At 58.9% G+C, this 115,092-nt stretch carries 104 protein-coding genes, 7 tRNA genes and 2 pseudogenes (1 of these 113 only partly in view); 47 read left to right on the forward strand and 66 right to left on the reverse strand.

All coding sequences use genetic code 11. From position 1 onward, the window contains the following. Together MHY24_RS02715 and aspS are read right to left on the reverse strand one after the other, a co-directional pair. Positions 1-199: pseudogene (locus MHY24_RS02715) on the reverse strand (phosphotransferase); the annotation flags it as partial. 123 nt (positions 200-322) lie between these two features. Continuing rightward, the gene (gene aspS / locus MHY24_RS02720; RefSeq protein ID WP_239228291.1) at positions 323-2,155 is read right to left on the reverse strand and encodes an aspartate--tRNA ligase; all 1,833 of its coding nucleotides are present in this window, start codon (positions 2,153-2,155) and stop codon (positions 323-325) included. A gap of 244 nt (positions 2,156-2,399) precedes the next feature. Between aspS and MHY24_RS02725 the strand changes: the two genes are divergently transcribed. The 7 genes from MHY24_RS02725 (at position 2,400) to MHY24_RS02755 (ending at position 9,989) form a co-directional block, all read left to right on the forward strand. Continuing rightward, positions 2,400-3,278, forward strand: coding sequence for a neutral zinc metallopeptidase (locus MHY24_RS02725; RefSeq protein ID WP_239192086.1), 879 nt, complete (start codon positions 2,400-2,402; stop codon positions 3,276-3,278). 240 nt (positions 3,279-3,518) lie between these two features. Further along, a complete protein-coding gene (locus tag MHY24_RS02730; RefSeq protein ID WP_239228377.1) occupies positions 3,519-5,105 on the forward strand; it encodes an inorganic phosphate transporter in 1,587 nt (528 codons plus the stop codon). A 144-nt stretch (positions 5,106-5,249) separates the two neighbouring features. Beyond that, positions 5,250-5,972 carry a CBS domain-containing protein gene (locus tag MHY24_RS02735; protein WP_239228292.1) on the forward strand — a complete coding sequence of 241 codons (723 nt, stop codon included), beginning with the start codon at positions 5,250-5,252 and terminating at the stop codon, positions 5,970-5,972. Between the two features lie 75 nt (positions 5,973-6,047). Beyond that, a complete protein-coding gene (locus tag MHY24_RS02740) occupies positions 6,048-7,160 on the forward strand; it encodes an LLM class flavin-dependent oxidoreductase (protein ID WP_239228293.1) in 1,113 nt (370 codons plus the stop codon). Positions 7,161-7,162: 2 nt separating this feature from the next. Further along, the gene (locus tag MHY24_RS02745; protein ID WP_239192092.1) at positions 7,163-7,822 is read left to right on the forward strand and encodes an FMN reductase; all 660 of its coding nucleotides are present in this window, start codon (positions 7,163-7,165) and stop codon (positions 7,820-7,822) included. A 171-nt stretch (positions 7,823-7,993) separates the two neighbouring features. Further along, positions 7,994-9,403, forward strand: a complete 1,410-nt coding sequence (locus MHY24_RS02750; RefSeq protein ID WP_204608865.1) for an L-serine ammonia-lyase — start codon at positions 7,994-7,996, stop codon at positions 9,401-9,403. 10 nt (positions 9,404-9,413) lie between these two features. Continuing rightward, a complete protein-coding gene (locus tag MHY24_RS02755; protein ID WP_239192095.1) occupies positions 9,414-9,989 on the forward strand; it encodes a TetR/AcrR family transcriptional regulator in 576 nt (191 codons plus the stop codon). Positions 9,990-10,015: 26 nt separating this feature from the next. On the opposite strand, the gene hisS is transcribed toward MHY24_RS02755, so the two are convergent. The 3 genes from hisS to tpx form a co-directional block, all read right to left on the reverse strand. Continuing rightward, on the reverse strand, positions 10,016-11,305 hold the full coding sequence (hisS, locus tag MHY24_RS02760) for a histidine--tRNA ligase (protein WP_204608860.1): 1,290 nt from the start codon (positions 11,303-11,305) through the stop codon (positions 10,016-10,018). Between the two features lie 5 nt (positions 11,306-11,310). Then, positions 11,311-11,946 carry an MBL fold metallo-hydrolase gene (locus MHY24_RS02765; RefSeq protein WP_239228294.1) on the reverse strand — a complete coding sequence of 212 codons (636 nt, stop codon included), beginning with the start codon at positions 11,944-11,946 and terminating at the stop codon, positions 11,311-11,313. An 84-nt stretch (positions 11,947-12,030) separates the two neighbouring features. Continuing rightward, positions 12,031-12,528: a thiol peroxidase gene (gene tpx, locus MHY24_RS02770; RefSeq protein ID WP_204608856.1), complete on the reverse strand. Its 498-nt coding sequence runs from the start codon at positions 12,526-12,528 to the stop codon at positions 12,031-12,033. Between the two features lie 143 nt (positions 12,529-12,671). On the opposite strand from tpx, the gene MHY24_RS02775 reads away from it, so the two are divergent. Beyond that, positions 12,672-13,532, forward strand: coding sequence for a peptidylprolyl isomerase (locus MHY24_RS02775; protein ID WP_239192100.1), 861 nt, complete (start codon positions 12,672-12,674; stop codon positions 13,530-13,532). 354 nt (positions 13,533-13,886) lie between these two features. After that, a complete protein-coding gene (locus MHY24_RS02780) occupies positions 13,887-14,219 on the forward strand; it encodes a hypothetical protein (protein WP_204608852.1) in 333 nt (110 codons plus the stop codon). 129 nt (positions 14,220-14,348) lie between these two features. Here the strand turns inward: MHY24_RS02780 and MHY24_RS02785 are convergent, their stop codons facing one another. From MHY24_RS02785 to MHY24_RS02845, 13 genes and pseudogenes are all read right to left on the reverse strand, one after another. Continuing rightward, complete coding sequence (locus MHY24_RS02785) at positions 14,349-14,921, reverse strand: DUF421 domain-containing protein (protein ID WP_204608850.1); 573 nt, start codon at positions 14,919-14,921, stop codon at positions 14,349-14,351. A 97-nt stretch (positions 14,922-15,018) separates the two neighbouring features. Continuing rightward, on the reverse strand, positions 15,019-17,091 hold the full coding sequence (locus tag MHY24_RS02790) for a bifunctional UDP-sugar hydrolase/5'-nucleotidase (RefSeq protein WP_204608848.1): 2,073 nt from the start codon (positions 17,089-17,091) through the stop codon (positions 15,019-15,021). A gap of 187 nt (positions 17,092-17,278) precedes the next feature. Next, positions 17,279-19,567, reverse strand: coding sequence for a bifunctional (p)ppGpp synthetase/guanosine-3',5'-bis(diphosphate) 3'-pyrophosphohydrolase (locus MHY24_RS02795; protein ID WP_239192109.1), 2,289 nt, complete (start codon positions 19,565-19,567; stop codon positions 17,279-17,281). Between the two features lie 86 nt (positions 19,568-19,653). After that, entirely contained in the window at positions 19,654-20,199 is a 546-nt protein-coding gene (locus tag MHY24_RS02800) for an adenine phosphoribosyltransferase (protein WP_239228295.1), read from the reverse strand. Positions 20,200-20,252: 53 nt separating this feature from the next. Further along, positions 20,253-21,737, reverse strand: coding sequence for an ABC transporter substrate-binding protein (locus tag MHY24_RS02805; RefSeq protein WP_239228296.1), 1,485 nt, complete (start codon positions 21,735-21,737; stop codon positions 20,253-20,255). 236 nt (positions 21,738-21,973) lie between these two features. Continuing rightward, positions 21,974-23,134 carry a protein translocase subunit SecF gene (gene secF, locus MHY24_RS02810; RefSeq protein WP_239228297.1) on the reverse strand — a complete coding sequence of 387 codons (1,161 nt, stop codon included), beginning with the start codon at positions 23,132-23,134 and terminating at the stop codon, positions 21,974-21,976. A gap of 2 nt (positions 23,135-23,136) precedes the next feature. Further along, positions 23,137-25,029: a protein translocase subunit SecD gene (gene secD, locus MHY24_RS02815; protein ID WP_239228298.1), complete on the reverse strand. Its 1,893-nt coding sequence runs from the start codon at positions 25,027-25,029 to the stop codon at positions 23,137-23,139. A 238-nt stretch (positions 25,030-25,267) separates the two neighbouring features. Then, entirely contained in the window at positions 25,268-25,627 is a 360-nt protein-coding gene (gene yajC, locus MHY24_RS02820) for a preprotein translocase subunit YajC (RefSeq protein WP_239228299.1), read from the reverse strand. Positions 25,628-25,701: 74 nt separating this feature from the next. Next, complete coding sequence (gene ruvB, locus MHY24_RS02825) at positions 25,702-26,781, reverse strand: Holliday junction branch migration DNA helicase RuvB (protein ID WP_204608830.1); 1,080 nt, start codon at positions 26,779-26,781, stop codon at positions 25,702-25,704. A gap of 21 nt (positions 26,782-26,802) precedes the next feature. Further along, entirely contained in the window at positions 26,803-27,420 is a 618-nt protein-coding gene (ruvA, locus tag MHY24_RS02830; RefSeq protein WP_204608827.1) for a Holliday junction branch migration protein RuvA, read from the reverse strand. A 34-nt stretch (positions 27,421-27,454) separates the two neighbouring features. Continuing rightward, a complete protein-coding gene (gene ruvC, locus MHY24_RS02835) occupies positions 27,455-28,021 on the reverse strand; it encodes a crossover junction endodeoxyribonuclease RuvC (protein ID WP_040425252.1) in 567 nt (188 codons plus the stop codon). Between the two features lie 180 nt (positions 28,022-28,201). Further along, complete coding sequence (locus tag MHY24_RS02840; RefSeq protein WP_150851185.1) at positions 28,202-28,957, reverse strand: YebC/PmpR family DNA-binding transcriptional regulator; 756 nt, start codon at positions 28,955-28,957, stop codon at positions 28,202-28,204. 93 nt (positions 28,958-29,050) lie between these two features. After that, positions 29,051-29,924: pseudogene (locus MHY24_RS02845) on the reverse strand (acyl-CoA thioesterase). A gap of 182 nt (positions 29,925-30,106) precedes the next feature. Here MHY24_RS02845 and MHY24_RS02850 point away from each other — a divergent pair. Further along, complete coding sequence (locus MHY24_RS02850) at positions 30,107-31,447, forward strand: DUF2029 domain-containing protein (RefSeq protein ID WP_239228300.1); 1,341 nt, start codon at positions 30,107-30,109, stop codon at positions 31,445-31,447. Between the two features lie 21 nt (positions 31,448-31,468). On the opposite strand, the gene MHY24_RS02855 is transcribed toward MHY24_RS02850, so the two are convergent. From MHY24_RS02855 to MHY24_RS02895, 9 genes are all read right to left on the reverse strand, one after another. Then, entirely contained in the window at positions 31,469-31,930 is a 462-nt protein-coding gene (locus MHY24_RS02855; protein WP_179386583.1) for a hypothetical protein, read from the reverse strand. Then, a complete protein-coding gene (locus MHY24_RS02860) occupies positions 31,930-33,033 on the reverse strand; it encodes a glycosyltransferase family 4 protein (RefSeq protein ID WP_239228301.1) in 1,104 nt (367 codons plus the stop codon). The genes MHY24_RS02855 and MHY24_RS02860 overlap by 1 nt, the downstream gene beginning before the upstream one ends. Beyond that, the gene (locus tag MHY24_RS02865; RefSeq protein ID WP_239228302.1) at positions 33,033-33,977 is read right to left on the reverse strand and encodes a phosphatidylinositol mannoside acyltransferase; all 945 of its coding nucleotides are present in this window, start codon (positions 33,975-33,977) and stop codon (positions 33,033-33,035) included. Before MHY24_RS02865 ends, MHY24_RS02860 begins: the two co-directional genes overlap by 1 nt. Positions 33,978-34,016: 39 nt before the next feature. Further along, complete coding sequence (gene pgsA / locus MHY24_RS02870) at positions 34,017-34,622, reverse strand: phosphatidylinositol phosphate synthase (protein ID WP_239192140.1); 606 nt, start codon at positions 34,620-34,622, stop codon at positions 34,017-34,019. Continuing rightward, positions 34,615-35,214: an HIT domain-containing protein gene (locus tag MHY24_RS02875; protein WP_239228303.1), complete on the reverse strand. Its 600-nt coding sequence runs from the start codon at positions 35,212-35,214 to the stop codon at positions 34,615-34,617. The genes pgsA (MHY24_RS02870) and MHY24_RS02875 overlap by 8 nt, the downstream gene beginning before the upstream one ends. Further along, the gene (gene thrS / locus MHY24_RS02880) at positions 35,201-37,264 is read right to left on the reverse strand and encodes a threonine--tRNA ligase (RefSeq protein ID WP_239228304.1); all 2,064 of its coding nucleotides are present in this window, start codon (positions 37,262-37,264) and stop codon (positions 35,201-35,203) included. Before thrS ends, MHY24_RS02875 begins: the two co-directional genes overlap by 14 nt. A 77-nt stretch (positions 37,265-37,341) precedes the next feature. After that, complete coding sequence (locus MHY24_RS02885; protein ID WP_239228305.1) at positions 37,342-38,568, reverse strand: Dyp-type peroxidase; 1,227 nt, start codon at positions 38,566-38,568, stop codon at positions 37,342-37,344. Positions 38,569-38,570: 2 nt separating this feature from the next. After that, positions 38,571-39,173 carry a copper chaperone PCu(A)C gene (locus MHY24_RS02890; RefSeq protein WP_204608812.1) on the reverse strand — a complete coding sequence of 201 codons (603 nt, stop codon included), beginning with the start codon at positions 39,171-39,173 and terminating at the stop codon, positions 38,571-38,573. Continuing rightward, a complete protein-coding gene (locus tag MHY24_RS02895; protein WP_204608809.1) occupies positions 39,173-39,739 on the reverse strand; it encodes a copper resistance protein CopC in 567 nt (188 codons plus the stop codon). The genes MHY24_RS02890 and MHY24_RS02895 overlap by 1 nt, the downstream gene beginning before the upstream one ends. Before the next feature lie 579 nt (positions 39,740-40,318). Between MHY24_RS02895 and MHY24_RS02900 the strand changes: the two genes are divergently transcribed. Next, entirely contained in the window at positions 40,319-41,518 is a 1,200-nt protein-coding gene (locus MHY24_RS02900; protein ID WP_239228306.1) for an IS1249 family transposase, read from the forward strand. A gap of 187 nt (positions 41,519-41,705) precedes the next feature. Here MHY24_RS02900 and MHY24_RS02905 read toward each other — a convergent pair. The 6 genes from MHY24_RS02905 to MHY24_RS02930 all read right to left on the reverse strand — a co-directional run bounded on the left by MHY24_RS02905 (position 41,706) and on the right by MHY24_RS02930 (position 42,334). After that, positions 41,706-41,781 (reverse strand) — tRNA-Gly (locus MHY24_RS02905). A 44-nt stretch (positions 41,782-41,825) separates the two neighbouring features. Next, a tRNA-Val gene (locus MHY24_RS02910) sits at positions 41,826-41,897 on the reverse strand. Between the two features lie 27 nt (positions 41,898-41,924). Next, positions 41,925-41,995, reverse strand: a tRNA-Cys gene (locus MHY24_RS02915). Between the two features lie 30 nt (positions 41,996-42,025). After that, positions 42,026-42,101: transfer RNA gene (locus MHY24_RS02920), tRNA-Gly, on the reverse strand. A gap of 38 nt (positions 42,102-42,139) precedes the next feature. Then, positions 42,140-42,211 (reverse strand) — tRNA-Val (locus MHY24_RS02925). A 47-nt stretch (positions 42,212-42,258) separates the two neighbouring features. Continuing rightward, a tRNA-Gly gene (locus tag MHY24_RS02930) sits at positions 42,259-42,334 on the reverse strand. Positions 42,335-42,579: 245 nt separating this feature from the next. Here MHY24_RS02930 and MHY24_RS02935 point away from each other — a divergent pair. From MHY24_RS02935 to msrB, 5 genes are all read left to right on the forward strand, one after another. Further along, positions 42,580-42,651 (forward strand) — tRNA-Val (locus MHY24_RS02935). Between the two features lie 73 nt (positions 42,652-42,724). Continuing rightward, positions 42,725-43,627 (forward strand): DMT family transporter, encoded by a 903-nt coding sequence (locus MHY24_RS02940; RefSeq protein ID WP_204608803.1) that lies wholly within the window; start codon positions 42,725-42,727, stop codon positions 43,625-43,627. Positions 43,628-43,698: 71 nt separating this feature from the next. Then, on the forward strand, positions 43,699-44,385 hold the full coding sequence (locus MHY24_RS02945) for a pyrimidine reductase family protein (RefSeq protein WP_204608800.1): 687 nt from the start codon (positions 43,699-43,701) through the stop codon (positions 44,383-44,385). A gap of 18 nt (positions 44,386-44,403) precedes the next feature. Continuing rightward, positions 44,404-45,555, forward strand: coding sequence for a glycosyltransferase family 87 protein (locus tag MHY24_RS02950; RefSeq protein WP_204608797.1), 1,152 nt, complete (start codon positions 44,404-44,406; stop codon positions 45,553-45,555). Between the two features lie 9 nt (positions 45,556-45,564). Further along, the gene (gene msrB, locus MHY24_RS02955; RefSeq protein ID WP_005325013.1) at positions 45,565-45,987 is read left to right on the forward strand and encodes a peptide-methionine (R)-S-oxide reductase MsrB; all 423 of its coding nucleotides are present in this window, start codon (positions 45,565-45,567) and stop codon (positions 45,985-45,987) included. A 113-nt stretch (positions 45,988-46,100) separates the two neighbouring features. On the opposite strand, the gene hemQ is transcribed toward msrB, so the two are convergent. Beyond that, on the reverse strand, positions 46,101-46,802 hold the full coding sequence (hemQ, locus tag MHY24_RS02960; protein ID WP_204608795.1) for a hydrogen peroxide-dependent heme synthase: 702 nt from the start codon (positions 46,800-46,802) through the stop codon (positions 46,101-46,103). A 212-nt stretch (positions 46,803-47,014) separates the two neighbouring features. Between hemQ and MHY24_RS02965 the strand changes: the two genes are divergently transcribed. Together MHY24_RS02965 and MHY24_RS02970 are read left to right on the forward strand one after the other, a co-directional pair. Next, positions 47,015-47,608 (forward strand): DUF3000 domain-containing protein, encoded by a 594-nt coding sequence (locus MHY24_RS02965; RefSeq protein ID WP_239228378.1) that lies wholly within the window; start codon positions 47,015-47,017, stop codon positions 47,606-47,608. A gap of 1 nt (position 47,609) precedes the next feature. Beyond that, positions 47,610-48,854, forward strand: a complete 1,245-nt coding sequence (locus tag MHY24_RS02970; RefSeq protein ID WP_239228307.1) for an HRDC domain-containing protein — start codon at positions 47,610-47,612, stop codon at positions 48,852-48,854. Between the two features lie 20 nt (positions 48,855-48,874). Here MHY24_RS02970 and dxs read toward each other — a convergent pair whose 3' ends face one another. The 5 genes from dxs to dut all read right to left on the reverse strand — a co-directional run bounded on the left by dxs (position 48,875) and on the right by dut (position 54,364). Beyond that, entirely contained in the window at positions 48,875-50,800 is a 1,926-nt protein-coding gene (gene dxs / locus MHY24_RS02975) for a 1-deoxy-D-xylulose-5-phosphate synthase (protein ID WP_239228308.1), read from the reverse strand. 138 nt (positions 50,801-50,938) lie between these two features. Next, complete coding sequence (locus MHY24_RS02980; protein ID WP_239228309.1) at positions 50,939-52,162, reverse strand: class I SAM-dependent RNA methyltransferase; 1,224 nt, start codon at positions 52,160-52,162, stop codon at positions 50,939-50,941. Next, entirely contained in the window at positions 52,155-52,832 is a 678-nt protein-coding gene (locus MHY24_RS02985; RefSeq protein WP_239228379.1) for a DUF3159 domain-containing protein, read from the reverse strand. The genes MHY24_RS02980 and MHY24_RS02985 overlap by 8 nt, the downstream gene beginning before the upstream one ends. 62 nt (positions 52,833-52,894) lie before the next feature. Next, a complete protein-coding gene (locus MHY24_RS02990) occupies positions 52,895-53,842 on the reverse strand; it encodes a DUF3710 domain-containing protein (protein WP_239228310.1) in 948 nt (315 codons plus the stop codon). 48 nt (positions 53,843-53,890) lie between these two features. Beyond that, complete coding sequence (gene dut / locus MHY24_RS02995; protein ID WP_239228311.1) at positions 53,891-54,364, reverse strand: dUTP diphosphatase; 474 nt, start codon at positions 54,362-54,364, stop codon at positions 53,891-53,893. 142 nt (positions 54,365-54,506) lie between these two features. On the opposite strand from dut, the gene MHY24_RS03000 reads away from it, so the two are divergent. Further along, complete coding sequence (locus MHY24_RS03000) at positions 54,507-54,965, forward strand: DUF3093 domain-containing protein (protein WP_367398045.1); 459 nt, start codon at positions 54,507-54,509, stop codon at positions 54,963-54,965. Positions 54,966-55,076: 111 nt separating this feature from the next. Here MHY24_RS03000 and MHY24_RS03005 read toward each other — a convergent pair whose 3' ends face one another. Both MHY24_RS03005 and MHY24_RS03010 read right to left on the reverse strand, forming a co-directional pair. Further along, positions 55,077-55,367: a DUF4193 domain-containing protein gene (locus MHY24_RS03005; RefSeq protein WP_005325023.1), complete on the reverse strand. Its 291-nt coding sequence runs from the start codon at positions 55,365-55,367 to the stop codon at positions 55,077-55,079. A gap of 112 nt (positions 55,368-55,479) precedes the next feature. Continuing rightward, positions 55,480-56,367, reverse strand: coding sequence for an inositol monophosphatase family protein (locus tag MHY24_RS03010; protein ID WP_239228312.1), 888 nt, complete (start codon positions 56,365-56,367; stop codon positions 55,480-55,482). Here MHY24_RS03010 and ppgK point away from each other — a divergent pair. Together ppgK and MHY24_RS03020 are read left to right on the forward strand one after the other, a co-directional pair. Then, positions 56,366-57,124 carry a polyphosphate--glucose phosphotransferase gene (gene ppgK, locus MHY24_RS03015; RefSeq protein WP_225746859.1) on the forward strand — a complete coding sequence of 253 codons (759 nt, stop codon included), beginning with the start codon at positions 56,366-56,368 and terminating at the stop codon, positions 57,122-57,124. The genes MHY24_RS03010 and ppgK overlap by 2 nt on opposite strands. Before the next feature lie 200 nt (positions 57,125-57,324). Then, positions 57,325-58,797, forward strand: a complete 1,473-nt coding sequence (locus MHY24_RS03020; RefSeq protein WP_005325028.1) for an RNA polymerase sigma factor — start codon at positions 57,325-57,327, stop codon at positions 58,795-58,797. Positions 58,798-58,882: 85 nt separating this feature from the next. Here MHY24_RS03020 and MHY24_RS03025 read toward each other — a convergent pair whose 3' ends face one another. Continuing rightward, positions 58,883-60,649 (reverse strand): DEAD/DEAH box helicase, encoded by a 1,767-nt coding sequence (locus MHY24_RS03025; protein ID WP_239228313.1) that lies wholly within the window; start codon positions 60,647-60,649, stop codon positions 58,883-58,885. Further along, positions 60,646-60,897 carry a DUF3039 domain-containing protein gene (locus tag MHY24_RS03030; RefSeq protein ID WP_005325062.1) on the reverse strand — a complete coding sequence of 84 codons (252 nt, stop codon included), beginning with the start codon at positions 60,895-60,897 and terminating at the stop codon, positions 60,646-60,648. The genes MHY24_RS03025 and MHY24_RS03030 overlap by 4 nt, the downstream gene beginning before the upstream one ends. Before the next feature lie 137 nt (positions 60,898-61,034). On the opposite strand from MHY24_RS03030, the gene MHY24_RS03035 reads away from it, so the two are divergent. The 9 genes from MHY24_RS03035 (at position 61,035) to galE (ending at position 70,700) form a co-directional block, all read left to right on the forward strand. Beyond that, the gene (locus tag MHY24_RS03035; protein ID WP_239194026.1) at positions 61,035-61,409 is read left to right on the forward strand and encodes a DUF3099 domain-containing protein; all 375 of its coding nucleotides are present in this window, start codon (positions 61,035-61,037) and stop codon (positions 61,407-61,409) included. A 15-nt stretch (positions 61,410-61,424) separates the two neighbouring features. Further along, positions 61,425-62,996, forward strand: coding sequence for a class I SAM-dependent methyltransferase (locus MHY24_RS03040; RefSeq protein ID WP_239228314.1), 1,572 nt, complete (start codon positions 61,425-61,427; stop codon positions 62,994-62,996). 42 nt (positions 62,997-63,038) lie between these two features. Beyond that, complete coding sequence (gene dtd, locus MHY24_RS03045) at positions 63,039-63,482, forward strand: D-aminoacyl-tRNA deacylase (protein WP_239194028.1); 444 nt, start codon at positions 63,039-63,041, stop codon at positions 63,480-63,482. A gap of 358 nt (positions 63,483-63,840) precedes the next feature. After that, positions 63,841-65,256 carry an HAAAP family serine/threonine permease gene (locus MHY24_RS03050; protein ID WP_204608729.1) on the forward strand — a complete coding sequence of 472 codons (1,416 nt, stop codon included), beginning with the start codon at positions 63,841-63,843 and terminating at the stop codon, positions 65,254-65,256. Between the two features lie 46 nt (positions 65,257-65,302). Then, positions 65,303-66,676 (forward strand): L-serine ammonia-lyase, encoded by a 1,374-nt coding sequence (locus MHY24_RS03055; protein WP_204608726.1) that lies wholly within the window; start codon positions 65,303-65,305, stop codon positions 66,674-66,676. Between the two features lie 159 nt (positions 66,677-66,835). Then, positions 66,836-67,615: a transcriptional regulator gene (locus tag MHY24_RS03060; protein WP_239194030.1), complete on the forward strand. Its 780-nt coding sequence runs from the start codon at positions 66,836-66,838 to the stop codon at positions 67,613-67,615. Positions 67,616-67,797: 182 nt separating this feature from the next. Next, entirely contained in the window at positions 67,798-68,811 is a 1,014-nt protein-coding gene (locus tag MHY24_RS03065; RefSeq protein ID WP_005325073.1) for a sigma-70 family RNA polymerase sigma factor, read from the forward strand. A 222-nt stretch (positions 68,812-69,033) separates the two neighbouring features. After that, the gene (locus MHY24_RS03070) at positions 69,034-69,711 is read left to right on the forward strand and encodes a metal-dependent transcriptional regulator (RefSeq protein WP_005328577.1); all 678 of its coding nucleotides are present in this window, start codon (positions 69,034-69,036) and stop codon (positions 69,709-69,711) included. Between the two features lie 2 nt (positions 69,712-69,713). Further along, positions 69,714-70,700: a UDP-glucose 4-epimerase GalE gene (gene galE / locus MHY24_RS03075; RefSeq protein WP_204608719.1), complete on the forward strand. Its 987-nt coding sequence runs from the start codon at positions 69,714-69,716 to the stop codon at positions 70,698-70,700. Positions 70,701-70,712: 12 nt separating this feature from the next. On the opposite strand, the gene MHY24_RS03080 is transcribed toward galE, so the two are convergent. Further along, positions 70,713-71,816, reverse strand: coding sequence for a DUF4192 domain-containing protein (locus MHY24_RS03080; protein WP_239194032.1), 1,104 nt, complete (start codon positions 71,814-71,816; stop codon positions 70,713-70,715). Between the two features lie 225 nt (positions 71,817-72,041). On the opposite strand from MHY24_RS03080, the gene MHY24_RS03085 reads away from it, so the two are divergent. Next, on the forward strand, positions 72,042-73,106 hold the full coding sequence (locus MHY24_RS03085) for a PAC2 family protein (RefSeq protein WP_239228315.1): 1,065 nt from the start codon (positions 72,042-72,044) through the stop codon (positions 73,104-73,106). 34 nt (positions 73,107-73,140) lie between these two features. Continuing rightward, positions 73,141-75,684, forward strand: a complete 2,544-nt coding sequence (locus tag MHY24_RS03090) for a DUF3516 domain-containing protein (protein WP_239194034.1) — start codon at positions 73,141-73,143, stop codon at positions 75,682-75,684. An 87-nt stretch (positions 75,685-75,771) separates the two neighbouring features. Here the strand turns inward: MHY24_RS03090 and MHY24_RS03095 are convergent, their stop codons facing one another. Together MHY24_RS03095 and MHY24_RS03100 are read right to left on the reverse strand one after the other, a co-directional pair. Further along, positions 75,772-76,296, reverse strand: coding sequence for a carboxymuconolactone decarboxylase family protein (locus MHY24_RS03095; protein ID WP_239228316.1), 525 nt, complete (start codon positions 76,294-76,296; stop codon positions 75,772-75,774). Between the two features lie 97 nt (positions 76,297-76,393). After that, a complete protein-coding gene (locus MHY24_RS03100; protein WP_239228317.1) occupies positions 76,394-76,987 on the reverse strand; it encodes a peroxiredoxin in 594 nt (197 codons plus the stop codon). A 160-nt stretch (positions 76,988-77,147) separates the two neighbouring features. Between MHY24_RS03100 and MHY24_RS03105 the strand changes: the two genes are divergently transcribed. Then, complete coding sequence (locus tag MHY24_RS03105) at positions 77,148-78,092, forward strand: hydrogen peroxide-inducible genes activator (protein WP_239194040.1); 945 nt, start codon at positions 77,148-77,150, stop codon at positions 78,090-78,092. Positions 78,093-78,196: 104 nt separating this feature from the next. Here the strand turns inward: MHY24_RS03105 and MHY24_RS03110 are convergent, their stop codons facing one another. Next, positions 78,197-79,117, reverse strand: coding sequence for a hypothetical protein (locus MHY24_RS03110; protein WP_239228318.1), 921 nt, complete (start codon positions 79,115-79,117; stop codon positions 78,197-78,199). Positions 79,118-79,223: 106 nt separating this feature from the next. Here MHY24_RS03110 and hrpA point away from each other — a divergent pair, with 106 nt between their 5' ends. Next, positions 79,224-83,111 carry an ATP-dependent RNA helicase HrpA gene (hrpA, locus tag MHY24_RS03115; RefSeq protein WP_239228319.1) on the forward strand — a complete coding sequence of 1,296 codons (3,888 nt, stop codon included), beginning with the start codon at positions 79,224-79,226 and terminating at the stop codon, positions 83,109-83,111. Here the strand turns inward: hrpA and nrdR are convergent. Beyond that, positions 83,108-83,566 carry a transcriptional regulator NrdR gene (gene nrdR, locus MHY24_RS03120; protein WP_005328590.1) on the reverse strand — a complete coding sequence of 153 codons (459 nt, stop codon included), beginning with the start codon at positions 83,564-83,566 and terminating at the stop codon, positions 83,108-83,110. The genes hrpA and nrdR overlap by 4 nt on opposite strands. Positions 83,567-84,292: 726 nt before the next feature. Here nrdR and lexA point away from each other — a divergent pair. Both lexA and MHY24_RS03130 read left to right on the forward strand, forming a co-directional pair. Next, the gene (gene lexA, locus MHY24_RS03125) at positions 84,293-84,997 is read left to right on the forward strand and encodes a transcriptional repressor LexA (RefSeq protein ID WP_239228320.1); all 705 of its coding nucleotides are present in this window, start codon (positions 84,293-84,295) and stop codon (positions 84,995-84,997) included. A gap of 360 nt (positions 84,998-85,357) precedes the next feature. Continuing rightward, on the forward strand, positions 85,358-86,140 hold the full coding sequence (locus MHY24_RS03130) for a DeoR/GlpR family DNA-binding transcription regulator (protein ID WP_239228321.1): 783 nt from the start codon (positions 85,358-85,360) through the stop codon (positions 86,138-86,140). A 22-nt stretch (positions 86,141-86,162) separates the two neighbouring features. On the opposite strand, the gene ptsP is transcribed toward MHY24_RS03130, so the two are convergent. Further along, positions 86,163-87,851: a phosphoenolpyruvate--protein phosphotransferase gene (gene ptsP / locus MHY24_RS03135; RefSeq protein ID WP_239228322.1), complete on the reverse strand. Its 1,689-nt coding sequence runs from the start codon at positions 87,849-87,851 to the stop codon at positions 86,163-86,165. 197 nt (positions 87,852-88,048) lie between these two features. On the opposite strand from ptsP, the gene MHY24_RS03140 reads away from it, so the two are divergent. The 3 genes from MHY24_RS03140 to MHY24_RS03150 are packed head-to-tail and all read left to right on the forward strand — an operon-like array spanning position 88,049 to position 91,478. Further along, on the forward strand, positions 88,049-89,014 hold the full coding sequence (locus tag MHY24_RS03140) for a 1-phosphofructokinase family hexose kinase (RefSeq protein ID WP_239228323.1): 966 nt from the start codon (positions 88,049-88,051) through the stop codon (positions 89,012-89,014). A gap of 13 nt (positions 89,015-89,027) precedes the next feature. After that, entirely contained in the window at positions 89,028-91,154 is a 2,127-nt protein-coding gene (locus tag MHY24_RS03145; RefSeq protein WP_239228324.1) for a fructose-specific PTS transporter subunit EIIC, read from the forward strand. A 54-nt stretch (positions 91,155-91,208) separates the two neighbouring features. Next, a complete protein-coding gene (locus MHY24_RS03150; protein ID WP_005325102.1) occupies positions 91,209-91,478 on the forward strand; it encodes an HPr family phosphocarrier protein in 270 nt (89 codons plus the stop codon). A gap of 68 nt (positions 91,479-91,546) precedes the next feature. Here MHY24_RS03150 and MHY24_RS03155 read toward each other — a convergent pair whose 3' ends face one another. The 3 genes from MHY24_RS03155 to hflX form a co-directional block, all read right to left on the reverse strand. Further along, positions 91,547-92,536 (reverse strand): HNH endonuclease signature motif containing protein, encoded by a 990-nt coding sequence (locus MHY24_RS03155; protein WP_239228325.1) that lies wholly within the window; start codon positions 92,534-92,536, stop codon positions 91,547-91,549. A 131-nt stretch (positions 92,537-92,667) separates the two neighbouring features. Further along, positions 92,668-93,948: a uracil-xanthine permease family protein gene (locus MHY24_RS03160; RefSeq protein ID WP_204608693.1), complete on the reverse strand. Its 1,281-nt coding sequence runs from the start codon at positions 93,946-93,948 to the stop codon at positions 92,668-92,670. 43 nt (positions 93,949-93,991) lie between these two features. Beyond that, complete coding sequence (gene hflX / locus MHY24_RS03165) at positions 93,992-95,473, reverse strand: GTPase HflX (protein ID WP_239228326.1); 1,482 nt, start codon at positions 95,471-95,473, stop codon at positions 93,992-93,994. 75 nt (positions 95,474-95,548) lie between these two features. Between hflX and MHY24_RS03170 the strand changes: the two genes are divergently transcribed. Both MHY24_RS03170 and MHY24_RS03175 read left to right on the forward strand, forming a co-directional pair. Continuing rightward, a complete protein-coding gene (locus tag MHY24_RS03170; protein ID WP_239228327.1) occupies positions 95,549-96,346 on the forward strand; it encodes a hypothetical protein in 798 nt (265 codons plus the stop codon). Positions 96,347-96,457: 111 nt separating this feature from the next. After that, positions 96,458-96,994, forward strand: a complete 537-nt coding sequence (locus MHY24_RS03175) for a hypothetical protein (RefSeq protein WP_239228328.1) — start codon at positions 96,458-96,460, stop codon at positions 96,992-96,994. Positions 96,995-97,033: 39 nt separating this feature from the next. Here the strand turns inward: MHY24_RS03175 and dapF are convergent, their stop codons facing one another. The 3 genes from dapF to MHY24_RS03190 are packed head-to-tail and all read right to left on the reverse strand — an operon-like array spanning position 97,034 to position 99,395. Next, on the reverse strand, positions 97,034-97,894 hold the full coding sequence (gene dapF, locus MHY24_RS03180) for a diaminopimelate epimerase (protein ID WP_239228329.1): 861 nt from the start codon (positions 97,892-97,894) through the stop codon (positions 97,034-97,036). Positions 97,895-97,899: 5 nt separating this feature from the next. Beyond that, the gene (gene miaA, locus MHY24_RS03185; RefSeq protein ID WP_239228330.1) at positions 97,900-98,808 is read right to left on the reverse strand and encodes a tRNA (adenosine(37)-N6)-dimethylallyltransferase MiaA; all 909 of its coding nucleotides are present in this window, start codon (positions 98,806-98,808) and stop codon (positions 97,900-97,902) included. Further along, positions 98,796-99,395 carry a hypothetical protein gene (locus MHY24_RS03190; RefSeq protein WP_239228331.1) on the reverse strand — a complete coding sequence of 200 codons (600 nt, stop codon included), beginning with the start codon at positions 99,393-99,395 and terminating at the stop codon, positions 98,796-98,798. Before MHY24_RS03190 ends, miaA begins: the two co-directional genes overlap by 13 nt. 136 nt (positions 99,396-99,531) lie before the next feature. On the opposite strand from MHY24_RS03190, the gene MHY24_RS03195 reads away from it, so the two are divergent. Together MHY24_RS03195 and MHY24_RS03200 are read left to right on the forward strand one after the other, a co-directional pair. Then, positions 99,532-100,836, forward strand: a complete 1,305-nt coding sequence (locus MHY24_RS03195) for a DUF349 domain-containing protein (RefSeq protein ID WP_239228332.1) — start codon at positions 99,532-99,534, stop codon at positions 100,834-100,836. Continuing rightward, positions 100,836-101,966, forward strand: coding sequence for a GNAT family N-acetyltransferase (locus MHY24_RS03200; protein WP_239228333.1), 1,131 nt, complete (start codon positions 100,836-100,838; stop codon positions 101,964-101,966). The genes MHY24_RS03195 and MHY24_RS03200 overlap by 1 nt, the downstream gene beginning before the upstream one ends. 14 nt (positions 101,967-101,980) lie before the next feature. Here the strand turns inward: MHY24_RS03200 and MHY24_RS03205 are convergent, their stop codons facing one another. The 5 genes from MHY24_RS03205 to MHY24_RS03225 all read right to left on the reverse strand — a co-directional run bounded on the left by MHY24_RS03205 (position 101,981) and on the right by MHY24_RS03225 (position 106,425). Further along, positions 101,981-102,607, reverse strand: coding sequence for a hypothetical protein (locus tag MHY24_RS03205; RefSeq protein WP_239228334.1), 627 nt, complete (start codon positions 102,605-102,607; stop codon positions 101,981-101,983). Positions 102,608-102,629: 22 nt separating this feature from the next. Next, positions 102,630-104,192 (reverse strand): tRNA (N6-isopentenyl adenosine(37)-C2)-methylthiotransferase MiaB, encoded by a 1,563-nt coding sequence (miaB, locus tag MHY24_RS03210; RefSeq protein WP_255712121.1) that lies wholly within the window; start codon positions 104,190-104,192, stop codon positions 102,630-102,632. Between the two features lie 45 nt (positions 104,193-104,237). Next, entirely contained in the window at positions 104,238-104,840 is a 603-nt protein-coding gene (gene recX, locus MHY24_RS03215; RefSeq protein WP_204608672.1) for a recombination regulator RecX, read from the reverse strand. Positions 104,841-104,890: 50 nt separating this feature from the next. Beyond that, on the reverse strand, positions 104,891-106,027 hold the full coding sequence (gene recA / locus MHY24_RS03220; RefSeq protein ID WP_005328639.1) for a recombinase RecA: 1,137 nt from the start codon (positions 106,025-106,027) through the stop codon (positions 104,891-104,893). A gap of 182 nt (positions 106,028-106,209) precedes the next feature. Beyond that, positions 106,210-106,425 (reverse strand): DUF3046 domain-containing protein, encoded by a 216-nt coding sequence (locus tag MHY24_RS03225; RefSeq protein ID WP_005325117.1) that lies wholly within the window; start codon positions 106,423-106,425, stop codon positions 106,210-106,212. 163 nt (positions 106,426-106,588) lie between these two features. Between MHY24_RS03225 and MHY24_RS03230 the strand changes: the two genes are divergently transcribed. The 3 genes from MHY24_RS03230 to MHY24_RS03240 are packed head-to-tail and all read left to right on the forward strand — an operon-like array spanning position 106,589 to position 108,476. Then, positions 106,589-107,152, forward strand: a complete 564-nt coding sequence (locus tag MHY24_RS03230; protein WP_204608668.1) for a biotin transporter BioY — start codon at positions 106,589-106,591, stop codon at positions 107,150-107,152. Then, positions 107,152-107,844, forward strand: coding sequence for an energy-coupling factor ABC transporter ATP-binding protein (locus MHY24_RS03235; RefSeq protein WP_239228335.1), 693 nt, complete (start codon positions 107,152-107,154; stop codon positions 107,842-107,844). Before MHY24_RS03230 ends, MHY24_RS03235 begins: the two co-directional genes overlap by 1 nt. A gap of 11 nt (positions 107,845-107,855) precedes the next feature. Then, entirely contained in the window at positions 107,856-108,476 is a 621-nt protein-coding gene (locus MHY24_RS03240; protein ID WP_239228336.1) for an energy-coupling factor transporter transmembrane protein EcfT, read from the forward strand. Positions 108,477-108,554: 78 nt separating this feature from the next. On the opposite strand, the gene MHY24_RS03245 is transcribed toward MHY24_RS03240, so the two are convergent. The 4 genes from MHY24_RS03245 to pgsA (MHY24_RS03260) form a co-directional block, all read right to left on the reverse strand. Beyond that, positions 108,555-109,415 carry a PspA/IM30 family protein gene (locus MHY24_RS03245; protein ID WP_005325125.1) on the reverse strand — a complete coding sequence of 287 codons (861 nt, stop codon included), beginning with the start codon at positions 109,413-109,415 and terminating at the stop codon, positions 108,555-108,557. 184 nt (positions 109,416-109,599) lie between these two features. Continuing rightward, complete coding sequence (locus MHY24_RS03250) at positions 109,600-109,962, reverse strand: helix-turn-helix domain-containing protein (protein WP_204611423.1); 363 nt, start codon at positions 109,960-109,962, stop codon at positions 109,600-109,602. A 26-nt stretch (positions 109,963-109,988) separates the two neighbouring features. Further along, complete coding sequence (locus MHY24_RS03255) at positions 109,989-110,486, reverse strand: CinA family protein (protein ID WP_239228337.1); 498 nt, start codon at positions 110,484-110,486, stop codon at positions 109,989-109,991. 7 nt (positions 110,487-110,493) lie between these two features. Next, positions 110,494-111,078 (reverse strand): CDP-diacylglycerol--glycerol-3-phosphate 3-phosphatidyltransferase, encoded by a 585-nt coding sequence (gene pgsA, locus MHY24_RS03260; RefSeq protein WP_204608654.1) that lies wholly within the window; start codon positions 111,076-111,078, stop codon positions 110,494-110,496. A 59-nt stretch (positions 111,079-111,137) separates the two neighbouring features. On the opposite strand from pgsA (MHY24_RS03260), the gene MHY24_RS03265 reads away from it, so the two are divergent. Beyond that, positions 111,138-111,425: a YciI family protein gene (locus MHY24_RS03265; RefSeq protein ID WP_204608652.1), complete on the forward strand. Its 288-nt coding sequence runs from the start codon at positions 111,138-111,140 to the stop codon at positions 111,423-111,425. Here MHY24_RS03265 and MHY24_RS03270 read toward each other — a convergent pair. Both MHY24_RS03270 and MHY24_RS03275 read right to left on the reverse strand, forming a co-directional pair. After that, positions 111,422-112,543, reverse strand: a complete 1,122-nt coding sequence (locus MHY24_RS03270) for a TerC family protein (RefSeq protein ID WP_239228338.1) — start codon at positions 112,541-112,543, stop codon at positions 111,422-111,424. The genes MHY24_RS03265 and MHY24_RS03270 overlap by 4 nt on opposite strands. Before the next feature lie 169 nt (positions 112,544-112,712). After that, positions 112,713-115,092 carry the 3' portion of a DNA translocase FtsK gene (locus MHY24_RS03275; protein WP_239228339.1) on the reverse strand. The gene runs 1,034 nt beyond the window's last position, so only the last 2,380 of its 3,414 coding nucleotides appear in the window; its start codon lies off the right edge, out of view; the stop codon is at positions 112,713-112,715.

The following is a 115,092-nucleotide window of genomic DNA, read 5'->3' on the forward strand; positions in this document are numbered from 1 at the left end:
GGTTGTACTTAATAACTACCGAGCGGTGCGGCAGGAAGGCTCCAGGGGCAATCCTGGCGCGTAGGACCATTGCATTGCCGGAACCGTCCAAGCGCTCCACGCTCGACATCTCCGGGGCCCCACCAAAACGGCGCGACAGCATCTCCGAGGCGGCCTTGATGACGTCCTCGGGTGATAGCACAGCTTCGTTATCAACCATAGTTCTATCCAGTATGCCCCCTCACACCAAAGCGGGGTCACAAGTTCGCCCGCAGCGAAATTGCCGCGGACTACGATGTGCCCCGCACGGTGCGCCTTAAAGGCTGAGGATTAAGCTACCCGCTTACTTCTCCTCAACGGTTTCTGCCGTAGTGGAACCGGCCTTGTCCTGTTCCTTCTTCTTTTCCGGCTTGTAGTCTACGCCGGTCTCCTTGCGCTGTGCAGCAGGGATTGCCGCAGGGGCGTCGGTAAGCGGATCCACGCCGCCGCCGGACTTCGGGAACGCAATGACGTCGCGGATGGAGTCGAAGCCGCCCAACAGGGAGACGATGCGGTCCCAGCCGAAGGCGATGCCGCCGTGTGGTGGGGCGCCGTACTGGAAAGCATCGAGCAGGAAGCCGAACTTCTCCTGAGCCTCCTCGTCACCGATTCCCATGACGTCGAAGACGCGCTTTTGCACGTCCTGCTGGTGGATACGGATGGAGCCGCCGCCAATCTCGTTGCCGTTGCAGACAATGTCATAGGCGTACGCCAGCGCCTCGCCCGGGTTCTGGTCAAAGTTGTCCAGGTACTCCGGCTTCGGGGAGGTAAAGGCGTGGTGAACCGCGGTCCACTTGGAGTGACCCAGTGCGACGTCGCCAGAAGCGGTCGCGTCAGCGGAAGGCTCAAAGAGCGGAGCATCTACAACCCAGGTAAAGGCCCAGTCGCCTTCCTTGATAAGGTCCAGCTTCTTGGCAATCTCGCCACGTGCAGCGCCCAGGAGGGCGCGGGAAGACTTGGTGTCACCAGCGGCAAAGAAGATGGCGTCGCCCGGCTTGGCGCCGACGTGATCTGCAATGCCCTCGCGCTCGGCGTCGGTAATGTTCTTAGCTACCGGACCGCCCAGGGTGCCGTCCTCGCCCACGGTGATGTAGGCCAGGCCCTTGGCTCCACGCTGCTTTGCCCACTCCTGCCAAGCATCGAACTGGCGGCGCGGCTGGGAGGCGCCGCCTTCCATGACCACGGCGCCGACGTATTCGTTCTGAAAGACGCGGAAAGTGGTGTCCTTGAAGAACTCGGTGCACTCTACAATCTTGATGTCAAAGCGCAGGTCCGGCTTATCGGAACCGTAGTACTTCATCGCATCCGCATAGGTCATGCGCGGGATCGGAGTCTTGATCTCGTAGCCGATGAGCTTCCACAGCTCGGTGACGATCTCTTCCGCCAAGGCGATGACATCGTCCTGGTCTACAAAGGACATCTCCACGTCCAGCTGGGTAAACTCCGGCTGGCGGTCAGCGCGGAAGTCTTCATCGCGGTAGCAACGCGCGATCTGGTAGTAGCGCTCCATGCCGGAGACCATGAGCAGCTGCTTGAAAAGCTGCGGGGACTGCGGCAGTGCATACCAGGTGCCTGGTTTCAAGCGTGCTGGAACCAGGAAGTCGCGCGCACCCTCCGGGGTGGACCGGGTCAGGGTTGGAGTCTCGATCTCAGCAAAGTCATGCGAATCCAGCACCTTGCGGGCCGCGCGGTTGGCTGCAGAACGCAGGCGCAGCGCCTGTGCCTGGCGCTCGCGGCGCAGGTCCAGGTAGCGGTATTTCAGGCGAGTCTCCTCGCCTACCTCACCCGAGGTGGAAGGATCATCAATTTGGAACGGCAGCGCTGCGGACTTATTCAAAACCTCAAGATCCGCGACGTTAACCTCAATCTCACCGGACGGCAGGTTGGGGTTTTCCGAGCCTTCTGGGCGAGGCTCCACGGTACCGGTGACCTTAACGCAGTATTCGGAACGCAGGTCATGGGCGCGCTCCGCCACGTCAGATTCGCGGAAGACGACCTGGGCGATGCCGGAGCGATCGCGCAGGTCAATGAAGATCACACCACCGTGATCGCGGCGGCGGGAAACCCAACCGGTTAGGGTGACGGTCTCTCCTGCGAGTTCTTTGCGGAGCTCACCTGCTAAGTGGGTACGCAGCACTGTTGTTCAATCCCTTCTGAAAATTGTGTCACTTGCGGGTCCCGCCACGCGTAAACAGCGCGCGCCAAACCAAGCACAAGACTAGGAACGCGCACAATTCTACATCCCTACCGGTACGCGGAGCGCAGTTAGGTGGACGCAAGCTAACCCCGAAGGCCGCAGAAGAGCCACCGTTTCCCTCCTTCGGCCTCTTTGCAACAATCTCCATCCAGTGTATGAGGGGACCATGTGGCACTATTTAGGCATGACTTTTAGATCAGGTGCCGATTTCGGCGGCAAAGAAGCGCGTTCGGGTGGTGGCGGCGGTGGTATCGCCATTGGTGGTGGCGTCGGCTCGATTGTTCTAGTAGGCCTCTTCCTCCTTCTGGGCGGCAATCCCTCAGACTTGGGTTCAATCCTGGGCAGCGAGCAGACCCAATCCGACGGCGCTGCACAAGGCGAAAGCCCCGAATGCGAAACTGCAGAAGATGGCAACACCAAGGATGAATGCCTCGTAGAGTTCACCGGGCGCAGCGTGGATAACGTCTGGTCCAAGGTCTTGCAGGAACAGGCCGATATCCAATACACCGAGCCAGAGCGCGTGGTCTTCCACGGCGGCGTTAATACCGGTTGCGGCGCGGCCTCTTCTTCTACCGGCCCCTTCTACTGCCCACGCGATGAGTCCGCTTATTTCGACACCGCGTTCTTTGATTCCCTGCGCAACTTCGGCGCGGAAAATGCTCCTTTGGCCCGCATGTACATCGTGGCGCACGAGTTCGGCCACCACATTCAAAACCTTGAGGGCACCCTCGGCCTGTCGGACTATGACGACCCAGGCGCCGATTCCAACGCGGTGAAGATCGAGCTCCAGGCTGACTGCTACGCAGGCCTGTGGGCTTCCTACGCCGACAAGGGCGATAACCCCTTGCTCGAGCCGATTACTAAGGAACAGGTCTCAGACGCTGTCGCGGCAGCCCAGGCGGTGGGCGATGACAATATCCAGCGCCGCTCCGGCGGCCAGGTCCAGCCCGACTCCTGGACGCACGGTTCCTCCGAGCAGCGTGAGAAGGCATTCCTTGCCGGATATAACTCTGGCAAAATGTCCCAGTGCGACACCCTGGAGCGCGGCGCCTACCGCGGCTAATACTCACAACGTGGCCGTCGCGTAAAGCGGCGGCCATTATGTTCGCAAATAGCCACATTGCTTTCACGAACTCCACATCTTGAGTTCACTTTCCCGACACCTAGGACCTTTAGTCTGAGCGTGCATTCTCTACATAAGAATTTCCTTTGAGAATCCCCTTAACCACGCTGACAAGCGCGGCCATACCCCTCGTGCACGCTTTCCTGAAAGGTTCTTCCTGTGTCTACCCCTACCACCCAGATGACGGACATTGAGGCCGTCAATGGCAAGGGCAACGACTGGATTTGGCACGCCATCTTTGGCGGCCTTACCGCCGTTACCCTCATCGGTTTTATGATCTGGGGCCACGACTACGTCGATGGCTCTAAGCCCATTCTCCTTGGCACTGCCATTCTCTTCGCCCTTTTCATGGCCTTCAATATTGGCGGCAATGACGTTGCCAACTCCTTCGGCACCTCCGTGGGTGCCGGAACGCTATCCATGAAGCAGGCCCTCGTTGTCGCCGCCATCTTCGAGGTCTCTGGCGCCATCCTCGCCGGCGGCGAGGTTACCGATACCGTGCGTTCTGGCATCGTCGACCTTGACGCCATTGATGGTCTCGACCCCATGGAGTTCGTCTACATCATGATGTCGTCCCTTTTGGGTGCGGCCATCTGGCTCCTCGTTGCCACCCGTATGGGTTGGCCGGTGTCTACCACCCACTCCATCGTTGGCGGCATCGTCGGCGCCGCGCTCACCGTCGGCTTCGTCACCGGCAAGGGCGGCCTGGACATGGTGCAGTGGGGCGGGATTGGCACTATTGCCATCTCGTGGGTGCTCTCCCCTGTCCTCGGCGGTCTCGCCGCTTTCATCCTGTTTAAGTGGATTAAGACCTCCATCTTGGTCTACAACGAGGAAGCAGACCAGAAGCTGCGCGAAATCAAGACCCGTCGTGCGGAGCTACGCCAAGAGCACAAATCTCGCTTTGCTCGCCTCAATGAAATCCAGCAGATCAGCTACACCAACGCCATGGCCCGGGACGCCGCTTTGGTGGCAGAAGAGGACTTCGATCCGGATCAGCTGGAATCTGAGTATTACCGCGATCTGTATAGCCTCAACAAGGACATGGATGATGTCAAGGCTCACCACGCCCTGGAGAGCTGGGTACCGGTACTAGCCGCCATTGGTGCCATCATCATTTCCGCCATGGTGATGTTCAAGGGTCTGAAGCACACCGGACTAGATTTCAGCGTCCTCCAGAACCTCTTGGTCATGGGCATGGTCGGCGCAGTGGTGTGGATGGCCGTCTTCATTTTCGCTCGCTCCCTGAAGAAGAAGTCGCTGGCTAAGTCCACCTTCCTTCTCTTTTCTTGGATGCAGGTATTTACCGCTTCCGCCTTCGCCTTCTCCCACGGTTCCAACGACATCGCCAATGCCATTGGCCCCTTCGCTGCGGTTATTGACGTCCTCAAGACCGACCAAGTCAGCGATGAGGCTGCCGTGCCGGTTGCCGTCATGATTGCCATGGGCGTTGCCCTGATTTCTGGCTTGTGGTTCATCGGCCGCTTCGTGATTCAGACTGTGGGCTCGGGCCTAACCCAAATGCACCCCTCCTCCGGCTTCGCTGCTGAGCTTGCCGCCGCCGCTGTGGTGATGGGTTCATCGATCTTGGGCCTTCCGGTTTCTTCCACCCACATCCTCATCGGCGCCGTGTTGGGCGTGGGCATTGTCAACAAGGCAGCTAATTGGAACCTGATGAAGCCTATCGCTTTGGCGTGGGTCATCACCCTGCCCGCCGCGGCAGTCATCGCTGCTATTACTGTGTCTGTGCTGCGCGTAGTCTTCTAGGGATAGCTCAGCGCCGCTTATCCTCGGCACCCCATTTCATCCGCTAGCCGCACCGGCCATTGTGCCGGGGCTAGCGGATTTTCCATTGGGTAGCGTGGACTAATGCCCTGCTTGGCGACGCCCCCCTTCTCTACACTGGCCCATATGACCGCGCATCGAGCTACTGCATTCCTGGCCGCATTCAACGACATAGAACAACACTTGCGCTCGGCTCTCAACGCTGAGAACTCAGATTCCTTCTGGTGGATAGTAGACAGGGCACGAGACAAGCACGTGCTTTCCAGTAAACAAGCCGAAGCGCTTAAAGATTTTTCTAACCTTCGCAATGCCATTGCCCACGGGCGCTACTACAAATCAGAGCCCATAGCTGAACCGCACGAAGCAGTGGTCAAGCAGATCTCCGCTCTCCGAGACATTGTGGTATCCCCGCCCGCCACCCTCCAGGTTTTGCAGCCGCAAAAGGTATTTACCTTGACGTCTGCCACATCAATCATGGAAGCATTTGACGTCATAAAGGATAAGGACTTCTCTCAAATCCCCATCTACGATGAGGGCCGCTTCACCGCTTTGCTAACCACCAACAACATTGCGCGATGGGTAGCCGGGGACCTCAGCGATAATCACGTGCTCGATGCTGCGGACATCGCGGACATTGTGGAATATCAAGAACCCAGTGATCGCGCTATCTTTCTTGCCCGCACAGTAAGCGTGCAGGAAACGGTGGACGCCCTTTCAGAAACCGACAACCAAGGACATCGCCCGTGCGCAGCGGTCATCACGGAACACGGCAAGGTCACTGAGAGGCCCCTGCGCCTCGTTGCACCGGCCGATCTACCGGCACTTTTTGATGCTCTAGAATGGGAATAATTCTCCCGCAGTCGGCTTTCCCGCAGTCGACACTGCGTCTATCTTTACTCCTGTGCACCGCATTGAAAGGCAAGCATGCAATTCGGCATCTTCACTATCGGGGATCTAACTACTGACCCCATCTCAGGAAAGACACCCACTGAGGTTGAGCGCATCCGCAACTTGACGGAGATTGCGTTGAAAGCCGAAGAGGTTGGCCTTGATGTCTTTGCTACCGGCGAGCACCACAACCCACCCTTCGTTCCGTCCTCTCCTACAACGCACTTGGCGTATATCGCCGCGCAGACGGAGCGCTTGCAGCTATCTACTGCGACCACGCTCATTACTACCAATGACCCGGTGAAGATCGCAGAGGACTATGCCTTTCTGCAGCACCTTGCTGACGGCCGCGTAGACCTCATGCTCGGCCGCGGAAATACCGGCCCGGTCTATCCCTGGTTTGGCAAAGACATCCAGCAGGGCATTCCTTTGGCTATCGAGAACTACCACTTGCTGCGCAGGCTTTGGCGTGAGCCGGTTGTTAACTGGCAAGGAAAGTTCCGCGCGGGTTTGGAAGGATTTACCGCTACTCCGGCACCACTAGATGGAATTCCGCCCTTTGTCTGGCACGGCTCCATTCGTTCGCCGCAAATCGCTGAGCAAGCGGCATACTACGGCGATGGCTTCTTCCACAACAATATCTTCTGGAATAAGGAGCACACCGCCCAGTTGGTGGACCTCTACCGCCGTCGCTTTGAAAGCTATGGCCATGGTCAAGCGGACCAAGCAATCGTCGGACTTGGCGGCCAAGTCTTCATTGGTGAAACCGAACAGGAAGCTAAAGACTTCTTCCGCCCCTACTTCGACAACGCCCCAGTCTATGGCCACGGGCCAAGCCTCGAGGACTTCACGGCACAGACTCCACTGACCGTCGGCACCGTGGAACAGGTAATTGAAAAGACCCTCAGCTTCGCTGACTGGGCCGGTGACTACCAACGCCAGCTATTCCTCATCGACCACGCCGGACTACCCCAAGAGGTAGTTCTCCAACAGATAGAAATCCTGGGCACACAAGTAGTCCCCGAGCTGCGACGCCGCTTTGAGCAGCGCCGCCCGAGCCACGTGCCTTCTGACCCGCCGACGCACGCAAGCTTGCTCTCTGCGCCTCATCCTTCGCACCTTCAGGTCAGCCCAGGAAAGGAGAACTAGTTATGCGCTCCCTCCTCGTTATCTCAGCTGGTCTTTCCCAGCCGTCTTCCTCTCGCAGGTTGGCGGACATGCTCGCTGAAGCCACCCGGGCCAAAATCGCCGCGCGCGGTGAAGGGGCCGAAATCGACGTCATTGAGGTCCGCGATCTCGCCTTCGAACTAGCTACCGCCATGACCGATCAGACTGCGCAAACACCCCTTTTGGCTAGAGCCAAGCAGCAGGTTGCCGAGGCCGATGGACTCATCGCCGTCACCCCTGTATTCCAAGGCAGCTATTCGGGCCTTTTCAAGATGTTCTTTGACACCTTGGAGCCCCATGCCCTCGACAACCTTCCCACCATCATCGCAGCTACGGCCGGTTCTTCGCGCCACGCCCTCATTTTGGACTACGCACTTCGCCCGCTATTTAACCAACTCCACGCAAACATCGTGCCGACGGGTGTTTTTCAGGCCACAGAAGACTTAGGCACTCCGGAAGGAGAGCGCATTGCCGCCCGAATTGAGCGCTCTGCCATCCAGCTGGCTGACCAAATAGTTGCCCCGCGGGACAGGGTGGCCGGAATTGCCGGTGACCTGACCGGACTGGGAGGCCGCTCCACCGTCCGGCTAGCAAAGGAGAACTTCATCCCCCTTGACAAGCTCCTGAATGGGTACGGCAAATAAACCACAACGCTAGCCGTGCTACGCATAGACGGCGATTGATAGAAGGTGTGACTTTCGCTACCCTGGTCACATAAAATCTGCCTCTACTCTTTGGGTCCAGCTTTGACCGAAATAGCGGCACAGCAAGCACCCGATAGCTATCCCTTCAGAAAGGTTCGGCACAGCTTAACTATGACAATTAGCGTCACGGACATCTTCTCCATCGGCATTGGCCCTTCTTCTTCGCACACCGTCGGGCCCATGCGCGCGGCTAAGCAATTCCTCGATTCCCTAGAGAAGCACCCAGCTAAGGTATATACGGAGTTGCGCGGCTCGCTTTCCGCCACTGGCCGTGGCCACGCTTCCGATCGCGCCGTCATCCTTGGGCTCGCCGGCTGGGATCCGCTAAGCGTGCCTATCGACGCCGAACCTCACGCAGGCGGCTTTATCCCCAGCGAGGGAACTATTTCTGGCCCCCGGGGCACGGTGGACTATGAGATTGTCTTTGATAATGAACCGCTGCCCCAGCACCCGAATGGCATGATTTTTAGCGCCTGGGATGACAGCGGCAACCTCCTCGCAGAAAAGGAAGAGTACTTCTCTGTGGGCGGCGGCTTTATCCTCTCCCGCGCCGAGCTCGATGCGGAAGTAGCCGAAAGCAATGAGGTTCCCGCCGGCGTAGCCGCCGCCCAGGTAGATGATTCCGTTCCCTATAAGTTCACCACGGGCGAAGAATTGCTCAACCTGTGCGAGGCGCATGACAAAGCAATTTGGGAGCTCGTCCTTGCCAACGAGGAGGCCTTGCACCGCGATGAAGGCGGAGCGGAATACGTTTTGCGCCACCTTGATTTGGTCTGGGACATCATGCGTGAGTGCGTAACCGAAGGTATTTCCACCAAGGGCCTTCTTCCAGGTGGCCTGCGTGTGGCACGCCGTGCCCCGAAGATGTACGCCCAGTTGCTAGAAAATCAGGACGACACCAGCTGCGGTTTCTCCGCCATGGAGTGGGTTAACCTGTACGCCCTAGCGGTTAATGAGCAAAACGCTGCCGGTGGCCGCGTCATTACTGCTCCTACCAACGGTGCATGCGGCATCATTCCAGCAGTACTGCATTATGCGCGCGATTTCCGTGCAGACTTCACCCGTTCCACTGCCCGTCGGTACCTATTGACCGCCGGTGCCATCGGCATGATTATCAAGGAAAACGCGTCCATCTCCGGAGCCGAGGTTGGCTGCCAAGGCGAAGTGGGTTCTGCCTCCGCTATGGCCGCCGCAGGAATGGCAGAGCTGCTGGGTGCAGCCCCAGCGCAGGTGGAAAACGCCGCGGAAATCGCTTTGGAGCATAATTTGGGCCTTACCTGCGACCCAGTGGGCGGATTGGTGCAAATTCCGTGCATCGAGCGCAATGCCATTGGCGCGGTAAAGTCCATCAACGCCGCACGTATGGCCAAAATGGGCGAAGGCACTCACCACGTGACCTTGGACAATGCTGTGCAAACCATGGCTGAAACCGGCCGCGATATGCTCTCCAAATACAAGGAGACCTCCCTGGGCGGATTGGCCAAGACCATGGGCTTTAGCGTTTCGCAGGTGGAGTGCTAAAAAGGATTCCATGCGCGCAGATGCCCTTCACCGCCGCACCGCCATTATTGCCGCGGCGTGCCAGCTTTTTCGTACCCACGGCGATGATGTCGCTTTGGAAAAGGTGGCTACGCAGGCAGGGGTGAGCGTGGCCACGGTCTATCGCAATTTCCCCAACCGCGCGAGCCTCATCCGCGCGTGCGCGGAATATATGGGTGATGCCTTTGCCAAGTTTCAACAGCGCCTCATCGCAGACTTTGAGAACTCCACCCACTCTGGGAAAGACTACGTCCGGACCTACGCCACTCATATCCTGACCATGGGACTGAACACCCTCATTCCTGCGTTCGTCCCTCAGGATTTGGACTCTCTGAGCCCCGAGTTAACCGCCCAGCGCGACCTTCTAGAGCGCAACGGGCGACGGTTTATTGAGCTTGGCCAAGAGCAAGGCGAGATTGGCCCCGGCGTCACCCACCTCGAATTCATTGTGGGACTGTTGAGCCTGGCACGACCCCGCGAGGTTGATATCGAGGCCTACCAGCCGGATATTCAGGAAAAGATCATTGATCTCTTTCTAGCGGGCATAAAAAGTGGGCACCGCGCCTAAACGCAATGCCCACCGCCCAAAGAAATCTAGGCCTCGCCGTTGATTTCCCGAGCAAGTACGGACACTAGGTCAGAAACCTTTACGTCGTGCTGCTCATGGGCGGCAAGGTCCTTGAGCGCAACCGTGCCATTTTCTAGCTCCTGCTCGCCCAAGACCAGCGCGAAGCGTGCACCGGCGCGGTCGGCACCCTTCATCGCGCCCTTCAGGCCACGGTCTCCAAAGGACATATCAGCAGAGATTCCAGCCTTGCGGAGATCATTGATCAGGGTGGTCATCGTGCGCTTGGCGGTGCTACCCAGTGCAACGCCAAAGACGTCCACGCGGGACTCCACGCCTTCGAGGGTGATGCCCTCAGCCTCCAGCGCCAGCAGGGCGCGGTCGACACCCAGACCGTAGCCGATACCGGATAGGTCTTGACCGCCTAGCTGGGCCATCAGCCCGTCGTAGCGGCCACCGCCACCGATGCCGGACTGCGCGCCGAGTCCGTCATGGACGAACTCGAAGCAGGTCTTGGTGTAGTAGTCCAAGCCGCGGACCATGCGCGGATTAATCTCGTAGGCTACGCCCATATCATCCAGCATGCCGGTGACAGTTTCGAAGTGCTCGCGGCATTCGTCATTGAGGTGGTCGAGCATCAAGGGGGCGTCGGCAAGCTGCTCCTGGATCTCCGGGCGCTTGTCATCCAGCACGCGCAAAGGGTTGATCTCTGCACGGTGACGGGTCTCTTCATCCAAGTCGAGCTTAAAGAGGAATTCCTGCAGCTTCTCGCGGTAAGCCGGGCGGCAATTGCGATCGCCCAAGCTGGTGAGCTCAAGGCGGAAGCCACTAAGCCCCAGCGCGCGGAAGGAACGATCCGCCAAGGCGATGACCTCGGCGTCTAGCGCAGGGTCGTCCACGCCAATAGCCTCTACACCGACCTGCTGTAGCTGGCGGTAGCGGCCAGCCTGGGGGCGTTCATAGCGGAAGAACGGACCAAAATAGTTGAGCTTCACGGGCAGCTGGCCGCGGTCCAGGTTGTGCTCAATGACCGAGCGCATCACGCCAGCGGTACCCTCTGGGCGCAAAGTAACGGAACGGTCGCCGCGATCAGCAAAGGTGTACATCTCCTTAGACACCACGTCGGTGGACTCGCCCACGCCACGGGCGAAAAGCGCGGTGTCTTCGAAAATGGGCAGCTCAATGTGCTGGAAGCCGGAGAGATGTGCCTGCTCCACCATGGTCTGGCGCACCTTATAGAATGCGGCCGACTGCGGTGGGAAATAGTCTGGGACACCTTTGGGGGCGGACAGGGCTTGGAACTGCTTCTTTTTACTCACGGGTATTACAGTACCTCCCTCAATGTTGCGAAGAAGGGATTGGTCGCCCTCTCCTTACGCATCGTGGTGGTAGGCCCGTGGCCGGGCAGAATGTCGAGGTTATCGGGCAGACTCCACACTGGGCCAGCAAGCGACTTCTGCATGGCATTGGGGTCCGAGTGAGGTAAGTCGGTGCGTCCAATGGCCCCGGCGAAGAGCACGTCACCGGTGAGAGCAAACTCTTCGGAAACAATCATCACGCATCCCGGCGAATGCCCGGGCGCGTGTTTGAGAGCAAAGGTATGACCGATAAGCTCCAGGGTTTCGCCATCTTGGAGCTCGCGGAGGTCGGAGATGGGGGTCATATGGGCGGCGTCGAAAAGCTCTTGGGCCTGGGGCGAGACTCCTTCGCCGCTGTCGAGCATAAACCTGTCAGCAGGGTGGATATAAACAGGGATGTCGAGCTTTTCTGCCAAAGACCCGGCATCCCGAGTGTGGTCAATATGGCCGTGTGTGAGCACGATAGCCTCATAGTCCAAGTCATGCTCGAGGACCTTTTCCATCGCATCTATGCCCGGGTCCACTATGAAGGCGCGGCGGCCTTCCGCAATCACGTAGGTATTGGTCTGAAACGGACCGGCAGTAAAACCGTAGATTTCCATGCCCACTACCCTAGCTGCCCGAAACAAAAAAGAGCCGGCCTCCCCCATTTTCAGGATGAGTAGAGGCCGACAGCGCCGAACGGCTTAACGCAAAATATCCCAGACCTTGTCATAATCAAGCTGGGTGACCACGCCAGGAACCATTTGAGTGTGGATGACCTTGTGGTTTTCATCAGCCACCACCACGGAGCGGGCAAGCAAGCCTTCCAAGACGGAATCGCGCACAGTCACGCCGAACTTCTCACCAAAGTCAGAGCGAAATGCGGAGGCGGCGATGACATCATCAATGCCGTCAGCCGCGCAAAAGCGCTTGAGGGTAAAGGGCAAATCGAGAGAAACGGAGAGAAGCTTAGTGTTATCTAGCTGAGAAACCTGCTCATGAAAACGGCGCAGCTGCTCCTGACAGGCAGGGGTTTCAATAGAGGGCAAGATGGAAATAATAAGGCGCGTGCCCGCAAAGGTCTCATTGGTAATCTGACGCAGGTCGGTACCGATGAGTTCAAACTCGGGCAGCGGGTCTCCCACTGGGGGAAGTTCACCAACGGTGGGCGTTGGCGGATCGGTAAAATCTGGTTCAACCATAGAAACCAGCGTACTTATTATTGGGCTTTAGAGCTATTAACTTGCTCAGTTTTCCATGCCAACGCTTTCTCAGCTGTCGGGAACCGCTAGACTCAGTCAGGTTGAATCATGCCACCGATAATCGCTAGAAAGGTTGACTCCCGGTGCCAAATAATCAAAAGCGCGGCGAAGAGGCGCTGAGCAAGCTCGAGCGCGAGCTGAAATCCCGCGAACGCAAGCAGAAGGCACGCCCGCTAGGCGTTGTTGCCGCCTCCCTCGTAGTAATTCTCGCCCTCGTCGGCGGCATCTACTTCTTGTCCACCCGCGAAGGCGACGATGAAAACGTACAGGCTGAGGAGTCTTCCGCAGCTGAGACCTCGCAAGAAACGCCACAGGCGCAGCCCATCGCTGACAAGCGGGCCAAGGCCCTGCCGGATACCGTGACCTGTAAGTACGAGGACAACGGGCAAGAGTCCAACGGCGCGAAGAAGCCCAACGGCAAGGATATTTCCACCAAGGGCACCGTCACCGTTTCCTTTGAAACCAACCAGGGCACTATTGAGATGGAAATGGACCGCGCCAAGGCGCCGTGTACCACCAATGCTATTTCTGAGCTGGCCAAGTCGGGCTACTACGACGACACCGTTTGCCACCGCATGACCTCAAGCGGGATCAACGTACTGCAGTGCGGCGACCCAACCGGTTCCGGTTCCGGCGGCCCCGGCTTTAGCTTCGCTGATGAGTACCCCACCGACGAGGTGGAGGAGAAGGACGCACAGAGCCCCGTTGTCTACCCGCGCGGCTCCGTCGCCATGGCCAACAGCGGCCCAGACACCAATGGTTCCCAGTTCTTCCTCAACTACGACGATTCTGAGCTGGCCCCTAACTACACCTACTTCGCCACCATCACCGACAAGGGCATGAAGACGATGGATAAGATTGCCAAGAACGGCGTCGAAGGCGGCCAGCCAGATGGTAAGCCCGCTAAGGAAGTCAAGATTAAGAAGGCAACCGTCAAGGCTTAGGCCGCAGAAAAGCCCTGCTTGGCGACGCCCCCTCTTAGCTCCACCGCACCACCCCCTAACGGGGGCGGGTACAAAGCCCCGGCCATTGACCACACATACCGTGGATGAATGCGCCGGGGCTTATCCTTTCCTTAATTTAAGCTGAGCTCTATTTTGAGGGTTAAGCTGCAGAAACAGGAGAACACTAAAATTCCCCCAGATCACAAGAGCCACAGTAGTAAACACGCAGCACACAGCGGACTTTCAGCTAGTTCAGCCAGTGAACAAAAACCTGCCGATACTGTTGCGGAAGCCTGTCAGCCTGTCTAGTATTTGAAACGTCTTTGACCACACCAAGCTTGTTAGGAATCAAAAATGAAGCTTTTCTCCCGCAAGGCACTCGTTGCTGGCGCAACCGCTCTGTCCGTCGCTTTCGCAGGCACCACCGTTGCTAACGCTGAGGACACCACCTCCGACCTGTCCTCCAAGATCACCAACTCCGTCGAGGGCCTTTCCTCTTCCTCTGACAACGACTACGCAGCTGACAAGTCTGATGACTCCAAGAACAAGGAAGATGACCGCACCTCCAAGGAGAAGGCTGACGACATCAAGGCTTGGATCGGCGTCTTCACCGCTGTTATCGGCGCTCTGGGCACCCTGTTCGCATTCGCAAACAAGTACTTCGACCTGCCTTTCGGCAACAAGTAAAGTCACCGCTTCATAGCGATTCTTAAGCCGCTGCTTCCCTGAGTGGGACGCAGCGGCTTTTCGCGTGCTCTTGGGTAAAGGGAGCCTACAGGTTGTCTTTGCGCTTCTGGCCAAGCTGTAAGGTGCGCCCTAAGAGTCTTTAGCGTCTTCGATGTATTCGGACCCCACCAGGTCTTTAAAAAGCTCCGGATCGATGGTTTGACCGACCTTGATGACGGAGATGTGGCCTGTAGGCTCCAGGATCATTATCTGCACGTCTTCCATGCGGCTAATGCCGGCTCTACGAGCCGCCGAGTAGATATCCGATTTTGTAATGTGGGCCAGAGTCAGGTTATCTTCAACCATCTCACCGCTAAAGACTAAAAGGATGGGACGACGGTCCAGAAAGCGCGTCCACTTCACTACCTTGCGAATGGTACCGAAGGCAGCTTCGAGCGCCATCAGCGTGGTCAGACCGATGACGCCGGCGGCAAGGGTCGGTGGATTGCCCACGATGACACGGCCCGCGACCGCGCCAAACATAATAATGATGATGGCATCTGAGGCCGTCATGGACGTAAGCACGCGAGAGCCAAATAGCTTCACCAGCACCATGAAGGATAGGTAGATACCCAAAGTCGCCAGCACGACAACGGGGATACGGTGCCATTCAATACCCAGTTGATAGGTAATCTCGCGCAGAAAGAGTTCTAGAGTATCCACGACTGCTTAGGTTACCTGGCAGCCACGAGACATACAGAAAAGGCGGAGCGTCACTCCCCCGTTCAGGAAGAGCCGCTCCGCCTAGTGCTGTGCTGTCTTAGATGTGGAACTGCTTGCGCAGGTCCTCAATCATCTTGCGAGCTGGGGCAGGAAGAATCTGCGGGTTCATGCCCACAACCGCAACGCCAGCTACCAGTGCTGCAACGATGGCGAATACTGCGCCGCCCACGGAAGAGCCGTTGGAGGACAAGGAAGAGCCCTTTGGCGCAGGCTTAGCTCCCGGCTCTCCGGAGCCCTCGCCGCTTACCTCGAGAGGCAGAGTTGCCTTAGTGCCGGCGTCGGTGGTGATTTCCAGGTTCTGGGTACCGCTCAGGTTCTCCGGAACGGTGAGCTTTACCGTTGCGCGACCTCGCTCACCGAATTGCGCATCGCCTTCTTGCGCAGCGTTGTCGATATCGACGGTCTGCTCAGCGTCGCCCAACTTGACGGTTGCCTTCTTGGCCATCGGCTCACCGTCGGTGGAGTAATTGAGGCTGGACAGGTTCACCGTGATTTCCTCGCCCGGCTTCACGTCCCCCTCGATGTTGGCGCCAATCTGGCCCTGGCCCGTGCGGACCTCCGATTCACCCGACTTGATGTAGTCGATCATGGCCTGAGTGTCCATGTAGCCCACATCGTTCTTGTCCTTGATGGAACCAGCGTTGAAGTAGCCGTCGCCGCCTGCCTCTTCATCACTGGAAGCAAGGAAGGAAGACAGCGCAATGGAGTAATCCTTCTTCGGATCGATTTTCTCGCCGTTGATGGTCACAGACTGTACGCGCTCGCCCTTGTCGGCCTTCTGGTCGTAGACTACTTGGACGTTATTGGAAAGCCCCATGGCCAGGCGTGGTCGGCTGCCTTCCTGCCACTGGTTTTCCAAGGCATTAATGAACTCCTCGCCGGAAATCTTGGCGGTAATTACAGAGTTGCCAAAGGGCTGTACCTCAAAAATGTCCTTGTAGGTAACGTCGCCGCCCTTCAAGTCAGCACGAACACCGCCAGCGTTCATCACACCGATCTCGATGTCCTCGCCTACCTGCTTGCTCATGGCGTAACGCTGGCCGTCAGCAATGAAGTTATTGAGGGTAGATTCGACACCACGGTTAGAACCCGAATCAGCATTCTCATCAGATCCGCGGAACAGGGCCCGTTCCACAGTACCGGCGGTCTTGGCACCCTCGATGTCAGCCTCTTGCTGGGCCTTTTTTACAATAGCTGCGATTTCAGCATCTGGTTCAACCTTTGCTGCAGCGGTCGCGTCGTACTGCTTCAAACTGATGTCGGTAATCTTTTTAGCAGTCTTATCAAAGGTAATATCAACGTCGTTGAGCAGTTTGCCGTACTCGTGTCCCTGTGCCCACTGCAGTGGCAAGGCGCCCTCGCGCTCAATTTCGCCCTTAGTGGCAACGTGGGTGTCGCCGCCAAAAGCTACGTCGACGTCTTTGTTAAAGTCCTCTGCAAAGCCTTGGGCATCTTCGTGCATGAGCGCAACAACAACATCGGCCTCACCAGATTCTTTCAAACGAGTAGCTTCCTTATTGGTAGCCTCGGCTGGATTAGTAAAAGTGATCCCTGGGATCTTGGCAGCAGACACCTTATACTTGGTATTTTCCGTTACCGTGCCAACATAGCCGACTTTTACGCCATCAATTTCTTCGACGTGGGAAGCCTCCAGAAGAGGCTTCCCATCCTTGAACACGTTGGCACCCAAGATTGGGTAATCAGAGCTATCAGCGATACGCCCTGTAAGGTCTTCGGTACCCTTATCAAACTCATGGTTACCTACAGCAGTCACCTTCATACCCATCTCGTTGAGGGCTTCAAGGGTGTACTTGTCATCAGAAATTGCAGAGACAAAGGCAGAGCCGCCCACGTTATCGCCCGAGGAGGTCAGGTTGAATTCCTGTCCTTCATTTACCTGCTTGATAAGGGACTGCAAGCGAGCCACGCCGATTTCATCGCCGGCCTTGGCTGGGTCACCAATCTTGTCTTCCAAGTGACCGTGAATATCGGTGATATTGGTGACGGAGATGGTGGTCTTGTTTTCCTGTGCCACCGCCTGCGCGCCGGAGAGAGCAACAGCGGAAACGGTAGTGGCGGCCACAAGCTGGCCGATGCGACGGAACTGCATTGAAGTACTCCTAGATAGTAGAAAGCGACAGGATAATTTATATCGCTTCGCTAACTACTTGGCAGGAGAATTTAAGCTTGCTTGCTGGAGTTTTACCTTGCAGCAGTCAAGAATTCACATACAGGTAACCTCCCCGATGCCTTTGCGTTGCTTGCCCCGCCCCTCCTTGAGGGTGGGGCACAGCGCCTTAGGCGGTTACGCGGTAAACGTCAAAGACGCCTTCGGTATTGCGCAGTGTGGTCATCAAGGTTCCCAATTGCTTGGTATCCGAAACGGAGAATGTGAACCTTACCGTCGCAATATGGTCATCGCCACGATTAGAGTTCATGGTCAAAACGTTGATGTTCTCATCGCTCATTACCCGAGTGAGCTCTGAAAGGAGGCCCTGACGGTCGAGGGCTTCCAATTGCAGCGTCGCCGAGAAAGCGCCCGTTGCGGAGGTACCAGAAGACCAGGCCACCTCCAACATGCGCTCTGGTTCTGCCTTGAGCTTTTCCGCGTTTGTGCAATCGGCTCGGTGCACGGAGACTCCCCCGCCGCGGGTAACGAAACCGAAAATGGCATCGCCCGGCACGGGCTGGCAGCACTTGGCGAGCTTTGCCATCACATCGGGGCTGCCTTCCACCAAGATGCCGGTGCCCGATGCCGAGTCTTCAGTGTGTTGGGCACGGGAGTGCTCAATCTCAGACAGTGGCGTGCGTGAGGCCAGGGTGTCGATGGCATCGTCTTGGTCGCCGAACATGGCAACCAATTGGTTGGCCACGTGTTGAGCAGATACGTGGCCCGCGCCGATGGCGGTATACAGCGAATCGACGTCGGTATAGTGCAGCTGCTCCGCTACCTGCTTCATGGAGCTGGCAGTAAAGAGGCGGTGCATGGGCAAGCCACCACGTTGGACCTCGGTAGCCAGGGCATCGCGGCCGGCTTCCAAGTGTTCTTCGCGGCGTTCCTTAGCAAACCACTGCCGCACCTTGGTCTTGGCTCGAGCAGACACGAGGAAGTCTTGCCAATCGCGGGACGGACCGGCGTTGGGATCCTTTGAGGTAAAGATTTCCACCTTGTCGCCGGACTTTAGCTTCGATTCGAGCGCGACGAGCTTGCCATTGACCTTGGCACCGATACACCTGTGCCCCACCTCAGTATGTACTGCGTAGGCAAAGTCCACCGGTGTAGAACCGGCAGGCAGGTTTACCACATCGCCCTTCGGGGTAAAGGCGAAGATTTGCTTGGCGGTCAGGTCGTAGCGCAGCGAGTCGAGGAACTCATTGGGATCGGCGGCTTCCTTCTGCCAGTCCAGAAGTTGGCGCATCCACGCCATCTGGTCTACTTCTTCCTGGTGGCCCGAGTTCTTGCCCTTGGTTTCTTTGTAGCGCCAGTGAGCAGCCACACCGAACTCGGCGTTATAGTGCATCTCGTGGGTACGTACCTGGACTTCCAAGGTAGCGCCGCCATTTGCCAGCACCGTGGTGTGCAGCGACTGATACACGCCGAATCGCGGCGAGGAAATATAGTCCTTAAAGCGCCCCGGCAATGCCTGGTAGATCGAGTGGACCACGCCGATCGCGGCATAACAGTTATTGACGTCCTCGACCAAGATGCGGATTCCTACGAGGTCGAAGATCTCCGCGAAGTCGCGGCCGCGCACAATCATCTTTTGGTAAATGGACCAGTAATGCTTTGGTCGGCCCATAACCTCGGCTTCAATGCCGTTTTCCTTCAGCGCCCCGCTGACCTGGCTAATGATCTCTTTCAGCGCGCGATCGCGCGAGGGGGCACGATCTGCCACCATCCGTACGATCTCGTCGTACTTCTTCGGATACAAGATGGCAAAGGACAGGTCTTCCAACTCCCACTTCACGCTGGCCATGCCTAGGCGGTGAGCTAGCGGCGCGATAACCTCTAGGGTCTGCCGCGCCTTCTTAGCCTGCTTTTCGGGCGGGAGGAAGCGCATGGTACGCATATTGTGCAGGCGGTCGCTGACCTTGATGACCAGGACTCGGGGGTCGGTGGCCATGGCGACAATCATTTTACGAATGGTCTCGGCCTCTGCGGCCGAGCCCAGTGCCACCTTGTCCAGCTTGGTCACGCCATCGACCAAGCGAGCCACCTCCGGACCGAAGTCTCGGGTGAGGTCCTCTAGGGAGTAGTCAGTATCCTCCACGGTGTCGTGCAACAGTGCTGCGACGATAGTGGTGGTGTCCATACCGATCTCCGCCGCGATCGTCGCCACGGCGAGCGGGTGGGTGATATACGGTTCTCCGGATTTGCGAAAGACACCCTCATGGAGCCTCTCCGCGGTGTCATAGGCGCGATTGAGTAGATCAGCATCGGCCTTGGGGTGAAACTTGCGGTGGATGGACATCAACGGGTCCAGCACCGGATTTACCTTCACTCGGCCGCCGGTAAGCGAACGAGCTAGGCGAGCCGACATGCTGCGCATTCCGCCGCCGGACTGGCGCTTTACGGGTTTGTCCATGGCCAAATCTACCGCCCTTCACAGTGCCACGGGCCTTGTGGCCTCATGTCCAACTAGATCGTTCGATCTAGCTTAGGCATCCCATCTTAGTCTGTGGCATTCAACACAATGAGCGGTGGGCCGGATAAACGCTCACGACCGTTGAGCCCCTTGACTTCCAGCACCACCACATTGCCAGCGACTTCGGCACCTGCTGACTCAAGCAAAAGCTTGGCACCGTGGAGGGTGCCACCGGTGGCCAGGACGTCGTCGACAAGCACCACGCGCTTGCCCTTGATGTCAACGCCGCTGGCTGGAATCTCCAGCGCCGCGGAGCCATACTCCAGCTCATATTCTTCGGTATATACCGGTGGGGGAAGCTTGCCCTTCTTGCGGATGGCCAAGATGCCTAGGCCCAACTTGTAGGCGACGGCCGAGCCGAGGAGGAATCCACGGGCGTCGAGGCCGCCAATCATATCTGCGCCCAATTCCTCGCAGGCGGCCGCCAAGCCGTCCACTACGGTGCGAAATGCCTCTGGATCCGCCAAGACCGGGGTGAGGTCCTCAAAGAGGATGCCCTCCTCGGGGAAGTCTTGAGCGAGGCGAACCTTGTCCTTGAGTGCTTGTGCTGCTGATTCGTAGTGCGAACTCATAATCTTCCTTGAGAAATATTTGCGAGAGGTCGTAATCGCCCGCTATGAGGGGCCTATTCCTTGTCCGTTGGGGCGGTACTGTGCCAGCGATCCATATTCCAACCGATGCCCGAGACGCCAGTGTACGGCAGGACACCTTCCACGTCGCGACGGACGAGGAAGACCCGCGGCTGCGCTGAGAGAGGAATGGATGGAACATCCTTCCACAGAGCCTCTTCTGTCTTCTTCAGCTCCGCAGAGTTCTTCATGCTCGACTCCACAGTGGAATACTCCGTCTGGGGATCGACTGGGCCGAGAAAGGCATCGACGGTAGGCGCCCAGGTTTCCGGATCCATTTCCAAGTAGTGCTGGGACATGAACTCCGCAGACGCGTCCTCGATGGTGATACCGGCCGGCTCACAGGATGCACGAAGTTGTTCCACCATGGCGGCATAACGTTTATCCGGTCCCAAGTAGCCCACCTTGATAGTGGTCCCGTTGAGATCGCCGGCCTTGGCTAAATCGGTGCCCTGGTGATCCTTCCCCACCTTTTCTAGGCTGCCGGCAACTGGGTTGGTCGCGGAAACGGTACGCAGGTAAGCCGGTGGCACCTCCACACCGGAGGCCGCAGAGCTTGCTTGCGCAACCGCCTGCTGATCGACGCAGGCCGCGAAGCTCTCGCGCGCCCACGGCTCCGCGAATACTCCGGCTTCAGATAGCGTGAGCGTATCGGTTAGCTCGCCAACCATTGGAGTGGCCTCGTAGGGGGACTCCCCTGCCTCATCCTTCGTGCTGTCCAGCCAGTCAGGATTCTCGCTTGCGGCATCGACTACGCGCAACGCGCCTTTATCTGCGAGCTTCTGTGCATCAGCCTCCGAAGGCCAGACCACAACATGATCTTCCGCTGGGGCGTCTCCGAAGTACTTTTCGTTTGCTTTGAGAATGATCTCCCCTTCGTCGCCTACCTTGTCAATGACATAGGGCCCAAAGGAGACCTGCAGCTCGGGATCTAGTTGATCCTCGGCCACGGAAAAGCCATAGCGCCATTCCTTAGCAACCGGCGCAAGCGCCTGCATGTCTTCTACTGTCAGGGCGGCGTTGAGTTCCTCAATGCTCAACTCGGACTTCTTGGCCAGCGCATGGGCCGGCATGACCGTGCCGGCGCCAAACATGTGGCGCCAGCGCTGCCCCTGATCCTTGTTAAAGGTCAGGGTGAACGTTTTGCTTTGGGGCTCACAGCTAAAATCTGCGATGTCATTCATCAACGGCATATGGGAGGCGAATTCAGCTGGATGAGTACCGGCCACATACGCCAAAAAGTAGTCGTCACAGGTAACGGGGGTACCATCGGAAAAGACGGCATCCTCTTCCAAAGTGAGCTGAACACTCCGCTGGTCGCTGCCGGCAACGGGCGGAAGCTCCTCGGTCTCAACTAGATCCGCGTTGGGAATCAGTTCGCCAGAAGGGCCGGGCACAAAAAGGCCTGGATAAAGCCGCGTAGACAACAAACCGGCGGAGGTAGCGTCACCAAAGGAGGTGCCAGAATTAGTGGTGGCCAAGCGGGAATTTACCTGGTAGCCAAAGTATCCATAGGATTCTGGCTCCTGGGGAACACTAGGCGAGTCCTCTTCGCCGCCCTGCCCGCTACAGGCAGAAGCAGCTAGAGCTAGAGCTGAAACGCACGAGGCAATGGCCTTCCTTCCCCAGTGACGTTCGCTAGAACTGCTCTTTGATTTAAGCACCGTTATTTGCCCTCACTTCAGCTACAATTCCGCCAAAATCTTACTACCGGAGGTTACCGGCCCGGGCGCCAGGTTGCGCCAGGGTGCCCAGTGGACTCGGACGGATTATCGTCGTTCTCAGCCGGGGCGGCCTTTGCGCTCACCGGTGAGACCACGGTGCGATCGGCGGTAGCTGCGCCGAATTCTGCTGCTGCATCCTGGTCCTTGCCGGCACGGTAGTCCGCGACCCGCTTGTTGTGACGCTTGATCTTCTTGGACATGTTGGCGAGGGTCACGACCAGCGGCGTAGCGAAGAAGATGGAGGAGAAAATGCCCTCGACCACGCCGATGAGCTGAATGAGCGCCAGATCGCGGAGAGTACCGATACCCATGAGCCACACGGCCACCACGAAGAGTGCGATGATAGGCAGCGCAGAAATCACCGAGGTAGAAATCGAGCGCATGACCGTCTGGTTAATAGCCAAGTTTGTCAGCTCAGCAAATGTCTTCTTGCGCTGGCCCTCGAGGCCTTCCGTGTTCTCGTTGATCTTGTCAAAGACGATGACCGAGTCATACATGGAGAAGGTCAGGACGGTAAGCAGACCAATGATGACGGCCGGGGAAACTTCGAAGCCAAACAGGGCGTAAATACCGGCGATGATCACGCCGTCTGCAATCAGCGCGATAATTGCGGCAAAAGCCATGGTCTTCTGCAAGCGAATGGCCACGTAGACGGTCGCGGCTACCAGGAAGACCAGCATGGCAATGAGCATGCGCTGGGTAATAGAAGAACCCCAAGATTCGGAAACCGTGGACGAGCCAATGGCATCCGGGGTGGCCTTGCCGTTTTCATCCTTCGGCTGGAAGTTGTCATAGATAGCCGCGCGGGCCGCATTCACGTCCTCTTGGCTCAAGCGCTCAGAAACGATTTCCAAGGTCTCGGAATCGCCAGCGCCCACAATGTGAACCTGCTCGGGTTCTACACCGGTGGAGTCTTCGAAGACCTGGCTTACCTCATCTTCCTTGAGGTCGCCTGCCGGCATCGACAACGTGGTGCCACCTTCGAAGTCAATCGAGAGCGAGAAACCACGAATGAGGATCGCGGCCACTGCTGCCACGATTAGTGCTGCAGTGATGCCGTACCACAGCTTGGTGCGGCCAATGAAGTCATAACCGCGCTCGTCCTCGTAGAGGCGGTCCATCCGGGAAATCTTGTGCTTAGTCGAAACAGCCATGCTTATTTCTCCTCATCTTCCGCAGCATCTACGGGACGTGCGGTTCCTGCGGCAGAATCTCCTGCCGTTTCCTTGGTGGCTGGCTCCTTTGCACTCGCGGATTCAGCAGCGTTCGCTTGACGACGTCCCGAGCCAAAGTAGCCGCGTTCACGGCGCTCTTCCACCAGTGCGTAGATACCGCCGAGGCCATTCATCGAAGGTTTAGCGGCAGCCGGACGTCGGCCGACCATCTGCATCAGCGGCGCCATGACCAAGAAGGATACGATCAGGTCGAAGACGGTGGTCAGGCCCATGGTAAAGGCGAAGCCCTTCACCTCACCGATGGCGAGGAAGTAGACCACAACAGAGCCAATCAGGGTCACCGCGTTACCGGTCACAATGGTGGCACGAGCGCGCTCCCACGCCTTTTGCGTAGCGGAGCGGAAGGTGCGTCCCTCGAGGAGCTCGTCCTTGATGCGCTCGTAGTAGACCACGAAGGAGTCAGCGGTTGCGCCCACACCGATGACCAGACCGGCGATGCCGGAAAGGTCCAGCGAGTAACCGATCCAGCGGCCCAGCAGAACCAGGGAGCCATAGGTAAGGAGGCCAGAGGCAATGAGGAAGATGAGGGATACACCAGCCAACGCGCGGAAGTAGTACAGCGAGTACGCCATCACGAGTACCAGACCAACGAGGCCTGCAATGAGGCCGGCCTGAAGTGCTGCCTTGCCCAGTGTGGGCGGAATGGACTCCACGGTGCCGCCTGGTTCGCCATTTTCACCGGCGAAGGACAACGGAAGTGCGCCATACTTCAGGTTATTTGCCAGGCTCTGTGCCTCTTCCTGGCTAAAGTCACCAGTAATGGAGGTAGCAGAACCAACTGGGGTTGTGCCCTGAATGAACGGCGCGGAAATAACCCCAGAGTCAAGGGTGATGGCTACCTGGTCCTTCAGGTGTTCCTGGGTCAGGTCCGCCCAGGTCTGAGAACCGTTCGGGCCATCACCGGTCTTGAAGGAGAAGTTGATCTCCATCTGACCGGATTGACCGTTCAGGCCGCCTTCGATCGGAGAATTGGTATCAATCTCGTTACCGGTGAGGCGGGTGCCGTTTTCGTCCTTGATGCCATTGAGAAGCGGTGCGGGCTCCAGAACGTACGGATTGCCGTTGGAGTAGTCACAAGTAACAAATGGCTTTGCAGGATCATCGGCGCCGGCCAGTGGGTCGCTGCTGCCCTGGCAGGTCATCAGCGCGGAGGCTGCTGCCTGGGTGGTCGGGTCCTCGGACTGACGGTCCTTCAGGAGCATCTCCGTGACTTCATCACGGCGCTTAGTCTGCTCAATGGAGTTGCTTGGCTCCTCAAGCGGCTTGGCGCTGACCTTAGGAGCCTTCTGTTTCTTTGGCTCCTTGCCAGTCATCTGTGCTTCTTGCTGAGCGATGGACTGGGTCATCTGTTCCATCTGCTTATTGGCCTCGTCTGCGCTGAGTACGTCGTACTTCACCCAGCGATTGGCCATATCTTCCAGCTCCTTATTGAGCTTTTCCATGTCCGGCATGGAGGGCTTTGCCACCGGACGGAAGAACAGCTGCGAGGTCTGGCCCACGGCCTGTGCCTGAGAGGCATCCTCACCAGGAACGGTAATGACCAGGGTATTGCCGTTGATGACAACCTCAGAACCAGAAACACCCATGCCGTTAACACGCTGTTCCAAAATATTGCGTGCTTGCTTGAGCTGGTCTTGGGTGGGTTCCTCGCCTTGCGGCGCCAGCGTTACGCGGGTACCGCCCTGCAAGTCGATGCCAAGCTTTGGTGTGCTTTGACGGCTACCAGTTAAAAAGATAAGCGCATAGATAACAACCACAATGAGAACGAAGAGCGCGAGCGCGCGCTTCGGCCATTGGCGTTTGCTATTTTTCATAGCGCCACGGGTTTTTGCGGACAACGATAATCTCCTGTGCTGCTTATAACAGGGTGTTTAAACATTAAATACGGCCCCGCCACATGGCGCAGGCACGTCAACAACGCACAATCGTACGTCATCAGGCGGAGTTTTCCTTAACGAGGTCCGGAAAAGACTCAAAGTGTGATGGGGTCTACGCTCCGCGAAGGCCCCACCTATCTAGCAAACGTTAAGGCAACTCTTAGGAAATAGCCGGCTATTTCTTCTCCTGGCCGTCAAACGGAGGATATTTCTCATCTGGCAGGTTATCTGCCGCATCGTTCTTCTCTTCCCCAGCAGCGGGACGCGCCAGGTCATTGGTCTCTTGTTCGGTGCGAATCACGGCCATCTTGTCAAAAGTAACCACCACACCAGGGGCGATTTCTAGATCCACAACCTTGTCGCCAGTGCTGCGCACCACGCCGTGCACGCCGCCCGCCGTAACGATGGCGTCGCCCGGCTGCAGGGAATTCTGGAGGGCCTGCATCTCATTTTGGCGCTGGCGCTGCTTTCGCATGGCCATAAACGAGGGAACGACGAAGAGGATGCCAATAATGATGAGAATGATGATTTCCATAGCACCCTAGTGTGCCAGACGGCGGTGTGCACAGAAACCCCAAGGGGGCATCGCCAAGCAGGCTAGCCTCTGAATTAAAACAGCCCGGCCGCGCCCTCCGGCGGGGTAAGCCCTAAGTGCCGCCATGCTGCAGCGGTAGCTACGCGGCCGCGTCCAGTGCGCGCAACCATCCCGGCACGCACCAGGTAAGGCTCACACACCTCCTCCACCGTCGAGGGCTCCTCGCCCACTGCGATGGCCAGTGTGCTCACGCCAACCGGTCCGCCGCCGTGTCCCTTAATCAAGGCATTGAGCACCGCCCGGTCGAGGCGGTCAAGTCCCATGTCATCTACGTCGAAGACTTCGAGCGCTCCTTGGGCCGCGCTGAGATCAATCAGCCCGGTGCCATTGACCTCGGCATAGTCTCGAACGCGGCGCAGCAATCGGTTAGCAATACGCGGGGTTCCACGCGACCGAGAGCCAATTTCTACCGCCGCATCGTGGTCAATTTCCACGTCCAAGATGTGGGCGGCGCGCTTGATCACTTGGGTGAGATCAGCCGTGTCGTAGTACTCCATCTGCGCGGTGAAACCGAAGCGGTCGCGCAATGGGCCGGTGAGCATGCCGGCGCGCGTAGTCGCGCCAACCAAGGTAAAAGGCGGGATCTCTAGCGGAATAGAAGTAGCACCAGGCCCCTTGCCCACAATGACGTCAATGCGGAAGTCCTCCATTGCCATGTACAGCATTTCTTCTGCTGGCCGGGCAATGCGGTGGATCTCATCGATGAACAGGACATCGCCTTCCATTAGGTTGGAAAGCATTGCGGCCAAATCACCGGCGCGCTCCAAAGCGGGCCCGGAAGTCATACGCAGCGAAGTGCCCAGCTCCTGGGAAATAATCATCGCCATAGTGGTCTTGCCCAGGCCCGGCGGCCCTGAAAGCAAAACGTGGTCCGGCGTGACCCCACGGTTCTTTGCCCCCTTAAGCACAAGGGAGAGCTGCTCGCGCACCTTGGGTTGGCCGATAAATTCCTCGAGCGACTTTGGACGCAAGGAGCGTTCAATATCATGCTCCTCGGAGTGTGCGGTGGCATCCACATCGCTATTGCGCTGGGAGGCGTGCGCCGCGTCGACGCCCTCAGGGAGATTGAACTCGGTGCGCTCAATATCGGACATATTTTTCAGCCTTCCTGCCGGTTATTTCTTCTTGCCCAGCTGCGCCAACGCCGCGCGCAAGAGAGTGGACGTATCGGCATCGGGATTTTCCGCGTAGGCAGATTCCACCACGGGACGCGCTCCCTTATCGGTAAACCCGAGGCCAATGAGTGCCTCAGTCACGCTTTCTACCACGGCACCACCGTTCGGCGCGACGGCGGTATCAACGGAGCCTGCGGCGGCGGGCTCGCTTGGTGCAAAGGCCGCTACCTTATCTTTCAGCTCCAGCGCCAAGCGTTGGGCCATACGCTTGCCGACGCCCGGGATAGACTGCAGCGCCTTCACATCTTCCCCACCAATTGCCGCAGCAAGCTCCCCTGCCCCCATGACGGACAGCGCCGCTAGGGCCAGCTTGGGACCTAGGCCGGACACAGACTGCAGCACATGGAACATCTCGCGATCCTCATCAGCGCTAAAGCCATAGAGAGTCAGAGAATCTTCCTTGACCACCAAGTTAGTAAGAACCGTGGCTTGTTCCCCGCGGCGCAAGGTGCCCAGCGTTTTTGGGGTAGCTAAAAACTTGTACCCCACGCCTGCACAGTCGATAACCCCATGGTCGAGTCCAATATGGATTACCTCTCCACGCAGTGCAGCAATCATTGGCTTCTTATCCTTCCACTCTCAGTAAAATTCCCTAGCGCTTCTTGCCCTGGCCGCGCACGCCGCTGGTCTTAGCACCAAGCCCGAGACCGGTATGGTCCATCCGCACAATGGCCGGGGCACGCCAACAGTGGCACACTGCCAACGCAAGAGCGTCGGCGGCGTCGGCAGGCTTGGGTGGTTCAGTCAACCCCAGAATACGGGTAATCATGGTGGTCATCTGCTTCTTATCTGCACGTCCGTTACCAGAGATGGCCTTTTTCACCTCGGACGGGGTGTACATGTACACCGGAATATCGCGTTCGGCGGCAGCTAGCACCAGCACGCCTACGACGTGGGCCGTTTGCATGACTGTGGACACCTGGCCGCGTTCGAAGACGCGCTCGATCGCAACCACATCTGGCGAATAGTCATCCATCCACTCCTTCGCCGCCACCGAAAGGCGCAGGAGGCGCTCCGTCAAGTCCTTATCGCTAGGGGTGCGCACCACGCCGACAGAAACGGGAAGGATTGCTCGGCCACGACCAGCCTGAACCACGGAAAGTCCGCAGCGCGTCAAGCCTGGGTCAATCCCCATCACGCGCATTCCTTCTAGGTTCATCTCTCCCCCATTGTCATGTTGGCACCACTGTGCACCGCCTACTGCCCCATTATGGACTACACACAGGTGTTCTACAAGCGTAGCATCCAGCTTTCGCATAACGAAGCGCCGGCAACGTCTCCTGCGGGCAATACCCACGGAGCGCTACCGGCGCTAAGAGCCGTCCTTGCGGCGAGGTGGTTAGTCCTCGTTCAGCTCGGCTAGAACCTCATCGGAAAGATCCATATTGGTGTAGACGTTTTGCACGTCATCGGAGTCTTCCAAAGCATCGATGAGGCGGAAAATCTTCTTGGCGTCATTGGCCTCTAGCGGTACCTCGACAGATGCACGGAAGTCATTGTCGGAGTCATCGACCTGAATGTCGGCGTCCTTGAGCGCGTCCTTGACTGCCTGCACGTCCGTCGGCGCGCAAACAATCTCAAACTTCTCGCCCTGGTCCTTGACCTCTTCCGCGCCTGCTTCCAGCACGGCCATCAAGACATCATCCTCCGTCAGCTCGCCCTTTTCTACCAAGACGTAGCCGGTACGGGTGAACATGTAGGCCACAGAGCCGGACTCACCCAGGTTGCCGCCGTTCTTGGACATCGCGGTACGCACGTCGGTCGCCGCACGGTTGCGGTTATCCGTAAGGCACTCAATGAGCATGGCTACGCCGTTGGGGCCGTAGCCTTCGTACATGATGGTTTCCCAATCGGCGCCGCCGGCTTCTTCACCGGAACCGCGCTTGCGAGCACGCTCAATGTTGTCATTGGGGACGGAGGCCTTCTTGGCCTTCTTGATCATGTCATCAAGTGTTGGGTTAGCCGCTGGGTCACCACCGCCGGTACGAGCCGCCACTTCGATGTTCTTGATCAGCTTGGCAAATTCCTTGCCACGCTTGGCATCGTTGGCAGCCTTCTTATGCTTGGTAGTTGCCCATTTCGAGTGGCCTGACATGTAGTCCCTTTCTAATCGGGTGCTGAAACTGGTGGCAATTATACGTGTGCTGCACGAATGCGTGAAAGCGACCCCCTTATAAGCGGGACGTTCTTATACGTTGTGCCAATTGCCATGGGCAGAGCCGCTGCCCAAATTTTCATCTAAGTAACGTGTAAGCCCCTCTTGATTCACCAACGCCACCAATTCACCCTGCTCTGTAAAAATTTTGCCACGCGCAACCGCCGTCGCATTCGACGCCGTGGGTGATACCTGCTCATATAGCAACCACTCATCCACGCGGAATGGGCGCAGAAACCATATCGCATGATCAAGGCTGGCCAATTGCACTTTTTCTCCCTGATGCGGAATAAGGGCCGAGCGAATCAGCGTCATATCAGACATAAAGGTCAGCGCCGCACAATGGAAGGAAGAATCCGCAGGCAGTCTGCCAGTATTGCGGAACCAAATATGCCGATAGCCTGCACCGGTGCGCTCTGCAGCCACCGGATCGCGTCCTTCTTCTGGCAGGAGGCGAATATCCCATTCCTCCCACTCCTTGAGGATAATCCTGGTGGAGTACGGGGCTCCGCCGCCAATCCGAGCTACTTCCTCGGGCCCTGGCACCTCTGGCACAGGATCCTGATGCTGCGGGCCGCGATCCCCGTCGCGATGGAAACTAGCCATAAGAGTAAAAAGGAGCACATGTCCCTGGTAGACGCGTACCTGCCGGTTGGCGAATGATTTCCCCTCCCGAATGCGTTCGACCCGGATCTCAATTGGTTGGCTCGCATCGCCAGGGCCTACAAAGTAGCCATGCAGGGAGTGGATGTCTTTGCCGAACACAGTGCAACTGGGCTGCGGCCACTGCTTGAGCAGCAATCTGTCCGCCGAAGGTACGCTCAATCCGCGACTCCACAGCAGGGCCTCTAAACACATCGGCCAAATTCGTTTCCTCGACGGCCAGAATCTCGCGAATGGATGCCATCTGCACACTCCCTATGTCCTACGTCACTTCTCCCAGCGTTTGCCGTCCACACTACTCACTGGACGAGCCGTCAGTTTCCTTTTCAAATCCGTCCCCCACTTCTGGGCGCAAAAGTGGAGGAATTTTCTAGAAGAAACTATGTCCGCTACCGAAGTAAGCGCGCATTGAATAAAGTCTTTCGAGTGAAACGCATCGCTTCTGTTCCAGCAGTATGGATTGGGTGGGTCATCGCCCGCCTTGTCCTTATTTACCTACTCAAGATTGACCACAATCCCAGGGGCGATGTCGCATATTATTTTGCTGGACGCTTTGGCGATGACCCGACAAACATGACCGAATACCCTCACGCGGGCACCTGGCCCACGGTGGTCTTGGGCTGGCTCACCGGTGAGAATATCACCGCATTCTATATCGGCTTCACCATCATGACCCTGCTTGTGGACGCCGCCTTTTTAGCCCTCCTTCTGCGCCACCACGCGACTCAACCGCGCAGTTTCCAGGCCGCCTGGTTCTGGGTCCTCTTTGGCACCGCAGCTGGCCACACCTTTGTGTGGCGTCTCGATATATTCCCCGCCCTAGCCGTGGCCGGGGCAGCTGCCCTTCTAGCTACCCGCCCGCTCATCGCCTCGGCGGTACTGGGTTTTGCCACCACTATGAAGCTATGGCCAGGAGTCCTCGCTGCCGGCTTAGTGGGCCGCTTCAACAGATCCGCAACCTGGCAACGCCTACTCGCGTTTTTCTGCACCATCGTCGCAGTCTGCACCGTCACGATTGCTGCCTCTGGTACCGAGCGCCTGCTTTCACCGCTGAACTATCAGGGCGTGCGCGGTCTCCAGTTGGAGTCCATCCCGGCGACGTTCCTGCTGCTGCAGGCACATCGCACTCCAGGGCGGTGGCACCTGGGCTACGCGCCGTCCAAGAGCTTTGAAATTTCCGGGCCTGGCGTAGATACCGCAATGACCTGGAGCACTATCGGCACCATTGCCATGCTCGTCTTCGCAGTGGGCTGGGCGCTGTACCGGCTGTGCGCCGGCGGATGGACCACCCGCACGACCATGGCGTTTTTTACCGTTATGGTCCTGCTTCTTATCGCGACGAATAAGGTTTTCTCCCCGCAATACATCGTCTGGCTGGGCCCCTTGCTTGCCGTGGTGATCCGCCAGCGCCTGCCGCAAGGATTCGCCCCCTTGCAGATATTCCAAGCCTTGTTAGCAGGCTGTACCATCATCGCCGCTGTGCTGGGAACCTTGGTCTACCCATTCAACTATGACTACATCTGGAACCACGTGGGCGAGAACATGTTCGCCGTCTACCTATTGGTAGCCCGCAATATCCTCATCGTTGTCATGGCCATTATCGGACTTGTCTGGTTTGCAGTCGAGGTGGCCCTGGCTTCAAAGATCGAGCAGGCAGAATTGCAGCAGCGACAGGCGCCTTCCTCCCCGGCGGATGGCGCGGCTGCTAGCACCGCGGCGAAGCCGGTATTCCGCCGCCGACGCGGCCGGCACGCACTTGCGTCCTAAATCTTGAGGTAGAACTGCTGCCTACTCGGCCAGCATATAATCAAAATATTCCGGCAGTTTTGCGGTGCCACCCAGATGAAAGAGGCGTACCGCAGGGCGCAGGCGCAGCGCGCGAGTGTCGCTGACCGCCTCGTTGTAGAAGCGGTGGGCAAGTTGGATGCGGCCCTCGGCGTCGGCAAGCGCGGCAGGGCGACGGTCCGCGGGAAACTCCCTCACTATGGCGGCAGATAGTTCCCGCTCGGCCATCGTGCGCGGTTCGAAGTGTCCTTGATAGAGCTCAGTAGACTCTGCTCGCTGAGCTAGCGCCGCAAGCGATGGTGCGACCGCCGCTGTCACCGCTGCCCTGCGGTCAAGTGCCGCCTGCAGCTGGGCCAGCGAGGCATCAGTGCGGATGTGCAGCGAGTTAAGCCGCTGGGCGGTAAAAAGCGCCCACAAACCTACGATGATAAGTAGGAAGAGGACTAGGGCGATTTCAATGGTCATCAACGCTTTACCCTCACCTTGGTGCCGTCTTGGACAGTCTCGTAGACCTGCATCACGGCCGCCGCTACATGGTCCCAGTCATAGGTGCTGGCGCGTTGGACGCCATTGCGCACCAACTGGGCCCGATACTCGGCGTCATCAAGCACCTCGTTGAGGACACGAGCCAGATCCTCGCTGTCTTCGTTGCGGAACAGCGCGCCGGCAACCTCGTCGGAATCGGCATTGCACACCGCACGGAAAGCCTCGAGGTCAGAGGCAACAACAGCCGCGCCGGCCGCCATGGCCTCTACCAGCACGATGCCGAAGCTTTCGCCGCCGGTATTTGGGGCCACGTAGACATCGGCACGGCCCAGGATTTCTGCCTTTTCGGCGTCGCTGACCCGGCCGACAAAATCCACGCCCTCGACCTCGCGGACGCGGCCGCCGCCCATGATGGTCACGCGGATATCGTGGTGTACTTGGCGCAGCGCGCTCAGCAGGATATCGAGGCCCTTGCGCGGTTCATCCAACCGTCCCAAGAAGACAACTTCCAGGGGATCGCTGAGGGCCTTAGCCGGGCTGCGGCGCCGTGCTTGGGCATAGACCGACGTATCCACGCCGTTGGGAATAAGGACCGGGTCTCCGCCCAATTGCTCCACCTGCCACCGCCGCGCCATATCGGATACCGCGATGCCACCCCGGATCTTTTCCAAGAAGGGAACGAGGAAAGGTTTGGCCAAGGTCAACACCAGGGAGCTAGACGCGGAAGCGTGATACGTCGCCACCAGTGGGCCTTGGGCCACGGCCAACGCGGTCATGGAAAAGCTCGGGGAGTTAGGCTCATGGATGTGCAAGACATCGAAGTCGCCCTCCTTGATGAATTGCTTTACCATGCGCGTGACGTGGGGCCCCACGGACAGGCGCGCCACCGAGCCGTTATACGCAATGGGGAAGGCCGGCCCTCCCTTGACTACGAAATCCGGCAGCTGGGTGGATTCCGCAGCGGGGCCAATGACTTGTACATGGTGCCCTTGCTCAATGAAGACTGTGGCTAGATCAAGGATATGGGCTTGAACTCCACCTGGTTCATCGAAGGAGTAGGGGCATACGATTCCTATGCGCACTAGCTCTCCCCTTCCTGCGATGGCCCGGTGTGGCGGGCATTGCGGGCATTTTTGGCCGCCCGCGCTTGCCGACGCCTCTCTATGTCCACATTCCACTGCGGCTGCAGCATATGCCAATCCTCTGGGTGGCGGCGGATATTGGCGGCGAAGCCATCGGCCATACGCTGAGTTGTCTCCTGCAGATCCGTTACCTCGAGCTCAGGAGACACAGAGAGCCCCCAGCCCTCGCCTTCAAACCACGAGTGCACCACGTGCAGGGCGGCGCCGGTCTCTATAGCAAGCTGCGCGGGGCCTGCGGCCATATTGGCCTCTTCCCCCATGAAATCCACGGTAACGCCGCTTCGGGTCAGGTCGCGCTCAGCCAGCAGGCATACCACGCCACCGGCTTCCAGCACCTCTTTGAGGCGGGCAAAAGGCGAGGCTTCGCCGCCGGTGAGGGGAAGAACCTCAAAGCCAAGGGTTTCGCGGTAGTCCACGAAGGCGTCGAAAAGCACTGCGGGCTTAAGGCGCTCCGCAACGGTGGTGAACTGACCATAATGGCCAACGAGGAAGACGCCCGCCATATCCCAATTCCCGGAATGCGGCAACGCCAAAATGGTGCCGCGCCCGGATTGAGCCGAAGCATCAAAATGCTCAAGGCCTTCCAAGCCGCTGAGCAAGCGCTCATGCAGCCCGGCATCGCCGTGGATGGCTGGCAGGCGGAACGCCTCCATCCAGTAGCGCATATAAGAGCGCACGGAATCGCGCACCAACGCGCGGGTAACGTTTTCCGGGCCCACCACTCGCGCTAGGTTGCGGCGCAAGCCCTCCATTCCGCGACCGTTGCCGCTTGCGTAGTCCGCACCCCAGCGAAAAAGCGTGCGCGCTATGGGCTCGGGCAGACGGCGCACCACCTTCCACCCCGCGAGGTAACCCGCCGCGGAGAGGTCTTCTTTGTCCCACATGGTGTCACAACCTCCTGGTTTTAGGTGGTGCAGTACGAGCTACTGCTGTTCCTGGCGGGCGGCGATAACCATCCGCTGGCACACGGTAAAGATGGAGCCAACGGCCAAGATCCACAGCGCTACCTCAATGGCATGCGGTACGCCGAGGCCCTCGAGGCCAATGCCGCCCAGGCCCAAAATAAGCCGCTCGGGACGCTCGATCAGGCCGCCGACCATCTTGAACCCGGACGCTTCTCCCCTAGCCTTGATATAGGAAATGACCTGAGAACATACCAAGGTGACAAAGCACGCAATAACCGTGATGCGGGAAGAATCCGCAGAATAAATCAGCCACCATGCAATAGCACTGAACAATGCGCCATCGGTGATGCGATCACAGGACGCATCCAAGGTCGCACCAAAGGCAGTAGCCTTGCCAGTCAAGCGCGCCATTGTGCCATCGAGCATGTCGAAAGCGGCGAAGAGGCCGGACAAAACGGCAGCGGAAAAGAGGTGACCGGTAGGAATAAGGATCACCGAAATCGCAATGGTGACTATGGTACCCACAACCGTGACCACATTCGGGGTCAGGCCTAGCTTCAAAAAGGCCTTGGCTATAGGTTCCACCACCACGGCGGCGGGCTTTCGCCCATGCACGCTAAGCACGCGAATCCTCCTCTTCCATCTCGCGCCATCCTTTTGCCAGCACGCGACGCGTATCCTGCAGAAGCTGCGGTAATACCTTAGTCCCATCGAGGACAGTCATAAAGTTACTATCCCCGGGCCACCTTGGCACCACATGCAGGTGCAGGTGATCTCCCACCGAGCCGCCTGAAGCGCGACCCAGGTTTAGGCCCACATTGATGGCTTCTGGGTGTGAAACCCGCTTGAGCACCCGGACGGCCTTTTGCGCGAAGGCCATCAACTCCTGAGATTCCTCTTGCGTGAGGTTCTCCAGCTGCGATTCCTTACGGTACGGCACCACCATGAGGTGCCCGGCGTTGTACGGAAACAGGTTCAGCAATGCATACACGGACTTGCCTCGAGCAATGATGAGCCCGTCTTCGTCGCTACCCTGTGGGGCTTCCACGAAGGGGTCTTTAGAACGCTTGGCAATATAGGCCATGCGATAAGGCGCCCATAACCGCTCTAGGCGGTCCGGCTCGCCAGCGCCTGAGTCAACGAAGGTCTCCTCCGCAGCTTGGTTTTCAGCGACGGCGGAGCTGTCGGTTTCGTGTGTCTCTTTAGCGTCGGGCACTGATGAGCTCTTCGGTCGGCTGCTCGTTGTTACGCTCTGCTACCCATGCGGCAATGAGCTCCACGGCTTCCTTTACCGGCACACCATTGACCTGGGTGCCATCGAGGAAGCGGAAGGACACGGCATCAGCTTCTACGTCGCGTGCGCCAGCCACCAGCATGAAGGGAACCTTACCGGTGGTGTGGTTGCGAATCTTCTTCTGCATGCGGTCATCAGAGGTATCCACATCGGCGCGGATACCCTTCTGACGCAGCTGGGCGGCAACCTCTTCGAGGTGCGGGGAGAATTCATCGGCCACCGGAATGCCCACCACCTGGTGCGGTGCCAGCCATGCTGGGAAGGCACCGGCGTAGTGCTCCAGCAGGACGCCAAAGAATCGCTCGATGGAGCCGAAGAGCGCACGGTGAATCATGATCGGGCGCTTCTTCGTTCCGTCAGACGCGGTGTATTCCAGCTCGAAGCGCTCCGGCAGGTTGAAGTCCAACTGCACGGTAGACATCTGCCAGGTACGGCCGATTGCGTCGCGAGCCTGCACAGAAATCTTCGGGCCGTAGAAGGCTGCACCTGCGGGATCCGGAACCAGCTCCAAGCCGGACTTTTCTGCGACCGACTGCAAGATAGAAGTGGAGCGCTCCCAGATCTCATCAGAACCAACGAACTTATTCGGGTCCTTGGTAGAAAGCTCCAGGTAGAAGTCAGACAGGCCGTAGTCCTTCAGCAAGGAAATGATGAAGTCGAGGACCTTGGTCAGCTCTTCTTCCAGCTGCTCTTCGGTGCAGTAGATGTGGGCATCGTCCTGGGTAAAGCCGCGGGCACGGGTCAGACCGTGGACCACGCCAGACTTTTCGTAACGGTAGACGGTACCGAACTCAAACAGACGCAGCGGAAGCTCGCGGTAGGAACGACCACGGGATGCAAAAATCAGGTTATGCATCGGGCAGTTCATAGGCTTGGCGTAGTAGTCCTGCGGCTCCTTGACGGTATTGCCCTCTTCGTCATACTCGCCATCGAGCTGCATCGGCGGGAACATGCCGTCGGCGTAGAAGTCCAGGTGGCCAGACTTCTTGAATAGGTCACCCTTGGTGATATGCGGGGTGTTAACAAAGGAGTACCCAGCCTGGACGTGGCGGTTGCGAGAGTGGTTTTCCATCTCCATGCGCACGGTCGCGCCATTCGGGTGGAATACCGGGAAGCCGGAGCCAATCTCATCCGGGAAGGAGAAGAGATCTAGTTCCTGACCCAGGCGGCGGTGGTCGCGCTTTTCCGCCTCTTCCACCATGGTCTGGTAGGCCTCCAGCGCTTCCTTGGACTCAAAAGCGGTGCCGTAAATGCGCTGCAGGCCAGCCTTGGACTGGTCGCCGCGCCAGTAGGCGGCAGAAGAACGGGTCAGGGTGAAAGCCGGGATGTACTTGGTGGTCGGTACGTGCGGGCCGCGGCAGAGATCGAACCACTCTACTTGCCCGGTGCGCGGGTTGATGTTGTCATAGTGGGTGAGATCGCCGGAACCGACTTCTGCGGCCTCGTCGGAGTCAGGGTCAACGTTGCCCTTGTCCTGGACCAGCTCGAGCTTGAAGGGCTCCTCGGCGAGCGCCTTTTCCGCTTCCTCCGCGGATTCATAGACGTGACGCTCGAAGCGCTGGCCGCCCTTGATGATCTTCTTCATGCGCTTTTCAATCGCCTTGAGATCTTCCGGCGTGAAAGGCTCGGCGGTCTGGAAATCGAAGTAGAAGCCATTCTCAATGGCCGGGCCGATGCCCAGCTTGGTGCCGGGGAATTCGGCCTGCACGGCCTGGGCCATAACGTGGCCGCAGGAGTGGCGGATGACGGCGCGGCCGTCTTCCTCGCTGGCGGCAACCGGGGTAAAGGTGGACTCCGTGTCTGGGGTGTGCGACAAATCAAAGAGAGTGCCGTCCTCACCGCGAACGACTACGACAGCCTCAGGGCCCTTATTAGGAAGGTTGAGCTCTCGCATTGCTGCGCCCACGGCCTGGCCGGCGGGCACGGTGAAGGAATCGTAATTGACCGGTACTGCGGGGATGAGTTCCGCCATAATCGCGCTCCTTTATGCGCTCGTGCGTCGGCGGCATACCTGGCCGCGTCCGCTATTTAAATTTACGGATAGCTATTCTACAACCCTGCATGCTCGCAGAGCGATTTTGCCCACCATGACTCGCGCCCATCGGCAGTGAGGGTGCCCGGCGGGCAGAAATACATAGCCGAACCAATATGAGTCAACCACTCGTTCAGCAGGTCCGATTTATCCAAACGGGCCTGGATAGGCTCGAATTGCTTGGTGGGATCTTGCTGATAGCAGATGAAAACCTGGCCAATATTGGAAAGCTGCCCATCCTTGCCATCGGGAGCCAGCTCATAGTTATACGGCCGGCGCAGGATGCGCTGCTCTGGATGATCGGCCGGCGGGGCGGCTACCGCCATGTGCGAGTTCTTATCGATAACCGGCAGTCCATAGTCATCTACCGCGTCAAAATCCACGGCGTCGAATTCGTCCTCGCCGGTGAGCGGGGCACCAGTATCGAGCTTGCGGCCGATAGCATTCTCGCGGGAAGAGCGATCCAGCTTTTCCCAAGTATCCACGTTCATGCGGATGCGGCGCACCACCATCGCCGTTCCCCCATTGGCCCACTGCGGGCCCTTATCAATCCACACCTGGGCTGCGAAGTCCTCCTCGCTGCGTGGGTTTACAGTGCCGTCCTTTTGCCCAAACATATTGCGCGCGGTGGCGCCCTTTTCCTGGCTGCCATAGGCGTTAATAAAGCCCTGCTGCAACCACTTCACGCTGGCATAGTGCTCGCCTGCGCGCACCATGTGCCGCAGGGCGTAGGTATTCATCAGTGGGTCATCGCAGCAGATTTGCAGGACGAGATCGCTTTGACCCCACTTATCTTCCAGCTCCTCGCGCTCATAGGGGCGTACATCTCCCAGCCACCGTGGCTTGTCCACTCCGAGCAGGTTAAAAACCTCTTCGCCTAGACCGCAGGTGATAGTCAGGTTGGCAGGCTGTTGCACCATTTCTGGCTCCAGCGTGCCCAGCGGCGCCTCCCCCGTGCACAGCGCGCGGGCATCCTCGGTCCACAGCTTCATGAGGCTGGCAAACCCCCGCTTGTCGACGCCCCTTTTAAGGTCAAACCCCACCAAATTCAGGTGGGCCTGCGCTGCGGTAGCGATACCCGCTTGATGGTCGCCGTCGAATGCCACGAGGGCGTCGGCAAGCGCCGGCCGATCCGTTGCCTGAGCATCCGGGGAAGAACCCTGGTCATTACAGCTAGCCAACGCGAAGGCGCTGGTCGATACCGCAGCGCCGGTAAGAAATCCCCTTCTGCTGAATCCAGACATAACTAGTGGTCGTGGCCTTCCTTATTGTGGGACATATCTCCGTGCTCCATGTGGGACATTTCGTGGCCCTTCATATCGCCGTAATCCTCATCCCCAGCAGGCATGCTACGCGTTTGGATCTCGCCCAGATCGAACTCTTCGCCGCCCTCTAGTTCCACTTTGAGGTCAAGGGATTCGCCGGGAGCGATGTGGTTTTCCATGTCCATGAGCATGAAGTGGTCACCACCAGGTGCCAGCTCGTGGGACTCGCCGGCTTTGACTACTAGTGGGCTCGACATTTCCTGCATCTTGCCATCGACAGTCTCATGCATCTGGTTCACCTTGGCATTGAGGCTGGTGGAAAAACCGGTGATAGCGATGTCCTTATCGGTATGGTTCACCAAGGTGCCAAAAATAGCAGTCATGTCCTTGTCCTCATTGGCGCGCACGACAGCATCCTCAAAGGTCAGTTCTTTAGATTCCGCAGCGGAGGATGTTTCCCCGACACTAGTGGAAGCATCCACCTTCGACTCGGTGGAATCATTTTGGTTTTGCGGTGAGCAACCTGCCAGGGCGAGGCCGGCCACAGTGAAGCCCACAAGGGCGATGCTAGAAATCTTGGACATTATTTTTCACCTTCCGAATCAATGCGACGAGACTTGGCAATAAATAGGGCAGCTACTGCGGCAATTGCCAAAACGCCGCCCACACCCAGGATGATTTTCAGCGCGGTCGGCAGGCCCTCATCCTCATCCTGGGACGATGATTCAGCAGCAGCTGCCTCGGTGCTCTCGGTGGGGACACCTTTGACAGAAAATTCCACACCGCCGCGGGTAGCGTGCCCATCCGATGACGTGATCTGAAAGCCCACCTGGTATTTACCCGGCCCAGGATGGACATCCGCAGGGGTCTCAATGGTGAGATCCCGCTCATGGAGCTTTGGTTCTTGGCTAAAAAGTTTCTCACCGGTATCGACGTTGGTTACGGCGAAGGTGTTGAAGTCCTCTTTGGGGATACCAGAAAACTCGAGGGTGATTTCCTTAGGGAACTCATCGAGTTGGTCGCCGTCTTTGACCGAACCGCCAATAACGGAGTCGTGCGCGAATGCGGCAGGTATTGACCCGCCCAAAACCAGTGCGGCCATGCCCACTGCTGCAGCTGTGCGGCGCAGCCAAGGTACGCGGTAGCCCATAGATAGCTCCTTTTGTGTTGAAAATGCACAAGTTGAATTGTCAGACATACTAGCCCCGCGACTTGCCAGAGCGGCAATCACAAAAGCAGAGCGTCGAGACATATGTCGGCTTGAACTGGGATCGAGTTCCACCTTCGCAATAAAAAGAGGTATTTATCACTATGTAAGGCAAGTTGACTCAATTCGAACGGGCCCTACCTTAGGAGCTCTCCATTTGTCGGGCATTAAAAAACGGACCAGAAGCCATCAGGGCAAAAATAACCAAGGTGGTGCCTACGCCGATAAGCGCCAAAGGCCACGCCGCGTTGCCGCTGCCGTCACCCGCATCTGCCGCATTAAGGCCCGCAAAGAAAAGAACAGTCCCAGAAACAAAAGACGCGAAGCCGCAAGCTCCAAGCAATAGCGGTACCACTAATGCGGCTTAAACGACAGGATGTGTTGGTGAGGTTACGTGGTTAGCCGGTCTGGCGTGCTGATATTAGGAATATTTCACTTATCCGGAGGGATATCCCAGCTTCGACCATGAAATACCGCCAAAGCCATGCCGGTGTGCTAGGCACCTAGGTTCACGATGAGAGGATGAGTAAAAATCATCCTCGATGCCCCGTCTGCGGCGGGACATGCACGAAACACGGAAAAACGAGTGCTGGGCACCAACGATGGCGATGCCGCACCTGCAAGGCCACCTTCACCCGCGTGAATAACGACGCCGTGCAAGCCAAATGGTTCCGCCTTTTCATTTCCTGGCTCACCTCCAGCAACAGCCTGGAAGAAACCGCTAAAACCTGCGGTGTTTCAACGCGAACTTTGCAACGACGCTTCACACCGTTCTGGCTTATCCAACCTCCTAGACGCGTTGATAAGCAGCGAATCTACGACCAAATCTTCATCGACGGCACCTACTTCAACACCAAGTGCCTTGTTGTAGCTGCCGACTCCACCCATGTCATCAATTGGTTCTGGTGCACGAAAGAATCCTCCTGGTCGTATATGCGCCTGCTGGACGAGCTAGCCCCACCACAATTGGTTACCTGCGATGGGGATTCCGGAGGGCTTAAAGCACTACGCAGCCTGTGGCCTGATACCCCGGTTCAACGCTGCATTGTCCACGTCAAGCGCAATATCCAACGTGCCACCGGCCTTCACCCCACCTCGCCGATGGGCAAAGCACTACGACGGCTTTCCTTTGAACTACTCGCCGTTGACAACCTAGATAAGGCAGCCGAATGGATAGTGAAACTACAAAAGTTCGGCACCGTATTTAGCACTCAGCTCAAAGCCCGTACCTACGTCAAAGACGTCCCCTTCGACCAGATTCCTAAGTCCAAGCGCCGGAACAAAAAATGGTGGTACACCCACTACACCCATCGCGGGATTTACCTGCAGCTAAAGAAGATGAGCCAACAAGGACACCTCTTTGCCTACCTCGCCGAAGCTAAAGAAGGCCAACGGTTGGAACGCACGACCAACAAGCTAGAAGGCGGGGTGAACTCACAAATTAAGCAACTCCTGCACACCCACCGCGGACTGCGCGACGAACAACAGCGCATCGCCTGCGACTGGTGGCTGCATCTACATACGCAGCTGCCTGACGATCCTGTAGAGATCGCCAGGCAGCAAAACTGGGGCCAGGACGCACTCGCCAAAGCACAAACCCTAGCCAACCAGGAAAAACAAGCCACCAGCGGCCACGAAGACGGCCGACCAGCAACCTACGACAGTGCCATCGACACTGCCTACAACCACTCTATGGGAATACGCAAAGGCCGCATGCGCTAAATCCCACCAACACAAAATGTCGTTTAGCCCGACACGCCGCAAAACAACACATTCTGTCGTTTAGGCCACTAATGCGCGTAACATCTTTCCTCCTCCGCTGAGGGTTTTGACCGTGCAAAGGCAAGCGTATCGCACAAAGCGCAGAAGAAAACATAGAAAAAGCCACCCCGTTACAGGGGTGGCTATATGGAGCGGATGACGAGACTCGAACTCGCGACCCTCACCTTGGCAAGGTGATGCGCTACCAACTGCGCTACATCCGCACAACAAACCGGAGTTTGCTACAGAGTCCCAAAAGGGACCCTCGTGCGCGATACTGGGATTGAACCAGTGACCTCTTCCGTGTCAGGGAAGCGCTCTCCCACTGAGCTAATCGCGCTTAATGCCCGAAGGCATTAAGAAGTTGAGGTGGAAACGGGAATCGAACCCGTGTGCACGGTTTTGCAGACCGTTGCCTCACCACTCGGCCATTCCACCGTGGCGATACCGCCTCACACAATACAGTGCTGGAGCGGATGACGAGACTCGAACTCGCGACCCTCACCTTGGCAAGGTGATGCGCTACCAACTGCGCTACATCCGCATGCGAAACCAGGCCCGGTTTCTAGGACAAAGTCCTTGTGCGCGATACTGGGATTGAACCAGTGACCTCTTCCGTGTCAGGGAAGCGCTCTCCCACTGAGCTAATCGCGCGTTATTCATTTAGAACCACTCTTCACGGGAGAACCCTTAGAAAAGCGTGGAGCGGATGACGAGACTCGAACTCGCGACCCTCACCTTGGCAAGGTGATGCGCTACCAACTGCGCTACATCCGCATTGCCCCGCAAACTTTGTACCGTTGCGGTGCGAGAAGAAACATTATCGTGCTCCGCGCCAGTTTCCAAATCCCCAGCCCAGCGGCATTCTTTCCGGCACCGATTTTTCACATTCGAGCCATCCCAAAACACACTGGTGTGATTCTCCCAAGACAGTGGACCGCAGGCCGCCTCCCCTTGATGCGCACTCCTGCCCAGCCAATTAGGTGTTTGAATTTAGTGCGGTGTAGATTTAGCCACCGCAAGGTCCTATAGCTCAGTGGGAGAGCGTTCCGTTCACACCGGAAAGGTCACTGGTTCAATCCCAGTTAGGACCACAATTTCCCGCCCACCGCTCCACTCCAAAGGGGCTTGGGCGGGTTTCTTTATATCCCTGTAAAGTGTCCCGACGTGTTGTGGATTCTCTTAGGCATTATCGCCGGACTCGTTCTACCCGTTCAGACCCTGGTTAATACGCGCCTGCGCGCGTCTACTGGCACGCCGTTTTCCTCTTCGCTCATCTCGTTTGCCGTGGGCACGATAACTTTGCTTGTCATCGCGACAGCCGTCACCGGCGGCGAATTCGGCATTTCCCGTGCCTTTGGGGAACCGCTGTGGATTTGGTTCGGTGGCCTGCTCGGCGTGGTTGCGCTTACTGGAAATATCCTTTTGTTTCCTCATCTGGGCGCGGTCCAAACCGTGGTCCTTCCCATCGCGGGCCAGATCATGATGGGCCTTGTCGTCGACCACTTTGGACTATTTGACTCCCCCACTTCCCCACTATCCCTAGTTCGCACCCTAGGGGCACTAATTGTCCTCGGTGGAGTGATTTCTATCGTCGCCAGCCCCGGCGCGCCAACGAAGCAAGAAGACAGCGCTATGGCGTTATGGCTTTGGCGCCTCGCCGGCTTTGTCTTTGGTTGCTTTACCGCAAGCCAATCCGCCATTAACGGCCACCTTGGTCAGATCACCGGGTCGCCCGTTAGTGCGGCTTTGGTGTCTTTTAGCATTGGCGTTTCCGCGCTGGTAGTGCTCAATATTGCTTTGCGCTGGCGCCCTCGCATTGAGCGTCCCGAGGGTAAGGCTAACCCATGGTGGATGTGGGCAGGCGGCGCCTTGGGAGCCTTGTTTGTCTTTGGCAACGCGGCCTTAGTACCGCAGATTGGTACTGGGCTTACTGTGGTGGCAACCCTTCTTGGTTCCATGGTGGGCTCCGTACTGATCGATCGCCTGCGGGGCGCCCCCGTAGCAATGCGCCAGGTAGCCGGCATTGCAGTAATTTTGGTTGGCGTAATACTCATCCGCTTGGTGTAGGCCCATCGTCTGGGGTGCGCCCTGCGCTTTACCGTTCTGGGCATCTGGTGCCTTGACTAGACTGGGAAGGCATGGATATCTCTTCGCTATTGGGCCCTGATTCCGGTGATGTATTCACCGTCCGCACGAATATGGTTAGCACGTTAACCGGCTCGGCAACCATGAACCACGTTTCCAAGGACATGGGAAACGACACTGACGGGCAGCTTTTTACTGCTCTACGTAACTGGGCAGACGTCGTGTTGGTGGGTGCGCAAACGGTGCGCGCAGAGGACTACTCCGGAGTAAAACCTAACGGGGTTGGTTCGCGGCCGGCTCCTATTGCCGTACCTTCCCGCAGCCTTGATTTCGATATCACCTCGGACTTCTTCACGGATTTTACTACCCCGCCCATCCTCCTAGTCCCCCATAGCAGCCGGGACGATCAAGAGCTCGCAAAGCGCATCGCGACCATCGAATCCACAGGCGCGGAAGTCTGCGATGCTGGCGAAGGAACCGTGCAGGACTACATATCTGTCTTAAAGGACCGCGGGTTTAAGCGCGTGCTGTGTGAGGGCGGGCCAGGAATGATTGGGCAGTTGGTAGATGTCGATGCCATCGACCAAATGTATTTGACCCTGGACCCACATCTATCTACCGGCGTGGAAACTCCCATGGCGACGTTTAAGGGCGAGCATTCCCATCGCCGCATGCAGTTAGAAAATGTCGCGGCCGATCACGATGGCACGGTGTTTCTGCGGTATTCCCGCGCCCGCTAGGCCGTAGACTAAGGGGCCGTGAATTCCCGAATCAATGCCGCCGCCTGGCCCGTGGCCATCCTGCTTGTTGTGCATCGCGTCTTCATCATCGCGCGCAATGGCACGCCGACGGATGATTTCACCACCGTGTATAACGCTGTGGCACGCATGTCCACTGGCCAGCCGGTCTATGAGCAGGCTTATAACCACGTTGACCCGCTGTACCTGTATACGCCGGGGGCGACGCTGCTGCTCGCGCCGCTAGCGCACATCGATTTTTCGGCGGCACGGGGACTATTCATCGTCGCCAACGCGGCTGCAATCGTGGCAGCGCTAGCGGTACTCACCCTTGCGGTAGACCGCACACTTACTTCGGCGGTGTGGCCAGTATCTATCGCTTTGGCCTTTGTCACGGAATCGGTGACCAATACGCTCGCATTTACCAATATCAACGGCATTCTCTTGCTATGCATGGCCGTGTTCTTGTGGGCTTTCGTGCGCGCCGAGCGCACCCCATGGCTGGGCTGGGTGGCAGGCGTGGTCATTGGCTTGGCCATCGTCATTAAGCCGCAATTTGCGCCGTTGCTCTTCCTGCCCTTGGTCAAGCTGCAATGGCGCAGCCTCGTGACTGGCATTGGCGTACCGGTAGTTCTCAACCTTCTAGCGTGGCCGCTCGTGCCGGGCGCTAGCGGCTTTGTGGATAACCTCCTGCCCTACCTCTCAGAAACCCGTGACTATGCCAATTCTTCCTGGGCAGGCTTCCACGCCTACGTTGACTTTGGTGCGGGACTGTATTGGACCGTGTGGTTGATATTTGCCGCGCTTTCGACCGCAGCGATTCTCGGGCTTTTACGCTGGCGCAACTCCGACCCGACCTTGTGGGCACTGACGACAAGCGGGGCGATCATGGTGGGTATCTTCTTCTTGTCTTCCCTTGGCCAGCAGTATTACTCCATGTGGCTATTCCCATTGATGTTTACCGTTGTGCTCAATCGTTCGGTTTTCCATTCTGCGGGTGCGTGGTTTGCGGCCTTTCTCTATTTGGCTCCCGTTTCCTGGGCATCTACAGCGCACCCGGATGCTGGTCGGTGGATGAATTTTTTCACGGCCACGGCGGGATGGGCGCTGCTTATCGTCGCAATCTTCGCTACGGTCGCCGGCTGGTGGCGTGCCGCGCGCAGCACGGTTTAGACTCGGCCCATGACCGATTTCAAGCTCATTGCCGATACCGAATGGCGCCAGCGCTTAAGCCCTGAGGAATACTACGTCCTGCGCGAAGCCGGCACCGAGCCGCCCCACGTAGGCGAGTACACCAATACCACCACCGAGGGGGTCTATTCTTGCCGCGCGTGTGGAACCGAGCTTTTCCGCTCTACGGAAAAGTTTGAGTCCCACTGCGGCTGGCCTTCCTTCTTCTCCCCACTCGCAGGGGACAAAATCATTGAGCGCGAAGACAATTCGCTAGGCATGCGTCGCGTAGAGGTACTGTGCGCCAACTGCGAATCTCACCTGGGGCACGTCTTTGAGGGCGAGGGCTACGATACCCCCACCGACTTGCGCTATTGCATCAACTCCATCTGCCTGGACTTGGAGGAAAAGCCGGTAGAAGATGGCACCGCCTAAGGGGGCATGCACAAGAAAGCGCGCCCCGTCAGCAGCCTAACGTGCAGGCTAGTGACGGGGCGCGGCTAAGGGGGGACGTCGCCAAGCAGGGCTACTGCTGGGCGGCGTTACTTTTAGGGCAGAACTGCGATGAGCTCTGCTACGTCCTTGACGCGGCGGCCGGTGTGGAAAGGAATCTCCTCGCGCACGTGGTGGCGGGCCTCGGTGTAGCGCATCAAGTACATCAGGTCGACGATGCGGTGGAGCTCATCCGCCTCGAAGGCCAAAATCCACTCGTAGTCACCCAGGGCAAAGGCTGGGACGGTATTTGCGCGCACATCGGGGTAGTCGCGCGCCTGCATGCCGTGCTCCATAAGGATGCGGCGGCGCTTTTCATCATCCATGGTGTACCAGTCATAAGAGCGCACGAAGGGGTACACCGAGATCCACTCCTTGGGCTCCTCACCCATGATGAAGGAGGGCAGGTGGGACTTATTGAACTCTGCTGGACGGTGCAAGGCATTGCCCACCCAGGTCACTTCGCTTACCTGGCCCAGGGTGGTCTCGCGGCGGAAGTCCCCGAAGACCTTTTGCAGGTCAGAGAATTCCTCGGCGTGCCACCAGATCATGAAGTCGGCGGAATCGCGCATAGCCGTGAGGTCGTAAATGCCGCGCACGGTTACCTTTCCGGCTTTTTCCACGCCGGCAAAGAACTCCTGCGCTTGGGCGATGATCTCCGCTCGCTCGGTGCCGAGCGCGCCCGGAATCACCTTAAAAACTGCGTGCTGGGAATATTGCTGAACCGCGTTGAGTTCCTTGTAATCAAGCTTCGCCATTGCGTTCTCCTTTGCAGAAGCCTTTGGGTTAACGAACACATCCATCATAAGTTGGATATGAAACCTTGTCACTTCTCGACCATAAGGAGGACGACACGCCTCCGCATCGGCGCGCCTCCCCCAGCTAGAGGACGCGAAACTATAGCTTGAACGTCGTGAGCAATTCCGAATCGACCACCCCACGCAGCGCCGAGGCCTCCGCCCCCACCCCTTTGCACGGGCAGGCGGAAAGCCACGAGCCAGCTACCCCCGCCGCTTTCACCCAAGCAGTGGAGTCCATGCACGCGGCCGACCTGCGCCCTGAGATCACCCTAGGCTCCATTCGCCCACCGCAACGCCTTGCGCCGTTTAGCCACGCAATCGGCCTCGAAGTGGGAAACGAAGACGACCCAGATATCGTGCCCACCGATGCAGAGGGCGACGCCTTTGGCCGCCTCATCCTGCTCCACGATCCGGGCGCTGAGGAAGCTTGGGAGGGCGCCATGCGCCTTGTGGCCTATATCCAGGCGGATATGGACGACGCCGTAGCCGGCGATCCACTCTTGCCCGATGTGGCGTGGCAATGGCTCAACGAGGGCTTAGAAAAGGAGGGGACCGGCCACACGAACTTGGGCGGCACCGTCACCTCCACCGCGTCCGTGCGTTTTGGCGAGATTGGCGGCCCACCGCGCGCCTACCAGATCGAAATGCGCGCTTCGTGGACTGCCGAAGGCCTCGATCTCGCACCCCACGTGCAGGCCTTTGCCCAGGTATTGGCCAACGTTGCCGGACTACCCCCTGAGGGCGTCACCGAGCTCGGCCACTAATATGCCAGAATTGCGCAGCCGGCCGCTCGAGGGCATCCCGCCGGTTTCTTCTACCCCGGAAGAATTCACCGCTGCCGCAGCCCGCCTCGCCGCGGGTACGGGCCCCTTTGCCATCGATACCGAGCGCGCCTCCGGCTATCGCTACGATGATCGAGCCTTCGTAGTGCAAATTCGCCGCCGCGGCGCGGGCACGATGCTTTTTGCCCCTGAGGGCCACCGCGAGGAGCTCACGGCCGCCCTTGCCCCAGTGCTCAACGGCACGGAGTGGATTATTCACGCCGCCCATTCGGATTTGCCTTGTCTCGGGTGGCTCGGTCTCTTTCCCGGCTCCATCTTTGACACGGAACTGGCGGCACGGCTCGCGGGATTTGAACGGCCCAACCTGGGCACTATGGTCGCAGAGCTTTTTGACGTCGAACTGGAAAAAGGCTACGGCGACGCCGACTGGTCCACCCCGCAGCTCAGCGAGGAACTCAAAGCATACGCCGCGCTCGATGTGGAACTGCTCCTCGAGCTAGCCGACGCCCTGCGCGATATTTTGGCCGAACAAGACAAGATGGACTGGGCTTTAGAGGAATTTTCCGCCATAGTCCAGGAACATTCCGGAGACTTCGCTCCCCAGCCGCACACGTGGCGCGATCTGAAGGGCATCTCCAGTTTGCGCAGCGGCCGTCAGCTCGCTGCTGCTCGAGCGCTGTGGGCTAAGCGCGACGCTATCGCTCGGCGCACGGACACTGCGCCCGGCCGGGTATTAGGAAATAAAACGCTGGTAGAAATTGCGCGCACCCTTCCCACCACCGCCGGCGAACTTACCCGCGTCAAGGGATTTCCCCGCCGGCGCAAGGGCGCGACCGCCCGGTGGATGGCTGTACTTAACCAAGCGCGCACCGTTCCCCCGCAGCAGCGGCCACGCGTCCATCGCGCCCCACAACCGGTTCCTTCCAAAACCATCTGGGCCAAGGACTACCCGGACCTATGGGAGATATACCAAACTATCCGCGCGGACATCGCCGATCTCGCTACTGAACTCGGCATGCCATCCGAGCTTCTTATCCGCCCTGCCACTGTGCGTGCAGCGGTATGGGCGAAGGTAGGTGTGCGCGCCAATAAGCGCCACCGCGGACCTGATTCTGTCGCCGGCGCCATCCGGCAGCCTGGCGACGTCGCTGCCTTCCTGCGCGCGGAGGGCGCGCGCGAATGGCAAATAGAAATGACCGCCCCGATTATCGTGGACGGTCTTTTCTAGGAATATTTAGTGAGCTAGGTTTAGTCCTCTTCTCCTCGCGCGTTGGCATCAGCAGTGAGGTTTTCTAGCCACTCGCTTATCGACGCCGCCATAAGCTCAGGCGTCAACCCGAACTCTTCCAAAACCTCGCCGCGGGACCCGTGCTTAGGGAAGTATCCCGGAACGCCGAGTCGGCGCACAGGAGTATCGACCTCGGCTGCGCTGAGAGCTTCCGAAATCATGGAGCCAATACCGCCTCGAACAAGGCCGTCTTCTGCCGTAACCACCAAGTCGTGGTCAGCGGCGAGAGCCACCACAGAGCTTGCCACCGGCGCTACCCAACGCGGGTCAATAACGGTAACGTTCACGCCCTGCTCGCCGAGCAGCTTCGCAGCCTCGATGCTGCGCGCGGACATGGCACCGATGGAAACGATGAGCACCTCGGGGGTGTCCTCGCCGGCATCGGCTTCGCCATAGTGCAGGATGTCTACGCCATCGCCCAACGTATCCACCGCTTCCATATCCGGCAGCAGGTTGCCCTTAGGGAAGCGGACCACGGACGGGCCAGATTCAATCTCTAACGACTCACGGAAGAGCTCCCGCAGGCGCGCGCCATCGCGCGGGGCGGCAATATGCATTCCTGGCACGATGCTCATGAGCGCCATATCCCACACGCCATTGTGCGAAGCGCCATCGGAACCGGTAACTCCGGAGCGGTCAAGCACGATGGTTACCGGCAGCTTTAGCAGCGCAATATCCATAATGACCTGATCCACGGCGCGGTTTAAGAAGGTGGAATATACCGCCACGACGGGGTGCATCCCGCCAAGCGCCAGACCGGAGGCAGAGGTCATTGCGTGCTGCTCGGCAATTCCCACATCGAAGAACCGCTCTGGGAAGCACTCTTGGAAGGGAGCGAGCCCAGTAGGACCTGCCATTGCGGCGGTAATGGCTACGATGTCATCGCGCTTCTCGGCAGCGGCTACCAGTTCCTCTGAGAAGGCGGCCGTCCAGCCAGGCTGCTTGGTGCCCTTAGCCACACCGGTGACCGGATCGATAGCACCGGTAGAGTGCATCTGGTCCTTCGGTTCATTGACGGCCGGGGCAAATCCGTGGCCCTTTTCGGTAACCACGTGCACGATGATGGGCCCGTCATAATCGCGGGCATAAGTCAGGGCATGTACCAAGCTATCGATATCGTGGCCATTGATGGGGCCGATGTACTTCATGCCCAGTTCCGGGAACATTTCGGTAGGCAAGACGGTGGACTTGACGCCCTCTTTCATGGCGTGCAAGGCATCAAAGGCACGCTCGCCTACCCATCCCATTTGCTTCAAGCGGCGCTTGCCCTGTTCCATGAGCTCGTCATAACCGTGCTGGGAACGGATACGGCCAAGGTTTTCGGAAATGCCACCGATAGTGGGCGAATAGCTACGGCCGTTGTCATTGACCACGATGACCGCATTGCGGCCCTTGTCCTCCGAGATATTATTTAACGCCTCCCAGCACATGCCGCCGGTGAGGGCGCCATCGCCGACAACACCGATGACATTGCGGTGACCGTCGCCGCGAATCTTGAAGGCCTTAGACAAGCCATCAACCGTAGACAGCGACGCCGAAGCGTGGGAGGACTCGGTCCAGTCATGCTCGGACTCGCCGCGGTCCGTATACCCCGAAAGGCCGTCCTTTTGCCGCAAGGTATCGAATTGATCCGTGCGCCCAGTCAGCATCTTATGCACATAGGACTGGTGCGAAGTGTCAAAAATAATGGGCTCACGCGGAGAGTCAAATACACGGTGCAACGCAATGGTCAGTTCCACCACGCCCAAGTTAGGCCCCAGATGTCCGCCCGTGACGGAGACCTTGTCAATGAGGCGCTGCCTAATCTCTGCCGCCAGCTCCTCAAGCTTGTCTGCAGACAGCGCCTTGAGGTCCTGCGGCGAGTTAATGGTATCCAAGATAGTCATGGAGCGGCCTTCAACTCCTTCTGTGCTTAGTTCTTCTTTTCTACCGTACCCGCGGCGGGCGGTGAATATTATATCGGTCAATGTTCCGAGAACGGCGCGGCAACGTTCAACACCCCGCCTCGGAGCCATAAAAGCTCATTAGGCAGGGGTAATGAGCGCAATCGTTTCAAAGTGGTGCGTTCCGGGGAACGCGTTAATGAGTGCCATCTTTTCTATTCCGTATCCGTGCTGGTTCCAGTATCCCAAGTCGCGTGCGAAGGTGGCGGGGTCACATCCCACGTGAACGACCGCCTGGGGTGCAGCGGCCGCCACGGAACGAATCACGTCCTCCCCTGCTCCGGTGCGCGGCGGATCAAGGACTACAGCGCCAGGCTTGGGAAGCTGGGCGGCGACCTGCTCCACCTTCGCGGACTTTACTTCCACATCGCAGTCCGAAAGGGCGGCCTGTTCCCCGGCCGTAGCCGCCGGTGAATAGTCCACGGAGATAACCTTGCCCTGCACGGCATGGGCCAGTGAGGGAACGAATAGGCCTACGCCGCCGTAGAGATCCCAGGCGGTGTGCTCTTGGTACTCGCGGCCCCCGAGCCACTCCGCTATCAGATCGGTATACGCGGCCGGTGCGTGGCTGTGGGCCTGCCAGAAGGCGGTAGCAGGAAAGCTAAACGTCCGCCCGTCTACATGCTCGTGCACCTTGCCGCTGCCTTCTACCACCTCACGGATGGTCTCCACGCGGCGCCCGCGCGGGGCCTTGCGGGTTTCTACCACGTGGCGGTTGCCCTCACCATCGAGAACGGCGATGACCTCAGCGCCTGGGGTAAACCGGCGCGCGCCCTCTCCAACGAGCCCCTCTGCCAATCCCGGAGCCAGCTGCGTACAAGCAGCGCCCGTAACAAGCTCATTGGACCGACGCTGACGGGTTCCGGCGCGCCCTTGCTTGTCGACGCCCCATCTCACCCGCGTGCGCCATCCCCGAACCGGCTCTAGGGTGTGCTGCTCAATGTTCAGTTCCTCGCCGGTGACAACGCCGGTGCGGCGCAGCTGCTCCGACAAGATCTCTGCCTTGATTCCGGTTTCGGCCGCGGGATCCAGCTCAGCAAAATCGCAGCAGCCTGCTCCCTGCGCGGCAGCGGGACAAGACGATGGCACGCGCAGCGGCCCAGGGCTTAGTACGCTTTCCAGCTCTGCCTTAATGAACGACTTCTTTACACGGCCGGCCGTAGCTTTTACGACGTCGCCGGGAAAAGCGCGAGGAACGAATACCACTCGCCCATCCGGCGCCTGGCCAATTCCTTCCCCGCCGTGCGCCATGCGGTCAATGGTGACCTCAAGACTATCGCCACGGCTCATCGTTAATTCAGTCATTTTCTGCCTCAGACTTTTGTTCTCGTTCTGCGTTAGTGTGCTCACCTGTGCCCGCCGCTGCGTCAACGGCTGCATCCGCGCGGCGCACCATCCACACGGTCAGCGCCGTAACTAGAAGCGTCAATGGCCACCCCATCAGGATTCGGGTCACCCCTAAGGCAGTGGTTGCATCCGCATCATAAATGGCGCGCTGAACAACAAAGCGGGCCAGGAAGATGACCGCCCACCCGCCGGTAGCGATGGCATAAGCCCGGCGCGCCTCGGTAACCTTTTGCCACTGCATTTCCTCGCCATTAATCCCCTTCCAGATGACGCCCACAGCGGGCCACCGGAAGAGGATTGATAGTACCGCGGCAATGCACAGTGCCAACGACATCCAGATGCCGTACAAGAAATACCCTTTGGCGTCACCGGTAAACCAGGCGATGGCAGCGCAAAGAGCCACTCCCAGCAAACCCGATATGGCCGGCTGCAGGGTCTCTTTACGGACAACCCTCCAGAGTGCAATAACAACGGCCACGCCGAGCGCCGCCGCCAAGGCTGGCCCCAGCCCAAAGAAATTATTGACAGGAATCAGCACAAGGACCGGCAAGGTGGCCGACACGAGCCCTGATAAGCCACCCATCTGCTCCAGCAAGGTGGGTTCGGCAGCAGACTCCTCAGAGTCCAGGTTCTTAGCGTCCGGGGAGGGTTGCGGCGAGGAAGAATGTGTCACGTGGTTTACTGCTTTGCCTAGTTTTTGGAATTAGGTGCAGAGCCCTCATCGGGGTTCTGCGGGGACGATCCATTCTCACCCTGTTGTGGGGCGCCGCCCAAATCGCGCAGGTGCTGCTCCGCCTCTGCTTCTGCCGCAGGGTCAGGGCCGCCCACGCCGTTTTCTGGGTGGTGCTGAGCATTAGCGGCTGCCTGCTGTTCTTGCTGGCGCTGGTCCATGGCCTGCTTGACCTGCTCTACCAGCTGCTCAGGCATGATGACCGGCAAAGCATTTCCTGCCAGGATGGGATCCTCGCCGCGGTAGACGAAGGTACGGGCAGCAACCTCGCGAGCCATGTCTGCGAGGTCTGCTTCCATGCCGGCCGGCGCGGCCAGGGTCATGCGCAGCATCCAGCGCGGACCGTCCGCACCGATGACGCGGACCTGACCGTTGTCGTTCTTGCCCACGACCTCAGCACCCCAAGGGCCTGGCTCGGTAGTAACGGTAAGACCGTCGCGGCTCATGCCCTCCTTGATTTCCTCCACAGATTCTGCCCACTGGCCTGGCTTACGTGGGGCGGCAAAAGCTACTGGAGTAATTCGGCCTACCTTGGTCACGATGTGCAGCATTCGTGGGCCTTGTTCGCCCATTTCCACCTGTACCTGGGATTCCTTTGGCAGTGGGATGCGCAGGGACCCCAGATCTAATACGCCAATGGAAAAGTCGCTGAAATCAAAGGTCTCGATATCGACGGAGTCTCCATCAAAGGGGCCGGTCTGGCCATTGATGGCATCATGTGCAAACTCGCGGGGTTCATTGCCAGAAGCCGCCGCGGCATCTGCTGCGGTGTCGCCTACTGGAGCATAGGTCTCCTGCGCCTCTGCATCCGCGGACGTGGGGTCCGCCGGCTTTTCGCTTTGTGCTGCAGGCTTTTCCTGAGCCTTCTTTTCTTCGTCTTTCTTCTTGCCAAAGGGCCAGATTCCCATGGGTGCTACGTCCTTTCTAAAAGTCTCGTTGAGTCTCTACTGCTTTAACTACACACCGGTAGAGCCATAGCCGCCGGCTCCGCGGACGGTGTCATCCAACTCTTCAACCTCAGCAAACCCCACCAGCTCTACGCGCTGGACCACGAGCTGAGCGATGCGCATTCCGCGTTCGATCTCAATGGGAGCGTGCCGGTCGTGGTTGATGAGGCAGACCTTGATCTCCCCGCGGTAATCGGCATCCACCGTGCCCGGGGTATTGACAACGGAAAGCCCTTGCTTGGCGGCTAGTCCGGAGCGCGGGTGAATTAAACCAACCGTTCCTAGTGGCAGCGCAATGGCAATCCCGGTGCCGACGAGGGCGCGCTCGCCGGGTTGCAGGGTAAGAGATTCTGCTGCATAGAGGTCCGCACCGGCGTCACCACGGTGGGCGCGGCGCGGCAGTGGAAGCTCCTTATCCAGGCGCTTGACTTTAATGTCCCCAAAGGGGCTTTCTGATTGAGAATGCGGAATCGAGTCAGTCACCTGGCCAATCCTACCTGCCTTGGGAGGTTCATTCTGCGGCGCGTGTGGACTAAACTGACTAGACGTGTCTGATACATCTGCTACTTCCGCAACTCCGGCACCGTCAAGCGCCGCTTCGGCACAGGGCACGGTGGACTCTCAAGTGCTCTACCGCGAACGCCAATGGGTCCCTTGGTACTTTTGGCTATTTGCCGCCGCCATCGTGGCACTTACTTCCGCTACCGCCGGCCTTAACCGCAACATGTGGTGGACCATTATTCCCGCGATCCTTCTTGGCGCTATCGCCGTGTGGGTACTTATTACCTGGTCCAATACAGTCATCAAGGTAGAGCGTGACCCGGATGGAACGCGTTGGCTCACGGTCAAAGATGCCCAATTGCCTAACGACGTCGTCTCGCGGTCTATCACCGTTCCGAAATCTGCGCGGCGCAATGCGCTGGGACCACAATTCGATCCCGCGGCGTTTTTGGTCTCCCACGCTTGGGTGGATGAGCACGCCATGATGGTGCTCAATGATCCAGAGGACGACACTCCTTATTGGCTTATCTCCTCGAAAGATCCGGAGGCTTTGCTCCACGCTTTCGTTCCGGAACAGCACTAATCTTTAATAGCTTTGCACACCACCGAAAGTTTGGTGGCTGCAATAGCAAACCCCGCATTCGGCAGGTGAAAAGTTGCCGAGTGCGGGGTTTCGTTTCTGCTTCGTATTCCTTTAGGCGCAATCCTTGCAGATTGGCTGGCCGTCCTCTTCGTGGGAATAACGCTTATTGGACTGCACTAGGAAACACGAGCCACAGGTAAACTCATTTTCCTGACGTGGAACTACCTCAACATTTAGCTCCTCGCCCGTAAGGTCTACTGATGGCGGCTGGAAGGCCTCGACGATTTCTCCGTCATCGTCCATGCCGTTGTTATCGCTCTCAGCGGCTTTGAGTCCTTCTAGGGAGTCAGTTTCGAGTTCATCTTCCGCGCGCCGGCGCGGTGCGTCATAATCGGTGGCCATAATGCACGCCCCTAATGGTCAAGTTGCTTTAAGGAATGGGTATTTATCGATCGCGCATAGTAAAGCACAAATGGCTAGATGTCATCTCACCGCTCGCCGGCGCGGGAAACTATTACCCCCGCAGCGCGTCTGTGACCGTGTGTGCTGCTAAAAGCTTATCGAATGCGGGGGCCAAATCTGCCCCCGCGGCCCAGGTAAGTTCACCGTCAGCAGAGCCCTTATCAAAGCCTGGATGGCGCACTACTGCACCTGCTTCGCGAGCAACGATTGCCCCAGCGGCAAAGTCCCAGGCATTGATGCCGTGCTCAAAGTAGGCATCAACGGTTCCCTCTGCCACCCTGCATAGGTCGAGCGCGGCAGCGCCGATGCGGCGAATATCACGCACATTAGGCAGGAGCTTGGTGAGAAGCTCGGCTTGGGCTGCTCGCCGGTCGGCTTCGTAACCAAAGCCGGTGGCTACCAAGGCCAACGCAGGATCTTGTGTCTGGCCACACCGCAGTGCGTGCTCAATTCCGTCTGGGCCGGTGACCGTGGCGCCCTGGCCGGCTGCGGCAGCATAGGTACGCCCGCGCGCCACGTTGACCACCGCGCCAGCAACGAGGTGCCCTTGGTACTCTGCACCGATGGATACGGCGTAGTCCGGCACCCCGTAGAGGAAATTCACGGTGCCGTCAATCGGATCGACAATCCAGGTAACCCCACTGGTCGATTCCACATTGGCGCCTTCTTCACCAAAAATGCCATCCCCGGGGCGCTGGGTGCGGATGGTGGTGGCAATGAACTCCTCTGTCGCGGTATCGACCTCCGTTACGGGATCCACGTCGCTGGACTTGGTGTGGGTATGCGCCGCGATGCCGTCACCGGCTACGAGTTCTGCACGCCGCGTAGTAACTAATTCCGCAGCGCGCGTGGCGGTACAAACGGCAAAATCCCGCAATTGGAGAAAATCGATCTGCTCAGTCATGCCAACTATTGTGCCTTCTTCTAGACTGTCGGGCATGACTACTCTTTCTGGCCATTCCTTTGGCATCGATATCGGAGGCTCCGGCATTAAAGGCGCTGAGGTGGACCTTGCCACCGGCGAATTCGTGGGTGAACGCATGAAGATCGCCACCCCACAGCCGTCTACGCCGCATGATGTTGCCAAGGTAGTAGCCCACATCGTGCAGGAAAAGCAGTGGGACGGCCCCGTTGGCATCACCCTTCCTTCCGTGGTTCGCAACCAAGAAGTCGAGACTGCAGCAAATATTTCCAAGGACTGGATTGGGGTCAACGCCACAGAACTCTTTGCGGACTACCTGGATGCGGATTTTGCCGTGCTTAACGACGCCGACGCGGCGGGACTAGCCGAGGTGGCCTACGGAGAGGACATCGCCAAGCAGGGCTCCGTTATCTTCCTAACCCTCGGCACCGGTATCGGTTCGGCCTTCTTCCTAGACGGCCAGTTGTTCCCTAATACCGAACTGGGGCACCTCACGGTGGGCGATGACGAAGCTGAGAAGATCGCGTCCTCGGCCGTAAAGGACCGCGAGGAACTCAAATACAAGCAGTGGACTAAGCGACTCAACAAGGTCCTCGCGGAGTATGAAAAGCTCTTCAACCCGCAAGCCTTCCTCATCGGGGGTGGGATTTCCCGCAAGTTTGAAAAGTGGGGCCCACACCTTGATATTGAAACCCCCGTCATGCCTGCACAACTGCGCAATCGCGCAGGAATTGTCGGAGCTGCGATGGCGGCGGTAGACGGTTTGAAACCGTAATATTTACGCACTGCAGGTGACCCTATCCACCGGCAGATTGGAAAGATCCTCTATACTGGGCGGTCGATCCTAAGTTAAATAGCTCTAGGGCGTTTCTGGCCTGCATATGGCCACAACGCGTTAACATCACACTGATGCACGAGCGCCCCACTAGGGCGCACTGAGCTGTTTCAATCAAGAAGTTAGTCGAAAGGGCGTACGTGGCAGCCACTGAATCTTCAGACCAGGCACTCGGCGAGGGCGAAAACGCCGCTGAGGCATCTACTCCTGCAAAGAAGACCGCCAAGAAGACGGCAAAGAAAACCGCGAAAAAGACGGCTAAGAAGACGGCCAAAAAGACCGCTAAGAAAACAGCCAAGAAGACTGCGAAGAAGACCGCCAAAAAGTCGGCCAAGAAGACCACTAAAAAGTCTGCGAAGAAGGCCACTAAGAAGACGGTCCGCAAATCCGCGGCAAAGAAGCAGGAATCCCCAGCCGAGTCCGAAAAGCAGGCACAGCCGGAAGCAGAAGAGGAGCTCGAGGAGGACGAGCACGACGAAGACGTCGACTTCGATCCCACCAATGCGGACATCGAAGACGATGATGACTTCGACGCCGGCGAAGACCTCGAGGACGATGACCTCGAAGAGGATTTGGACGACGACGATGAGGAAGAAGAGGAAGACTCCTCTTCCGTCTGGGACGAGGAAGAGTCCGCTGCGCTGCGTCAGGCACGCAAGGATGCGCAGCTAACCGCCTCCGCTGACTCCGTCCGCGCCTACCTCAAGCAGATTGGTAAGGTCGCCCTGCTCAACGCCGAGCAAGAGGTTTCTCTGGCCAAGCGCATCGAGGCTGGCCTGTACGCACAGCACCGCATGGACGAGATGGAAAAGGCCCGCGCCGAAGGCGATAAGGCCGCCAAGCTCTCCCCCATGGAAAAGCGCGACCTGCGCAGCATCGCCCGCGATGGCCGCAAGGCCAAGAACCACCTGCTGGAGGCCAACCTGCGTCTGGTGGTTTCCTTGGCCAAGCGCTACACCGGCCGCGGCATGGCTTTCTTGGACCTCATTCAGGAAGGCAACTTGGGCCTTATTCGCGCTGTGGAGAAGTTCGATTACACCAAGGGCTATAAGTTCTCCACTTACGCCACGTGGTGGATCCGCCAGGCCATTACCCGCGCCATGGCTGACCAGGCTCGTACCATCCGCATCCCAGTGCACATGGTGGAAGTCATCAACAAGCTGGGCCGCATCCAGCGCGAGCTCTTGCAGGACTTGGGCCGCGAGCCTACCCCGCAGGAGCTGGCGAAGGAGATGGACATCACCGAGGAAAAGGTGCTCGAAATCCAGCAGTACGCCCGCGAGCCCATTTCCTTGGATCAGACCATCGGTGACGAAGGCGATTCCCAGTTGGGTGACTTCATCGAGGACTCCGAGGCCGTCATTGCGGTCGACGCCGTATCCTTCACCTTGTTGCAGGATCAGCTCCAAGACGTGCTGACTACCCTGTCCGAGCGCGAAGCCGGCGTGGTTCGCCTCCGCTTCGGTTTGACCGACGGCATGCCGCGCACTTTAGACGAGATTGGCCAGGTCTACGGAGTTACCCGCGAGCGCATTCGCCAGATCGAGTCCAAGACGATGTCGAAGCTGCGCCACCCATCTCGCTCGCAGGTTCTGCGCGACTACCTCGACTAATCGCTGCAGCTGCACGCGAATTAAAGCCCGCACCAATTTCGGTGCGGGCTTTTTCATAGTTATTCCTAGGCCTCCAACGGCCGCTCTACCACTTGCGCAGATAGTCGATGCGCTCGCGCAGCTGCTCGGCATTGCACAGCGCGGTGGGCGGGCCGCCACAGGCCTTGCGCACCTCAGTATGGATAGCACCATGCGGGCGGCCCGAGCGCTGGGCAGCGATGGATACGACCGTATTGAGCTCTTTGCGCAGCTGGCCTAGCTCATCGACGACTCCGGTGTCGCTGGACTCAGACTCCATAGACTTCTTCCGCGAGGCCGGCGCATAGTCCATGCCGTAGAGCTTACGGCGGTGAGCTTCCTCCGCCTCAGCAGCGCGCCGCGCCTTTTCCTCCGCTTCGCGGCGGTCCATTTCTTCGGATTGCTTCTTGCGCAGCAAGTCTTTTACTTGGTCCGCATCCAGTAGCCCGGGAATGCCAAGGAAATCCGCTTCCTCATCGGTGGTCATATCCCCGGTATTGAACTGAGAACCGTTGTAGAGGAGCCCCGAAAACTCTGCCTCGGCACCAAGCGACTCATAAGACTTCTCCAGCATGTCTGGTTCGGTCTTTTTCTGATTCGCCTGCTCTAGCAGTTCGTCGTCCCAGCCTTCCTTGTCGGGCTTTTCTTCACCCAAGACGTGGTCGCGGGACTTTTCCATATTTTCCGCCAAGCCCAGCAGCACAGGAACCGATGGAAGGAAAACCGATGCCGTCTCGCCCGGCATGCGCGAGCGCACGAAGCGGCCGATGGCCTGGGCGAAAAAGAGAGGTGTCGACGCCGAGGTAGCATAAACGCCCACCGCAAGGCGCGGGACGTCGACGCCCTCGGACACCATGCGGACTGCCACCATCCACTCATCGGTGGACTCAGAAAACTCCTGAATGCGGTCCGAGGAACCGGGATCATCAGACAAAATCACCGACACTGGCGTATTAGAAAGCTGTTTGAGGATCTTGGCATACGCGCGTGCGGTCGTCGTATCCGAAGCCAGCACAAGGCCGCCGGCATCCGGCATATTGCGCCGCATTTGCATCAGGCGGGTATGCGCCGCCTGCAGCACAGCAGGGATCCACTCACCCTTGGGGTCCAAGGCGGTGCGCCACGCTCGGGCGGTTTGCTCCGCATTCATAATGTCGCCCAAACGGGCTGCATGTTCCTCGCCGGCCGAGTCGCGCCAGCGGGCTTCGCCAGAGTAAGAAAGAAAGACAACGGGGCGCACGACGCCGTCGGCAAGCGCATCGCCATAGCCATAGGTATGGTCCGAGCGGGATACCTTGTGCCCCTCCCCATCGTCCACGTATTGGACGAATGGAATGGGCGAGTCATCGGAGCGGAAAGGCGTACCGGTCAAGGCCAGGCGGTGATTGACATCGTCGTAGGCTTCCTTGACGCCATCGCCCCAGCTCTTGGCGTCGCCTGCATGGTGAATCTCGTCAAGGATCACCAAAGTGCGCCGAGCCGAGGCCACCGCGCGGTGCTTGAAGGGGTGCATACCCACCTGCGCATAAGTCACCACGATGCCGTCCATCGAGGGATTAACGGCGGAGGAATTGCTAAACGCCGGATCTAGAGCCAGACCCACGCGCGCGGCAGCGCTCGACCACTGGGTCTTGAGGTGTTCGGTAGGCACCACCACGATTACGCGCTCGACCGTACGGTCTTCCATGAGCTCGGTGGCAATGCGCAGTGCGAAAGTAGTCTTTCCGGCGCCCGGGGTCGCCACCGCCATGAAGTCCTGCGGCTTAGTGGCGAGGAATTTATCGAGGGCGGATTGCTGCCAGGCGCGAAGGTTAGTCTTTTTAAAAGTCCTCACTTGCGGCGCAGACCCTTATACACACGCTCACAATCGGGGCACACCGGAGAACCCGGCTTTGCCTGCTTGGTCACCGGGAAAGTTTCGCCGCACAGCGCAACGACGTACTTGCCGTTCACCGCGGAATCGAGGATGTGATCCTTTTTGACGTAGTGGAAGAACTTCGGCGTGTCATTATCCGTCGTCGAAGTGTCTTCACGAATATCTGGCCGTTCAATTGTCTTCGTAGTCGTAGTCACGCACTCCATTTTGCCGCATCGGCATCGAACTTTGCGAGTCAGGCGGCTACCCTTGGAGAACATGTACACGTCATGCACGCCAACCACTGCGCCCTTCTCCCCTTATCGAGGGAACGCCGATGCGCACGAGGGGAGCCGAGTCTAGGTTGTTTGGCAAAAAAGAGCGCTACCTCATCACAGATGCCAAGCTCTCGCCTGGCCAGGACCGCAAGCGCCGCGAAATCCGGTACGGAATCTTTCAGTTTTTGCGCGTTCCTTCCCTGCTCATCGCCGGTTATTTCCTCTATATGCATTGGTGGCTTTTAGCCGCCATCATTGTGGGCGTGACATTTCCCCTCCCCTGGATAGCCGTGGTGATTGGCAACGGCCGGGGAGAAAAGAAGGATAAGCGCGAGAAAAACGTGTACAAGCCAGCCATGAACCGGCAGCTTTATAGCCAGACCCACGCCCCACAGGTATCCGGCGGCACTGCCCGGCCTATTGAGGCACACCACGACATCATTGATCACGAAGAAGAGTAAAGGATTCCTGCCTACATGACGACCGCTTTTGGCCCCGACTTTGATGCCACCGCGCTAGCCACGCTGGCCGCAGAGCTTTCCGACGTCTTTACCGCCGCCGGTTTTACTACCGATGGCGTAGCCGGGCACCTAGGTCCGGAAGTTACCGAGGCCCTCTTCCGCGGCGAACCCGCACCAGTTGCGCTCGCCGCGCACAGCGAATCTCAATTGGATCTTTTGATCCGCTTCTTCCTCCTGCATGAACACCTACCGGCCACGCTTTTGGGCGAGGCGGTAGGCGCGCGCTTGGCTACCCAGTTGCTCGATGCCAATGTTGCGCTTGCCGACGCCCATGGCAAGGCCTACATTGCCCTCGATATCCGCCCCCACACCATCGTTGGCGCCAACCGTCTCATCTTCTCCGACGTCGACGCCTCCTTGGTCGACCACGTACCTGGCCCAGACCATGTGCTTGGCGTTGGTGCGGCAAGCCTTTCGCTGCTGCAATCCACGCCAGTAAGCCCAGTGGGCAGCGTCTTAGATCTAGGCACTGGCTCGGGCGTCCAATTGCTGGGGCAGCTCGATTGCGCTGAAAAGATTACCGCCACCGACGTGCATGAGCGTGCATTGGAGTTGGCCGAGGCTACCATTGCCGCTACTGGCGATAGCGAGAAAGTGGAATTGCTGCAAGGTTCGTGGTTCGCCCCCGTAGCCGGCCGCCGCTTTGACCGCCTCGTAGCTAACCCACCTTTTGTTGTTGGCCTTCCCGAAGTTGGCCACGTCTACCGCGATTCCGGGTTAAATCTGGACGGTGCCAGCGAGCTGGTTGTCTCTCGGGCCACCGATCACCTAACCCCTGGCGGCACGGCTCACCTTCTGGCAGCTTGGGTACACACCAGCGGCGAGACCTGGCAGCAACGCGTTGCCTCCTGGCTGCCAGACAAGGGAATTGCTGCCTGGATCATCCAGCGCGACGTAGCCGATCCCGCACTCTATGTGTCCACCTGGCTCGAGGATGAATCCCTGGATGTACGCTCCCCTGAAGGACAACAGCGCTCTCGCGCCTGGCTGGAACATTTCCAGCAACATGAGGTCAATGGCATTGGCTTTGGATTTGTCGCTATCCGACGCATCGGCGACGATGAACCTGCCGATATCTTGGCCGAAGAAATGCCGCAGGCCTTTAGCGACCCACTTGGACCTGAAGTAGAAGAATACTTTGCCCGTGTGGCGTGGTTGCGCGACCTAGTACCCGGCGAGCTACAGGGAAAGCACTTCCAGGTACGCCCGGGGCTGGCACGCGAAGATATCAGCACCCCAGATGGGGATTTGGGCCAGGGATTTACACGGGCCGCTCTACGCCTTACTCGCACCGACGGTCCGCGCTGGAGCCACGAAGTAGATGAACACATCGCTGCCATTGTCGCCGGACTCAACCCACAGGGCTTGAACCTGGAAGAAACCATTGGCCTGTATGCGGCGGCGCACGGATTCGACGAAGCAGAACTTACTACTGCTGCCCTACCCGCCGTGATCGATATGGTCCGACATGGCCTGCTTATCCCAGCTGATCTCCTCTTGGATACCGATTCGCCGGACCTCAGCTAGATCCACACTGTCCCCCACTCGTTATATAAGGAGAAGTAAACCATGCGCGCAGTTTTGACTCGGGTATCAGAGGCCACAGTGACCGTCGATGGAGAGACCGTAGGGGCCATTACTAGTCCCGAAACCGGTGGCCTTCTCGCTCTAATTGGGGTCTCACGCGAGGATATGGATGGTTGGCAGCCCCGCGCTGAGAAGATGGCACGCAAGATTGCAGAACTGCGCATTCTTGATGGCGAAGTGTCAGTCATTGATGCCGGAGCGCCCGTGCTTGTGGTGAGCCAATTTACTTTGTACGGCCGCACTGCCAAAGGGCGACGCCCTTCGTGGGCGGATGCCGCTCCAGGACCCGAGGCCGAACCGGTCATCGCGGCGATTATTGCGAGCCTCAGGGAACACGGCGTGTCAGTAGAAACAGGCCAATTCGGGGCTAAAATGCGCGTTTCCTCTGTGAGTGAAGGACCTTTCACCGTCTTGGTAGAGACCTAGCCCGCACCCTCAATTTCCGCCCCACGAGATCTGAAAATCGTGTTAAGCAGTCCCTTTTACAAACGATTCCGTGACGTAAACCACTTTTCCGGATTTTGTGTAAAGCAAGCCATAAAGCGCAAGGGAATGCAAATTCTCAGAGAGTGATAAATGCCCTACTCGCAGTGCAATAATTTATTATCATTCTGCAAGATTTTGTTCTATACTGAAGGCACAGCGAAGCAAAAGGGCTGGACATGCAGGATGCGAGATAGTTTCTCAAAATCCTACAAACGCAAAATTGAGTGAGAAAATTTTTCTCACTCATGGTTGCAGAAGCCCAAACGCTTCGGCCGACCAACTAGATGTAGGAAAGAAAATGTCCCACTCAATCACGCGGCGCAACAAGGCCCAGCACCCAGAAAACCAGGCTGAGATGCCTGAGGATCTCAAGGCCTCCAAGGCAGCTCCCTCATCCAAGGAATCCGCACCCGCCCCTGGCATTGACACCCCGTTCGATGGCCAGAAGGGTGCACCGAAGTGGAATAAGGAAGACACCGTATGGATGCTCTCCCTGTTCGGCACCGCAATCGGCGCTGGTGTCCTCTTCCTTCCCATTAACGCCGGCATCGGTGGCATCATCCCGCTTATCATCATGACGGTCTTAGCACTGCCTATGACCTACTGGGCTCACCGCGGAATGACCCGCTTGGTACTGTCCAGTTCCAAGCCAGACGGTGACCTCACGGACGTCGTGGAAGAGCACTTTGGCAAGAAGGCTGGTGTGCTCATGAACATCCTGTACTTCCTGTCGGTCTACCCCATCCTGCTGGTCTACTCGGTCACCATCACCAACACGGTCAACTCCTTCCTGGAGCACCAGCTCGGAATTACTCCTCCGGACCGCTGGCTTACCTCCCTCCTGCTGGTAGGCGGCCTCATCCTAATCGTCCGCATGGGCAAGGACGTCGTAGTTCACGTCATGTCCTATTTGGTATACCCATTCATCGGCATCTTGGTTCTGCTTTCCCTCTACCTCATCCCGAAGTGGAATACCGCGCTCTTCGATTCCTTCGACCTCAACGTCGCTCGCGAGGCTTCTGGCCACAGCATGGGCGTTACCCTGATGCTGCTGGTTCCGGTTATGGTCTTCTCCTTCAACCACTCCCCGATGATTTCCTCCTTCGCCGTTGACCGCCGCCAGACCTACGGCAAGTTCGCTGAGGCCAAGTCCCGCAAGACCTTGCTCCGCGCAGAAATCCTCATGGTCGTCGTGGTTATGTTCTTCGTCTTCTCCACCGCTCTAAGCCTCTCCCCGGCTGACATGGCGGACGCTAAGGCACAAAACATCACCATCCTGTCCTACTTGGCCAACCACTTCGATAACCCACTTATCCAGTGGATTGCCCCAGTCATCGCCATGATTGCAGTTGCTAAGTCCTTCCTCGGCCACTACCTCGGCGCAGCCGAAGGCTTCGAAGGCCTCGTCATCAAGGGCAGCAAGAACGCAAGCAAGGACGACGCAGAGTCCGCTCACAAGCTCGATACCATCACCCTCATCTTCATGCTGGTCACCGCTTGGCTCGTCGCCTGGGCTGACCCATCCATCCTGGGCATGATTGAAACCCTGTGTGGCCCGACGATTGCCATCATGCTCTTCATCATCCCAATGGTCGCCATCCACAAGGTCCCAGCGCTGAAGCGCTACAAGGGCATGGCTTCCAACTACTTCGTCTTCTTCATGGGCCTCGTCGCCCTAGCAACCATCATCTACTCCATCGTCCAGGCCTTCTAAGTACCGCCGCAGACGAGAAAATCGCAGAGGATTCAAGGAAAGAACAATGTTCATCAGCATCTTCGATATGTTCAAGATTGGCATCGGCCCCTCAAGCTCACACACCCTAGGCCCAATGAAAGCCGGCAAGGCTTTCGTGGACGAACTCAAGGAAAAGGACCTCCTTGACAAGGTCACTCGAGTTCAGGCAAATGTCTACGGCTCCCTCTCCCTCACGGGCATCGGCCACTCCACAGACAAGGCCATCCTCCTCGGCCTCGCCGGTGAAGAGCCAGAGACAGTTGATATCGACGGCATCTCCGAATTCATGAAGAACGTCCGCAGCAGCGAGAAGCTCATGCTGGGCGGCTCCCACGAGGTGGAATTCCCCAAGGACGGCGGCTTCTACTTCCACGATGAGTACCTCCCAATGCACGAGAACGGCATGTGTCTTATCGCCTTCGCCGGCGAGGAAGACATCCTGCACAAGACCTACTACTCGGTCGGCGGCGGTTTCATCGTCAAACAGGAAGACTTTGCCAAGCGCACGGACGCCAAGGTTGATATCCCCTTCCCGTACGCTAGCGCCGCAGAGATGCTCGAGCTGTGCGAGAAGAACAACATGACCCTCCCGGAGCTTGGCTTGGCCAACGAGTTGGCCCTGCGCTCGGAAGACGAAGTCAACGAGCACCTGCGCAAGGTCCGCGATGTCATGTACACCGGCATCGAGCGCGGCTCCGCTACCGACGGTCCGCTTCCAGGTTCCCTGCTTGTCCCCCGCCGCGCCGCTGCCCTGAGGCGCCGCTTAGAGCAGTCCGAACCGCACGATGGTCTGAACATCCTCAGCTGGGTCAACATGTTCGCACTGGCTATCTCTGAAGAGAATGCATCCTGTGGCCGCGTTGTTACCGCTCCCACGAACGGTGCCTGCGGCGTTGTCCCGGCGGTACTGGCCTACTACGACAAGTTCGTTGAGCCCGTCACCACCGAGATGTTTGCTGATTACATCTTCGCCTGCAACCAGATTGCTTCCCTGTACAAGATGAACGCTTCCATCTCTGGCGCTGAGGTCGGCTGCCAGGGTGAGGTTGGTGTAGCGTGCTCCATGGCTGCTGGCGGTCTCGCCCAGCTCATGGGCGCTACCCCAGAGCAGGTTTGCATTGCAGCCGAGATTGGCATGGAGCACAAGCTAGGCCTGACCTGTGACCCAGTCCTTGGACAGGTTCAGGTCCCCTGCATTGAGCGCAACGCTGTCGCTGCCGTTGACTCCATCACCAGCGCCCGCATGGCGCTGGAGCGCGAGAGCAAGCCATGCGTTTCTTTGGACGAAGTCATCTGGACCATGTATAAGACTGGTAAGGATATGAACGCCAAGTACAGGGAGACCTCACAAGGTGGCCTGGCCCTAGCAGTTCACCCACCAGTTCCGGTGTGTGGATAGAGACCACCCTGTAGAGAAGCGATGAGCCGGGTGAGCACAGCGCTAAGCCGCTTGTGTTCACCCGGCCTTCTTGGCGCTAGTTCCCCCCCTTCCGCCTACTCGCTTCCGTGTGATATCTTCTCTATAACCTGACAGGAATTAAAGGACATGCTTCAGCTAATGAATTTCCCTAGCGGCAGTGCCTCCGAAGAAAATTTCCTCGAGCAGTACATTCCCCTCGTCGAATTCCTCGGTAAGGCAATGGGCCCCAACACCGAAATCGTGCTGCACGATCTCGACGTCCCCGATAAATCCATCATGGCCATCGCCAACGGCCACATCTCTGGCCGGCAGCTAGGCGGCCCCGTGACCGACTTCGCTCTGTGGTTTATGAAACAAGGCGATGCCGCAGCAATCCCCATGATGACCGGCTACCGCGCCGTCAATGCGGAAGGCAAAATTTGCCGCTCTTCTAGTTATTTCATCCGAGACGACTCTGGCCATATGCGCGGCATGCTGTGCATCAATGTTGACGTCTCCGAGTTGGTACACATTCGCGATACTGCCGCCGCACTTATCGGCAACGCCGATGATCCCGCATTTGATAAGTCGAAGGCCTTCGGCGGCTATCCCGGCACGGAAGAGCAGCCGCAGCGACCCGTCGCGGTACCAGACCCGGCTCCAGAAGACGAGGCTGCGGAAGAGGAGCCAGAGAAGGAAGAAGTCAGCGAGTCTTTGCGTTCCAACGTAGAGAACCTTCTAGATTCCATGTTGAATTCCGCAATTTCTAACCAGAGCACGCCAGTACCTCGCATGCAGCGCGAGGAGCGACTCGAAGTGGTCTCTGACCTTGAGGATGCAGGATTCTTCCTTCTTAAAGGCGGAATTGCCGCGGCAGCGACGCGCCTAGGCGTATCTGAACCGACTATCTACCGCTACCTCGTCCAGGTGCGCGGATAGTAGTTCCACATACCAAGCTATTCGCAGCTCGTAACCGTTCCCCGTGGTACCTCTCCCCCGAAAAGGTGGAGTTGTACCACGGGGACCAACTGTTTTTACTAATTCTCTCTGCACTGGGAACTAAATCGCTAAAGACTCCGTTGTACTGTGTGAAACCGGCGACAAATTCAGGAGGCTTCACTATGACGAAGACATCTGCCACCACCGCCAAGGGCACTTCAAGTGCCACTACTGATGAAGAACAGGAAGTAGACCGCGGATCTCGCCGCAACCAAACCAACGATAATCCTTCTGCCGACCTCGTCCGCGTCTATCTCAACGGCATCGGCAAGACCGCACTGCTCAGCGCGGAAGATGAGGTAGAACTCGCTCAGGCCATCGAGGTTGGACTGTACGCGGAGTACAAGCTCAATAACGCAGAAAAGCTCACCCGTGCCGAAAAGCGCGACCTAAAGATCCTCGCCCGCGAAGGCAAGAAGGCACGCTCCCACCTGCTCGAAGCCAACCTGCGCCTAGTTGTCTCGCTGGCCAAGCGCTACACCGGCCGCGGTATGCCACTGCTGGATCTCATCCAGGAGGGCAACCTAGGCCTTATCCGCGCAATGGAGAAGTTCGATTACGCCAAGGGATTCAAGTTCTCCACTTACGCCACTTGGTGGATTCGTCAGGCGATTACCCGCGGCATGGCTGACCAGTCCCGCACCATTCGCCTCCCAGTCCACTTGGTTGAGCAGGTTAACAAGCTTTCTCGTATTAAGCGCGAGATGTATCAATCATTGGGCCGCGAAGCTACCAACGAGGAGCTTTCGGAAGAATCCGGTATTGATGAGAACAAGATTGAAATGCTGCTGCGCCAGTCACGCGATCCGGTCTCTCTCGATATGCCGGTAGGTACCGATGAAGAAGCTCCTTTGGGCGACTTCATTGAAGATGCAGAAGCTACCGATGCTGAAACTGCGGTCGTCGCATCTATGCGCCACTCCGATATCCGCGGTGTGATTGACACCTTAGAGAAGCGCGAGCAGGACGTCATCCGCCTGCGTTATGGCCTCGATGATGGTGTTCCGCGCACCTTGGATCAGATAGGCCGCCGCTTCGGCCTTTCACGCGAGCGTGTACGCCAGATTGAGCGCGAAGTCATGGCAAAGCTGCGCGATGGAAACCGCGCCGATCGCCTGCGCGAGTACGCTTTGTAATCCACGCCTACTGCATTCGGCAGCACATCCTATCCCCGGGCCCATTTGGCAACGTACCGCCATGGGCTCGGGGTTTGGCGTGGATAAGGCATCGGCTTGGTTCCTAGCGGCGAGCCAAGCCTTGGGTAGGCTAATCTGGACTGCAGAGTCTAGAAAGCGCTTTCCCGTTCTTGGACGGGACTATAGCCGCGTAACTGTATTCACACAGAAAGGTATGCCCACGTGAGGGACCTAGTTGATACAACGGAGATGTATCTGCGGACCATCTACGAGCTAGAGGAAGAAGGCATTACTCCCCTGCGCGCCCGCATTGCGGAGCGTTTGGAGCAGTCCGGACCTACGGTTTCTCAGACTGTGGCCCGCATGGAGCGCGATGGCCTTTTGCACGTGCGCACCGACCGCAGTTTGGATCTCACGGACAAGGGCCGCGACCTAGCAACCGCAGTCATGCGCAAGCACCGTTTGGCAGAGCGTTTGCTTACCGACGTCCTGGGGCTCGACATTGCCAAGGTCCACGACGAGGCCTGCCGGTGGGAGCACGTCATGAGTGAAGAGGTGGAAAAGCGCATGGTCGCCGTTCTCGATGACCCGACGCGGTCCCCCTTTGGCAATCCTATTCCGGCACTGTCTGCACTTGGCTTCGATGTTCCGCAGCCGGACCAGGGCACCCGGGCGGTCGATCTCCCCAATGGCGAGCAGGTCTCCGCGACCGTCATCCAGGTCAATGAAATCCTGCAGGTTGATGATGGCACCTTCCAGGAGCTCACCGATGCCGGCATTCGTGTGGGCGCCAAGGTATCTGTGGTCAATAACAGCGGCACGATCACACTGTCGACACCGGAAGGTGGCAGCGTCGTGCTTTCCGACGATTTGGCGCACGCAGTGCGCGTGGAGGTATAGCTATGAAGCTTCTCGTTACCGGTGGCGCCGGCTACGTGGGCAGCGTCTGCGCCGCAGTATTGGTCGAACAAGGCCATGACGTAACCATCATCGATAATTTCTCCACCGGCAACCGTGAGGCCGTTCCGGAAGCCGCCCGCGTCATCGAGGGCGACGTCGCGGACAAGGCTGCCGATGTCCTGGGCGAAGGTGGCTTCGAAGGCGTCATTCACTTCGCTGCGCGCTCCTTGGTGGGCGAATCCGTGGAAAAGCCAGATGAGTACTGGCAGCACAACGTCGTTACTACCCTGACACTGCTTAATGCCATGCGGGATAACGACGTCAAAAACCTCGTCTTTTCCTCCACCGCTGCAACCTACGGTGAGCCCGACCAAGTCCCGATTACGGAAGACATGCCAACCCAGCCCACCAATCCGTATGGTGCGACCAAGCTGGCCATCGACTACATGATCACGTCCTTTGCCCACGCCTACGGCCTGGGCGCTACCTCGCTGCGCTATTTCAATGTGGCTGGTGCCTACGGAAATATTGGCGAGAACCGCGAGGTAGAAACCCACCTCATCCCCATCGTGTTGCAGGTTGCTTTGGGCCACCGGGATAAGATCTTCATGTTCGGCGATGACTGGGATACCGCAGACGGCACCCCAGTGCGTGACTACATCCATATCCGCGATCTAGCCGACGCCCACGTGCTTGCCCTCGAGTCCAACGAATCTGGCAAGCACCGCATTTACAACTTGGGTTCTGGCGATGGGTACTCCGTCAAGCAAGTCATCGAGATGTGTCGCAAGGTCACCGGCCACGATATTCCGGCTGAGGTGGCCCCGCGCCGCGCGGGCGACCCAGCTACGCTCATCGCTTCCTCAGAGAAGATTCAGCGGGAACTCGGGTGGAATCCCACCCGTACGGACCTGGAAACCATCGTCACCGACGCGTGGAACTTCACCCGACAGCTTGGCGATAAGGCACATTCCGCAAAGCGGTCCTAGACGCCGCGCGTGTTAGGCGGGGCTGTCAACGCGGAGCCCCGCCGCTTCGCGGGCTAGCTCGCAACCATGGCATAGGCTGGAGACCAACCGCTTTCCCATACCGCTGCGATACCCCTGCGCTATGAGGCGCCCCAAATTGTGATGGGGCGCCTCTTCTACTACTACTGCCAGCGCCGGACCGGCATAAATTCCGAATTCGTGAGACACCTGGCTAGCAGCATACAAAGCTAGGGCGTTGTAGCGAATAGACCCCTGGAATGTACGGGCTACCGCCAATAACAGGTCACCTGCTTCCTGCGGCGCGGAGACAAGCTCCGTAATGACTAGGTCGCGGGTCCAGGTGGTAGACATCCACATGGCTGCCACACACAACAATTCTTCATTTTCTAGGGTTTCCTCCAGCGATTCGACCTCGCTGAGCACATAGAGCACATCGGCAATGAGGTGCTTGACCACCTGCACTGGATCTGTAGTGCCGTATCCGTGCCCGGCGCGCAGTTGGCGGGCAATCTCTTCGGCGCATCGCTCCATGGCCCTAATCTCTTCTTCCCCAAAGTATGGGTTCGGGTCCTTGAAACGCTGGACCAAGTCATGACGGCTAAGTTCCGGAAGCATCCCGTTATTCACGCAGGCGCGCATCGTGTGGCTCGTCGAGATGGCGGGTATGGTTCCTTCCATCCAATTCTGCAGCGGGCCCTCGCCGCTTTCTGTGGCGTGGCCAAAGATGAGGTCATAGGCGGTATCGGTGGATAGTTCTTCGGACAGCCAGCAGGCATCGATGCCCATACCTGTCCGGTCTTGGAAATGGTAAAGAGACTGCAGAATGTCCCAGAGCTCTCCTTCCTCGCGCTGGGAGAGCACGAAGCAAAAAATGATTTCGGGGTTTCCGCAGTGAAACGCATCCATCACCTCGTGCAGGGCACCAGGCACATCGTGCAAATCGAGGCGGGCTACTGGTCCGATGCTGTATCCGCGTTGGCTGGGTTGGATGGAGATGAGGATGACTGATTCGGTGGGAAAGAATCCGAGGATTCCTGGGATATTGGCGAGGATATCGCCGGGCGTACGGATGGGCTGAGTTGGTGTTGTGATGTCCATGGCCCCAGCCTCAACCATGAGCGCAACTATGCATAGGCCGCTAAGGATTAGGTGGTGGGGATCTGTGGATAGGTGGGGTGAAGGGGGGCGTCGGCTAGCGGCTTTCCACAACCCGCCCGGGATTGCGCTGGCAATGCGCAGCGGTTTGGGGCACAATTGTTTATTTAACCTCGCAGTGCGCGCGGGAATAGTAGGCACGCGCGCGGCGTTGGGGTAGGTAAGAATGCAAGGAGGTAACACAACATGCACGAAGAAGATCGCCGCATGTATGAGCTGGAATATCCGGCTCCGGTGATTAGGGATGATTCCGGTGACGGACAAGGCCCCACCATGATTGTTGCCATGCACGGCTATGCTGACGCTGGCCAGGCCATTGAGGCAAGTGCTGACCACCTGAAGGCCGCTTTGGAAGGCCGTCAGCTGGCGTCGTTTAACTCTGATGAGCTGATTGATTACCGCTCGCGCCGCCCAGCCATCACGATTGATAAGGATCGGGCGCTGGAAATCGAGTCCATGGATCTTGGTATTAAGGTCCTGCGCGATAATTCCGGAAAGACCTTCCTACTGCTGTCTGGCCCTGAACCAGACATGCGCTGGGAGGCGTTTACTACCGCCGTGGTGAAGTTGGTGGAAAAGTTCAACATCGAAGACACCATTATGCTCTATGCCGCGCCGATGCCGGTGCCGCATACCCGCCCCACGGTGGTTACGGCCCATGGCACCTCCTCCCGCTTGACTGAGCACATGCTCTCGATGGATTCCACCATGATGGTGCCAGGCTCCGCCGCGCTGTATCTGGAAAAGGCTCTGGCGGATAAGCACCGCACGGTGGCTGGATATACCGTCCACGTGCCGCATTATCTGGCAGCTTCGCCCTATCCGCAGGCCACGTTCCAGTTGCTGGATTCGGTGGCTCGGGCGGCGCGCCTCAATATTCCTTTGGGCAGCATTGAGGCCGATATTTCTCGCGTGGAAAACCAACTGGAGGAACAAGTTGGTGGCTCGGATGAGATCGAAGGCGTAGTCCAACAACTCGAGCAGCAGTATGACGCTTATATGGAGCGCTACCGCAAGGAGCATCCGCAGGCAATCATGCCCGGCGAGGAGCCCATGCCTACCGGTGAGGAAATCAGCGAGGAGTTCCAGGCATTTTTGGCTTCCTTGGATGAAGAAGAAAGCCAGCAGATCATCAATACCGAGATCGATGACCGCGAAGATTCCGCCGAAGAGGAAGGCCCGCAGTCCGATGATGGCAAGGATGGCACTGATTCTGCTTCGGGCGAGGGCGACTTAGGTGACGATATCTAACTAACCCGCCCCCATCGCCGCTAAGGTGGTGGGGGTGAACTTATCTCAGCTGCTGCCAGATTTAACGGAAGTACCCGAGTCCCTCGTAGACGAGGCAATTTGGGATACCTTTACCTCGTGGACCACCGGCCGGGGTATCAATTTGTACCCAGCGCAAGAAGAAGCCTCGCTCGGTATTTTGGCCGGCGATAATGTTATCCTCGCTACCCCTACAGGCTCGGGAAAGTCCATGGTGGCTAATGCTGCACACTTCATCGCCCTAGCTCGTGGCCAGCGCAGCTTCTATACTGCGCCGATTAAGGCCCTTGTGAGCGAGAAGTTCTTTGCCCTGTGCGATATCTTCGGCGCCGAAAATGTGGGCATGATGACTGGCGACGCCACCGTTAATGGCAATGCCCCCATCATCGCCGCCACCGCCGAGATTGTGGCCAATATTGCGCTGCGCGATGGCGCCGAGGCCAATATCGACCAAGTAGTGATGGACGAGTTCCACTACTACTCCGAGCCGGATCGCGGTTGGGCCTGGCAGGTGCCGCTGCTGGAGTTGTCCAAGGCGCAGTTCCTGCTCATGTCCGCCACTTTGGGCGATACTCAGTGGCTAGAAGATGATCTCACCCGCCGCACTGGCCGCGCCACCAACCTCGTCGCCGGCACCACGCGGCCTGTCCCGCTGGATTTCTCCTATGTCTTTAGCGCGGTGCACGAGACCATCGAGGAGCTCTTGGCCGATAAGAAGGCACCCATCTACGTGGTGCACTTCTCGCAGCGTGAAGCGGCCGAGCGCGCCCAGGCGCTCACCTCACTTTCGGGGATCATTACCAAGGAAGAAAAGGAAGCGATTGCTCAAGAAATAGGTGGGTTCCGCTTCACCACTGCCTTTGGCAAAGATCTGTCCAAGCTCTTGCGCAAGGGCATCGGCATCCACCACGCGGGCATGCTGCCCAAATACCGCCGCCTAGTGGAGCGCCTGGCACAAAAGGGCCTGCTTAAGGTCATTTGCGGCACCGATACCTTAGGAGTGGGTATTAACGTGCCCATCCGCACCGTGCTGATGACTGGGCTTGCCAAGTTCGATGGCCAGCGCCAACGCATCCTCAAATCGCGCGAATTCCACCAGATTGCCGGCCGCGCCGGCCGCGCCGGCTATGACACCGAGGGCACTGTGGTGGTCGAGGCCCCCGAGCACGAGATCGAAAATGCCAAGGAACGCCGCCGCATCGGCGACGACCCCAAACGCTTGAAGAAGCTTAAGAAAAAGTCCGCCCGAGAAGGCGAGGTGTCCTGGTCCGAGAAGACTTTCGCGCGCCTTACTGAGGCTGAGCCGGAACAGCTTACCTCTCAGTTCCGCGTTTCTAATTCCATGCTGCTCAACGTCTTGGCGCGCCATGGCAATGGCTACGAGCACATACGCCACCTACTGCGAGACAATCACGATAATCGCAGCAAACAGAATAAGGACATTCTCACCGCCATCGATCTCTTCCGCGGACTAGTAGATTCCGGCGTGGTACAAAAATCCACCAAGGGTTTGGATATTTACGGCCGTCCCTACCATTTGGTGCGAGAGTTGCCGCGTGACTTTGCGCTCAACCAGCCACTGGGTCCATTCGCCCTAGCCGCGCTCTCGCTGCTGGATCCGGAAGCGGAGACCTATAACCTGGACGTCATTTCCGTATTCGAGGCCATCCTGGATGACCCGCGCCAGGTGCTCATCGCTCAGCAGAAGCAGCGCCGCGGCGAAGAGATTGCCGCGCTGAAGGCGGACGGTGTGGACTACACCGACCGCATGAATATGGTGGAGGATATAACTTGGCCGAAGCCGCTCGAGGAGCTGTTGGAGCAGGCCTACGATACTTTCGCTGAGACCAATGCGTGGGTCAAGGAATTCGAGCTGCGCCCCAAGTCCGTGGTGCGCGACATGCTCGAGAATGCGATGACCTTTTCGGATCTGGTCGCAACCTATGGCCTGGCCCGCTCCGAGGGCGTGATTTTGCGCTACCTGACCGACGCCTGGCGCACCCTTAAGCAATCCATTCCGGACGAGTACAACACTCCGGAGCTCGAGGACATCGTTGTCTGGCTAGGTGAGCTTATCCGCCAAGTGGACTCCTCGCTTGTCGACGAATGGGCGCAGATGGCCGGCGAAGACTCCCCCATCGACCAAGACACGGTGGACCGCGAGCTGGCCTTTGGTGTGGAGGACCCCACCGCGCTCACGGCCAATCGCCGCGCCTTTACCATCATGGTGCGCAATTACATGTTCCGCTTGGTGCAGCTCTTTGCATTGGAAAAGGAAGATCGTTTGGCGGACCTGCTCGATTACTTGGACGAGGTGCCGGACTTCGGCGCTATCCTGGATGACTATTTCGATGAGTATGATGACATCGATTCCGGCCCCGAGGCCCGCGGCCCGGAGTTTTTCCGCCTAGGCGATACTGACTCGCGTGCGTGGTCCGTGCGCCAGATCATCAAGGACCCAGACGGCGACCACGCCTACCAGTTCGTCGCTACGGTAGATCTCGATGCCTCCGATGAGGCCGGCGAAGTCCGGCTGTCGGACCTGCGCGTGGAGTACTAGCCAGCGAAAACGACAAAGCCGCCCTGGCTGCCACGCCCCGAGTGAGGGGGCGTCGGCAAGCGCGAGCGCGGCTAAAGGCCGGCTATTTTAGCGTGCGGCCTCAATCTGGATGGCCTGTGCCACAGCCTGGACAACGGCCGCAACCTTGACGGCCTCCCAGACCTGCTCCTTGCTCAGGCCAGCTTCATTGAGCTCGTGAGCGTGAGCACCCAGGCAGTGCTCGCAGCCATTGATGGCGGAGACTGCGGTATTCCACAGCTCGAAGTTGGCCTTGTCCACGCCTGGCTTGGAGATGATGTTCATGCGCAGGCCGAACTTAACCTGTGCGTAGTCATCGCCCAACCAGCCCTTGGCGCGGTAGGCAACATTGTTCATAGCCATAACGGTGGCTGCGCCGTAGGATGCCTCGATAGCTTCCTCAGACAGGTGCTCCTTTGCTTCCTCCGCGATTTCAGACAGCACGGTGTCATTGCGGGTTGCGGCAGCCGATGCCAGCAGGCAGCCCCAGAGCTGCTCCTCATCGAGGTCCTTCGAGCGGGTTAGGGCTCCCAAGTTGAGCTTCTGGTCCTTGGCGTACTCCGGCAGGGAGGACTTCAGATTATCAATAGACATAGCTTTTCTCCTTTGAGGTTTTGATAGGATTTCTCTGCACTGGATCTAAAAGGAAACCCCGCCACGAAAGCGGGGTGAACCTGCATCTCAGTGAGATTTAGAGTGCGGACTGAACGACGTCCATCTTGTTGATGTTCTTGGTTGGGTCGTTCTTCTCCCAGTTGCAAGCGCAGACCTCTTCGGACTGCAGGGCGTCGAGCACGCGCAGAACCTCGTCTACGTTACGGCCAACGGCATCCGGGGTAACGGAGACGAACTGGATAACGCCATCCGGGTCGATGATGAAGGTGGCGCGGTCAGCAACGCCATCAGCGTTTTCTACCCCCAGTGCACGGATGAGGTCGTGGCGCACGTCAGAGAACATCGGGAAAGGAACTTCCTTCAGCTCTGGGTGGGTAGCGCGCCAGTTGAAGTGAGCGAACTCGTTATCGGTGGAGCCGCCGAGGATCTGGGTATCGCGGTCCTGGAACTCCTCGTCCAACTTGCCAAAGGCAGCGATCTCGGTCGGGCAGACGAAGGTGAAGTCCTTCGGGTAGAAGAAGACGACCTTCCACTTGCCTTCGTACTTGTCCAGGGATACCTGCTCGAAGTAGTCCTCCGGCTGGTTAGCGTTGACGTTGTGCAGGTCGCCACCTGTCAGGGCGGTGAGATTGAACTCTGGGAACTTCTCGCCGACGGTCAAAATAGGCATAGTCTTCAACTCCTTTATCAAAGGCTTTTCCTCTAAGTGTCCTGCTGCTTGACATACAAGCAGCGGGGCCGGACCGCATCCGGCCCAACACGATCAGTTATACCATCTTTTTCGCTCGCGTCAATAGCAAATCCTATAGGTAAGTGTTAGAGTAATAGGCATGCATAATAAAGAGTACCGCCCTACACTTGCTCAGCTGCGTACCTTCGTCACCGTTGCGGAAAACAAGCACTTTGGTACCGCGGCCGCCAAACTCGAGATTTCCCAACCCTCCCTCTCCCAGGGCCTCGTTGCCCTCGAACAGGGATTGGGCTTGCAGCTTATCGAGCGCTCGACCCGCAAAGTCATCGTCACCTCGGCCGGTGAGACCCTCCTCCCCTACGCCAAGGCAACGCTTGAAGCAGCCGATACCTTCCTCGCTCACGCTCGCGGCGCCAACGGCACCCTTGCCGGCCCGCTGACTATCGGCGTTATCCCCACCATCGCCCCCTACATCCTCCCCGATCTGCTCTCCATGCTTGCGCAGGCTTACCCGGAGCTCGAGCCGCGCTTCGTCGAGGAGCAAACCCAGCACCTCATTACCCGCCTGCGCAACGGCAACTTGGACCTTGCCATCATGGCCCTTCCATCCGAGGCCACCGGCATGGTCGATAGCCCGCTTTACACGGAGAAATTCTCCATTGTCTGCCCGCCCGATCACCCCATCGCCGGCCGCGAGGATGTCGAGCTTGCGGAGCTCAAGGACTTGGATTTGCTGCTGCTTGACGACGGCCACTGCTTGCGCGATCAGGTCGTCGATCTCTGCCGCCACGCCAGTATCAACCCCGCCGAGGCCACCAATTCCGTCACCCGTGCTTCCTCCCTGACCACCATCATGCAGCTGGTCATGGGCGGGCTGGGCTGCACCCTCGTCCCCGAATCCGCCCTCGCGACCGAATGCCATGGCAAGGATGTAGCCGTAGCCCACTTCGCCCCCGACGTCACAGCCGAGCGCGAGGTCGGCCTCGTCTTCCGCTCCTCTGCAGCCCGCAGCGAAGAATTCCGCGAATTCGGCACGCTCATCACCGCCGCCTACAACAAGGCGATAGAGCGCTCCCAGCAGTAGCCACAATCGGCAGTGGACACTGCCTCTAGTTGCCCCTGGGCGTCGCCAAGCACGCCAAAGGCCACCGTCCCAAGCGGGAAACGGTGGCCTTTACCTATCTGGTGCTATACCTGCGGGAGGGTGTTGCGACCCGCGCACTGGCGGAACATGTGCGCTTGCGCCAATAGTGTGACCGGATAAGCCACGATGAGGCCGATGCCCAAAAGCAAGAAACCGGCCACAATGATGAAAAAGTTCAAAATTGCCAGTAGCAACATTTGACCGTAGTTATTCTTACCTGCCTGAAAGCCCTTCTTCACGGCGTCATCAACGCTATCGCCGTCAGCCGCGAACCACTGCATCAGGGAGAACAGCGGCTGCACAAAGAAGCTAATCAGCGAAATCACAGCCATGACGCCGAGCATGCCCATGACGGCGGTGAACGCTTCTTCATCGGAAAGCTGCTCGGCACCGCCAGCCAGCTTCGCCGCCGAACCACGCAGAGCCAGGAACGAGATAAGACCCGCTACAACACCGATGACAATACCGATGACAATCATAATGACTAGTGGCTGCCACCAGCGCACATTCTTAAACAGGTAGCCCCACCCGGTGCGAGAATCATCAATCTGAAAAAGCGCCAGGCGCATAACCACCAGAGTTAGAACGATGCCAATCACCCACGAAATGGGCTGCGTGATCGTGTAACTGGCAGAGAGATCACCCTCGGCACTCACCGTCGCAGCACCCATTCCGCCAGAAATGGCGAAAAAGACTACGCAGAGAATGCCAGCAAGCAACGTTCCTAGAATCCACAGCTTCCAATTCCCAAAGACAGTCCTAAAAGCCCAAGAAACCGCATCTATTGCGGAGACCTTTCCGGTAAACGGCCGCTGGCCTGCTTGGTAGCCCACATAGCCTTGGGCGTTTTCTTCATGGCTGCCATCATAAGACGGAAGCTGTCCGTAGTTTGGTCGGTCCTCGGGGTGATCGGTCGGTTCGTAGCGCGGAAAATCACCATTTCCACCCGAATACGGGTTCGGCATAACCGGGGTTCCTCCTTAAGGAATGCGAATCAGTGTATGGATAAGTATTTTCACTTTAACAACTTTTTCCTCATTTATGGCGGGCAGGTAAACTCTGTGCCTAGTCATGACTATGAATGAAACCCCTTCCCGCGATGAACTTTTCGCTGCACTCGACAATGTCACCCTCTCTGAAGCCCGGTCCTTCCGCCGCCGCCTGAAAAAGGCCCGGGCTCCAAAGGCGCTGCAGGAGATAGGCGCTGAGATCCACGCTGCGGCCGAGCTCGTCGCACTTACCGACGCCGCCGTTCCCGCCATCACCTACCCCGACGCCCTCCCCGTCACGGACCGCAAGGACGATATCGCCGCGGCCATTAGAGATAACCAGGTCGTCATCATCGCCGGTGAGACCGGTTCTGGTAAGACCACTCAGATCCCAAAAATCTGTCTGGATTTGGGCCGCGGACGCCGCGGATTCATCGGGCACACCCAGCCACGCCGCATTGCTGCCCGCACCGTGGCCGAACGCATCGCCTCGGAACTGGACCAGAAAATCGGAGAGTCCGTCGGCTACGCCATTCGTTTCGATGACCGCGTCTCTGAGACCACCGCCGTCAAGCTTATGACAGACGGCATTCTGCTCGCCGAGATGCAACGGGACCGCTTCCTCAATAAGTACGACACCATCATCATCGATGAGGCCCACGAACGCTCGCTCAATATCGACTTCCTATTGGGCTACTTGAAGCGCCTATTGCCCAAGCGTCCCGACCTCAAGGTGATCATCACCTCCGCAACCATCGACCCAGAAAGCTTCGCCGCCCACTTTGCCGACGCCGACGGCAACCCCGCCCCCATTATCGAGGTCTCCGGACGCACCTACCCCGTAGAAATCCGCTACCGGCCACTCGAATTCGAGGCCGGCGGAAAAGTCGTGGACCAAGATCCCCTCGACGGTTTGATCGAGGCCATCGAAGAGCTCATGCGCGAAGGCGACGGCGATATCCTGTGCTTCTTCCCCGGCGAACGAGATATTCGCGATGCCATGGAGGCCATCGAAGGCAATAAGTGGAGAAACGTCGAGGTCACTCCTCTCTTCGGCCGTCTATCTAACCAAGAGCAGCACCGCGTGTTTAGCGAGCACCGCGGCCGCCGCATCGTCTTGGCCACCAATATCGCCGAAACCTCGCTTACCGTGCCCGGCATCCGCTATGTCGTCGATACCGGCACCGCCCGCATCTCACGGTATTCCACGCGCACCAAGGTCCAGCGGTTGCCCATCGAGCCCATCTCGCAGGCCTCCGCCAACCAGCGCTCCGGCCGTTGCGGCCGCGTTGCCGACGGCATCGCCATCCGCCTCTACAGCGAACAAGATTTTGAAAGCCGTCCCGAGTTCACCGACCCGGAAATCCTGCGCACCAACCTCGCGAGTGTCATCCTCCAAATGGTTTCGCTCAAGCTCGGTGATATCGAACAATTCCCCTTCATCCAACCTCCCGAGCACAAGGCCATCCGCGATGGTCTCACGCTCCTCCACGAGCTCGGCGCCCTCCACGACAAGCAGGACAAGCCCTCGCTCACCACCATCGGCCGCGATGTCGCCCGCATCCCCCTGGACCCGCGCATGGCACGCATGCTTATTGAGGCCAATACCAACGGGTGCCTCGATGATGTCATGGTCATCGTTGCCGCCATGACCATCCAGGATGTGCGGGAACGCCCCCTAGACTTCCAAGCCCAGGCCGACCAAGCCCACGCCCGCTTCAAGGACAAGACCTCGGATTTCTTGTCCATGCTCAAGCTATGGGATTACATCAAGCAAACCCGCAACGAGCAATCCGGCAATAAATTCCGCAAGCGCATGAAACAGGAGTTCCTCCACTACATGCGCATCCGGGAGTGGTTTGACTTGGTGCACCAGCTCAAGGACGTCGCCAAGCAGCTGGGCTGGACCTACCAGGAAGGCACTGAGCGCCGCTCCGATGACATCCACATGTCCCTCCTTTCGGGCCTGCTATCCAATATCGGCGCCCGCGATGGCAATTCCAAGGAGTTCCAGGGTGCGCGCAACACCCGCTTCCTGGTATTCCCCGGCTCCGCCCTAGCTAAAAAGCCTCCCGAGTTCCTCATGGCTGCCGAGCTGGTGGAAACTTCCCGCCTTTGGGCGCGCGATGTCGCGGCCATCGATCCCGCCTGGGTGGAAAAGCTCGGTGGGGACCTGCTCAAGCACAACTACTCCGAGCCCACCTGGTCTCGCAAGCGCGCCGCCGCCATCGCGCACCAAAAATCCACGCTCTACGGCGTGCCCATCGTGGCCGACCGCACCGTGCCCTACCACCGCGTTGATCCCACCGCTGCCCGCGATATGTTCATCCGCAATGCCCTTATCGCCGGCGACTGGAACACCCACCACGCCTTCTTCAAGGCAAACGCCCAAGCGCTTGACGACGCCGCTGAATACGAAGAAAAGGCCCGCCGCCGCGGCCTTATCGTGGACGAAGACACGCTCTTCGATTTCTATGACCAGCGCATTCCGGCAAAGGTAACCACCGGCCGCCACTTTGACTCGTGGTGGAAAAAGGAGCGCCGCCGCACCCCGGATCTGCTGGATTTCGATCCCGCTAAGCTCATCGATGACTCCCACGAGGTCACCGAGGAATCCTTCCCCGACCACTGGCGTAAGGGCTCTATCGATTACGAACTGACCTACAAGTTCGAGCCCGGCGATCCTCTCGACGGCGTCACCGTAATGGTTCCCATTCCTATGCTCGCCGGCTTGGATACCGAAGGCTTCGATTGGCTCGTTCCGGGTCTACGCCTCGAGCTCGTCACCGAGCTCATCCGCAGCCTGCCTAAGGCCCTGCGCCGCACCGTCGTGCCCGCGCCCGAATTTGCCGAGCGCGCCATCGACCGCCTCATCCCTTATGAAGGCATCATCACCCAGCAGCTTGCCGACGTCCTCCGCGAACTCGGCGGCCAAGGCATCAACGCCACCGACTTCCAGGCCAGCAAGCTACCCGCCCACCTGCGGATGAACTACGGGGCCATCGATAAGCGCGGCAAAGTCGTCGACTCTGACCGCGACCTCGCGGCGCTCGTGCGGCGTCAGGCCGGACACATCAAGTCCTCCGTATCTCGCGTCTCGCGCACTTCAGAATCCACCGCCGTCAGCGAGTGGACCGACGATACCCTTGGCAAGATCGATGACACGGTCAAGACCACCGTCGACGGCCACGAAGTCACCGCCTACCCCGCCCTAGTCGCCACAAAGGACGGCGTTGAGCTCAAGGTGCATCCCACCAAGGCTGCCGCAGATGCCGCCATGGTCACGACCACACTTACGCTCCTCATGCGTGAGATATCCGTCAATGCTCCACAAATGGTCAAGGGCCTGCCGCTGCAACAACGCGTCGCCGTCGATTCCTATCCGCACGGCGGCGCCGACGGCCTTGTCAATGACGCCCGCGTCGCCGCGATCCGCGACCTGATGCTCGAAGCCGGCGGGCCCGTCCGCACCCCTGCGGCGTTCCAGAAGCTTAAAGACACCGTCAAACCTCAGGTCCCAGGACGCGTACGCCAGGCAGTGGTAGCTATTGCCCCAGGACTCGCCGAGTACTCCAACTTGCGAGCGGAACTCGCTCATTGGGACGGTCCAGCAATCGATGACATGCGCGCACAACTGGATTTCCTCCTTCCCCGAAACGCCATCACTGTCCAAGGAATGTCCCATCTGCGTCATCTACCGCGATATATCCAAGCCATGCGCATTCGTCTAGAGGACATGAACCTTGACCCGGACCGCGATGCAGACCGCCAAGCCGAGGTAGATAACGCCAAGGCCTACCTATCCAATCGCCTGCGCAGCCTCCCAGCCGGCCGCGAAAAGACCCGCGAGGTCAAGGACGTACGCTGGATGATAGAGGAACTTCGAGTTTCCCTTTTTGCTCAGCGCCTTGGCACAGCCCATGCCGTTTCACTCCGCCGTATCCAAAAGGCGGTGGACAAACTGCGCTAAAAGTCCTCGCGATCGCGCCTTCGCATCAGCCGAATCTCGGATTCAAAGTCATCTGCGCTTTCAAAGGATTTATACACGGAGGCGAAGCGCAGATAAGCCACTTCATCAAGGTCACGCAGTGGCTCTAGGATGGCCAAACCAATCTCGTTCGCGTTGACCTGCGAGGAGCCATGACTGCGCACCGTCTCCTCAACTTCTTGCGCCAGCTTCTTCAGGGCATCGTCGCTTACGTCTCGCCCCTGGCAGGCACGCCGGACACCTCGGATCAATTTATCTCTACTGAAGGGCTCGGCCAGACCGTTTCTCTTCACGACAAGCAGCACGGCCTTTTCAACCGTGGTAAAGCGCCCCTTGCACGAAGCGCACTCGCGCCGGCGACGAATCGACGCTCCAGCATCGACCACACGCGAGTCAATGACGCGGGATTGCTCATTATGACAAAAGGGGCAATACACAGTGGTCCTTTCACTGACGTTGGTACGCCAGTAGTTTACTCATCTTCAATTCCGTGCGGCCACCGGGCTTCACCCCGCTGTATCCCCTAGTGCGCTACTGCAGCCTCAACTTGCTGCACGCCAGAAGCCGGGGGTTGAGGGGCACTATCTCCTTCAGCACCCGCTAGTCCCCCTAGCAATGTGCCCACAAAGACCGCGACACCAAACACTGCGCCCAATGCGTAGTTACCTGTGTTCGACTCACCCACACTGTGTCGGACCCTATTCGATCTGTTCCCAGAGCCTCCGACCGACGCACGGTTCGAACGATAGGTCGTGCGATCTTCCACACGTAGAGTTCGAACATACCGAGAGTTTGTAGTACCGCGGGCCGCAGAACCGTAGCCACGCTCCACATCCCACACGGACGCAGAAGGCACCACTACAGGTTCGGCAGCGTTGCGAGTTACCAGGTTATTGCGAGAATTGATCAGCAGAGACATGAATTTCCTTTCGACGACTGAACACACCGTAGGCGCCCCGAACGACACGCACTGGCAACCAGTCGCCACAATGTTCGATTTAGTTGGTACGTTCGATTTATAGCATCGCTTCGAATGCTTGTCCACCCCGACGTCCAAATCTCGAACATCTGTACTTTTCGTGCTACAAATAACGTGAGGCCTTTTTCAACGCCGCCAGCTAATAGACCACCGATAGATCCACCCAATCCCCTAGGAGCCAGCAATGGGCCGCAAGCCAAAGAAGACCGCCGAGAAGACCGACTACGCTTCCCTGTCTGATCGCCAGAGACGAATTCTCAACGTCATTAGTGACGCCGTCATGCTGCGTGGTTACCCACCAAGCATCCGCGAAATTGGTGACGCAGCAGGCCTGCAGTCCACCTCCTCTGTTGCCTACCAGCTAAAGCAATTGGAAGAAAAGGGCTTCTTGCGTCGTGACCCAAATAAGCCACGAGCCGTAGATGTTCGACACCTAAATACCGACGATGGCGCCAAGAAGCCGGGCCGCAAACCGGCTAAGCCCGAACAGCAGGTTCCCGCAGAGGCAGGTGCGGTTTCCTACATTCCTGTGGTTGGCCGAATCGCAGCGGGTGCGCCCATTACCGCGGAAGAAAACGTAGACACTTACTTTCCGATGCCCGATGAGGTAGTCGGTGGCGGCGACCTTTATATGCTGCAAGTGGTCGGCGACTCGATGCAGGATGCCGGCATTCTTGATGGCGACTGGGTAATCATTCGCTCCCAGTCAGTTGCAGAAGAAGGCGAGTTCGTTGCAGCGCTGCTCGATGGTGCTGAAGCTACCGTTAAGGAATTCCACCGCGATTCCTCTGGCGTATGGCTGCTCCCCCACAATGATGCCTACGCTCCCATCAACGGCGATGATGCGGAGATCATGGGCAAGGTTGTATCGGTATTCCGTAAGCTTTAGTCACCTGCCTAACACTGATTCTATAGCCCCGCGAGGTCCTCGATTGGCCCTTGCGGGGTCTATCTATGTGCACGCCTCTTTGACGCGGCCTGCGTCCCAGCCACCCCCATTTTCGCTCTATTTCGGACCCGGACACCTATAGAGACGAAAATCCCACTTTCCCACTTTGGCCGATAACCAGGTATTTCAGGGTGCTAGATATCGGACGCAGCTGTGCAAATTTTTGCTTCAGTCCGTTTATTCCCGATTTTTGAGACAATGGACTAAGCAAAACAACATCGCCGGATTTTTACTTCCGCAGAACGTGGCAATGTTTACCCCCACCCCATGATGCGATGTCTCTAGATTCAAGGAGGAATCATGTACGCAGAAGAGCGGCGTCGCCAAATTGCTTCTCTCACCGCCGTTGAAGGCCGCGTCAACGTCACTGAGCTCTCAGAGCGCTTCGAAGTCACGGCCGAAACCATTCGCCGCGACCTTGCGGTGCTTGACCGTGAGGGCGTTGTTCATCGCGTGCACGGCGGCGCAGTAGCCTCTCAATCTTTCCAGACCGCGGAGCTCACACTGGATACCCGCCAGCGGTCAGCCTCCGGCGCGAAAGCGGCCATCGCCCGCGCGGCCCTTGACTTTCTCCCCCACGGCGGCGGCAGCATATTCTTGGACGCAGGCACCACTATTAACGCGTTCGCGGAGCTCATTGGACAGCAATACCCGCAGGCGCAGTTCAATATTGTCTCCAATAGCTTGCCCATTGCTTTGTCGCTAGCGGGCAATGGCGTTCCAGACGTCCAGCTACTTGGCGGTACGGTTCGCGCGATTACCCAGGCCGTCGTTGGCGATACCGCACTGCGCACCCTAGCGCTGATGCGTGCCGACGTCGCATTTATCGGTACCAATGCCCTAACCCTGGATCATGGCTTGTCGACGGCCGACTCCCAAGAGGCAGCCATCAAATCCGCTTTCGTCACCAATGCCCACAAGGTTGTGGTCATGTGTGACTCCAGCAAGCTGGGCAATGATTACTTGGTAAGTTTCGCCTCTGCCGCCGATATCGACGTCGTCATCACTGACGCCGCTGCCCCCGATTCTTTCGTGAAAGCGTTGCGCGAGCGCGAAATTGAGGTCGTGCTCGCCAGCGAATAATCCCCCCGATCCTTCGCCTACTTTAGGCGAAGGACTCCATGCGCTTGACCACTGCGGTACGGGCAGCGTCAGGGCTTTCCGCATCCAGCGCCACCTCGGCAAGCTGCTGGCACTGTTCCAGGGTAACCTCTGCCAGCTGCGCGCCGACGCCCGCAACTGCGGTCGACGCTGCGGATAGCGAATTTACGCCCAAGCCGGTAAGCACGCAGGCCAACATCGGGTCGGCTGCCGCCTCACCGCACACGCCTACCGCAACGTTATTGGCCTGGCCCACGATGCAGGTGTGCTGAATGAGCCGCAGCACAGCCGGCTGCCACGGGTCGGTCAGGTAGGCCAGCTGTGGCGACAGGCGGTCCGCAGCCATCGTGTACTGAGTCAGGTCATTAGTGCCGATGGACACGAAATCAAGGTGCGGCATGATTTTATCCGCCATAAGCGCTGCGGCCGGAACCTCAATCATGGCGCCGGCAGTCAGGCCGCGCTCGCGGCACAGGCTAGCAAACCACTGGGCCTCGGTAGAGGTGGCAACCATAGGAGCCATCACCCAGGTAGATGCTTTGTCATCGCGAGCCGCAGCCGCCTGCGCAATCGCATCCAGCTGGCGGGTCAGCAGAGCCTCATTATCGCGTGCAATACGCAGCCCACGAACACCCAATGCTGGGTTTTCCTCGGAGCTTAGCGTGGCATAAGAGATAGGTTTATCGGATCCGGCATCCAGCGTACGCACGACAACCTTTGATTCAGGAAAGGCATTAAAAACCTTGCCGTAAATCTTTGCCTGCTCGTCAACGCTGGGCTCTTCACTGGCCGAGAGGAACGATAGTTCCGTGCGGTACAGGCCAATACCCTCTGCCTGTGAATCCGAAGCAATGCGGGCGGCGTTGCCATCAGCGACATTGGCAAGCAACTGCACGCGGTGGCCGTCCTTGGTTTCAGCCGGGCCGCGCCACTGGGCAACGCGTGCCGCACGCTCGCGATACTCAGCCACGGCCTTTGTGGAAGCCTCTTCGTCGGCCCCAAGGGTGACGGCGCCCACTGCACCATCGACGAATACCAGCGTGCCGCTTTCAATATCGCTCAGCGCGGCGCCCACAGCAACGATGCATGGAATATCCAACTGACGGGCGATGATGGCCGTATGGCTGGTAGGTCCACCAAGTTCGGTAACAAGGGCTTTGATGTGCTTGGTATCCAGCGTCGCGGTATCGGCCGGGGCCAAGTCATCCGCGAACAAAACGGCCTCGCCGTCGACGAGTGGCAGGCCCGGCTCGTCCTCGCCGCGCAGCTCTGCAATAACGCGGTCTCGCACGTCCTTCAAGTCAGTAGTGCGCTCGGCCATCACTCCGCCGGCGGCTTCGAACATGGTGACAAACTTATCGGTGGCGCCGACAGTAGCGAATTCCGCATCCCGGCCGGTGCGGATATTCTTGCGCACCGCCTTATGCCAACCACGGTCCTTGACCATGCCGGCCGTTGCGGTCAGAACTTCCGCAGCCTGGCCCTCCGCGGCAGCAGCCCGCTGCTCCAAGCGGCCAGCGACAGTATCTACGGCCGCAAGGAAGCGGTCGTACTCAGAATCGCTCGCTTGCTCTGGGTCAATGCTTCCCTCGGTAGGCAAGGCCGGGCGAGGGCGGACCCACACGGCTTCGGCGTAGGCGACTCCGGCAACGACACCGGTTCCTTTGATTGTGGACTCAGACGCGTTTTCCATGAGCGTACTTCCTTCGAAGATAGCGGTTTATTAACCTCCAGAACACCACAAATCGGATAGAAAAGCAATGTATACCACAGAAATTCTGTTGACTTTCGGACACAATCGGACAAGAATCAACATTGAGGGCGGGCCACGCCCGCGAGGTTCTCTCCAACGGCGTTCGGCCCCAATATACAACCTGCGAAAGGGACAACTTGATTCTCACGCTGACCCCTAATCCCAGTATCGACGCCACCCTTGTGCTCAGCGAGCCATTGACCTCCGGTGATGTCCACCGTGCCAGCGAGGTCACACAGGTTGCTGGCGGCAAGGGTGTAAACGTCACCCATGCCGTGCACTTGGCTGGCGAGCACTCCTTGGCTCTTTTCCCGGCCCACGACTCCGATTCTTTCCTAAATCTCATCCACTCGGCCGGGCTGCCTTCCTCTGCAATCCCCATGGACGGCGCAGTTCGCGTCAATACCACCATCACAGAGCCTGATGGCACCACCACCAAGGTCAACGGTCCAGGCCCTGCGCTTTCCGACGCCGACTCCCGCGCCATTACCTCCGAACTCACCGCCCGCGCCCTTGCCTCCGACTGGGTGGTTCTAGCCGGCTCCCTGCCGCGTGGCGTCAACACCGATTGGTATTGCGACCTCATCTCCGCAGTCCGCGCGGCCGCACCACAGGCTCGCATTGCCGTCGATACGTCCGATGCCCCAATGCAGGCCATTGGCGAAAACCTCAATTCTGCTGCGCCGGATCTCATTAAGCCGAACGGACTAGAGCTCGGCCAGCTCACCGGAACCGACGGCCGTGAATTGGAAGACCAGGCCGCACGCGGCGAGTACGCGGGGGTTGTGCGGGCGGCCCGGGACGTCGTCAAGCAGGGCATCGCAGAAGTACTCGTCACCCTTGGCGGTGCCGGCGCGGTGCTGGTTACCGCGGACGGCGCTTGGGCTGCAACTCCCCCGCCAGCAACGGTGAAATCCACTGTAGGCGCCGGTGACGCCGCGCTCGCTGGATATCTCCTCGGCCGTACCGCCGGTAAGTCGCCGGCCGATAGCCTGGCGCAGTCGGTGGCCTACGGAACTGCGGCTGCATCCAAACAAGGCACCCAATTCCCTCGCCCAGAAGAACTCGATATCGCCCATACCACCCTAAACTCGCTAGCCTAAGGAGTGCCTAATCATGGCTTCCGACCTCATCACTACCGACCTAGTCGCGCTCGACGCCGACTTCGGCGACAGCGTTGACTCCGTAATTACCAACCTGGCCACGCTGGTCCATGACACCGGCCGAGCCACCGACATCGCCGGCTTGGCACAGCCCGCCATCGACCGCGAGGCCAAGGCCGGTACCGGCGTCCCTGGCGGAGTCGCCATCCCGCACTGCCGCTCCGAGGCAGTGACCGAACCCACCCTCGCATTCGCCCGCCTGAGCCGCGGCGTGGATTTCTCCGGCCCCGACGGCGACGCCCAGCTAGTCTTCCTCATCGCTGCTCCGGCCGGCGGTGGCAAAGCCCACTTGAAGATTTTGTCCAAGTTGGCCCGCGCTCTAGTACGCAAGGACTTCCTCGAGTCCCTGCGCAACGCCCCCACCAAGGAAGAAATCGTCCGGCTTGTGCTGGACGTAGTCAACGCCGAAAAGCCGAAGAAGAAGCCAGCCGAGGAATCGGCCGCCCAGGGCGCTGCTGCCAGCACTGCCGCAACCGGTGCCGCTGCCGCCGGCACCGCCGGCTCCTCCGCCACCGCGTCCTCGGCCGCAACCCCTACCAACGCAGAACCTTCGGCCGATGTCACCCGCATCGTGGCCATCACCGCCTGCCCCACCGGCATCGCCCACACCTACATGGCGGCCGACGCCCTCACCCAAACCGCGGCCGAGCGTGACGACGTATCTCTGACCGTTGAGACACAGGGCTCGTCTAATAATGAGTCTGTCTCCCAATCCACGATCGACGCGGCCGATGCGGTCATCTTCGCCACGGACGTCGGCGTGCGCGACCGCGAACGCTTCGCCGGCAAGCCGGTGATCGAATCCGGCGTCAAGCGCGCCATCAACGAGCCCGGCACCATGCTCGACGAGGCCGTCGCTGCCGCTCACAACCCGAACGCCCACAAGGTCTCTGGCACCGCTACCCGCGCCGATGCGGAAGAAGAAGGTAAGTCGCTCGGTTGGGGCAAGCGCATCCAACAGGCAATTATGACCGGCGTGTCCTATATGGTCCCGTTCGTCGCGGCCGGCGGCCTGCTGCTCGCCCTCGGCTTCCTTTTCGGCGGTGCCGATATGGCCAACGGCTGGCAGGCACTATCGACGGACTTTTCGCTCGGCAACCTCCCCGGCCACGACGTGACCATTGACGGCGAACTCATGCACTTCGAGCGCTCCGGCCTGCTGCTCTACCTTGGCGCAGTTCTCTTCGCTATAGGCCAAGCAGCAATGGGCTTTATCGTCGCCGCGCTGTCGGGCTACATCGCCTACGCGCTCGCCGGCCGTCCGGGCATCGCCCCAGGCTTCGCGGGCGGCGCGATCGCGGTCACCTTGGGCGCTGGCTTCATCGGTGGTCTGGTTACCGGTCTGCTGGCAGGCTTCATCGCGATGTGGATTGGCAACTGGAAGGTACCGCGCTGGCTAGGCTCCCTCATGCCGGTTGTCATTATCCCGCTGCTGACCTCGTTGGTTGTCGGTCTTGCCATGTACCTGGCACTCGGCGTACCGCTGGCAAACCTCATGGAGGGCCTGCAAAATTGGCTGTCGTCCATGTCCGGCTCTTCGGCCGTATTGCTGGGCATCATTCTTGGCCTGATGATGTGCTTCGACTTGGGCGGCCCAGTCAATAAGGCGGCCTACCTTTTCGCGACGGCCGGGCTGTCTACCGGCGACGAATCCTCCATGCAGATCATGGCCGCCGTCATGGCGTCCGGCATGGTCGCACCAATTGCGCTGTCGCTGGCTACGTTTATCCGCAAGTCGCTGTTTACCCCGGCCGAGCAGGAGAACGGCAAGTCTGCCTGGCTGCTGGGTCTGTCCTTCGTCTCGGAGGGCGCCATCCCGTTTGCGGCGGCCGACCCGTTCCGCGTCATCCCTTCGATGATGGCCGGTGGCGCGGTGACGGGCGCGATTTCGATGGCCTTGTCGGTCGGTTCCCGTGCCCCGCACGGCGGCGTGTTCGTCTTCTTCGCCATCGACCCGTTCTGGGGCTACCTCGTGGCCATTGCGGCCGGCGTGGTTGTTTCGACGGCGGCGGTGCTGGCGATGAAGCAGTTCTGGCCTAACAGGGCCGCCGAAGAAGCCGCCCAGAACGTGGCAGCATAAACCAAACACTCGTACACTGGATTCTAAAAATCCCCGTAAGAAAGGATATTTTCGATGGCTTCCAAGACTGTAAAGGTTGGCTCCTCTGTAGGCCTGCACGCACGTCCTGCATCTATTATCGCGGACGCTGCCGGCGAGTTCGATGAGGATATCTTCCTCAACCTGGTCGGCGACGATGATGAGGATGAGACCGATGCGGCCTCTTCCCTGATGATTATGGCTCTTGGTGCAGAACAGGGCGATGAGGTTACCGTCACCTCCGAAAACGAAGAAGCAGTGGAAAAGATTGCTGCTCTCATCGAGAAGGACCTGGACGCTTCCTAAGTCCTAAAACAGTTCCACTTTAGGCTCCCCGCCCTTGCGGTGGGGAGCTTTTCGCTTGCCGACGCCACCTATCCCCACGGTGGCACCCACGTCACCTGCCCGCGCACGCGGGCTAGCCGGCCACGGCGCGGCGGGGCGTTGGGGTCATCGTCATTGACGCCATTGTGATAGGAACAGCAGGTCGCAAGGTTCGCAGCGTTGGGCTCGCCGCCATGCTTCCACGCTTTGAGGTGGTGAATCTGGCACTTGTCGGCGGGGTAGTTACAGCTCTCCCACGGGCATACCGGGTTGACCGCAGCCGCCATGAGCCGCTGCTTGTCGTTGGCTACGCGCGAGGTGCGGTAGAGGTTGACCGGCCCCTCGTGGGGATGGACGAGCGTAACATAGCCGTGGTCGCTCAGTGTCCGCGCGACAAGCTCCGCTCCGGTGATTCGAGCGCCATTGGTGAGTTGGAGGGTGATTTCCTCGCCCTCTCCGTCTACTACGCGGTCGAGCTCGTCGAGTGTGAGAACCACCTGCGTCGTCACCGTCGCCCGCGTCGCATCCGCCTTGCCAAAGAAGAGGTCTTTGGCAGATTCCAGGGGCTTATTGGCATCCAATGCAGCGTGCATATCCGCCACATCGGCCGAATCCCCGGTGATGGTCAGTGACCATGGGCCGCCGGAGCGGCGGGTAATGCGCACTCCCTTTTCGGGCGCGCGGCGCGGTCGCAGCTCGCGTACCAAAGCGCGGGCACGCTTTTCCAGGGCGGTGGCGCTGCCGCGAAAGGCACACAGTTCGGAGCGCAGGGTCCAGGCATCGCGCTGCGTCGGCAAGCGCAAGGCGTATTTTTCAATCAGCAGTAGCACGTCAAGGGAATGCCTAGTCTGCCGCGCCGCTCGCTGTTTGGCAGCAAAGCCGCACCGGCCGAAATAGGTATCGCATAGACGCAACAGGTCGCGCGCGGCGATGTCGGAGGCGCCCCGCGCGATGAGCTCGCGATCGCTAAGCCCTTGAACGGCGGCGACAATGTCCATGCCGGCGTTCACTGCGTTTAGGTATGCGTCCAATGCGGTCATGCCGCTAAGTTAAATAGACCCCGCACCCCTTCGCGAGCCGCATATCGGTTCGCTGTGGATAACCCGCGTTGGCCCGTCAACAACACTGCCCGCCGCGGGCGCGCGACGGGCAGTTATCCACAGGTGGAAAATTAATACTTGGCGCCGTGACCCTCGCCGACGGAATCGTAAAGCTTCTTCATAATCGGATAGGCCACGATGATGCCTACCGAGCCCCACGCAATGCCCTCGAGGGAAACCCCACCCACGGTGAGGGTCAGGTTGCCAATGCCCGCGATAAGCGCCACCGCGGCCGCGGTCAGGTTAACCGGGTTATTGAAATTAACCTTATTATCCATCCAGATGCGCACACCCAGCATGCCGATGAGTCCATACAGCACGATGCAGGCGCCGCCCAGAACGCCGGTCGGGATGGTGAAAATCAGCGCACCAAACTTCGGCACGAAGGCCAAAAGGATGGCGGTAAAGGCTGCTACCCAATAGGCGGCGGTGGAATATACACGGGTTGCGGCCATCACGCCGATATTTTCGGCGTAGGTCGTGGTACCGGAGCCGCCAAAGCCACCGGCAAGGGTGGACGCGAGGCCATCGGCGATCAGCGCGTCACCGGCCAGGTCATCGAGATCGCGCTTTGTCATCTCGGAGACGGCTTTGACGTGGCCGACGTTTTCCGCGATAAGCACCACCAGCACGGGAAGCGCCACGGCAATGGCGGAGACGTTGAAAGAAGGCGCATGGAATTCCGGCAGGCCCACCCACGGGGCGGCATCGATGGCCGCCACGGCGTCATCGCCGAGGTTGCCGGTCAGCGCGGCGAAAATCCAGCCGACGACCACACCGAGCAGGATGGACAGGCGCGAGACCATACCGCGGCCGGCGACGGTGGCCAGCAGGATGACGAGTAGCGTCACCGCGGCGACGAGCGGCTGGGAGGCGAAGTTCTCGGCCGCATTCGGCGCCAGGTTCAGGCCAATGAGGGCCACGATCGCACCGGTGACGGCCGGCGGCATGACGGCATCGAGCACGCGGCGGCCGGCGATTTTGACTGCCACACCCACCGCGGCCAAGACGAGGCCGGTGACCAAAATGGAGCCCGCTTGCGCGGCGATACCGTACTGCTGCGAAGCCGACAGCGGCGCGATAAACGCAAAGGAAGAGCCGAGGTAAGACGGCAACCGGTTGCGGGTGATAAGCAGGAACAAAATGGTTCCGAGGCCGGAAAAGAGCAGCGTCGTATTGACGGGGAATCCGGTCAGGGTAGGAACCAACAGCGTGGCACCGAACATGGCTACCACGTGCTGCATGCCGATGCCGATGGTACGGCCCCAACTAAGTCGTTCTTCCGGCGCTACGACCGCGCCCGGTGCAATCTTTTTACCGTCTCCGTGGACAGTCCAACCTTTTAAGCTCACGAGCCTTAATTATGGATCACCGGAGCCGGTTTTAAGAAACTTCCTACACGATGAATTCGGCGAGTTCGCGGGCGGTGGGGGCGGGAAGGCGGACGTCGACAAGCGTGCCATCGGCCGTATATTCCTCGTGGCGCACCGTGCCCTCGGCGTGTACGCGCGCCACAATATCGCCGCGGGTGAAAGGAACCTGCAGTTTAACGTGGCTATCGCGGGAGTTGAGGAAAAGCTCTACGCGCGCAGTAAGCTCGTCAATTCCCTCGCCCGTGCGCGCGGATACGTAGACGACGTCCTCGTGGTCGAGTACGTGACGCAACTCGGCGAGCACTAGCGGGTCGGCCTGGTCGATCTTATTGATCACAATAATTTCGGGCGGTGCTTGCTCGCCTGTTGCAGAGACGATGTCATAAATTACCTGGTTTACCGCCTCGATCTGCTTGAGCGGGAATGGGTCAGAGCCGTCGACCACGTGCAACATAATATCGGCGGCCAGCACCTCTTCCAGGGTGGATTTGAACGCCTCGACTAGCTGTGTGGGCAGGTGGCGGACAAAGCCGACGGTGTCGGTGAAGACGACCTGGCGGCCGTCGGCAAGCGTGGCACGGCGAGTCGTGGGGTCCAACGTGGCAAAGAGTGCGTCCTCCACCAGCACGCCGGCGCCGGTCATGGCGTTAATGAGCGAGGACTTTCCGGCGTTGGTGTAGCCGGCAATGGCTATCTGCGCGATGGTTGAGCGCTGGCGCTTGGAACGCTTGACCTCACGGGCGGTCTTCATAGCGCGCAGCTCCTTGCGCAGCCGGGCCATCTCCGTGCGGATGCGGCGGCGGTCCGTCTCAATCTTGGTCTCACCGGGACCACGCAGGCCAACGCCGCCGTTGGAGCCGGCGCGGCCGCCCGCCTGTCGCGAAAGGTTGCCGCCCCAACCACGGGTATGGGTATAGAGATATTCCAGCTGCGCCAAGGAGACCTGCGCCTTGCCCTCTTTGGACTTGGCGTGCTGGGCAAAGATGTCAAGGATGAGCATCGTGCGGTCAATGACCTTGGTGTTAAGCGCGCGCTCGAGAGCGGTGAGCTGGCCGGGGTTGAGCTCGCCATCGCACACCACGGTATCGGCGCCGGTGGCCTCGACGATGTCGCGCAATTCCTTGACCTTGCCGGAGCCAATGAAGGTGCCGGAATCAGGCTTATCGCGCTTTTGGTAGATCATCTCTACTACTTCGGCGCCGGCGGTCTCGGTCAGCGCCGCGAGCTCATCCATGGTGGCTTCGACTTCGGCCACGGTGCCTTCGGTCCACACGCCAACCAGGATGACGCGCTCGAGGCGCAGCTTACGGTACTCCACCTCGTAGCCATCGGTGGTGTCTTCGGCGCGGATGGTGGTCTCACGGGTAACGCGACGGAAGGCGTTACGCTCTGCCAGGTCAAGGTCACCTGTGGTGGGTGTTGCGTCTGGCACGGCCGGGGCGTCGTTATCGCGGAACGCGCGGGCGAGGAGATCGTCGTTATTGTGCTGGGAAAATTCGGTCATACTACCTTTCATTTTGGCATGTTGCGGCCGAAAGCGGGAATTGCGGATTCTTAGCTGGCTGCACAAGGCGATACAATGGCGGGCATGAACGATAAGGACACTGGGGTGAAGCAGAATACCGAGATGCAGGCCATCGGCCTCAATTTCGAGCGCTGGCAGGATGCCGTCGAGGCCGCCATCGCTAGCGATCGCTTGGCCGTTACCGGTGAGGTACGCGGTGGCCAGCTGATCCAGTTCACCGATCCATCGGGCGCGCAACTCAATATTCTCGCGGTGGAGCCTTTTGCTACCTACATTGGCTTCGATGCCGTGACGCAGGGATTCGCCCACGTGGAAATGGTCAACGATGTTCTTGCCCTGCTGGAAATTATCGATCCTTTCGGCACCACCATCGCCCAGGCCACCGCGAACCTGGCGCAGGGGCCTTTGCTTGCCGACGAACCCTTGCAGCAATGGCAGCAAATCTCCCTCACCGCCATGGGCCTCGATGTCCGCACCTACGAGTCTGCCGATGCCTATGAGGCGGCCGAGGGCGAATTCCCGGCGCTCTTTGAGTCCGCGGGCGCGAAGGTTATTTCCTCCGGTTCTGGCGCGGAGGTTCCTTCCCCGGCCGCTACCTTTGCGGCCCGCGTCATGGAATCCGAGTGGCGTACCAATGAGCTAACCGGTGAGAAATTCGCCCACCTCGTCATGGATGGTCTCTTCCCCTTCGATCTCTGCCTGCCTGCGGGTAGCGACGAGTTGCCTGCCAAGGACACCATCGTGGCCGGCACCGCCCTGCTGACGGCTTCTATTGAAATGCCTAGCGGTGGCTGCGGCGACGGCGCTGGCTGCGGTTGTGGCTCTGGTGGCTGCGGCTGCGGCGGCCACTAAGAGCTGACGCAAAGGTCTGGTGAAATAGCTGTGTGGATGCCCTTCCCTGAAAATGCGAGAAACCGGCGTGTGCTGGTTCTCGCGCTGATCCTGGTGGGATCAGTGGCGGTTGTGGCAACCCTAAAACTTCCCGGGGTTTTCATCGCGGCACTACTTATCGCGGCGGCACTGCTTATGCTCCACACCCGGCCGGACGCCTCGGAGCAGGCGGCGCTGCGCAGCTCTATTCGGCTCTCGGCCGAAGATATTGAGGACGTCTTGGCGGAGTACGAAGACTTCCGGTCCTCCGAGGCGGCCGAGAAGATCGCGGACCGCACGCTCTACCGGCCGGCGCTTTTAGATCTGGATTGCTCCGACCCCACCATCGAAGCATTCCATTATGAGATCTCGGGCGCTCGGCGATTCCTGCGCCGGTTGAACCTGCGCGTCAACGCGGAAGAGGTCAGCACCAACGAGCTGGAGTCCTTGCTCAAGGTGACCGATGAACGAGCCCGCGAGCTCAAGGAAACCTGGCTATCGGCCCGCCGCGCCGCCTTTGCGCTCGGGCCGAAGTATGAAAAGAACGAAGTAAAAAATCGCGCCTTGCGCCGCCAAGCCCTCGAAGAGCAAGCGTTCGAGGAAGAGGAAGGCGAAGGGCGCAGCGCCTAAGCGCTCACCGCGCACCGCGCGCGTCGGGCCCGACGCGGTCTAAAGGGAGGTCTCGCCGGTGGCGACGATGGCGGACGGGCCGGTCAGGCGCGAGCCACCCTCGTAGATGTCCACTGTCACTTCGCCGCCGGGGACGTGTACGTGCACGGTGCCGTGAGGGGTGGTGGTGTGGTCAACGGCGGCGTCGGCAAGCGCGGCGGTCGCGGCCGCCACGGTGCCGGTGCCGCAAGAGCGGGTCTCTCCTACCCCGCGCTCAAAGACGCGCATATGCACGTGGCCATCGCGCAGCGGGGTCACGACCTCAACATTCACGCCGGCGGGGAAGAAAGACTCATCAATGACGGGCTGCTCGAAAGTCTTGGCTGCAAGGCCCTCGGCGTCCAGCCCCGGCACCACGGCCGCGAGGTGCGGGTTGCCCATGTCGACGCCTAGACCGGCATAACTCTCCCCGGCCATAGACGCGGTGGATACACCCGTTACTTCGGCCGGTCCCATATCCACGGTGACCTCAGCCGCATGCTCATCATACGAGTGCACCGTCACGCGCTTGGCGCCGGCGCGGGTGCCGATGGTGAACTCGTCTTCTTCGACGAGGCCGCGCGAGCGCAGCCAGTGGGCGAAAACGCGGGTGCCATTGCCGCACATTTCGGCCACGGAACCGTCGGCATTGCGATAATCCATAAACCAGTCAGTGGGTGCGATGCCCTCGGCCAGCGACTCGATTTCCCCGGCCGCGAGCAAGGCCTCGGCGCGCACGACGCGCAGGAATCCATCACCGCCGATTCCGGCGCGGCGATCGCACAGCGCCGCTACGCGCTCGGGGGCAAGCGGCGTGGCGGCCGCGTGGTCTTCGACGATGACAAAGTCGTTCTCAGTTCCATGACCCTTGGCAAATTTCATGCTCCCTACCCTAGCGCGCGCAGCGCCTGGGAGGTCGTATCGCCCGCGGCATCCAGCCACACGATCCGCTTATCGCGGTTGAACCAGGAACGTTGGCGGCGCACGTAGCGCCGTGTCCCGGTAATTGTGCGCTCGACGGCCTCATTCCACGTAAGTTTGCCGCGCTGGGCTTGGAATACCTGCGCATAGCCTATGGCACGCCCGGCCGTGGAATCGGCCACCAAGCCCTGGGCTTGGAGGCGCTCGACTTCCTCGATGAGCCCGCGCTCAAACATCTGGCGGGTACGTAGCTCGATGCGCGGGTTAAGCCAATCTGCGGTGGTGCGCAGGCCGAGCAAACGGGTACCCCACCGCGGCGGGGCGTCCTTCGGCGGTTGGCTGGCTTTATAGGGCTTGCCGGTCAACTCAATGACCTCCAGGGCGCGCACGGTGCGCCGTGGGTCCTTATCTTCAATGATGGCGGCCGCGGCCGGATCCACCTGCGCCAGCTCCTCGTGCAGGGCATCGGTCCCGATTTCTACGCGCCGGGCCTCATACTTGGCGCGGACGGCGGGGTCGGTGGGTGGGAACTGCCAGTCGTCGACAAGCGCCTGGGCATAAAGCATGGAGCCGCCGACCAAGATTGGCGTCTTGCCGCGGGCCATGATGCCTTCCACGTCCGCGATGGCATCGCGCTGGTAGCGCGCCACAGAGGCGGTTTCGGCCACGTCCCACACATCGAGCTGGTGGTGCGGGATTCCTTCGCGCTCGGCAGGGGTGAGCTTGGCGGTGCCAATGTCCATGCCGCGGTAGAGCTGCATGGAATCGACGTTGACCACCTCGCCGTCTAGCTCCTGCGCCAGCGCCAACCCCAGCGCAGATTTGCCGGAGGCGGTGGGTCCAAACACTGCAATGGGGCGCATTAGACCTCCCATCCTGCAACGTAGCGGCCGACGCCCAAGGTGGCGTCGGTGGCCAGCAATTGCGCCTTCTTTGGCTGTAGTCCTGCTAACTCCTCCCACAGTGCGGGCTCAACCACACCGCGCTGGGACAGCCACTCGCCTGCCTTGCTTGCCGACGCCCCCATGAGCACCTCCTCGCACCACTCGTGCGCTTCCTGGGCACCGGGAACGAGCGCCAAGGGGGCGCGCTCGGTCAAGCCCGCGCTGCCATCTGCCACGACGATGGTCAGCGCCGCCGGATCCGGCTGGCCGATGTGCTCCCGGCTAGCGCGGGCGTTAAGCTGCGGCACGCTGTGCAGCACGTACCGGGCCATAATCTCGGGTAGATAATTGCCGCCGCCTAGGTTCGTGGCTGCACCCCACGCCTTTAAGCTGCCGGTGTGGGCGGTGTACCAGCGCTTGTCCTGGCTGCCGACGATATCTACCTGCGTTATGCCGGCGGCCGCAGCTTCCACCGCAAGGGTGCGGGCAGCGGCAAGCAGTGCGCGGGAGGCGGCGTCATTGGAGGAAAGCTCCACGGCCAGCGCGGGTGAGGCTGGCATTACCATGAGATTGAACATTATTCCTCCATACTATCTACCCAAGTGGAGGTAATTAAATAGAATCTGGGCACGCGCGGAATATTCGCGGTAATGTATCCAGTGATTTTATTCGGCAGCCGTGACGCGCGGCGATCTATGCATAGGAGGGCTTGTCATGTCTCCCATCCCTACCCCAGGTTCCATGCCCAAGAAGGGCCCTCGTCCCACCGCAAAGCCTGTTCCCGTCCAGGCACCCAGCAAGAATGACCCGGCCAAGTGGGGCCGGGTCGACGCGGATGGTTCCGTCTTCGTTTCCGCTCCGGAGGGCGAACGCAAGATTGGCGAATGGCAGGCCGGCACCCCCGAGGAGGGCCTACAGCACTACGGCGCGCGCTACGACGATCTCTCCACCGAAATTGAACTGCTCGAGGCGCGCCTGCGCGCCAACCCCAGCGAGGCCGCTGGCATCAAGAAGACCGCAGCGCAACTGCGCGACACCCTGCCTACCGCTGCGGTGATCGGTGATATCGCGGCCCTTGACCGCCGCCTTGTTGCCGTCATTGAGCACTCGGTAGAAGCCGGCGAGCAGGCGCAGGCTGATAAGGAGCGCCGCCGCGAGGAAGCTATTGCTGCCAAGGAAAAGCTGGCAGCTGAGGCAGAAGAAATTGCCGAAAACTCCACCGAATGGAAGGCCGCCGGCGACCGCATCCGCGCCATCCTAGAAGAGTGGAAGCAAATTAAGGGCATTGATCGCAAGACCGACGATGCCCTATGGAAGCGCTACTCCCGCGCCCGCGATTCCTTCAACCGCCGTCGCGGCTCCCATTTTGCCGAGCTGGACCGCGCCCGTGCGGTTGCCCGCAAGAAGAAGGAAGAACTCGTCGAGCGTGCCGAGGCCATCCAGGATTCCACCGAGTGGGGACCCACCGCCCGCGCCTACCGCGATTTGATGACCGAGTGGAAGGCCGCAGGCCGCGCCCCGCGCGACGTGGACGATAAGCTTTGGGCCCGCTTCCGCGCCGCCCAGGACAAGTTCTTCAATGCCCGCAATGCCGTCAATAACGAGCGCGACCGCGAGTTTGCAGAAAATGCCAAGGCCAAGGACGCCTTGATTGCGGAATACGACGGCCAGATCGACCCGTCCAAGGGAATCGAGGGTGCGAAGGCTAAGCTGCGCGAGCTGCAGGAAAAGTGGGAAGAGATTGGCTTCGTTCCCCGCAAGCAGGTGCGCGAGTACGAGTCCAAGATTGAGGCGCTGGAGCAGCGCGTCGCTGACGCGGAAAAGTCCGAGTGGCGCCGTACCGACCCAGAAGCGCAAGCACGCGTGGCGCAGTTCCAGGCTAAGGTCGATGAGTTTAACTCCCAGGCCGAGGCAGCTGAGGCCAAGGGCAATGAGAAAAAGGCCGCTGATCTGCGCGCCCAGGCCGAGCAGTGGCAGGCTTTTGCCGACGCCGCCGCTAACGCCGTTAACGATAAGTAGTGCACCTCGTCCACATTGCGCGGCCACCGCGGCCGCCGCACTCGCCTAGCACTGACGCCCGGCCCGCCGAACCTGCGGACTGCATTCGCAGCTTCGTCTTTTGGGCCAACTTGGCGGCCCAAGAGGCCAGCGGCGACGCCGCGGCATCGACGTCGCCGGGCCGCGTGGTCCAGCGTCTGCAGGGTTCTAGCGAATCACAGACCCATCTCTTTGCCGTAGTGGACGGCGACTCCACCCTTGGTGAGGTTTCTGAGCTGGGACTGCCGCTCATCCCCTCGGTGGAGCCGAGCCCGGAGCTGGATTACCTCGGGTTCATCCACATCAGCCTGCCGCTGTTGGAAGAGCGCGAGGCAGCAGAGATTGAATGCGTGCTATGCGATTTGCCCCTTCCTGGCGAACAGCTCGATGAGGAAGGGCGCAAGGTTGCCGAGTGGATGGGTACGAAGGCGCTGGAGCTGGCCCGGCAGCTCGGCCGCACCGTAGCGCACGTGGGATTATTGCACCCGCCGGGCGCGGATCCAGACTACGACGCTATGGGCAGCATCTACCGCGAGTTGGGATTTACGCAAAGGCATGCGGAGCACCAGCTGGTGATGGACATCCCCGAAAGCCCGGTCGCAGCACTGCTCCCAGCGGGAATCACGGCCCGAGTCTGGCCGGATTACGACATCCCTGAGGACTACCTCGACGAGGTCATGCGGCTGCTTAGCCTAGCGTCCAAGGACGCGGAGACCGGGGATCTGACGGTGGAGCCCATCGTGTGGACGCGTGCTCGATTGCGCGAAGCGCACAGCCGGCTGCGCTCTCGTCGCGGGCACACGCTTCTTGTCGCACTCACCGGTGAGGAGGGAAAAATCCTCGCGCTGGCGGAAATGGCTCGGCACGAGGACGCGAATCCTGAAGTATGCGAGTGGACTCTGACTGTGACCGATCGCCCGCACCGCCGCCGTGGACTTGCGCAGCTAGCGAAGCTCACAGCGCTGCATGAGGTGGCGCACTATTGGCCGCGGGTACGGCGCTGCTATTGTTCCGTTGCCGCCAAGGACGCTGCAATGAATGCCATTTACCGCAGCCTGGGTGCCCGGGAACTTTCCCGCTCTTCCGCGTGGGAGTTGCGGCTGCAGGATTAGCGGCGGTAGGCCTACTACTCGCCGCGTTGGGCGCGGTGGCGTTCGGCGGCTTGCTTGCGGCGATTGTCCGCCAGTGGCTCCCGCTGCGGTGCCGCGTCAATCCTGGATTGAAATTCGCCCACCTCATCGAGCTGTCCGGCGGTGGCGCGCACGCGGGCTTCGGCGGCCTTCTGCTCTGGGCTGCGGCGCAGCGCCACCGTGCTATAGGCCAGAAATGCTAGGAAGGTAGCTAGCATTCCTACCCACATTCCCAGCGACGCCCCGTCGGCGGTAGAGCCACGAAACCAGAAGCCCCATAGGTTGGCAAAGAAGGACACCGTCACCAGCATCCATGCAATCAGCCCAGGAGTGGCGCGGCGGGTGAACAGCGTCACCGGAGTAAGAATGCCCAACCCAATGAGCGCGAGCCACGCGGAGACGGTTTCCATGATGGAAATCCTCACGCCACTTGACGTGGTGCCAAAGGTCAATGCCTCCCAACCATGGGCCGGACCGGCGTAGGGCAAAATCAGGTAGAGGATATACGCCACCACTGCAATGCACAGCGTGACCTTGTGACCGCCGAGGTCCATTGTTTGAGCTGCTCTCCGCTCAGCGTTAGCTGCATTGTGGGCTGCGGTGGTCGAATGTTCCTCAGTCATGGCTCCCTAGCCTACTCCCCTGCTAGCAACCGCAGGAATCGCCGGAATCGGCGGCCGCGGGCTTGCCAATCGACGGCAATCCCAGACCGACGCCGATGGGTGCGGTGGTAGGCGTTTCCCCGGCAGCGGACATGTCGCCGGCCTTGGTGCGGGTGTGGGAGGTCACGGCGGCGTCGGCAAGCAAGAAGAAGGAGCCCGCACCGGTGACCTGGGTATGCACCACATCGCCCGGGCGAATCTCCGCCGAAATATCCGTGCCGTCAGAGTCAACCGGGGTGAAATGCACTAGGCGGCCATCGCGGGCGCGGCCGGTCATGCGGTGGGTTTCATCGTTCTTGCGGCCGCCTTCGGCCTGCACCAAAAGCTCCACATCCGTGCCGATGAGCTTCTTGTTTTCCTCGGCCTGGATGCTATCTTGCAGGGCAACGAGACGCTCGAAACGATCCTGGACGATCTCCTTGGGAATCTGGTCCTCCATTTCCGCAGCCGGGGTTCCCGGACGCGGCGAATACTGGAAGGTAAAGGCCGAGGCAAAGCGAGCGCGGCGCACAAGCTCCATGGTGTCTTGGAAGTCTTCCTCGGTCTCGCCTGGGAAGCCCACGATGATATCGGTCGTGATTGCGGCGTGCGGAATCTTGTCCCGTACCTCGTCCAAAATCCGCAGGAACTTCTTAGTACGGTAGGAACGGCGCATATCCTTAAGGACCTTGTCGGAGCCAGACTGCAGCGGCATATGCAACTGCGGGCATACGGCAGGGGTCTCGGCCATGGCGTCGATGACGTCCGAAGTAAACTCCGCTGGGTGCGGGGAGGTAAAGCGCAGGCGTTCAAGGCCTTCGATCTTGCCTACCTCACGCAAAAGCTTAGAAAAGGCGAAACGGTCGCGTGGCATGTTGGGATCGGCGAAATTGACGCCATAGGCATTGACGTTTTGCCCCAGCAGGGTGACCTCGGATACGCCCTGGTCCACCAAGGCTTTGACCTCGGCCAAGATATCGCCGGGCCGGCGATCCTCTTCCTTGCCGCGCAAGGAAGGAACAATGCAGAAGGTGCAGGTGTTATTGCAGCCTACAGAAACAGAAACCCAGCCGGCATAGGCAGACTCACGCTTGGCTGGCAAGACAGACGGAAAAGCCTCGAGGGAATCAACGATTTCTACCTGGGCTTCATCGTTGTGTCGGGCGCGCTCCAGCAGCGTCGGCAGGGCCGCCATATTGTGAGTGCCAAAGACAGCGTCAACCCACGGGGCATTATCTAGGACGGTGTCCTTGTCTTTCTGCGCCAAGCAACCACCCACGGCAATTTGCATGCCGGGATGATTTTCCTTTGTCTTCTTCAAGGCACCCAAGGTGCCGTAGAGCCGCTTATCGGCATTTTCGCGCACGGCGCAGGTATTGAAGACGATGAGATCTGGCTCCACGCCTTCGCCAGCGGCCGCGTAGCCGGCTTCCTCCAAGAGGCCAGAGATGCGCTCGGAATCGTGCACATTCATCTGGCAGCCGAAAGTTCGGACTTCATAAGTACGGTTATCTGCGATTGTCTGCTCCACGTCGGCATAGTTTAGCCATGAAGCTAGGCATCTCATAACTGCCGGACTTAGTAATTCCGGTGCTGCCCTGCCTTGGCCGTATCAGTCCTCTGCGCGCAGCTCCACGCACCGCGCGTCAAGCGCTGCGATTGCGATCTGTAGCGACATTCCTTCATGGAAGCCGCGGCGTGCCAGCACACCTACGATGCGGCGTAGGGCCTTGTCGCGCTCCTTGCGATCCTCTGGTACGGATTTAATGGAGCGAGCCTTCTTTTCCGCAAGGGCCTGCGCCATGGCTTGTTCATCGGCAGGGTCAATTTGCTCGAGGGCCTCAGCACGGTCGGCCTCGCTCACGCCCTTTTCCCGCAATTCCCTGTTGAGAACCGAGCTGGACTTGCCGCGCCGCTTATGTCGTTGGCGCACCCATTCATGCGCAAAAGCGGCGTCGTTCACCAGCCCCGCGTGGGCCAAATCATCCAGCACGTCCTCAACGACATCTGGCTCAAACTCGGCCTTTACTAGACGGTCATAGAGCTCTTTCCGGGACCTAGAACGCTGATCCAAAAGACCCAGCGCCCGAGAGCGGACCTTGGCCTTGGCTTCTTCTGCCTCTCGATCAAAAAGCCCACCCCCAGCTGCTCCATTCTCATAGGCCTCGAGGGCCTGACGGAGTTGGGCGAGCTTTTCGGGGGCGGGCTGATTCATGATGCAGATTCAAATGGTACGTGGAGCGTGTGGGGACGGGCTAGACGATTTTAGTCGTCATCAAAATCGACGTTTGGAACGAGATCAACGGACTCATCGGTCAATGGGTCATCGGCACCAGGAACGTCCATCGCGGCACCCTCCTCGCCTTCGGCCGCGGCCTCGCCGATACCGAGCTTCTGGAAAATCTTCTGCTCGATTTCATTGGCCAGATCCGGGTTATCCTTCAGGAAATTACGCGCCTTCTCCTTACCCTGGCCCAACTGGTCGCCTTCGTAGGTAAACCAGGAGCCGGACTTGCGGATGAAGCCGTTTTCGACGCCAAGGTCAATGATGGAGGACTCGCGAGAGATGCCTTCGCCATACATGATGTCGAACTCGGCAATCTTAAATGGTGGCGAGACCTTGTTCTTTACTACCTTGAGCTTGGTGCGGTTACCGATGGCATCTTGGCCGTCTTTCAAGGTCTGAATGCGGCGGATATCGCAGCGCACGGAAGAGTAGAACTTGAGCGCCTTACCACCGGTGGTGGTCTCTGGCGAGCCGAACATCACGCCAATCTTTTCGCGCAGCTGGTTAATGAAGATAGCGGTGGTACCGGAGTTGTACAGGGCACCGGTCATCTTGCGCAGCGCCTGGGACATCAGGCGGGCCTGGAGGCCGACGTGGCTATCGCCCATCTCACCTTCAATTTCCGCCTTCGGGGTAAGGGCGGCTACGGAGTCAACGACGATGATGTCAATTGCGCCGGAGCGTACCAGCATATCGGCAATCTCCAAGGCCTGTTCGCCGGTATCTGGCTGGGAAACCAAGAGGTTATCGGTATCCACGCCAAGCAGGCGAGCATACTGCGGGTCGAGCGCGTGCTCGGCGTCAATAAACGCGGCAATGCCGCCATCCTTTTGCGCGGATGCAATAGCGTGCAGCGCAACAGTGGTCTTACCAGAAGACTCCGGGCCATAAATCTCTACGATGCGCCCGCGCGGGAAACCGCCAATACCCAGAGCGACATCGATTGCGGTATTACCGGAAGAAATGGCCTTAATCGGTGGGCGGTTGTCATCGCCCAAGCGCATCACAGCGCCTTTGCCGTAGTCCTTCTCAATCATGGCCATTGCGGCATCAAGGGCCTTTTGGCGGTCATCTCCCTTAGAGGCGGCAGAAGAAGACTTCTTTTTAGTTGCCATTAACTTTCATCCTTATCTTTAACGACGATGTACTAACGCATTATTAGACTGCCGTGGAACTCAAACGGTTCCCTCCGTCAACGCCATCCCACTGTAGACGACTGCATCGACACTTCCGCCATCTTACATACATCTGTTCGAATTTTGAAAGTAAACACGCCAGTCCGCCGAATTCGACCGCGCTATAAAGTTGGGTAATCGACTCCCAACCTGCGCTCCTTCGGGACATCAAAGTCATCGCACAGGCTCAGCCAGACGCGACGCGGATCGACGCCGCGTTCGATAAGCTCATCGGGTGTCGCCCCGAGGTCAGGCAAGACATGGGAGTGGCTAATCCACTTTCCCTTAGACTCGCCAAATTCGTCCACAATGAGCTGGTGATACTCGGTCAATCGCATGCGCGCTATCCTACTCAGCGCTTAAGCACGGGCGCCAGCGGTCCAGAAAGCGTCGATTAGGAGCCCGCCGCAATAGCCCTGCCTCACAATTATCAGCCTCGGATGAACACCGTTCAAAACCCTCAATTGTCTGCAGTTTTCATGCAGTGCTAACCTCTTGAGCATGAAAAAGAACTCTCTGGCAACCACCATTGCCTATGTTGCCGTGTTTACCGCTCTCGTCATCGTCCTTGCCTTCGTGTCCATCCCCATCGGTTCGGCCGGCGTGCCCATCGTGCTGCAAAACGCAGCGCTCATCCTCGCCGGCCTAATTTTGGGCAGCAAGCGCGGCGGATACGTGGGACTCCTCTTTTTGTTCCTGGGCCTCGCCCTCCCAGTTCTGGCAGGTGGCGGTACCACGCTCCGCGCACTGGCAGGCCCAACCGCGGGCTACATCATCGGCTATGTTCTCTCGCCTGCGGTTGCAGGTGCAATTGCCTACCGCTCCCCTAAGAACAAGGGCGGCATGGCCGTCGTACTTGCCGTTGCCGCAATTGTCGGCCTTGCCGTCCAATACATCTGCGGCGCCTTTGGTCTCATGATCCGCTCCGGCTTGGACATTGGTCCAGCCTTCGCCGCCCAATTGCCCTTCATCCCTGTCGATGCCGGAAAGCTTGTAGTTGCCGTCATCATCGCTCTCGGCGTTCACGCGGCCTTCCCTGATCTGATGGGACGAAAGGCTGCCTAGTGCCCACGATCGACTTTTCCTCGGTCACGGTGGCCTTTGATGACACCGTGGTGCTCGAGGACATCAACCTCACCCTCACCGAACAACGCATTGGCATCATCGGCCAAAACGGCGGCGGAAAATCCACCTTAACCAGGCTCATTAATGGGTTGGGCGAGCCTAGTGAAGGTACGGTGACGGTGGACCAGATGGACGTCGCCAAGCAGGGCAAAAAGGTGCGCGAAAAGGTGGGGTTTGTCTTTTCGGATGCCGAAAACCAGATTGTCATGCCCAATGTGCGCGATGACGTCGCCTTTTCGCTCCGCCGCTTTAAGCTGCCCAAACACGAGCGCCTCGCCCGCGTGGATGCTGCCCTCGAGCGCTTCGGACTCGCCGAATTTGCTGAGCGCTCACCGCACACGCTGTCTGGCGGACAAAAGCAACTACTCGCGCTAGCAGCGGTCATGGTCATCGACCCGATTCTCATCATCGCTGATGAGCCCACTACCCTGCTGGATCTGCGCAACCGCGATCGAATCAAAAGAGAATTCGCGCGATTGGAACAGCAACTAATTGTGGTGACGCACGATCTAGACTTTCTAAGCGATTTTGATCGGGTCATTTGCATCGATGACCACCACATCGCCGCGGATGGCCGGCCTGCGGAGGTCATAGATTTTTACCAAGACCTCATGGCCCAGCGGCCGCTGTAGGGAGAATTCTCATGCAACGACGCACGAATCTCCCACTTTCCGTCTATGTTGATGGCACCAGCTTTGTTCACCGCATCAAGCCTAGTTGGAAGATCGCATTCCTCTTAGTCTTTATCCTGGTCACCAGCATCTTTTTCAAGTCTATTCCGTGGGCAGCAGGCGGCGTCATTTTGGTCGTCTTTCTCTATGCTTGCGCCCGGATTCCACTGCGCATTGCGTGGAGTCAGATCTGGCCGCCTCTCTTTTTCTTAGTCCCCTTGGCAGGCTTTCAATGGTGGGCAAAGGACTTCGACTATGCGGCGGTGATGTTCCTCAATGTCTTCGCCGCTATGATGGCTGCCTTCTTGCTCACGCTGACCTCCACGGTAGATGAAATCATGGAATCGCTGGAAGAATCGCTGCAGCCCCTAAAGCGACTGGGAATACCGGTAGAAAACATCAGCTTGGCTATGTCACTGACTATTCGGCTCATCCCGTTGATGTTTGAAACCGTCTATGAAGTCCTAGATGCCCGCAAAGCGCGCGGTGCCGGGATGTCCCCGCTCGCATTTGGAACCCCCGTTATTATTCGCTCCATCCGGCGAGCGCGCGCGATGGGTGAAGCGTTGCAGGCCCGCGGCGTCGGCGACTAGCAGCAAAAGTTATCGCCTCCCTTGCACCACCACATGATGGCCGAGGGAGGCGATAGCTATTTAAAAGACAGTCGGGGTTTACTCCCCGCGCAGCTCACGCAGCCGGGCCTGCACAGCATCGTTATTGGCACTGCCTGGCTGAGCAGCGTTGTCGGCAGCAGAGCCAGACGCTTTATTGCCCTCAATAGCCTGAGCCTTATTGCCTTCCACGGACTTAGAAGAGTTCATTTCGCTGCGAATCTGCTCCAAGCGGGAATGACCGGCCATCTGAATACCAGCTTGTTGTACCTCGGCCATGCGGTTTTCCACGGAGTTCTCAGCAAGCTCAGCCTGGCCGAGTGCCTTGGAGTAACGGCGCTCAATCTTATCGCGCACAGCATCCAGAGACGGCGTATTGCCATTGGCGGTCAGCTCGTTCATGGAGTTCAAAGACTCAGAGACCTTTTCCTGCATCTTTGCCTGCTCCAGCTGGGAAAGCAGCTTGGAGCGCTCATTGACCTTTTCGCGCAGCGCGGCGTTATTACGCTGAACCGCATTCTTGGCCTTTTCTGCCTGCTGCAGTGCCTGGTCGTGCAGCTTCTTGGTATCCTCCACGGACTCCTCAGCCGTAACCAGCTGGGCGGCGAAGGCCTCAGCCGCGTTCTCGTACTCCACGGCCTTATTCTCATCGCCCTTAGCACGGGCCTGATCAGCCAATTCCAGAGCCTGGCGAGCATTGCCCTGCAGCTTTTCTACCTCTGCCAAACGGCGGTTAAGCTGCATTTCCAGCTGACGCTGGTTACCAATCACGGCGGCCGCCTGCTGAGACAGCTCCTGGTGCTGGCGCTGAGCATCTTCAATAGCCTGCTCGATCTGCACCTTCGGATCGGCGTTTTCCTCGATCTTATTATCGAAGAGTGCCATCAGGTACTTCCAGCCCTTAACAAATGGGTTCGCCATGGTGTGCTTCAACCTTTCTAGGTTAAAAAATGTGCGTAATGTTCTGCTGTTTATACTAGCGAAGCGCTGTTTCCGCCGCTTGTACTCCCCGCGGTCGCGGGCGCTTGCCGACGTCCCCCTTAACCACCACAGCCGACCTTCCTCGCAAGAGAGTAGGCCGGCTGTTGACATAGACCGCTGTGGGCTAAAGCTCTGATGCGGCAGGTGCCGTATGAGCAAGCTCCTCATCCATGGAGGGCAGAGTCATGTAACCGGCGGCTTCAATCAGTACATCAGAGACCGAGCAATCCAACGCGTGGCACACCGACGCAAGAAGCTCAGAGGAGACCTCCTTGCGGCCGCGTTCAAGCTCCGAAAGGTAACCCGGCGACACGCGGGCCACCCCGGCCAATTCGCGCAGGGTCACTCCCTTGTCCGCGCGGAAGGCGCGCAGCGTCAACCCAAGAGCCTCACGCAATAGCGGCTCAGGGGTACGAGCAGTGGCGGGCGCCGCTGGTGCAACAGCGCCGTTTACCGGGTGTTCGAGGACTGCAGTAGAAGTGTTCATCACTATAGTCAACGCTCCTTGTCTCGTTATTGTTCCCGCAGTGCCGGATTTTCTTCCAAAGTTGCGCGCAGTAGACGCAAGGCGGCTTCGACCGTGGCCTCTCTGACTTCGTTTCGCTCTTTCCCCAACCCGGAAAGCTGCTGCGAAAAAATGACTCCGCTAGGAGAATAAATTCCGATATAGACCGTGCCGGCCGCCTTGCCTTCTTGTAGGTCTGGTCCTGCCACTCCGGTAAGGCCTATCCCCCAGTCCGCACCGGTTTCTGCCACCGCCGCGCGGGCCATTGCAAGGGCGGTCTGCCCAGAAACCACACCGACCGCTTCGATATCGGCTACCGGCTGGTGCAAAAAGTGGGACTTCACCTCGGTGGCATATGTTACAAGCCCTCCGCGCAACACAGCCGAAGCTCCAGGGACAGAAGCCACCGTGGCACTGGCCAACCCAGCAGTAAGTGACTCACAAAAGGACAAAGTTTCGCCGCGCTCGGTGAGTTCAGATACGAGGCGGGCCGCCATGGAGCTCATGAACTACCTAGCTATTCTGCTTCTTGCCGTCGATGAGGTACTGAACGCCGGTAACCACGGTCACCACTGCGGCCAAAAGCATCACTAGGAAGGTAGGTACGTCCATCCACTCCGGCAAGGGCCACAGGTACAGCCCCACTGCTAGGGATTGCAATACAGTCTTCAGCTTGCCGCCCTTCGAAGCAGGAACGACCTTGCCGCGGCGCAACAAAACCATACGCCAGATGGTGATTCCAAACTCTCGAATGAGAATGACCACGGTAATCCACACTGGCAGTACCCCAATGATGTTGAGGCATACCAGTGCGGTAGTCATAAGCGCTTTATCCGCGATGGGATCAGCAATCTTGCCAAAATTGGTGATAAGGCCACGGGCACGTGCGATGTCCCCGTCGAGCTTATCTGTGAGCATTAGGGCCGCAAATAGGCCAAAAGCCCACCATTCATGGCCGGCAATAACTAGCCATGCGAAAACCGGAATGAAAAGAATGCGCAGGCTGGTGAGAATATTTGGCAGGTTCCAATTGGATACCTGTGGATTCACATCCGAGGATTGCGCTGACTGTGTTCCGGGTTGATTCACGTTATACATACTACCTGTTAGCACCAAGCACCTGCGCTTGGATGCCCCTGCATTTTAAAATGCGAAGCATGAAGTATTTTGCTGTTAGCTACGACTACAACCCCAATAATCCTGAGATTGCTAAGGCCCGCCCCGCGCACCGCGAGTTTACCGCGCAGCTTTTTGAGGAGGGCACCATCATTGCCACCGGCCCGTTGACGGATTCCAAGGGCGGCGCGCTCATCATCGTGGGGCTTGCCGACGACGCCGTGGTCGCCGACGCCATCGCCCTCATGGACAAAGACCCCTTCTACCAGGCAGGCTGCATTACCGGCCGCAGCTTCCGCGAATGGAATCCCGTCAACGCCCGCTTCTAGTGCGGTAGCTCTTCCTTGGGCAGGTCTTCGGCCTTGCCCAAGAATTCACCCTTCTTGTTGCGGACGATCTTATTGCCTTCCTCGTCCCAGTCGAAGTGATTGTGCGATACCGGTACTCCGCCTTGGTTCTCATCGCGCTTGTTTTTAATAATCGAGGCGATAACCGTAATAACCAGGACGCCCACGATCACGATAAGTGAGGTAATGGTGGAAAATTCTGGGATGGACTCCACGTTCTCGCCGCCGTTTACAAACGGCAAGTTATTCTCATGCAGCGCATGGAACATGAGCTTCACACCGATGAAGCCCAAGATGATGCCCAAACCATAGGGCAGGTACACCAAGCGATCCAACAGGCCATCCAGCAGGAAGTACATCTGGCGCAAGCCCATGAGGGAGAAGGCATTGGTGGTAAAGACCAAGAACGCTTCTGAGGTAATGCCGTAGATGGCTGGGATGGAGTCAAAGGCAAACATCACGTCGATAAGACCAATGGACACCAACGCGATAAATAGCGGGGTGAACGCGAATTTACGCTTGCCCGAAGAATCTTCCACGCGGTGCGTGAGCTTATCGCCGTGGTAGCGCGGGGTCACATGGACTACCTTGCGGATCAGCTTGATGATGCCCATGTCATTGGGATCGGTTTCGGGGGCGTCCCGAATCTCATCGACGATGAGCTTGATCGCTGTGTAGATGAGGAATATCGCGAACAGGTAGAAGATATCGGACCATGCCGCGATGACCGCAGCACCCAAAAGGATAAATACCAAGCGGCATGCCAAGGCGATGACGATACCGATGAGCAATACCTTTTGCTGGTACTTCCGCGGGATCTTGAAGGCGCCCATGATAAGCGCAAAAACAAAGAGGTTATCTACGGATAGCGCCTTCTCTGTCACATAACCCGTGAGGTATTGGATGCCGTGCTCGTGATCCCATATGGCCCACACGCCGGCACCAAAAAGTAAAGCGATACCGACATAGAACAGGGTCCAGAACCCGGATTCCTTCAGCGTCGGCTCGTGCGGGGTGCGCACGTGGGAGTAGAAATCAAAAACAAAGAATCCAAGAATGACGATGATGGAAATCGCCCAGATCCACAATGGCACATGCATTGGTACATCCCTCCGGTCGAAGATACAACAAAATGACCGGAGGTCTCCCCCGCCCGGCGAACCAATTTCCGCCGGGCCGGCACGACCGGGAGCGTAACGCTACCGTGCTGACGATCGATGCCGAAAGATGGGGTACTCCCCTCCAAGACTCGTTCAACTTTACACGATCTTAGAAGGCGCCTGCCGAAGGGTTATACGTTGTCTGGACGGTACGGGTGTCGCCGGCATCGCCCTGCGGGGAGGAATCGGCGCCTGCGGAAGAATCGGCGTCGGAAGTAGCGGCAGCTTCCTCCTGCTCTTGCTGCTGCATCTCATCCTGAATCTCCTTCGGGGCTTCGGCAGGGTCGGCGCCCTTGATCATCCAGATGATGGTATCGAGCTCTTCCGGTTTCACCAGAACCTCGCGGGCCTTGGAGCCTTCGGACGGTCCGACCACGCCACGAGATTCCATCAGGTCCATGAGGCGGCCGGCCTTGGCAAACCCGATGCGCAGCTTGCGCTGCAACATAGAAGTCGAGCCCAACTGGGCGGTGACCACCAGCTCGACGGCCTCGAGGAGGTCGTCCATGTCCTTGCCAATTTCCTCATCGATTTCCTGCTTGGCCTCGGATTGCTTCTCTTCAGTCACGCCCTCGGTGTAGTTCGGCGCGGCCTGCGACTTGGCGGCATCGACAACCGCCATGACTTCATCATCCGAGACGAATGCGCCCTGCATACGCACGGGACGCTTGCCCTGCGGAATGAAGAGGCCATCGCCCATACCAATGAGCTTTTCCGCGCCGCCCTGGTCCAAGATAACGCGAGAGTCCGTCAGTGAGGACGTCGCAAAGGCCAAGCGTGAAGGCACGTTGGTCTTAATCAGACCGGTCACCACGTCAACGGACGGGCGCTGGGTTGCAAGGACGAGGTGAATACCGGCGGCACGCGCCTTCTGGGTGATGCGGACGATGGAGTCCTCAATCTCCTTTGGCGCGGTCATCATCAGGTCCGCCAGCTCGTCGACGACACAGACGATGTACGGGTACGGGCGTACCTCGCGCTCGGAGCCTGCCGGCGCCTGGTATTCGCCGGAGACAACCTTGCGGTTATAGTCCTCGATCTTGCGTACGCGAGCAGCCTTCATATCCATGTAGCGCTGCTCCATCTCCTCCACCAGCCACTGCAGGGCTGCTGCGGCCTTCTTCGGCTGGGTAATGATGGGCGTGATCAAGTGCGGAATGCCCTCGTACGGGGTAAGTTCCACCATCTTCGGGTCTACCAGGATGAGGCGAACCTGCTCAGGGGTGGCTCGGGTTAGCAGCGAGACCAACATGGAGTTGACGAAAGCCGACTTACCGGAACCGGTAGCACCGGCGACTAGCAAGTGCGGCATCTTTTGTACCGAGAACGAGGTGTATTCGCCTTCGATGTCCTTGCCCAAACCGATGAGCATGGGATCCGGTGAGCTGGTCATGCTTGGCGCATCAAGCACCTCGCGCAGGTGCACCATTTCGCGATCTGGGTTGGGAACCTCAATGCCGACGGCCGACTTGCCGGGGATGGGAGTGAGCAAGCGCAGATTGTCAGTGGCCACGGCGTAAGCCAGATTGGACTGCAGGTTCGTAATCTTTGATACCTTGACGCCTGGTCCCAGCTCGATTTCATAACGGGTCACTGTTGGGCCACGGCTAAAGCCGGTTACCTGGGCATCGACCTTGAACTCTTCGAAGACATCGGTGATGGCCTCAATGATGCGGTCATTAATCTCCGTGCGCTCCTTTGCCGGAGTGCCCGGGGTCAGCAGGTCCGTGGTGGGAACCGCGTAATTCTCGTTGCCAAACTGTGCGGCCGGCGCAGGAACAGCAGAAGTACCCGGGTCCCCTGCGGCCTCGGCCGCAGGCTCGGTGGAGTCCACCTGTGCGCCGGTCGTAGCGTCGCGTCCGGAGCGCTCGCGGAAGAGTTGGCGGGCCTTCTCGTGCGCGGACGATACTGCATCAGCGCTTCCTTCCACCGCGGATCCAGCAGCGCCTGCAGCTGCACCGGCTGCCGCAGCGCCAGCGGCACCGGCAGCACCCGCAGCAGCAGTCTTTGCTGCGCCACTTGCTGCTCCCGCAGCACCGGCAGCGCCCGCAGCCGCACCAGCGGCCGAGCCAATTGCGTTACCGGCGGCAGTGCCAGCATCAGCACCTGCTGCCGTAGCCGAGCGGGTAGAAGGGGAAGTGGGGCGTTGACGAGTAGTGCCCAGCACTCGGGTCGGTTCCGGATCCCCGGAAGCCGGTTGTTCCGGCGACGACGCAGCGGCGTCGTCTACCACCGGGATCTCATCGGTATCCCCGATGTCACGAGAGACCGGCTTCTCAGCCGCGTTAGACACGGACTGGAACCCGCCTCGCGTTGGTGTGCTAAAGGCGCGGGTGGCATGTTCCTCCTCTGCTGCAGCAGGAGAATCCACCGGATAAGAAGAACCACGCGGGGCGGGGTCTTCAGTGGGGCGTCGGAAAGCGCGCAGGCTTCCACCACGCTCAGAGGAACGGCGCTTGGCTGCAGGTCGTGCTGGGCGCTCGCTGCGC

Source organism: Corynebacterium sp. ACRPQ, from assembly GCF_022347225.1.
GTDB lineage: Bacteria > Actinomycetota > Actinomycetes > Mycobacteriales > Mycobacteriaceae > Corynebacterium > Corynebacterium tuberculostearicum_D.

What these genes read in the sequence shown, in the direction of transcription:
- MHY24_RS02725 (WP_239192086.1), top strand. Translation starts at nt 2,400, where the DNA reads ATGACTTTTAGATCAGGTGCCGATTTCGGCGGCAAAGAAGCGCGTTCG.
- MHY24_RS02730 (WP_239228377.1), top strand. Translation starts at nt 3,519, where the DNA reads ATGACGGACATTGAGGCCGTCAATGGCAAGGGCAACGACTGGATTTGG.
- MHY24_RS02735 (WP_239228292.1), top strand. Translation starts at nt 5,250, where the DNA reads ATGACCGCGCATCGAGCTACTGCATTCCTGGCCGCATTCAACGACATA.
- MHY24_RS02740 (WP_239228293.1), top strand. Translation starts at nt 6,048, where the DNA reads ATGCAATTCGGCATCTTCACTATCGGGGATCTAACTACTGACCCCATC.
- MHY24_RS02745 (WP_239192092.1), top strand. Translation starts at nt 7,163, where the DNA reads ATGCGCTCCCTCCTCGTTATCTCAGCTGGTCTTTCCCAGCCGTCTTCC.
- MHY24_RS02750 (WP_204608865.1), top strand. Translation starts at nt 7,994, where the DNA reads ATGACAATTAGCGTCACGGACATCTTCTCCATCGGCATTGGCCCTTCT.
- MHY24_RS02755 (WP_239192095.1), top strand. Translation starts at nt 9,414, where the DNA reads ATGCGCGCAGATGCCCTTCACCGCCGCACCGCCATTATTGCCGCGGCG.
- MHY24_RS02765 (WP_239228294.1), bottom strand. Translation starts at nt 11,946, where the DNA reads ATGGAAATCTACGGTTTTACTGCCGGTCCGTTTCAGACCAATACCTAC.
- tpx (WP_204608856.1), bottom strand. Translation starts at nt 12,528, where the DNA reads ATGGTTGAACCAGATTTTACCGATCCGCCAACGCCCACCGTTGGTGAA.
- MHY24_RS02780 (WP_204608852.1), top strand. Translation starts at nt 13,887, where the DNA reads ATGAAGCTTTTCTCCCGCAAGGCACTCGTTGCTGGCGCAACCGCTCTG.
- MHY24_RS02790 (WP_204608848.1), bottom strand. Translation starts at nt 17,091, where the DNA reads ATGCAGTTCCGTCGCATCGGCCAGCTTGTGGCCGCCACTACCGTTTCC.
- MHY24_RS02795 (WP_239192109.1), bottom strand. Translation starts at nt 19,567, where the DNA reads ATGGACAAACCCGTAAAGCGCCAGTCCGGCGGCGGAATGCGCAGCATG.
- MHY24_RS02800 (WP_239228295.1), bottom strand. Translation starts at nt 20,199, where the DNA reads ATGAGTTCGCACTACGAATCAGCAGCACAAGCACTCAAGGACAAGGTT.
- secF (WP_239228297.1), bottom strand. Translation starts at nt 23,134, where the DNA reads ATGGCTGTTTCGACTAAGCACAAGATTTCCCGGATGGACCGCCTCTAC.
- secD (WP_239228298.1), bottom strand. Translation starts at nt 25,029, where the DNA reads ATGAAAAATAGCAAACGCCAATGGCCGAAGCGCGCGCTCGCGCTCTTC.
- yajC (WP_239228299.1), bottom strand. Translation starts at nt 25,627, where the DNA reads ATGGAAATCATCATTCTCATCATTATTGGCATCCTCTTCGTCGTTCCC.
- ruvB (WP_204608830.1), bottom strand. Translation starts at nt 26,781, where the DNA reads ATGTCCGATATTGAGCGCACCGAGTTCAATCTCCCTGAGGGCGTCGAC.
- ruvA (WP_204608827.1), bottom strand. Translation starts at nt 27,420, where the DNA reads ATGATTGCTGCACTGCGTGGAGAGGTAATCCATATTGGACTCGACCAT.
- ruvC (WP_040425252.1), bottom strand. Translation starts at nt 28,021, where the DNA reads ATGAACCTAGAAGGAATGCGCGTGATGGGGATTGACCCAGGCTTGACG.
- MHY24_RS02840 (WP_150851185.1), bottom strand. Translation starts at nt 28,957, where the DNA reads ATGTCAGGCCACTCGAAATGGGCAACTACCAAGCATAAGAAGGCTGCC.
- MHY24_RS02855 (WP_179386583.1), bottom strand. Translation starts at nt 31,930, where the DNA reads ATGACCATTGAAATCGCCCTAGTCCTCTTCCTACTTATCATCGTAGGT.
- MHY24_RS02865 (WP_239228302.1), bottom strand. Translation starts at nt 33,977, where the DNA reads ATGTGGGACAAAGAAGACCTCTCCGCGGCGGGTTACCTCGCGGGGTGG.
- thrS (WP_239228304.1), bottom strand. Translation starts at nt 37,264, where the DNA reads ATGGCGGAACTCATCCCCGCAGTACCGGTCAATTACGATTCCTTCACC.
- MHY24_RS02885 (WP_239228305.1), bottom strand. Translation starts at nt 38,568, where the DNA reads ATGTCTGGATTCAGCAGAAGGGGATTTCTTACCGGCGCTGCGGTATCG.
- MHY24_RS02890 (WP_204608812.1), bottom strand. Translation starts at nt 39,173, where the DNA reads ATGTCCAAGATTTCTAGCATCGCCCTTGTGGGCTTCACTGTGGCCGGC.
- MHY24_RS02895 (WP_204608809.1), bottom strand. Translation starts at nt 39,739, where the DNA reads ATGGGCTACCGCGTACCTTGGCTGCGCCGCACAGCTGCAGCAGTGGGC.
- MHY24_RS02900 (WP_239228306.1), top strand. Translation starts at nt 40,319, where the DNA reads ATGAGTAAAAATCATCCTCGATGCCCCGTCTGCGGCGGGACATGCACG.
- MHY24_RS02945 (WP_204608800.1), top strand. Translation starts at nt 43,699, where the DNA reads ATGGATATCTCTTCGCTATTGGGCCCTGATTCCGGTGATGTATTCACC.
- msrB (WP_005325013.1), top strand. Translation starts at nt 45,565, where the DNA reads ATGACCGATTTCAAGCTCATTGCCGATACCGAATGGCGCCAGCGCTTA.
- hemQ (WP_204608795.1), bottom strand. Translation starts at nt 46,802, where the DNA reads ATGGCGAAGCTTGATTACAAGGAACTCAACGCGGTTCAGCAATATTCC.
- MHY24_RS02970 (WP_239228307.1), top strand. Translation starts at nt 47,610, where the DNA reads ATGCCAGAATTGCGCAGCCGGCCGCTCGAGGGCATCCCGCCGGTTTCT.
- dxs (WP_239228308.1), bottom strand. Translation starts at nt 50,800, where the DNA reads ATGACTATCTTGGATACCATTAACTCGCCGCAGGACCTCAAGGCGCTG.
- MHY24_RS02980 (WP_239228309.1), bottom strand. Translation starts at nt 52,162, where the DNA reads ATGACTGAATTAACGATGAGCCGTGGCGATAGTCTTGAGGTCACCATT.
- MHY24_RS02990 (WP_239228310.1), bottom strand. Translation starts at nt 53,842, where the DNA reads ATGGGAATCTGGCCCTTTGGCAAGAAGAAAGACGAAGAAAAGAAGGCT.
- MHY24_RS03005 (WP_005325023.1), bottom strand. Translation starts at nt 55,367, where the DNA reads ATGGCCACCGATTATGACGCACCGCGCCGGCGCGCGGAAGATGAACTC.
- ppgK (WP_225746859.1), top strand. Translation starts at nt 56,366, where the DNA reads ATGACTACTCTTTCTGGCCATTCCTTTGGCATCGATATCGGAGGCTCC.
- MHY24_RS03010 (WP_239228312.1), bottom strand. Translation starts at nt 56,367, where the DNA reads ATGCCCGACAGTCTAGAAGAAGGCACAATAGTTGGCATGACTGAGCAG.
- MHY24_RS03030 (WP_005325062.1), bottom strand. Translation starts at nt 60,897, where the DNA reads ATGGAGTGCGTGACTACGACTACGAAGACAATTGAACGGCCAGATATT.
- MHY24_RS03040 (WP_239228314.1), top strand. Translation starts at nt 61,425, where the DNA reads ATGACGACCGCTTTTGGCCCCGACTTTGATGCCACCGCGCTAGCCACG.
- dtd (WP_239194028.1), top strand. Translation starts at nt 63,039, where the DNA reads ATGCGCGCAGTTTTGACTCGGGTATCAGAGGCCACAGTGACCGTCGAT.
- MHY24_RS03050 (WP_204608729.1), top strand. Translation starts at nt 63,841, where the DNA reads ATGTCCCACTCAATCACGCGGCGCAACAAGGCCCAGCACCCAGAAAAC.
- MHY24_RS03055 (WP_204608726.1), top strand. Translation starts at nt 65,303, where the DNA reads ATGTTCATCAGCATCTTCGATATGTTCAAGATTGGCATCGGCCCCTCA.
- MHY24_RS03060 (WP_239194030.1), top strand. Translation starts at nt 66,836, where the DNA reads ATGAATTTCCCTAGCGGCAGTGCCTCCGAAGAAAATTTCCTCGAGCAG.
- MHY24_RS03065 (WP_005325073.1), top strand. Translation starts at nt 67,798, where the DNA reads ATGACGAAGACATCTGCCACCACCGCCAAGGGCACTTCAAGTGCCACT.
- galE (WP_204608719.1), top strand. Translation starts at nt 69,714, where the DNA reads ATGAAGCTTCTCGTTACCGGTGGCGCCGGCTACGTGGGCAGCGTCTGC.
- MHY24_RS03080 (WP_239194032.1), bottom strand. Translation starts at nt 71,816, where the DNA reads ATGGTTGAGGCTGGGGCCATGGACATCACAACACCAACTCAGCCCATC.
- MHY24_RS03085 (WP_239228315.1), top strand. Translation starts at nt 72,042, where the DNA reads ATGCACGAAGAAGATCGCCGCATGTATGAGCTGGAATATCCGGCTCCG.
- MHY24_RS03095 (WP_239228316.1), bottom strand. Translation starts at nt 76,296, where the DNA reads ATGTCTATTGATAATCTGAAGTCCTCCCTGCCGGAGTACGCCAAGGAC.
- MHY24_RS03100 (WP_239228317.1), bottom strand. Translation starts at nt 76,987, where the DNA reads ATGCCTATTTTGACCGTCGGCGAGAAGTTCCCAGAGTTCAATCTCACC.
- MHY24_RS03105 (WP_239194040.1), top strand. Translation starts at nt 77,148, where the DNA reads ATGCATAATAAAGAGTACCGCCCTACACTTGCTCAGCTGCGTACCTTC.
- MHY24_RS03110 (WP_239228318.1), bottom strand. Translation starts at nt 79,117, where the DNA reads ATGCCGAACCCGTATTCGGGTGGAAATGGTGATTTTCCGCGCTACGAA.
- hrpA (WP_239228319.1), top strand. Translation starts at nt 79,224, where the DNA reads ATGACTATGAATGAAACCCCTTCCCGCGATGAACTTTTCGCTGCACTC.
- lexA (WP_239228320.1), top strand. Translation starts at nt 84,293, where the DNA reads ATGGGCCGCAAGCCAAAGAAGACCGCCGAGAAGACCGACTACGCTTCC.
- MHY24_RS03130 (WP_239228321.1), top strand. Translation starts at nt 85,358, where the DNA reads ATGTACGCAGAAGAGCGGCGTCGCCAAATTGCTTCTCTCACCGCCGTT.
- ptsP (WP_239228322.1), bottom strand. Translation starts at nt 87,851, where the DNA reads ATGGAAAACGCGTCTGAGTCCACAATCAAAGGAACCGGTGTCGTTGCC.
- MHY24_RS03145 (WP_239228324.1), top strand. Translation starts at nt 89,028, where the DNA reads ATGGCTTCCGACCTCATCACTACCGACCTAGTCGCGCTCGACGCCGAC.
- MHY24_RS03150 (WP_005325102.1), top strand. Translation starts at nt 91,209, where the DNA reads ATGGCTTCCAAGACTGTAAAGGTTGGCTCCTCTGTAGGCCTGCACGCA.
- MHY24_RS03155 (WP_239228325.1), bottom strand. Translation starts at nt 92,536, where the DNA reads ATGACCGCATTGGACGCATACCTAAACGCAGTGAACGCCGGCATGGAC.
- hflX (WP_239228326.1), bottom strand. Translation starts at nt 95,473, where the DNA reads ATGACCGAATTTTCCCAGCACAATAACGACGATCTCCTCGCCCGCGCG.
- MHY24_RS03170 (WP_239228327.1), top strand. Translation starts at nt 95,549, where the DNA reads ATGGCGGGCATGAACGATAAGGACACTGGGGTGAAGCAGAATACCGAG.
- dapF (WP_239228329.1), bottom strand. Translation starts at nt 97,894, where the DNA reads ATGAAATTTGCCAAGGGTCATGGAACTGAGAACGACTTTGTCATCGTC.
- miaA (WP_239228330.1), bottom strand. Translation starts at nt 98,808, where the DNA reads ATGGGAGGTCTAATGCGCCCCATTGCAGTGTTTGGACCCACCGCCTCC.
- MHY24_RS03190 (WP_239228331.1), bottom strand. Translation starts at nt 99,395, where the DNA reads ATGTTCAATCTCATGGTAATGCCAGCCTCACCCGCGCTGGCCGTGGAG.
- MHY24_RS03195 (WP_239228332.1), top strand. Translation starts at nt 99,532, where the DNA reads ATGTCTCCCATCCCTACCCCAGGTTCCATGCCCAAGAAGGGCCCTCGT.
- MHY24_RS03205 (WP_239228334.1), bottom strand. Translation starts at nt 102,607, where the DNA reads ATGACTGAGGAACATTCGACCACCGCAGCCCACAATGCAGCTAACGCT.
- miaB (WP_255712121.1), bottom strand. Translation starts at nt 104,192, where the DNA reads ATGAGATGCCTAGCTTCATGGCTAAACTATGCCGACGTGGAGCAGACA.
- recX (WP_204608672.1), bottom strand. Translation starts at nt 104,840, where the DNA reads ATGAATCAGCCCGCCCCCGAAAAGCTCGCCCAACTCCGTCAGGCCCTC.
- recA (WP_005328639.1), bottom strand. Translation starts at nt 106,027, where the DNA reads ATGGCAACTAAAAAGAAGTCTTCTTCTGCCGCCTCTAAGGGAGATGAC.
- MHY24_RS03225 (WP_005325117.1), bottom strand. Translation starts at nt 106,425, where the DNA reads ATGCGATTGACCGAGTATCACCAGCTCATTGTGGACGAATTTGGCGAG.
- MHY24_RS03230 (WP_204608668.1), top strand. Translation starts at nt 106,589, where the DNA reads ATGAAAAAGAACTCTCTGGCAACCACCATTGCCTATGTTGCCGTGTTT.
- MHY24_RS03240 (WP_239228336.1), top strand. Translation starts at nt 107,856, where the DNA reads ATGCAACGACGCACGAATCTCCCACTTTCCGTCTATGTTGATGGCACC.
- MHY24_RS03245 (WP_005325125.1), bottom strand. Translation starts at nt 109,415, where the DNA reads ATGGCGAACCCATTTGTTAAGGGCTGGAAGTACCTGATGGCACTCTTC.
- MHY24_RS03250 (WP_204611423.1), bottom strand. Translation starts at nt 109,962, where the DNA reads ATGAACACTTCTACTGCAGTCCTCGAACACCCGGTAAACGGCGCTGTT.
- MHY24_RS03255 (WP_239228337.1), bottom strand. Translation starts at nt 110,486, where the DNA reads ATGAGCTCCATGGCGGCCCGCCTCGTATCTGAACTCACCGAGCGCGGC.
- pgsA (WP_204608654.1), bottom strand. Translation starts at nt 111,078, where the DNA reads ATGTATAACGTGAATCAACCCGGAACACAGTCAGCGCAATCCTCGGAT.
- MHY24_RS03265 (WP_204608652.1), top strand. Translation starts at nt 111,138, where the DNA reads ATGAAGTATTTTGCTGTTAGCTACGACTACAACCCCAATAATCCTGAG.
- MHY24_RS03270 (WP_239228338.1), bottom strand. Translation starts at nt 112,543, where the DNA reads ATGCATGTGCCATTGTGGATCTGGGCGATTTCCATCATCGTCATTCTT.